We start from the raw sequence: 114,408 nt of genomic DNA, 5'->3' as shown, positions 1-114,408 counted from the left end.
TGCGGACGGAACGTCGCGCAGATACTTGGTCGGGAAGCCGCCGCCCATGTTGACCATCTGCAGGTGGATGCCCTGCTTGGCAAGCGAGACGAAGACGCGCTTGGCATCGGCAAGTGCCGAATCCCAGGCATCGACCTTGGTCATCTGCGAACCGACATGGAACGAGACGCCGTAGGACTGCAGGCCGAGCTGATGGGCGTAGACGAGAACGTCGACGGCCATCTGCGGAACGCAGCCGAACTTGCGCGACAGCGGCCATTCGGCGCCTTCGCCATCGGTCAGCACGCGGCAGAAGACGCGGGCGCCGGGAGCGGCGCGCGAGATCTTCTCGACCTCCTCGTGGCTGTCGACCGCAAAGAGGCTGACGCCGAGCGCATGCGCGCGGGCGACGTCGCGTTCCTTCTTGATCGTGTTGCCGAAGGAAATGCGGGCAGCGGTCGCACCGGCTTCGAGCGCCATTTCGATTTCGGCAACGGATGCGCAATCGAAATTGGAGCCGAGGCCAGCGAGCAGCTTCAGCACCTCAGGAGCCGGGTTGGCCTTGACGGCGTAGTAGATGGCGCTGTCCGGCATGGCGTGACGGAAGGCGTGGAAATTGTCGCGAACGACATCGAGGTCAACCACGAGGCAGGGACCGTCGGGACGTCGGGTTGCGAGAAAGTCGCGGATGCGCTGGGTGGTCATATCGATTCCCTCTTCCAATTCCAGAGCTCCGGCATGAACCGGAGGACAAAGGGCATACGAGAACTCGCATTGGAACCAGCCGGTGGAGACCCCGGAACCATAGCAAGCGCTCGATGCGCGGATAGTGAACCAACGCCGCGGACGCGGTGTAAGTTCGGCTTTGTCTGCCATGGATTGGAGGGAGAATCCCAACCGCACTTCCGGCAATGATGGTGTGCCTCTTCAGTAACCCCCGCTGATGGAAAGCAGGGAGAGAACAAAAAGGCCCGCACCGTCGTTGCTTCAGGCGTCCTCGCATTTTCCGGTTGGCCGGAATAGCGACTGGAGGGGTTAATTCCAGGTACCTTACCGATTTCCTCACCAATTCGAGGGTTCGGCGGACACCCATGGGCACGTGCGACTTTGGGCTGAGGTGGAAATAAGAATATTCGCCTTCACAATCAAGCGTTTTTTTGATCTGGAGGTCAAAAAAATAATTGAACAGGTTGGGCCAATTTGTTCAATGTTTCGAAACAGCTTGGGGAAGCGCCATGGACACTCTGACCCGCATACGCGCCTTCATCGATGTCGTCGAGGCCGAAGGCTTTTCCGCCGCCGCACGGCGCACCGGCCGCTCGAAGGCGCTGCTTTCCAAATATGTGCGCGAACTCGAAGACGAACTCGGCGCTCTGCTGCTTAACCGCACCACCCGGCAGTTCTCGATGACCGAAGCCGGCCACACCTATTACCGCAGCGCCTCCGACATTCTGAAGGAGATCGACAACCTTGCCGATCTCGTGCGCGAAAACAATGCCCAGCTGAAGGGACGGCTGCGCATCTCGGTGCCCCGCACCTTCGTCGACGCCGATGTCGGCCAGTCGCTGATCGATTTTGCCGCCGAGAACCCGGACCTTTCGCTGGAGATCGCCGCCGATGACCGATTCGTCGACCTGATCGAGGAAGGCTTCGACGTGGCGATCCGCATTTCCAAGCTCGAAGATTCCGGCATGATCGCCCGCAAGATCTCCGATTTCCGTGTCCATCTCTGCGCCACCCCGGATTTTATCGAGCGTCATCCCGATCTTGAGCATCCGAGCGACATCTCCAATGTCCCCTTCATCGTCGATACCAATTCGCGCACCCAGGGGAGCATTCGCTTCTACAACCCTGATAACACCACCTTCACCGTCGCCGTCTCCGGGCCGATAGAGGTCAACAGTCCGCATGCGACATTGCGCGCCGCCCTCGCCGGCATCGGCATCGCTCTCATCCCCGATTTCGTCGCCCGCAAGCCGATCGAGAGCGGCCAACTGCTGACGCTGTTTAACGATTACATCCCGACCGACCGCGGCATCTATGCCGTCTACCCGCATCGGCGCTACCTGCCGGCCAAGGTGAGGATCTTCGTCGACTACCTGCACAACTGGTTCAAGAAGCATCCGTGAGGCTGGGCCGAAAGACCCGCCCGACTGGACGATCGGACGTCGACGATCGGCATCGGCCGCAAGCCGGTCCCAATTCCGTCCCAATTTCTGGCAAGAACTCGGGTCGAGCGAATAAGGCAGCGGGACGCATGAAAAAATCCATACCATTGATAGCCGCGCTTCTTTCGCTGGCGCCGGCCGCCGCCCTTGCGCATCCGCATATCTTCGTGGAGGCGCGGCTCGAAGTCGTCGCCGGCGCCGACGGCAGCATCGAGGAACTGCGCAATGTCTGGCGCTTCGACGAGGTCTTCTCCTCCTCGGTCGTCATGGATTTCGACAAGAACACCGATCTGAAGCTGGAGCCGAACGAACTCGCGCAGGTCGGGAAAACGGTGAAGCAGTCGCTTGCCGACTACGACTACTACATGAACCTGACGGTCAACGGGAAGAACGTCACCGTCCAGCAGCCTGACATCATCCATGTCGATTATAAGAACGGCCAGCTCCTGATGTTCTTCGCGGTCAAGCCGGCAGAGAAGATGCCGCTCAAGGGCAGGCTCACTTTCGGCGTCTACGACCCGACGCTCTATACGTCGATCGACTTTCCGACAGACAACGAACTCTCCACGGTCGGCGACAGCTTCAAGGCCTGCAAACACCAGGTGGTGAGACCGGATGCCGACGAGGTGATCTCGCAAAACAAGCAGTCGCTGACGGACGCCTTCTTCAACGATCCGACCGGCACCAACATGTCCAAGCTCTTCGCCACCCGGCTGGAGATCACATGCTGATGAAACGCCCCCTCATCCTTTCCGCAGCACTGCTTGCGCTCGTGACGGCGGCAACCCTTGCCCATGCGCAATCGCCGCTCGGCATCGGCACGGCCGAACCGAGTTTTCAACCGACCGGCGGGCCGTTCGCACCGCTTTTGCTCTATGTGAACTATGAACAGCAGGCCTTCTACCGGGCGCTGACGGATGCCTTGAAGGGCATGCGTGAAGATCCGTGGCAGCTGACATCGCTGATCGGTCTTTCCTTCGCCTACGGCGTCTTCCATGCCGCCGGCCCCGGGCACGGCAAGGCGGTCATCTCCTCCTACATGATCGCCAACGAGGTCGAGCTGAAGCGTGGCGTGGTGATTTCCTTCATTTCGGCCTTCATCCAGGGGGTCGTCGCCGTCGCCCTGGTCGGCGGCGCCTGGCTGGTGCTGCGCGGCACCGGCATCACGCTGACGGCCGCGACCCATGCGATGGAAATCGCCAGCTTCGTCATGGTCATCCTCTTCGGTGGCTGGCTGCTGTTTCGCAAACTGCGCTCGATGGCGGGCAATTTGCCGCGCCGCCGGCTGATGGCCACGTCCGCCGGTCCGGTCAGCATGATGCTCGATTGGAAGGACAACGCCGCCGAACGCCAGGCCTATACCTTCAGTGGCAAGGCGCAGGCCGTGGACGCCGGCCACACCTTCGTTCCGGGCATGGTCTGCGAGACCTGCGGCAATGCACATGTGCCGGATCCGGCCCTGCTCGCCGGCGACAGGTTCAGCGTCCGCGAAGCCTGGTCGGCGATCGTGGCCGTCGGCCTCCGCCCGTGCTCCGGTGCGCTTCTGGTCATGACCTTTTCGCTGCTGAACGGTCTCTATCTCGGCGGCATGCTGTCGGTCGCCGCCATGTCGCTCGGCACCGCAATCACCGTATCGCTGCTTGCCACCCTCGCCGTCACCGCCAAGGGTGCTGCCATCCGCCTCTCCGGACGCGGCTCGGCCGCCTCGGTCTGGATGGGCAACGCCATCGAAATCCTCGGCGCCCTTCTCGTCATCCTGATGGGCGTCTTGCTGCTCGGCGCCTCCCTGCAGGGCTGACCTTATTTTTCTCGGCCGCGCTGGTAACGCGCCCTGAGCCAGAAAACCGCGAAAAAGGCCATGATCAGGCAGACGCCGACGGCAATTCCCAGCACCGGCGAGAAATTGCCGATCCATAAAACGATGGTCGGCAGAAAATAGATGGCGAGGCCGGCGCCGAGCAGGATGATAGCGGCGGCGGTCGCCTGCGAGCGGCTCTCGGGGGTCACGCGAGCCTTTCCTTCTCAAGATCGGCACGAATATCCTGCAGGCGTCGGATCTGTTTGCCGGTGGCGTCGAAATTATCGGGCGAAAGCCAGGCCTCGAAAGCATCGTTGATCAGCGGCCATTCGGCATCAATCATCGAGAACCAGGCGGTGTCACGGTTGCGATGCTTGGAGATCATGTGCTGACGGAACACCCCTTCGAAGCTGAAGCCGTACCGCACCGCCGTCGTCTTGCTCGCCTCGTTGTTGTTGTCGCATTTCCATTCGTAGCGGCGATAGCCGAGATCTTCGAAGACGTGTTTGGCCATCAGGTAGTGCGCCTCGGTGGAAAGCGGCGAACGGCTCATATCGGACCCATGCGCCACCCCGCCGATCTCGACGACGCCATTTGCCGGGTCGGCGCGCATATAGTTCGCCATGCCGACAATCTTGGCGCTGGCGTTGTCGCGGAAGATATGGGTGAGCCAGCCGGACTTGGTGTGGACGGCCTCCAGCCAGTTGGCGAAATCTTCGATACCGGAGAAATCGTCCTGCGCGAAATAAAGCAGCAGCGGGTTGATGCCCATGCCGCCGAGCCCGTCCCACAACGCCTCGAGATGTTCCGCGCGCCGATAGGGCTCGACAGTGACGAAACGGCCCTTCAGCGTGACCGGCTTCGGCGCCGGGCAGCCCTTGAAATTTGCAAGATCGCGCATGTTTGCTCCCCTTTTCGGCAGAGGGGATAGGCCAGCCGCCCGATAAAGGCAACCGGCCTGGATGTCACTGTGACAATGTCGTCTTGGCGGACGACACCGTCGCCTCGATATGGTCGACCAGCTGGTCGGCAAGGCCGAGCCGGCCGGCAAGCAGATCGAGGTAGCCGCGTTCGGCGCGCGAATCCGGATCGATGGTAAGCCGCGAGGCGGTGTAGAGCTCGACGCGCTGTTCTTCCGTGACCGCCGCGGCGACGAGCGCATCGAGATCCGTCGGCGACGCGAGTTCGCGCTCGATGAAGGCGGCGGCCTCGCCACTGACGTCGGCGGCGGTGATCTTGTCCATGATGAGCGCACGTTCGGCGGCGTCGATATGGCCGTCCGCTTTGGCGGCGGCGATCATCGCGCGGATCAGGACCAGCACAAATTCGTTGCTGCCAGCCGGCGAGGCCGGTCCGAAACCGGATTCGGCCGGCGGCGGCAGCAGCACTGGATTATTGGCCGATGGCGCATCCGACGGGGCTGCCGGCGCCTGCCCTGACTGGTAATTCTTGTAGGCCTGGTAGCCAAGGCCGGCAATGGCGGCAAGACCGCCGATCGCCAGCGCGTTGCCGGCAATGCTGCGCCCGGTCTTGGTGCCGAGAAGCACGGCTGCGAGCGCACCGGTTTTCATCGGATTGTTCCGTGCCGTCTGCATGGCATCGCCCGCCCTGTCGCGGACCGAACCGCCGAGACCCGGAACCTGCGAACCCAAGAACTGGTCGAGAAGCTTCTTCGCGTCGAACATTCCTCGTCATCTCCTGTTTGAGGCTGGAGCAGAACATAGGTTTGCGACGACTGAAATACAAATGGGGGCTCGCCGAGAAGCCACTATGGGGAGGAACGGCTAACCTCCTGCCGATCTCCCTTGTGGGGGAGATGTCCGTCATAACAGAGGGGTTCACACCCACCTAGGAAAATACGATCTCAGGCCTTCAGCGCTGCCGCTTCCGCCGCGAGCTTGGTAATGCCTGCCCAATCGCCGGCAGCGACCAGTTCCTTCGGCGCCACCCAGGAACCGCCGACGCAGATGACGTTCGGCAGCGACAGGTAATCATTGGCGTTCTTCAGCGAAACGCCGCCGGTCGGGCAAAACAGCGTGCCGGCAAGGGGTGAGGAAAGCGCCTTCAGGAAGGCGGCGCCGCCGGCCTGCTCGGCAGGGAAGAATTTCAGCACCTGGTAGCCATCTTCGCGCAGCGCCATGACTTCGCTGGCAGTCGCAGCGCCCGGAAGCAGCGGCACATCGGAATCGGCGGCAGCATCGAGCAGCTCCTGCGTCGTGCCCGGGCTGACGATGAACTTCGAACCGGCCTCGACGGCGGCGTGCCAATGGGCCGCATTCAGGATTGTGCCGGCGCCGACTTCGGCGCCCTCGACCTCGGCAGCGACGGCGCGCACCGCCTCGAGGGCCGCGGGCGTGCGCATGGTTATCTCGATTGCCTTCAGGCCGCCTGCGACGAGCGCGCGGGCCAGCGGCACCGCCGACCTGGCATCATCGACGATCAGGACCGGGACGACCGGCTGGAGTTTCAGGATGGAAAGGAGTTTCTCTGTTTTCTCGCCCATGGTCGCGCGACCTCCTTGAAACGATTGAAATTGCATCCCGAATAACGCCCCCGCCGACCCTTGTCGAGATAAAACCCGGTCGCATGAGAAGATGGGTATGAAATGCGGGGAAATTGGTCTACCGTGCGGCGATCGTCACAAAAGGTTCACTGGCATGGCGAAAGAGATCGAGCGGAAGTTCCTGGTACGCAGCGATGGATGGCGATCCGCCGTCGAGACGAAATCTGTGCTCAAGCAGGGTTACATCGCCTCAATGGACGACCGCTCCGTCCGGGTGCGCATCCTCGACGGCCGGAAGGCGAAGCTCACGATCAAGATTGGCCGCAGCGCCATCACCCGCGACGAATTCGAATTTGACATCCCGATTGCAGATGCCGAAGAGCTGTTGCAGAACGCGATCGGCATCGTCATCGAAAAAACGCGTTACCGCGTTCCGTATCAAGGTTTCGTCTGGGAGGTCGACGTCTTTGCGGGCGCGCATCGCGGGCTGGTGATCGCCGAAGTGGAAATGACGGCGGAAACCGACGACCCGGCGCTTCCCAGCTGGCTTGGCCGCGAAGTGACTGGCGATTTCCGCTATTCCAACCAGGCCCTCGCGACAGAATACGGGCATGACAGGCATGGCCTATCGCATTCGGCCTGACGCCGATTTCACCGAGGCGTTCCGCGACGTCGCGACCGAGCAGCTGGAAAGCGCTATCGCGGTCCTTGAGGAACGGCCGGACGGCGCGCATGATGCGATCCACTCCTTCCGCAAGAACCTGAAGCGGTTGCGCTCGCTCTACCGGCTCGTCGCGCGCGACGTGCCGGATTTTCAGGACCGCGAAAATGCAAGGCTGCGCGATGCTGCACGCTCGCTGTCGGCAATCCGCGACGCCGCCGCCCTCATCGGCACGGCGCAATATCTGCAGCATTCAGCCCGCGGAAAAGAAGAGGGCGAAGCGCTCGGACGGATCGTCACCGTTCTCGAAGGCCGCCGTGACTGGATGGCGGAGGCCGAAAGCGGTCTGGAGCAGCGGCTCGCGGAAACCTCGGACGTTCTGAAAAAAGCGATCGCCGCACTCGATACAGTCTCATTTGATAGCGGTCATCGCAAGAATGCCCGCATGCTGGCGAAGAGCTGGCGCCGCACCACGCGAAAGGCCGGGACCGCGCTTGCCGCCTGCCACGGCGAGGCGTCGGCCGACGATTTCCATGTTCTGCGCAAACGCACCTACGATTATCGACTCTATCACGCCCTTTTGCGCGATGTCTGGCCGGGCGCGATGAAGGCCAAGCGCGATGCGGCCAAGGAGCTCGTCGAGGATCTCGGCCATATTCACGACCTGGCAGTGCTCTGCGAACTGGTGGAAGCCGAGCCGCAGCTCTTCACCCGCAATGACGATCTGGCGCATCTGCTCGACGCCATCATCTTCCGCCAGCAGGAAGACCGGCGGCAGGCGCTTGTCAAAGCCGAAGCCGTTTTCGCCGATGATCCTGATGACGAAGCGCAGCGCATCGAACTGCTCTGGCTGACGGCCGCAAATTGAGCGGCGGCGTCATTATTTCGATTGCGCCAGCGCCTCTGAAATGTCGAAAGAAGCCCATTGACCTCAACCAGACTTGAGGTCCTACCCTCCGGCAGTCGCGACCAAGCAGACCTGACCGCGAGGAAAAAATGATTGCCGTAAATGCTGCTATGCCAAAGCTGCTCGGCCTCTACGAGACCCATCTGACCGTTGCCGACCTCAACACGTCCATGAATTTCTACCGGGATGTCGTCGGACTCGAACCGGCGGCGTCATTCGAGGAGCGCAAAGTCGCTTTCCTCTGGGTGGACGACAGGAAGACTGGCATGCTCGGCCTTTGGGAAACCGGAACCGGACCCCTGAGGATGCGGCTGCATATTGCCTTCCGCATGACTGTCGAAGGCGTGCTGCAGGCGCCCGCCGCGCTCAAGGCAAAGGGTGTCGAACCTCTCGGCTTTACCGGCGAACCGGCGGCGGAGCCGGTGGTTCTCGGCTGGATGCCTGCCCTGTCGATCTATTTCGAGGATCCGGATGGACACTCGATCGAGTTCATCAGCATTCTCGACGACACTCCCGACCGAAGCTTCGGCGTGCGGCCGTTTTCGGAATGGAAGGCGAAAGCATAATCGGTAGCCGTCAAAGCCGCTACCGGCGAAGGCAATTGCGCGATCCGCCGATTTTCTGTATTTCCCGCCCATGACCGACGGCCTGACACACACCGGCCCGTTCCTCGTAGCGGCGCTCTACCATTTCGTTTCCGTACCGCGCTTTGCCAGCCTGCAAGCGCCGCTGCAGGCGCTTTGCGAAGAGAACGGCGTCAAGGGAACGCTGCTTCTGGCGCATGAGGGCATCAACGGAACGATCGCGGGACCGGATGCCGGTATTGGAGCCGTGCTTGCCTTCCTGCGTGCCCAGCCGGAATTTTCGAGCCTGGAGCACAAGGAAAGCCGCGCGTCGAAGATGCCTTTCCTGCGCCTGAAGGTGAAGCTGAAAAAGGAAATCGTCACCATGGGCGTCGAAGACATCGACCCCAACAAGGTGGTCGGCACCTATGTGACGCCTCAGGACTGGAACGCGCTGATTTCCGATCCCGATACGATCGTCATCGACACCCGCAACGATTACGAGACGGCAATCGGCACCTTTCGCGGCGCGATCGACCCGAAGACGAAGACGTTCCGCGAATTTCCGGATTGGGTGCGTCAGAATTCCGGCCTGCACAACAAGCCGAAGATCGCCATGTACTGCACCGGCGGCATACGCTGCGAGAAGGCCACGGCCTTCATGAAGGCTGAGGGCTTCGACGAGGTCTATCATCTGAAGGGCGGCATCCTGAAATACCTGGAGGACGTGCCGCCGGAGGAAAGCCTCTGGGACGGCGCCTGCTTCGTCTTTGATGAGCGTGTGTCCGTCGAACACGGCCTGAAGGAAGGTGAGCACCGGCTGTGCCACGCCTGCCGCAACGCGATCACTTCAGAGGAAATCACCTCGCCGCTCTACGAGGAAGGCGTTTCCTGCAGCCACTGCTATCACACGCGCACGGAGGAAGACCGGCTGCGCTACCGGCAGCGGCAGCATCAGGTCGCGCTGGCAAGAAAACGCGGCCAGCGGCATATCGGCAGCTGACCTGTTGCTATTGGACGGGCTTGCTGTCCGAGAATGTGGTCGTCAGGCTGCGCCGAGACGGCGCTGGGCCGACGGCTCCGCGGCGCGCAGCTCGTTGAGCATGTCGGTAATTCGCTCGGCCACCATCGGCTTTCCGAACAGATAGCCCTGCAGGCAATCGCAGCCGAACAGGCGCATGGCGACTGCCTGCCCCTCGGTCTCGATGCCTTCGGCCGTCACCGGAATATCGAGCGAGCGGGCCAGCGCCACCGTCGCCTGCAGCATTTCGCGCTGGCGTTTGTCCTCGTTGACGCCCATGACCAGCGAGCGGTCGATCTTGATGCGGTCGAAGCCGAACTGCCTGAGATAACCGATCGAGGAGAAGCCGGAACCGAAGTCGTCGAGCGCCACTTTGACCCCCAGCCCCTTCAGCCGTTCGATCGACTGGCGGGTTCGCTGCGGGTTCTGAATCATGTAACCTTCGGTGATCTCCAGCGTGATGCGGCTGGCCTCGATCTCCGTCTGTTTCAACACGTAGCGCACATAGTCGGTGAAGGCAGGGTTACGGAACTGCCCGGGCGAGACGTTGACCGAGACATTGAGTTCCGGCCATTGTTTGGCCGTCTCGCAGGCTTTGCGCAGCACAAACAGGCCGAGCGATTCGATGAGGCCGCTGGTCTCGGCGATCGGAATGAATATCTCGGGCGAAACAGGGCCGTGACCTGGACGGTTCCAGCGCACCAGCGCCTCGACGCCGCTGAGAGCATGCGTGGTTGCATCGACCAGCGGCTGATAGGCAAGCGTCAGGTCACCGCTTTCGATGGCGATTCTGAGATCGAGCTCCAGCGCATTGCGCTGCTCCCGGTCCGCATCCATCGACGGATCGTAGAGCGTCATGCGCGCGCGACCGGCCTCCTTCGCCTTGTACATGGCAAGGTCGGAGCGGCGCACCAGTTCTTCGCGGTCGATTGCGCCGGCAGGCGACATGGCGATGCCGATGCTGGCGCCGACGACGACGACGCGGCGGCCGATCTCCAGCGGATCGACCAGAAAATCGAGGATCTGCTCGGAAAGCTGCAGCGCGGCGGCATTCTCGCCGTCGGAGAGAAAGGCGATCGCAAATTCATCGCCGCCGATGCGGGCGAGAACCGCGCCTTGTGGGATCAACACCTTGAGCCCGGCTGCGACCGCGCGGATCAACTGGTCGCCGGTGCCGTGTCCATAGCTGTCATTGACTTCCTTGAAACCGTCGAGGTCGAGATAGAGGAGCAGCACATTGCGCTTGCTCTGGCGGGCTTCGACGACAAAGCGGTCGACGGCCAGCCCGAGACCCTCGCGATTGGACAGCCCGCTCAGCCTGTCGCGCAGCGCCTCCTCCCGGGCCCTGTTTTCCTCCGCCTTCAGGCGGCGGCCGGCGAGCCAGCCGATGGCCAGCAGCACCACGAAAAACAAACCGACCAGACCGAGAGCCTCGATGACCATCGGCCGCACCTGCGCATAGGCGATATTCCCCGGTGCGCGCGAGGTCCAGACGAGCTTGCCGAGCGTTGCCCCCGTCGGGTCGACGATAGGCACGAGATACTCGGCTTCGAAGGTCGGCGGCGCCAGCCGCAGGCCACCGATGACATAGGTCTGACCGAGCGCGCTCACCCTGTCGTCATCGAGATGACGGGCGAAAATAAGATAGCGATGTTGACCGGCCGGTACATCGAGTGCCCCGGATTTCTGCCGCACCAGCGCCACGCCGGCAGCGGCAATTCCGCGTTTGGTGTGCACGAAACCGACGGCCTGAGGCCTGTCGGCTGGGCCGGCCGCTTTCGCTGTATCGAGCAGCTTCCAGAGCGAAGGCCCGAAGAAATCTGCGAGCGGCTCCTTCATCGGCTTGCCGTCGCGATAGGCTATGATCGCAGTCCTCGCATCATCGATGACGATCGCCATATCGAAAAGCGAGCTGTTGACCGACATCTCGCCGTAGTTGCTGACCGTCCAGCCCATGCCATCAGGCGCGTAGACGTTGGCGGCGGCGTCGTCCCAGGCGGCATAATCGTCGAGCGTCGCGCCGAGCTGATCCTCGAAAGTCCTCAACGCGCCGATCGTCGTTTCGCGCGAGCGCTCGTCATCAAGGACATTGGCATTTTGAGCGACGCGTTCGATTGCCGTCAACACCATGATGGTGGCGACCGCGACGATGATCGCAAAGGAAAACAGCACGCCGGTGACGGTGATGTGACGGCCTATTCCCGATCCCTTGCCCTGCAACTTTCCGAGTATCTGCATTACCGCTCCCTGACCATCGGACTTTGCCAGCCAAGGGTTCAGAAACGTTTAAGCACCCGCCTGTTGCAGATTTTGTCGGTTCATTTTTTTGCCCACGGCCGGCAGGATTCGCGCTCAGACAGATCGCTGACCCGGCTTGTGGTTTCCTTTCGGAAATTGTCCCGCGAGGTCGCGATACCATTTGCCGCTCTTCTTCACCGTGCGCAGTTGCGTATCATAATCGACATGGACGAGGCCGAAACGCATCCGGTAGCCTTCCGCCCATTCGAAATTGTCCATCAGGCTCCAGGCGAAATAGCCGCGCATCGGATAGCCGTCCTTGATGAGATCTGCCACGACGCCAAGATGGTCGCCAAGATAGTCGAGGCGCATCGTGTCATTGACCTCGCCATCGGCGACTACGGTATTGTCGCAGGCACCGTTCTCCGTGATGTAGCACTCCGGCAGCTCGTAGCGGCGATAGAGATCCTCGACGAGGAGCTTCAAGCCCGGCGCATAGATTTCCCAGCCGATGTCGGTCTTGACGTCGCTTGCCGGCGGCGCTTTCACGGTCCAGGGAAAATCGCCCTTGCGGTCGGCATCGTCGCCGACGCGCTCGGGCGTGTAGTAATTCAGACCCCACCAGTCGAGCTTCTGGCTGATCAGCTTCATGTCACCGTCCTCAACGACAGGCATGCGGTCACGCAGCGCCTCGACGAATGCCCGGGGATATTCGCCCTTGAAGACCGGATCGAAGAAGGCGCCGTTGTGGAACTGATGCGCGCGCTCGGCGGCGGCGAGATCGGCAGGACTGGTGGAGCCGGGAATGATCGAGGCAGCGTTGAGCACAAGCCCGACCGGCACGTTCGGGGCCTCCGAACGGATCGCCTCGACGCCGAGTCCGTGGGCGAGGTTCAGATAATGCATGGCGTGAAGGGCGGCCTGCATGTTGCGCTCGCCCGGCGCATGGATACCGTAGAGATGGCTGAGCCAGACGATGCACCAGGGTTCGTTGAAGGTCGCGACGGCCTCGAGACGGTCGCCAAGCCGGTTCATCACCGTTTTGGCATAGCGCTGAAAGGCATAAGCGGTCGAGCGTGCCGTCCAGCCGCCGTCGCCGGCAAGCAGCAACGGCAAGTCCCAATGGTAGAGCGTCGCGAAGGTCTTGATCCCCCGCGCCTTGCAGCCGTCGACGAGCCGGTCATAGAAATCGAGGCCGGCCTCATTCACCGGACCTGTGCCGTCGGGAATGATGCGCGGCCAAGCGATAGAAAAGCGATAGGCCTCGACGCCCATCTCCTTGATAAGATCGAGATCCTGCTCCAGCCGGTTATAGTGATCGCAGGCAACGTCGCCATTATCGCGATTGTGGACGCGGCCGGGCATGTTGCAGAAAGCGTCCCAGATGGACGGCTTGCGTCCATCGGCCTTGCTCGCGCCCTCGATCTGGAAGGCGGCCGTGGCGACGCCAAAGGTGAAATCGCCGGGAAAGCGGTCTGCAAGCGTCTTCGCACCGATCATCTGTGACTCCCGTCTCTCAGCGTGTGAATTGATCGTTTCGGCTCGGACTTAGCCAAGCCGGAAAACAAAGTACAGGCCCGGCAGCAGAAAAACTGCAACGTTACAGTAGGCCGTGAAGCGGTGGCGTCTGCAGCATTCTGTCGCTCTGTCCCGCCGCACTCTTCGACGCTGACCGCTCTCATAACGTGAACGTCAGAAGTCGTGACTTGCCGCCGCGCCCGCGATCACCGACACAGCCAAGACATCGCAAACATGAAAGGAATCCGATGCTGTCTTCGATCCATCTGCTGCAGCCGCACCTGCTGAGCCTCCTGCGCATCGTCTCGTCGCTCGTGCTTTTCAGCTACGGCACGCAGAAGATCCTGCATTTTCCGGCCGCGGCAAGCGTGCCGGCGATGGGCTCTCTTTCCTGGATTGCCGGGCTGATCGAACTCACCCTCGGCTTCCTCGTCCTGGTTGGTTTCCAGACCCGCATCGCGGCCTTCGTGCTTTCGGGCCTGATGGCCTTCGCCTATTTCATCGGCCATGCGGGAAAGAGCTTTTATCCCGCGCAGAATGGCGGCGTCGCGGCGATCCTGTTCTGCTTCGTATTTCTTTATCTGGTGGCGGCAGGCGCCGGGCCGCTCAGCGTCGACAGCCTGATGAAGCGCAACCGCGCTGCGGCCTGACGAATGACGGACAGGCCGAGGCGGCCAATGGCCGCCTCGGCATTGTCGCGGGCTCCGCGTCATTCCAGGCGCGGATCGCCAAGCTCAGAGCTTGACCCAGGCGCCGTTTTTCTTCGACGAGGCGACACAAGCTTCGACGAAGGCGACACCCTTCACGCCATCGTCGACTGTGGGATAGACCACCGCCTTGTCGACTGCCTTGCCCTTCTTGCGGGCATTGATCGCATTCGCGGCTTCCGTATAGATCGTTGCGAAGGCCTCGAGATAACCTTCCGGATGCCCTGAAGGCACGCGCGTAACACGGCCGGCAGCAGCTCCGGCGCCGGCGCCGCCACGAGTGATCAGCCGCTTCGGTTCACCGAAGGGCGTGTACCAGAGGTAATTCGGATCCTTCTGCGTCCATTCTAGGCCGCCCTTGCTGCCGTAGACGCGGACCATCAGGCCATTCTCATGGCCGGGTGCGACCTGGCTGCACCAGAGCATACCCTTGGCCGGCTTTTCCGAGCCCTTCGCCTTGAACCGCAGCATGACATGGGCATTGTCATCCAGCCGGCGGCCGGGCACGAAACTGTCGAGATCGGCGGCGAGGCTGTCGAGTTCCAGGCCCGATATGAAGGAGGCCAGATTATAGGCATGGGTGCCGATATCGCCTGTGGAGCCGCCGACGCCGGACTGGGCCGGATCGGTGCGCCAAGCGGCCTGTTTCTGGCCGGTCTGCTCGACCGCCTCGGTCAGCCAGTCCTGCGGATATTCGGCCTGGACGACTCTGATATCGCCGAGTTCGCCGTTCGCGATCATCTCGCGGGCATGGCGGACCATCGGATAACCGGTGTAATTATGCGTCAGCACGAAGAGCGCGCCGTTTTCGTCGGCGACCTTTTTCAACTTCTTCGCGTCGGCAAGATTCGATGTCAGCGGCTTGTCGCAGATGACATGGATGCCGCGCTTCAGGAATTCTTTGGCCGCATCATAATGTACATGGTTCGGCGTGACGATCGCCACCGCCTCGATGCCGTTCTTCAGCTTCGCCTCGCGGATGGCCATCTCGCGATAGCTGGAATAGGTCCTCGACGGATCGAGGCCGAGATCGCGGCCGGACTGAACGGCCTTTTCAGGCGTCGACGACAGCGCCCCGGCGATAAGATCGTACTGATCGTCGATGCGCGCCGCGATCCGGTGCACCGCACCGATGAACGCGCCGGCGCCGCCGCCCACCATGCCGAGCCGGATGCGCGGCTCGCGGGTCTGTTCGGATGATGCTTCGATTGCCATTCTTGTCCTCCTGAATCTTTTTTCATCCCCTTCTCCCCTCGGGGAGAAGGTGGCCCGAAGGGTCGGATGAGGGGGCTTCACGACAGATTTGCCTTTCGTTTGTCGCTCAAGGCATTCGTCGCTATCGCTCCTCATCGCCCTCATCTGCCCTGACGGGCATCTTCTCCCCAATGGGGAGAAGAGGAATAAAATTTAAAGCCCCAGCATCCGCCGGTTGGCCGCCTGATCCGTGCCGCTGCCGGCAAAATCGTCGAAGGCTTTTTCGGTCACGCGGATGATGTGGGCGGCGACGAATTCAGCCCCTTCGCGGGCGCCGTCTTCCGGGTGTTTCAGCGCGCACTCCCATTCGACCACGGCCCAGCCGTCGAAATTATTGGCCGTCATCTTCGAAAAGACCGCACCGAAATCGACCTGGCCGTCGCCGAGCGAACGGAAGCGGCCGGCGCGTTCCACCCAGCCCTGATAGCCGCCATAAACGCCCTGGCGCCCGGTCGGATTGAATTCCGCGTCTTTGACGTGGAACATCTTGATGCGGTCCTTATAGATGTCGATGTTCTCGAGATAATCGAGGCACTGCAGGACATAGTGTGAGGGATCGTAGAGCATGTTGGCGCGCGGATGGTTCTTCACGCGCTCCAGGAACATCTCGAAAGTGACGCCGTCATGCAGGTCTTCACCCGGATGGATCTCGTAGCACACGTCGATGCCGTTTTCGTCGGCATGGTTCAGGATCGGCGTCCAGCGCCGGGCAAGCTCGTCGAAAGCGGTCTCGACCAGGCCCGCGGGGCGCTGCGGCCAGGGATAGATGAACGGCCAGGCGAGCGCACCGGAGAAGGTCGCATGCGCCTTGAGGCCGAGGTTTTTCGATGCGGTCAGTGCCATCTTGACCTGCTCGACCGCCCATTCCTGGCGGGCCTTCGGATTGCCGCGCACCTCGGGGGCCGCGAAGCCGTCGAAGGCTTCGTCATAGGCCGGATGAACGGCGACGAGCTGGCCCTGGAGGTGGGTGGAAAGTTCGGTGATCTCGATGCCGTTCTCGCGGGCTTTGCCGGCGAATTCGTCGCAATAATCCTTGGATGTCGCAGCCTTCTCGAGATCGATCAACTGGCTCGCCCAGGTCGGCACCTGCACGCCCTTGTAGCCGATATCGGCTGCCCATTTGGTGATGGCGTCCCACGAATTGAAAGGCGCGGCATCGCCCGCGAACTGGCCAAGGAACAGGCCGGGGCCCTTGATCGTCTTCATGTCAGATTCCTCCCTGAATATCGACCGTAAACGTTTCTGGAAACTTGTAGCACGCAATTCGGCGGGCGCAAGGCGCCTCTTCGCCCTCGCCCTCGGATCTGGCGTGAGCCCGGATGCGATATGGCTGCGAGCTAATCATGATGGGCTTTGACGAGCAAGAGGTACGTGCAGCATTTTCGGCAGCATGCCGATGGAAAAATAAAAACGCGCCCATTCCTTCGAATGGGCGCATATCTCAATCGCAATCAGAACGGCGAATCCGGGAAGTAGAAGTTCTTGGCATTCTCCTTGGTGACGAGCGTCGCGTCGAGGATGTAATTGCCGTGGACCGGGACCTGATCGTAGAGCGCCGCCGCCGTCAGTTCCATCGCCGTGCCGACCATTGCCGGCGGATAGAGAACGTCGACCGGGATCAGCTTGTCGCCGTCCATGACCTTCTTGATCATGTCCTTGGAGCCGGCGCCGGCAACGACATACTGGATGTCGGTGCGCTTGGCCTGCTCGATCGCCTGCAGAACGCCGACCGCCATATCGTCGTCCTGGCACCAGACGACGTCGATCTTCGGGTACTTGGTCAGATAGTCCTGCATGACCTTGAAGGCGTCGTCGCGGTTCCAGTTGCCGTACTGGCGGTCAAGAACCTTGACCTTGGAGCCGGCGATGCCCTTGTCGAAGCCGTCCTGGCGCTGCTGGTCGATCGGGATCGGCAAGCCGCGGATAACGACGACTTCAGCCTCCGGCGTCTTTTCGGCAATATATTTGCCGGCGACTTCGCCGAGCGCCGGATTGTTGCCGGCGACATAGAGGTCGCGCACGGAGTTGTCGTTGTTGGACGGTGCGCGGTCGACAAGCGCCACGAACTTGCCCTTGTCCTTGACTTCCTTGATGGCGTTGACGAGCGGATCCGGATCCGATGGCAGGATGACGAGGGCGTCGATGCCCTGCGTATCAAGGTCCTGCACGGCGTTGGCCTGTGTCGCGGCATCCGGCGAAGTTTTGACGATGACGTTCAGGCCCGGATGTTCGGCCATCAGCTTCTTGGCAACGCGCTCGGCGTGGAACACGACCCCGGAAGTCCACCCGTGGTCGGCGGCCGGAATGGATACGCCGATCGTGTAGTTCTTGTCCTGGGCGTAGGCTGCGCCGGCAAAAGCCACCCCCGCAACCGCCAGACCCAACATGAGCTTGCGCATGTTATTTCCTCCCAAAAATATCAGGGACTTGTCCAATTCGAGCCGGGTGCCCTGTAAAGCCCGACCAATTCGAGAAGCCGGCTTGCCTTACGATTTGCGCACCAGTGACCGCTGCACCAGCATGGCGATGATGATGATCGCACCCTGGATCGCGCCGATCAGATATTCGCTGATGAAATTCGAAAGCAGCATGATGTTGCCGACGAGTTCGAGAATGAAGGCGCCGCAAATCGTGCCCCAGACACGGCCGGCGCCACCCTTGAGGGCCGTGCCGCCGACGACGACGGCGGTAATGGCCTGCAACTCCCACAAGATGCCGGTCGTTGCCGAAGTTGAGCCGAGACGCGGCACGTAGAGCAGCACGGCGATCGCCACGCAGAGGCCCTGGATGACGAAGGCAATGGTGCGCACGCGATTGACCGCAATACCGGAATAGCGCGCGACGTCACTGTTCGAACCGACAGCCACGACATGGCGGCCGTAACGCGTGCGGTACAGGATGAAGGCCGCAATCGCGGTCACGACGAGGATCACCACGATCGGAACCGGAAGACCGAGGATATTGCCGAAATAGGCCGGACGGTAGAGCGTCTGGATGTCGCTCGAGCGCAAGGTGATTGCGCCGCCCTGCGACAGCCAAGTGGTCAGGCCGCGATAAATGCCCATGGTGCCGAGCGTGGCGATGAACGGTTCGATCTTGCCGACGGTGGTGATGAGGCCGTTGGCGAGGCCGCAAAGAGCCCCGGCAATGACCGTGAACAGCACGGCAGCCGTCAGCATCAGCACCGGATCGGCAATGACCCCCGAATTGATCAGCAGGATCATCAGACTGGCGACGAAGGCCACCATCGAGCCGACGGAAAGATCGAGGTCTCCGGCCGAGATGACGAATGTTGCGCCGACGGCGATAATGGCGATGAAGGCGCAGCGCGTTGCGACGTTGGCGAGATTGGTGATGCCGATGAAATTCGGATTGACCAATGCGCCAACGATGAGAAGCAAGGCCAGGGCGGCAAAGGGTGCAACCGCGCGCAGATCGACGTCACGCCAGGATCTGCGCCGGATTTCCCTGGTCTCTTCGTTAACACTCATATCCAAAACCAACCTCCCGCCCCAGAACTCTGGGTACGTTATCTATTGCCCGCTTCGCCGAAGTCCCGCTCCGCCTTCACGCGGCCGCCTTCTTTTTCAGCCCGGCGGCGTAGCGCATGATCTCCTGCTCGGAAATCTCGTCTCCCTCGAGCACGCCGACGATATGCCCTTCGCGCATCACCGCCACCCGCGTGCAGAGACCGATGACCTCCGGCATCTCCGAGGAAACGACGATGATCGACCGACCGTCCCGGGCAAGCGCCGAAATGAAATGATAGATCTGCTGCTTGGTGCCGACGTCGATGCCGCGCGTCGGCTCGTCGATGATGACGATGTCGGGATCGGTCTCCATGACCTTGGCAAGCAGCAGCTTCTGCTGGTTCCCGCCCGACATGCGGCCGGCGATGATATTGCCGTCACGAACCCTGATGTCGAAGCGTCGCTTGGCCTTCGCTAGCGCCGCCGCTTCGCTGCTCGGGCTGAGATAGCTATGGCGAGAATGCCGCCCGAGCGATTGCAGCGTCAGATTGGCCATCATGCCGGAGCGCAGCAGCAGGCCCTTCGACTTGCGGTCCTTGGTCATGTAGGCAAGCCCGCAGCGATTGGCGGCGTGCACGTCGCCGGAGGGAACGCTTTGCCCCTTGATGACCACTTCACCCTCAAGGCGGGTTCGCAGGCCGGCGATCGCCTCCATCAATTCGGTGCGGCCGGAGCCAATCATCCCGGAGAAGCCGATAATCTCGCCCCTGCGCACCTCAAAGCTCGCATCCCGGACATAACCCGTCGACACCGAGGAAACGCGCAAGACGACCTCCTCGTCGACATCGGGCTCGACCTTGGCGGGATAGAGGCTGGAAAGCTCGCGGCCGACCATCAGCTGCGCGATCGATTCCCCGTCGAGAATTGATGTCGGCGACGTCTTGATCCACTGGCCGTCGCGCAAAACCGTCACCCGATCCGTCAATTCCATCACTTCATCGAGCTTATGGGAGACGAAGACGAAGCTGGTGCCCTGGTCGCGCAGCTTGCGAACCTGCTTGAAGAGCATGCTTGTCTCTTCCCGCGACAAGACGGCCGTCGGCTCGTCCATGAACACGACGCGCGCATCACGGCTGATCGCCTTGGCGATCTCGACCATCTGCTTGTCGGCGATGGAAAGCGTGTTGATCAGCGCATTCTCATCGACATGCGAACCGAGCACATCGAGAACCTTGCGTGTCTCGGCGCGCATATATTTGCGGTCGAGCACACCGAAACGCGTGACTTCACGCCCGAGGAACAGGCTTTCCGTCACAGTCAGATGTTCGGCGAGATTGAATTCCTGGTGGATGATGACGATGCCGAGCGCTTCCGCCGCGCCATTGGGCGGCAGGATAACGGGCTGGCCGTCGAGCAGAATCTCACCGGAGCTCGGCTGCTCGAAGCCGGACAATACTTTGACGAGGGTGGACTTGCCGGCGCCGTTTTCACCCATCAGCGCATGGATTTCGCCGGCACGGAGATCGAAATTGACGCTGAAGAGCACCTGCACGCCGCTGAAGGATTTGCATATGCGCCTGGCGGACAGCACCACGGGTGCGGTGTCGGCGATCTCCACGGTCATCATGCCCTCCCCCAAGAGCGCCTTGCATCCAGCAGAACGCACCGGCGCCGCTCCATCACCTTGAACTAGCGCACATTTCCATTCTGAAAACCGTTCTCGCTCCTCAGAGCTATGCGCTTGCGGCTCCCGTCCGCTTTGGGCCTTATGTAAACCTTTACATCACGCATGTAAAGGTTTACATCGTGGATTTACACAGATCCGCTGAAGCTTGCCTTTGACCTCTCGGCGAGTCTGTGTAGTGTCGCGGCGAAGACAGCCCCAAGGCAGCACGCAGTGTCGAATTCCACGCCCGCTACAATCGAAGACGTCGCCCGGATCGCCGAGGTCTCCATCGCGACGGTTTCGCGGGCAATCCACACCCCGGAGAAGGTCGCCAACTCGACGCGACTTAAAGTCAATCAGGCGATCGCCGTCACCGGCTACACCACCAATGCCATGGCGCGCAGCCTGAGGCTCGGTCGCTCCAACATGATCCTGGTCGTGGCGCCCGACATCGGCGATCCCAATTTCTCCAACATTCTCGTCGGCCTGGAGAACGGGGCGCGCGCCCACGGCTACGGCATCCTGATCGGCCACACCCAGAACGACGCCCAGCGTGGCCTTGAATATCTGAAATTCTTCAACTCCAACCAGGCCGCCGGGCTGATCCTCTTCACCGGCATCCTGCCCTTCGGCCATCAGACGATGACCGCCCGGCTGCCGCCGAGCGTCGGCGTTTTCGAACCGGTCTTCAACGGCGGCATTCCCTATGTCGGCGTCGACGATACCGAGGGCGCGCGAAAGGCGGTGGATCTGCTGCTGGCCGAAGGCCATCGCAAGATCGCCTTCATCGGCGATTCGCGCACCCGGCTTGCCTATGTCAGGCGCCGCATGGGTTACGATGCCGGCCTCGACGCCGCCGGCGTCCCGCCGGATCTCAGGATCGTGCTCGAAGGCGACGGCACGATCGAAAGCGGCCGGCATGCGGTCGAACAGCTCTTCATGCGCGACACGCTCCCGACCGCCTTCATGTGCGTGAACGACCAGACGGCAATCGGCGTGATGATCGGGCTCGGCGCGCGGGGCTATGATATTCCGCGGGATTTCTCGGTGACCGGTTTCGACGACGTGCCGCAGGCCGTCTTCATCTCCCCGTCGCTGACGACGATCCGCCAGCCGCGAACGGCGATCGGCAAACAGGCGATGGCGCTGCTGTTGGAGCTCTTGTCCGATGGTCGGCCGGCCGAGACGGAAATCCTGCTGCGACCGGATCTGGTAGTTCGCAACTCCGTCTCTGCACCGTCGCGCCGATGGTTGAAGCGCTGAAGACGCTATAATAGCCGGCTACAAAGAGCTGCGCCGGCGACCGCTGGCCGCCGGCGCGCCTTATCAGACGTAACGGTTGACGACGTTCTCGAGCAGTTCCTGCTGGCCGGATCTCGGCTGCGGGTTGACGTCCTTGGTCTCGACCCAGTTGGTGATCTCATCCAGCGAGTATTCGCCGCGGAAGAGCTTCTGCGCTTCGGCCGTTTCCCAGCCGGCATAACGATCGGCGAGCGGTTGCGACAGGGCCTTGTCCTCGATCATCTTGGCGGCGGCCTTCAGGCCGCGGGCGCAGCAATCCATGCCGCCGATATGGCCGATCAGCAGATCCGCCGGATCGAGCGACTGGCGGCGCAGCTTGGCGTCGAAGTTGGTGCCGCCGGTCTTGAAGCCGCCGCCTGCCAGAACGTGGTAATAGGCAAGCGCCATTTCCGGAACATTGTTCGGGAACTGGTCGGTGTCCCAGCCGGACTGATAGTCGTTGCGGTTCATATCGATCGAGCCGAAGATGCCGAGCGCATTGGCGAGCGCCAGTTCGTGCTCGAAGGAATGGCCGGCCAGGATCGCATGGCCCTGCTCGATATTGACCTTCACCTCGTTTTCCAGGCCGTGCTTCTTGAGGAAGCCGTAGACGGTGGCGACGTCATAGTCATACTGGTGCTTGGTCGGCTCCTGCGGCTTCGGCTCGATCAGGATCGTGCCCTTGAAGCCGATCTTGTGCTTGTATTCGACGACGAGGTTGAGGAAGCGACCGAGCTGGTCGAGCTCGCGCTTGAGATCGGTGTTGAGCAGCGTCTCGTAACCTTCGCGGCCGCCCCAGAGCACATAGTTCTCGCCGCCAAGCTTCTGCGTGGCGTCGATGCAGGTTTTCACCGTCGCGGCGGCGAAAGCAAAGACATCGGGATCGGGGTTGGTGGCCGCACCCGACATGTAGCGCCGGTTGGAGAAGAGGTTGGCCGTACCCCACAGCAGCTTGGTGCCGGTGGCAGCCTGCTTCTCGGCGAAGTAATCGACGATCTCGTTGAGGTTCTTGGTGTTTTCGGCGAAGTTCTTGCCTTCAGGGCGCACGTCGGCGTCATGGAAGCAGTAATAGGGCGCGCCGAGCAGCGAGAAGAATTCGAAAGCGACGTCGGCCTTGAGCTTGGCAGCCTTCATCGTGTCTTCGAACCACGGGCGCAGGAAGGTCTGGCCGCCGAAGGGATCGCCGCCCGGCCAGGTGAAGGTGTGCCAATAGGCCACCGCAAAACGCAGATGGTCTTCCATGCGCTTGCCCATGACGATCTCGTCAGGCTGGTAATGGCGGAAGGCCAGCGGATTGGTGCTGTCGGGGCCTTCATATTTGATCTTCTGGATATCGCCGAAAAATCCGGTGCTCATGTCAGGTCTCCTTGGGTTCTCGTAGTTCAGTCTGATCGTTCGTGCCGTTCAGCCCCCTCATCCGACCCTTCGGGCCACCTTCTCCCCAGGGGAGAAGGGGAACGAGGCGCTGCCGCGAATCTCTTCTCCCCAGCGGGGAGAAGGTGCAGGCAGGCGGATGAGGGAGCCGCTGGCTCCAGTTTCAATGCGCCAGCGATTTGATCGCCGGATAAAGCGCGCGGTAGCGCTTGTAAGCCTCCTCGTAAGCGCCGCTCAGCGCCGACACCGGTTCGATCGTGCCTGATGTCACCGGCGGCGTGCAGACCGCAATCGGATCGGCACCCGTCGCGGCAATCAGGCCGAGGCGGGCAGCGCCGAACGCCGCGCCGAAATCGCCGTCCGCGGGCAAATCGACCGGAACGCCGAGGGCGGTGGCGATTGACGCCAGCCAGTAGCGCGAGCGCGAGCCGCCGCCGATCGCCGTGACGCGGGATATGCCGGTGCCGGCCGACCGCAGCGCTTCGAGATTGTCGCGGATGGCGAAGGCGACACCTTCGAGCACGGCCTGGGTCAGCACGGCGCGGCTGCTTTCATGTTCCAGCCCGATGAAGGCGCCGCGGATGACGGCATCATTGTGCGGCGTACGCTCGCCGGAGAGATAGGGCAGGAAGGTGACGCCGGTCGGCGCCTTCGGAGTCTCGCCGAGTTCGCCGGTGAGATCGGCGGCCGACTTGCCGGTCACGCCGGAATGCCAGTTGAGCGCATCGGTCGCCGATAGGATGACGCCCATCTGGTGCCAGGTATTCGGCAGCGCGTGGCAGAAAGCATGCACGGCGCTTTCCGGCTTCGGCAGATAGGAGCCGTTGGCGGCAAAAAGCACGCCGGAGGTGCCGAGCGAGACGAAGGCGGCGCCATCGCTGACGGTCCCCATGCCGCAGGCTGATGCGGCATTGTCGCCCGCGCCGCCGGCAACGACGACATTGCCCGATATGCCCCACTGTGCCGCGAGTTCGGATCGCAGCATACCGGCCTGCTGGGTGCCTTCGACAAGCGTCGGCATCTGCTCCTCGGAAAGATGAGTGGCGGCGAGCAGATCGGCCGACCAGGCCCGCTTGCCGGTGTCGAGCCAGGAGGTGCCGGCCGAATCCGACATTTCGGAAATATATTCGCCGGTCAGCCACAGACGCAGATAGTCCTTCGGCAGCAGCACCTTGGCAATCTTCGCGAAAATGTCGGGCTCATGCTTCCTGATCCAGGCGAGCTTCGGCGCCGTGAACCCGGGGAAGACGATATTGCCGGTGAGTGCGCGGAAGCGCGGATCGGCGTCGAGGGCCCCGGCCTCGACATGACTGCGCGTGTCGTTCCACAGAATGCAGGGGCGCAGCACCTTGTCGGCGGCATCGATCAGCGTCGCGCCGTGCATCTGGCCGGAAAGGCCGATACCCCTGACCGCGGCAAGCTCTTTCGGGTGTTTCGCCTTGAGACCGGCGACAGCCTCTTGCGTGGCGCGCATCCAATGGGCCGGCTCCTGCTCCGACCAGCCGGAATGCGGACGCGAAACGTCGAGCGAACCATTGGCCGAGCCGACGATCGTCTGATCGCCGTCGATCAGCATCGCCTTGACGCCGGAGGTTCCGAGATCGAGACCGAGATACATGGGGTTGCTCCTTTGCCTTTACGGCAGATTGTCTTTCAGGAATATGTCGAGACGGATGCGCTCCTGCGCGTCGATGACTGGGAGCCCGTCCGCCTTGGCTTTCAGCACGCGGATCGCGCTGCGCACTTCGTGGCCGGCGTCCTGATTGAGGATCGCATCGATCGTATTGTCGATCAGCGCCGCCCGCGTATAGGTGGTCAATTCATGGGCGATGACGGTCAGCGTCCGGTCGACGGCCTTTTCCTTCAGCGCCCGGATGAGGCCGCGATTGCCGGCGCCGAGGCTGTAGACGCCGACAATGCCGGCATTCCTGGCAAGCGCGTCGGCGACGAGCATATGGGCGATCTCCGGATCGTCACGGCCTTCGAGCACCGGGAGGATCGCCAGATCGGGAAATTCCTCGGCCATGACTGCGGTGAAGCCCTCCAGCCGCTCGCGATGGTCGCGCACCAGCATGGACCCGGCGAGCACGGCGATCTCGCCCTTTCGCGGCCCGAGGAAGCGGCCGAGCAGACGGGCGGCCGTGCGGCCGGCCGCGATGTTGTCGACGCCTGCATAGTGGTGGCGCATCGAGCCCGTGAGGTCGGACACCAGGGTGACGATGGGGAAGCCCGCATGCACCAGCCTGTCGACGGTGGCGCGCACCTCAGGTGCATCGGTCGCGACCATGGCAATGCCGCAAGGCTTTTCCCGAGAGAGCTCTTCGAGCACAGCGACGAGAGCGGCCGGATCGAAGGCCGGCACCTCGACGGTGCGAATATCGGTGCGCTCGGCAGCCGAACGGAGGATCGCTTGCCGGATTTCCCCATTGAGCCCGTGCATGAAGGAATTGTCGCTGGCCGGCAGGATGAACACCAGCGGATAGGTGCGGCCCTTGGCGAGATTGGCAGCAGCCACGTCCCTGGTATAACCGAGCTCGCGGATCGCGGTCTCGACCTTTTCGCGCGTGACATGGCGCACACCCGGACGCCGGTTGAGAACCCGGTCGACAGTTGCAAGACTGACCCCGGCAGCGGCAGCGATATCGTGAACTGTTGGCCTCATCATTCCTCCTGATGAGACCATTACCGCCAATTTTGATGTACGTAAATCAAAAAAACGACGGGTTCGCCGATCGCGTTTCCCGCATCGCTGCCAGCCTGAGCCGGTCAGCAGGACGATTATTGGCTGATCGCATAGAGGCTGGAAAACTGCAAACAAAAAGGTCCTCCGGAGAGGACCTTTTCATGGGGCGGCAGGCCGGAGGTCAGTGGCCGCCGCCGCCTCCCCCGCCTTGCGGCGCGGGTTTCTGGATCATCGCGACTCCAAGGATCATCGCGACGAAAAGCGCGGTCAGGATCAGGAAGACGTCGCTGAAGGACAGGATGACAGCCTGTTTGGTGGCAAGCCCGACCATCTGCTTGATCGCGACCGAGGCGCCGTCCATGCCGTAGCTGTTGAAATTGGCGGCCATGTTGTTCATCTGGTCGATCGCCGCCGGATTGCCCCAGTCGATATTTTCCCGCAACCGCTCGTAATGCACGTCCTGCCGATTGGTGAGCACGGTGTTGATGACGGCAAGGCCGACGGCGCCGCCGAGGTTTCTGGTCAGGTTGAACAGGCCGGACGCGCCGCGGATTCGCGAGGGCGGCATCGTGCCGAGGGCGATGTTGTTGATCGGCACCATGCACATCATCAGCCCAAAGCCGCGCAGGATCTGCGGGATGAAGAGCTCGTAGAAATCCCAGTCCGCCGTCAGATGGATCATGATGTAGGTGCCGGCGGCGAAACTGACGAAGCCGATCACCATCATCAGGCGCAGGTCCATCTTGGTCGACAGCCGGCCGGCGATCGGCGCGGTGACGAACATCGCAAGGCCGGAGACAAACATCGTCTCGCCGATCATCAGCGAGTCATAGCCGCGGATGCGTCCGAGATAGACGGGATAGATATAAGTGAGGCCATAGAGGCCGATACCCATGACGAAGGAGAAGACCGAGCCGAAGGAGAAGTTTCTGTTCGCAAAGGCCTTGAGATCGACCACCGGGAATTCCACCGAAAAGGCGCGATAGAAGAAAATGATGGCCGAGACGCCTGAGGCAACGGCCGCGATGGCGATGGATTCGTCGTTGAACCAGTCGTTGGAATTGCCCTCTTCGAGCACGTATTCCAGCGCCCCGAGGAACACGCCCATTGAGACCAGTCCCCACCAGTCGAACTTTTTGAACAGCGACAGTTCCGGCTTGTCGAAATCGATGAAGTTCCAGGTGACGATGGTGACGATGATGCCGGGAATGATGTTGACCAGGAACAGCCAATGCCAGGAGAAGGCGTGGCTGAGATAGCCGCCGACCGTCGGGCCGATGGTCGGCGCCAGCGTCGCGATCAGGCCGATGATCGGCGAGACGATGCTGCGCTTCGACGGCGGGAAGATCGTGAAGGCAGCCGCGAAGACCGATGGGATCATGCCGCCGCCGATGAAGCCCTGAATGGCGCGGTAGACGATCATCTGGTCGATATTCGTCGCCGTCGCCGCAAGCGCGCTCGCCATGGTGAAACCGGCCGCCGAGATCGCGAAGAGATAGCGCGTCGAGATGATGCTCGCCAGCGTGCCTGACAGCGGGATCATGATCACTTCAGCGATCAGATAGGCCGTCTGCACCCAGCCGATCTCGTCCGAGCCGGCCGAAAGGCCGGCCTGGATTTCCGCAAGCGAGGCCGAGACGATCTGGATGTCGAGGATCGACATGAACATGCCGACCACCATCGCGAAGAAGGCGATGAGCTTCCTCGGATCCATGCGATCCTCAGCATGGGCAGGTAACGCCGGAATCGTTCCCGCTGTTGCTGTCGCGCTTCCGGCCATCGGACCACCTCCGCCTTGTCTCAAGGCTTACTTGCTCGGCGCCGTGCGGGTATCGACGTCAACGACGACGCTGAGGCCCGCGCGCAGACGCCCGCTGTCGAGCGCCTCCTGCGGCAGCGCGATGCGCACCGGCACGCGCTGGATCACCTTGGTGAAGTTGCCCGTCGCATTTTCCGGCGGCAGCAGCGAGAAGACCGAGCCGGACGCCGGCGAGATCGATTCAACGGTGCCGACGATCGGATGGTCGTCATAGGCGTCGACATGGACGTTGACCTTCGAGCCGGCAACGAGATGCTGGATCTGCGTTTCCTTGAAGTTGGCGTCGATATAGAGCTCATGCACCGGAACCAGCGCCATCAGCCGCTGCCCGGGCGAGACGAGATCGCCTTCCTGGACCGAGCGATTGCCGACAATGCCGTCGTAAGGCGCCTTGAGCACGGTGAAGGAGAGATCGCGGGCGGCCTTGTCGCGCGAGATTTCCAGCGCCCGGACCGAGCCCTCGGCTTCCTTGCGCTGGGCCTGAAGAATGGTGATATTGGCTTGTGCAGCGGTGATGTTGGCGTCGCCGCCGGCAAGATTGGCCTTGGCCTGGTCGAGCGCGATATTGGCGTTGTCGAGATCGGCAGCAGTGCCGACCGACTTCGCCTGTAGCTCGCTCTGGCGTTTCTGGGTGATTTCGGCACCACGAACGGCCGCTTCGAGTGCCACCTTCTGCGCCCGCGCCTGCGCAAGGCTTGCATTGGCGCCTTCGATCTGCGCGTCGATACGCTGCAGCGAAAGCTGTTCGGTGGCGATCTGGGCCTGCGCCTGATCGAGGGCGTTCTGATAGTCGCCGTTATCAAGCGTGGCAAGCACGTCGCCCGCTTTGACTTCCTGGTTGGCGACCACATTCACCTTCGCGACGTAGCCCGTGACCTTTGGCGAAATCGTTGCGATATCGCCCTCGATATAGGCGTCGTCGGTCGACACCATGAAGCGGCCGTTCGTCCACCATTCGTAACCATACCAGCCGCCGCCCGCCAGAAGAGCGAGCACGACGATCGGTAGCACCGGACTGCGGCGCTTCTTCGCAGCCGCGCGTGCTGCGACCGAAGCCGGCGCCGACGGCGCGGGAGCGGACGGCTTTTCCAGGGCTTCCGCCGTCGGAGCCTCCACAACAGTCGCGACCTCGGCCTCTTCGGCTTCGGCCTTTTCGCTGACGATACGCGCGACGTTGCTTTTCTGGTTGCTCGACATGGCCACTTACCGATCTTGGAGTAATTGATCGAACTGAACGGTTCGGTTCAGTTGACATAAACCTGTTTTACCGTCATATCAAGATGCATAGAACCAATCGGTTCGATTTCTTTAAATCAAAGGGCGAAACCATAAACACGGTTAAGGAGACATGACGCTGAAACCCGAGAATGCCGCCGTATTCAGCCCTCCTCCTGCTGGAGGCCGATTTGCCGCGGGCGAAGATCCGGCCAAGCGCCAGCAGATCCTCGACGGCGCCAAGCGCGTCTTCATGAAAATGGGTTTCGATGCGGCCAGCATGAACGATGTGACGCGGGAGGCCGGTGTTTCGAAGGGAACGCTCTACGTCTACTTCACCAACAAGGAAGAACTGTTTTCGGCGATGGTCGAAACCGAGCGTGCCGCCTTCGTCGCCGCTGTCCGCACGGCGCTTGCCGAACACGACGAGCCCGAATCCGGGCTGTACGAATTCGGGATAAGCTTCGTCACCCATATGACCGACGAAAAGGTCATCACCGCGATGCGCACCGTTCTCGGCGTTCGAGACCGCATGCCCGCGCTCTGTCAACGCTTCTTCAAGGGCCCGGTCAATCTGCGCACCATAATGCGCGATTTTCTCGAACGCCACATCGCCGCGGGCACGCTCGAGATCGATGACATCGATCTCGCCGCCGGCCAGTTTCTCGATCTTGCCAGCGGCAGTTTCTTCAAGCTGCGTCTGTTCGGCAGCATGGAGGAACCGCCGAGCCGCGAAGAAATCGACCGCGTCATCCGCGGTGCGATCAAGGTCTTCATGGCGGCCTATGGCGCGCGCCGGCACGACACCGCCTGATACGCTTTCTTGACTGCTCGCTTGCATCGGCCAAAACTCCGCAAGAACGATCAAACCCCGCTTTCGACTTTTCTCTAAGGAAGAAGCCGCAACCAGGGGAGTGAAAATGAGCGCCATCGCACGGGCGATCTGGTTCATAGAGAGCCATTTCGAAAGCGATATATCGCTGGACGAGATATCGGAAGCAGCCGGATTGTCGCGCTACCATCTGTCGCGCGTCTTCGGGCTGGTCACCGGCCACTCGATCAGTGGCTATATCAGGGGGCGGCGCCTCAGCCGCGCCGTACCCGCGCTGGTGAGTGGCTCATCCACCATCCTCGAGGTTGCGCTTTGCGCGGGCTACGGCTCCCACGAAGCTTTCACCCGTGCCTTTCGCGACCAGTTCGGCATGACGCCGGATGCGGTGCGCAGACAGGGGCACACTCGTAACCTTGTCTTACTGGAGCCGATCAGAATGGACCCCGCCCATCTCAGCGACCTCGAAGCACCCCGCTTCGAAACCCTGCAGCCGATGCTTCTTGCCGGCTTGGAGGAGATCTACGCCCATGGCGGCGATGCCGCCATCCCTTCACTCTGGCAGAAGTTCAATGGCCATTTCGGCCATATCTCCGGCCAGAAAGGCAATGTCGCCTACGGCGTCTGCACCCATATCGACGGCGAAGCGGAGAAATTCCGCTACATGGCCGCCGTGGAGATTTCCGATACCGGCGATCTGCCCGCCGATTTTGCGACGCTCAAGCTTCCCGGCCAGCGCTACGTCGTCTTCACCCATCGCGGCCATGTCTCCGGCATTTCTCTCACAATCAACCGGATTTTCGGCGCGTGGTGGCCGTCCTCGGGTCTGGAGCACGGCGAGACGCCGGACATGTTCGAACGCTACGACGAGCGCTTCGACCCCTATACCGGCACGGGTGTCACCGAAATCTGGTTGCCGATCAGAGCATGATGCCGAAAAGTGCGAGCGGTTTTCGGGCGACATCATGCTCTAACTCTTTAACTTAGAACAGGATTCAAATTTAAGGCCGGCCCGGCCTTAAATCATCCTGTTCTAAGGAATAAAAGTCACATCGATTTCGTATATCCCCTTGCGGCGCTTGCGCGGCAAGCCGCCGACACTACATTGCGGGGCGTCATCGTTCATGTGACGCAAAGGGGATATACGCTGATGCAGGAAATTGTGACGCTCATTCAGGATCCGGCCGCCTGGGTGGCGCTCATCACGTTGGTGGTGATGGAAGTCGTTCTCGGGATCGACAACCTGATCTTTATTTCCATTCTGACCAACAAACTGCCGCCCGAACACCGGGAAAGAGCCCGCAAGATCGGCATCGGCCTTGCCCTGATCATGCGTCTTGCTCTGCTCGGCACCATCGCCTGGATCGTGCAGCTGACCGAACCGCTGTTCGAAGCCTTCGGACACGGCTTCTCCTGGAAGGATCTGATCCTGATCGCCGGCGGCTTGTTCCTCGTCTGGAAGGCTACCAAGGAAATTCACCACAGCGTCGATCCGATCGACCATCAGGAGGATTTCATCGCGACGTCGGCAACGACCGGCTTTGCATCGGCGATCGGCCAGATCCTGCTGCTCGACCTCGTCTTCTCCGTCGACAGCATCATCACCGCCGTCGGCATGACGCCGCATCTGCCGATCATGGTGATCGCCGTCATCGCCGCCGTCACCGTCATGCTGGTCGCCGCCACCCCGCTTGCCAACTTCATCGAGCGGAATCCGACGATCGTCATGCTGGCGCTCGCCTTCCTGCTGATGATCGGCACGACGCTGATCGCCGAAGGCATGGGTTTCCACGTCCCGAAGGGCTACGTCTATGCCGCCATGGCTTTCTCGGCGCTGGTCGAGGTGCTGAACATGTTCGCCCGCAACGCCCGCAAGCGCAAACGCGAAGGCGCTCACTGAGACTGAAGCAAGGGGCGCGTCGCAACCGGCGCGCGCCCTGCACCAGCATCGTCAGGCCCTTTGCAGGCGCGGTTTTTCTTGACGCGCCGGATTGAATATGGCCTAAGGCCAGCCGAACGGACGATCGGCGGATGGTGCGGGCGCATGCCCTTTTTCCGGCCGGTTTGCCGAAGATATCTGCATCCTTCCGGCCGAACGTCGCTTTCCCGCGAAAACCGTCCGGCATTCATTGACGGGCACACACAATGACAGTTTCCGGCACAGCTACCGGCGTTCGCGTCCGCATCGCTCCCTCGCCGACCGGCGAGCCGCATGTCGGCACCGCTTATATCGCTCTCTTCAACTATCTCTTCGCCAAGAAGCATGGCGGCGAATTCATCCTGCGCATCGAAGATACCGACGCGACGCGCTCGACCCCTGAATTCGAGACGAAGGTGCTGGACGCGCTGAAATGGTGCGGGCTGGAATGGAAGGAAGGCCCCGATATCGGCGGCCCCTATGGCCCTTATCGCCAGTCCGACCGCAAGCCGATGTACCAGCCTTATGCCCAGGAGCTCCTCGACAAGGGCCACGCCTTCCGCTGTTTCTGCACGCCCGCGCGGCTGGAGCAGATGCGCGAGGCGCAGCGCGCCGCCGGCAAGCCGCCGAAATATGACGGTCTCTGCCTCAGCCTGACGGCCGAGGAAGTGACCTCGCGCACCGCCGCCGGCGAAGCCTCGGTCATCCGCATGAAAATCCCGGCCGAAGGCTCCTGCGATTTCACCGACGGCGTCTACGGCGATGTCTCCATCCCCTGGGATTCCGTCGACATGCAGGTGCTGATCAAGGCCGACGGCATGCCAACCTATCACATGGCCAACGTCATCGACGACCATCTGATGCAGATCACCCATGTGGCCCGCGGCGAGGAATGGCTGGCTTCGGTGCCGAAGCACATCCTGCTTTATCGCTATTTCGGCTGGGATCAGCCGGTCTTCATGCATCTGTCGCTGATGCGCAATGCCGACAAGTCGAAACTGTCGAAGCGCAAGAACCCGACCTCGATATCCTATTACTCCGCGCTCGGCTATATACCCGAAGCGCTGATGAACTTCCTCGGCCTGTTCTTCATCCAGATCGCCGAAGGCGAGGAACTGTTGACGATGGATGAGCTGTCGGAAAAGTTCGATCCCGACAACCTCTCCAAGGCCGGCGCGATCTTCGACATCCAGAAGCTCGACTGGCTGAACGGCCGCTGGATCCGCGAGAAGCTCTCCGAAGAGGAGTTTCAGGCGCGCGTGCTGACCTGGGCGATGGAAAACGACCGCCTGAAGGAAGGCCTGCGCCTGTCGCAGACCCGCATTTCCAAGCTCGGCGAGCTGCCCGATCTCGCCGGCTTCCTGCTGAAGTCCGATCTCGGCCTGCAGCCGTCCGACTTCGCCAAGATCAAATCGCCGCCGGAAGAGATTCTTGAGATCCTCAACACCGTTCAGCCGGATCTCGAAAAGATCCTGGAATGGAATGTCGAGACGATCGAGGCGGAGCTGCGCGCCATCGCCGACCGCATGGGCAAGAAGCTGAAGGTCGTGGTCTCGCCGCTCTTCGTCGCCGTCTCCGGCTCGTCGCGCTCGCTGCCGCTCTTCGATTCCATGGCGATCCTCGGCCGCTCGGTCGTGCGCCAGCGCCTGAAGCTCGCCGCGCAGGCCGTCGCCGCACTTGTCGGCTCGAAGTAAGAACAGTCAGAGGATTTCGACAGTGGCTGACAACAAGACCGAAAACACTCTTTCCTCCGACGCGACTGAGGTGCGCGCCCAGAAGCTGAAGCTGCTGCGCGAGCAGATCGGCGACGTCTATCCGGCGCATTTCCACCGGACGATGACCAATGCCGAGCTCGGCGCCAAATACGAATCCCTGGAACCTGATGTGGAGACGCAGGATGTCGTCACCGTCGCCGGCCGCGTCTATTCCTCGCGCAATTCGGGCATGTTCATGGATATCCATGACGCCTCCGGCAAGATCCAGATCTTCTCGCATAAGGACGTCACAGGCGAGGAAGCCCGCGCCCTGCTGCCGATGATCGACATCGGCGACATCATCGGCGTCACCGGCATCGTGCGCCGCACCAAGCGCGGCGAACTGACGATCAACGCCCAGAAGATCGAGATGCTGACCAAGTCGCTGCTACCGATGCCCGAGAAGTGGCATGGCCTTTCCGACATCGAGCTGCGTTATCGCAAGCGCCATCTCGACATCATGACCAACGAGGATTCGAAACTTCGTTTTCAGCAGCGCTCGAAGATCGTCTCCGGCATCCGCCGCTTCATGGAGAATGACGGCTTCATGGAAGTCGAGACGCCGATGCTGCAATCGATCTATGGCGGCGCCACCGCCGAGCCGTTCAAGACGCATCACAACACGCTGAAGCTCGACATGTATCTGCGCATCGCGCCGGAACTGTTCCTGAAGCGCACGCTGGTCTCGGGCCTCACCGACAAGGTCTTCGAGATCAACCGCAACTTCCGCAACGAAGGCGTCTCGACCCGGCACAATCCCGAATTCACCATGATGGAGTGTTATTGGGCCTATGCCGATTACGAGGACATGATGGACCTCGTCGAGCGGCTGTTCGAGAGCTTGGCGCTTGCCATTCACGGCACGACGGAGTTCCCCTTCGGCGACAAGACGATGTCCTTCAAGGGGCCGTTCAAGCGCGTGCCGATGCCCGATGCCGTCAAGCAAGCGACCGGCATCGATTTCCTCGCGATCAAGACCAATGAGGAAGCGCGCGCTGCTGCCAAGGCGGCCGGCTTCGCCGTCGAAAAGGATTGGACCTGGGGTGAATGCCTCGCCTTCATCTTCGAGGAGAAGGTCGAAGCGACGCTGATCCAGCCGTCCCATGTCACGCATTTCCCGAAGGATATCTCGCCCTTCGCCAAGGAGGTGCCGGGCGAGCCGCGCCTTGTCGAGCGCTTCGAGACCTATTGCAACGCCTGGGAACTCGGCAACGCCTTCTCGGAACTCAACGATCCCGAAGAGCAGCGCCGACGCATGGTCGAGCAGCTCGAACAGGCGCATGCCCGCGGCGAAAAGGAAAAGCAGCTGGACGAGGAATTCCTCGACGCGATCGACCAGGGCATGCCGCCCGCCGGCGGCCTCGGCATCGGCGTCGACCGTCTGATCATGCTGCTGACCAATGCGCCGTCGATCCGCGACGTCATCCTCTTCCCGGCCCGCCGCAGCAAAGCCGACTGACAGCAAGAGACGTCGGAAAACGAAAGCGGAGTGCCACTGCATAATTCCTTAAATCGGAATCGATTTAAGGAGAGAATTATGCAGCCATCCGAAAGTGCTACAGCGTCCTTTGCGCGTCTGATAAGACGCGCAGGCGCTGTAGGGGCGCTCCGCTTTTTTCATGCTGCGGTCAGTGTGTCTTTGGAGCTTCCGCCGGCGGCTCTTCGGCCGGCGCCTCAGCCACGACGGCGGGGCTGCCGCTCTCGCCGGCGGGCACGGCTTCGCTTTCGGCTGCCGGGGCCGCGTCATGTCCGCCGCCAGCATCCTTTTTGCCCTTTTCCTCATTCTTGGTCGAGGCGACGGCGACCGGGTCGACACAATCCTCGGGATCCTTGAACGAGGCGCTGATCATGGCGATCTCGTCGGCCGGCATGTCGATGCGCTCGCCGAAGAACAGCCCGTTTTCGCTGGCCATGCCGTCATAGTAGTGCGCCGTATAGGGCTTGTCATCGAGACCGGGAACCGTCTTGTCGGGATGCGGGATGTAGACTACGTCGGCGCCGATTGCCCGGCCGCGAATATCGGCGCGCAGCGTCGGGCCGTTCTCGTCGAGCACCACCACCTGTACCAGATCCGGTTTCTGTGCGGCATAAACAGCCTGGGCGACACGCAGCGCGGTTCTGACCCGCGTCATGCCGTCGGTCGGTTCGGTCTTGATGTATTTCCGCACCCAGACGTGATCCTGCTTCTTGATCGTCACCAGGTTGACGTCGGAGCATTCGAGCCCGGCGCCGCCGCCGGAGACACCGATCAACCTGTCCTTGCCGACATAAAGCGCCGCACCACCGGAAACGCCCGCCAGAAGCGAGACGCCACCGATGATGATTGCCAATTTCCGGGAGGGCCGGAATATGCGCAGTAAGGCCTTCACGCCAACTGCTCCGCCATCTCAAACTCCAACGCAGGACAGGTGCTGGGAATGCTAGAGAAATGACGTTTCCGAAAGTTTAAGTGAGCATGCCAAGCCTGCTCCATTTTGAAAAACACCAAAAAAGGTCCGCCTTTTTCAACCGCTTGCCACCGCACATTCCGCCATGCTCTATACACTGATGGCCTTCACGCTTCGCCAGATCCAATATTTTGTCGCCGTGGCCGAACAAGGTTCGGTGACACGTGCCGCGCAGAACCTTTCGATCTCGCAATCCTCGGTGACGGAAGCGCTGAAGGAGCTCGAAACCGATCTCGGCGTCGAGCTCTTCGAACGCCATCCGCGCGGCCTGACGATCACCCACAACGGACACCAGTTCCTTCGTCACGCGACCAAGATCCTTGCCTCCGTCTCCGATGCGCGCACCAGCTTCTCCGGCCGGCAGAGCGCCCTTTCGGGCACGCTGAACATCGGCGTCACCTCGCTCGTCGCCGGCTACGTTCTCTCTGACTTGCTGGCGCGATACCGGCGCGCCTGTCCGGGCGTCGAGATCAGTGCGATTGAGGACAATGGCGGCTATCTCGAACATCTCCTGGTTGGCGGCGAACTCGATGTCGCCGTCATGGTGATATCGAACCTGCGCGACCGCATGGCGCTGCAGGCGGAAATCCTCGAAACCTCACCCTATCGCCTATGGCTGCCGATGGGCCATCCGCTGGTTTCGGCCGACATCATCTCGGTGGCCGATATCGCTCGCGAACCGCTGATCATGCTGACGGTCGACGAGATCGAGGAGAATACCGGCAAGCTACTGTCGGCGCTCGGCGCCCGCCCGCATGTCGCCTTCCGCACCCGCTCGGTGGAGGCGGTACGCAGCCTGGTCGCCACCGGCGCCGGCGTGGCGCTGCTTCCCGATCTCGTCTACCGCCCCTGGTCGCTCGAAGGCGACCGCATCGAGAGCCGCGACGTCTCCGGTTCGTTGCCGGTGGTCCAGGTCGGCATGGTCTGGCGCAAGGGCTCCAGCCTGCCGCAGGCGGCGCGAGACTTCGTCGGCATCGCCGAAAGCCTGCGATCCGGCCGCGTCCGCTGATATCGGAATTTCCGATATCGCCTTTCTGACAAATGAATTTGCGAAAGCGCCCATTTGGGATCACCTTCTTGAGCGGGAACAAGCCGCCACGGAAAGTGGCACCAGACCGGGAGCCGGACGATGACGAATCTCTTGAAATCCTGCACGGCAGCGATCGCCTGCCTGAGCTTCGCGACGCAGGTGACCGCCGCCGAACCGCTGAAGGCGCTCGGCAAGGGCGAGGGTGCGGTCAGCATCGTCGCCTGGGCCGGCTACATCGAACGCGGCGAAACCGACAAGAACTACGACTGGGTCACCGGCTTCGAAAAGGAGACCGGCTGCAAGGTTTCCGTCAAGACCGCCGCCACCTCGGATGAAATGGTCTCGCTGATGAACGAGGGCGGCTTCGACCTCGTCACCGCATCGGGCGACGCATCGCTGCGCCTCATCGCCGGCAAGCGTGTTCAGCCGATCAACACCGATCTGATCCCGAGCTTCAAGAATGTCGACCAGCGCCTGCAGAACGGCGCCTGGTATACGGTCGGCGACGTACATTACGGCGTGCCCTACCTCTGGGGCCCGAATGTGCTGATGTACAATACCGATGCCTTCAAGGACAAGGCGCCGACCAGCTGGAACGTCGTCTTCGAGGAACAGACGCTGCCCGACGGCAAATCGAACAAGGGCCGCGTCCAGGCCTATGACGGCGCCATCTATATTGCCGACGCCGCCATGTATCTGATGGCCCACAAGCCGGATCTCGGCATCAAGGACCCCTACGAGCTGACCGAAGATCAGTACAAGGCGGCCCTCGATCTGCTGCGCGGCCAGCGCAAGCTGGTCTCGCGCTACTGGCACGATGCGATGATCCAGATCGACGACTTCAAGAACGAAGGGGTCGTCGCCTCCGGCTCCTGGCCTTTCCAGGTGAACCTGCTGCAGGCCGACAAGCAGAAGATCGCCTCCACCTTCCCGGAGGAAGGCGTCACCGGCTGGGCCGACACCACCATGCTGCACGCCGACAGCGAACATCCGAACTGCGCCTATATGTGGATGGAACATTCGCTGCAGGCCAAGGTCCAGGGCGACGCCGCCGCCTGGTTCGGCGCCGTCCCCTCCGTTCCCGCCGCCTGCAAGGGCAACGAACTGATGGGTGATGCCGGCTGCGCCACCAACGGCTTCGATCACTTCGACAAGATCAAGTTCTGGAAGACCCCGGTCGCCAAATGCACGACGCAGAGCGAATGCGTGCCCTATCATCGCTGGGTGTCGGACTATATCGGCGTGATCGGCGGGCGGTAATAGCCAGACCGGCTTATGTCGTCAAAGACCCCTCCCCAACCCCTCCCCACAAGGGGGAGGGGCTATAGGGGGCACCGCCTCACTCCTCTCTGAACGCCGAATTCTTCGCGAGGGTGCGGCAGGTTAAGCCCCTCCCCCTTGTGGGGAGGGGTTTGGGGCGGGGTCTTTTTAGGCCCGGACCAAAGCCCTCTCTGAACATGCAAGACCCGGAGTTCCCAATGACCTCAGCCGTCCGTTTCCAGCAGGTATCGCGCTATTTCGGCCAGGTTCGCGCCGTCGACGGCGTCGATCTCGAGATCGCGGCCGGCGAATTCTTCGCCATGCTCGGCCCCTCCGGCTCCGGCAAGACGACGTGCCTGAGATTGATCGCCGGCTTCGAGCAGCCAAGCGCCGGCCATATCCAGATCTTCGGCGAGACTGCCGAGGGCGTTCCGCCCTATCGTCGCAACGTCAACACCGTGTTCCAGGACTACGCACTCTTCCCGCATCTGAACATCCTCGACAATGTCGCCTACGGGCTGATGGTCAAGGGCGTCGGCAAGGCGGAACGGCTGAAGGCGGCGAACGATGCGCTGGAGCTCGTCAAGCTGCCGGGCTATGGCGCCCGCCGCCCCGGTCAGCTGTCCGGCGGCCAGCGGCAGCGCGTGGCGCTCGCCCGCGCCCTCGTCAACAAGCCGAAGGTGCTGCTGCTCGACGAGCCGCTCGGTGCACTGGACCTCAAGCTGCGCGAGCAGATGCAGGAAGAATTGAAGAGCCTGCAACGCGCGCTCGGCATCACCTTCGTCTTCGTCACGCACGATCAGGGCGAGGCGCTGTCCATGGCTGATCGCGTCGCCGTCTTCAACAATGGCAACATCGTCCAGGAAGGCACGCCGCAGGATATCTACCGCCGCCCGAGGACCCGCTTCGTCGCCGATTTCGTCGGCTCCTCGAATGTGATCGGGCCGGATCTGATGGCCGCGCTCGGCGGCGAAAAACGCTGGGCGAGCCTGCGTCCCGAAGCGATCCGTCTGGCAAGCGAGGGCGTCGAGGCGACTATCGAACATGCAAGCTTCCTGGGTGCCGCCACTCGCCTCAGCGTCGACCTCAGGGGCAGCCGGCTGCATGTCATGCTGCCGGCCGGCGCGCCTGTGCCCGACATCGGCACCGGTATCCGGCTTGCCTGGCAGGCTGCCGATATCCACTATATGGACGATGCGGCATGACGGCGCTTACCCTCTCCGACGCCAAGACATCGATCCTGCCGGGACGCAGCGGGCTCTTCGGCCGCATGTCGGACGCCTTCTGGCGGCACCCGAAACTCCTGCTCTTCCTGATGCTGACGCCGCCGCTGCTCTGGCTCGGCATCATCTATATCGGCTCGCTGATCGCCCTGCTGCTGCAGAGCTTCTTCTCGATCGACGATTTTTCCGGCCTGGTGAACTACGAATTCACCCTTGCGACCTACGCCCAGCTTCTGAGTCCGACGAATTTCGACATCATCATCCGCACCGTCGTTATGGCGGCGCTGGTTACCGTTGCCGCCGCGGTGATTGCCTTTCCGATCGCCTATTACGCGGCGCGTTATGCGCAAGGCAAATGGAAGGTGCTCTTCTATCTCGGCGTCATGCTGCCGCTGTGGTCGAGCTATCTCGTCAAGATCTACGCCTGGAAGCTGATCCTCGCCAAGGAAGGCATCCTCACCTGGATCTTTGAAAAGCTGCATCTCGCCTGGCTGCTCGGCGGCATGCTCAATCTGCCCGTCATCGGCGGCAATTCGCTCTCGGTGAGCTACCTCGGCACCTTCATCGTCTTCGTCTATATCTGGCTCCCCTACATGATCCTGCCGACGCAGGCGGCCCTCGAGCGTGTGCCCGGCAATCTGATCGAGGCCTCGGCCGATCTCGGCGCGACGCCGCGCCAGACCTTCCGCACCGTGCTGCTGCCTTTAGCGTTGCCCGGCATCGTCGCCGGTTCGATCTTCACCTTCTCGCTGACATTGGGCGATTACATCATTCCGCAGATCATCGGCTCGTCCCGGCTCTTCATCGGCCAGGCCGTCTACGCCCAGCAGGGAACGGCCGGCAACGTGCCGCTCGCCGCCGCCTTCTCCGTGGTGCCGATCGTCATCATGGCGCTTTACCTGTCGCTCGCCAAAAAGCTGGGAGCCTTCGATGCGCTCTGACCTCAAGAGATCGCCGCTGCCCTTGAAGATCGCCGCCGCCGGCGGACTGCTCTTCCTGCACCTGCCGATCCTGCTGATCTTCGTCTATGCCTTCACGACGGAGGAGAAGAGCTATCAATGGCCGCCGCCGGGCCTGACGCTGCAGTGGTTCACGATAGCGTGGAACCGGCCGGACGTCTGGTCGGCGCTCGGTCTCTCCGTCCAGGTCGCCGTCATCGCCACCGCGATCGCGCTCGTCCTCGGCACGCTCTGCGCGGCAGCCGTCAGCCAGACAAAATTCTTCGGCCGCGAAGCGATTTCGCTGCTGGTCATCCTGCCGATCGCGCTTCCCGGCATCATCACCGGCATTGCGCTGCGCTCCGCCTTCAGCCTGTTCGACATCCCGTTTTCGGTCTGGACCATCGTGCTCGGCCACGCCACCTTCTGCGTCGTCGTCGTCTACAACAATGCCGTCGCCCGCTTCCGCCGCACGTCCGGCTCACTGATCGAGGCCTCGATGGACCTCGGCGCCGACGGCTTCCAGACCTTCCGCCATGTCATCCTGCCGAATATCGGCACCGCGCTTCTTGCCGGCGGCATGCTCGCATTCGCGCTGTCATTCGACGAGGTCATCGTCACCACCTTCACCGGCGGCCAGCAATCGACCTTGCCGATCTGGATGCTCGAAGAACTCATCCGCCCGCGCCAGCGTCCGGTCACCAATGTGGTCGCCATGGTCGTGGTGCTCGTCACCTTCCTGCCGATCCTGGCAGCCTATTACCTCACCCGCGACGGAGACCAGATTGCCGGCGCCGGCAAATAACAGGGAGAACATCATGGATACCCAAATGCTGATCGGTTCCCGCTTCGAAAAAGGCACGGAGACGGAAGAGCACATCCTGAACCCCAAGACCGGCGAGACGGTGACCGACCTTCCGGAAGCCTCGCTATCCCAGGTCGACGCCGCTGTCGATGCCGCCGAAAAAGCCTTCAAAAGCTGGTCGCAGACGACGCCGGGCGAACGCTCCGCCTACCTCCTGAAGATTGCCGACGCCATCGAGAAGGATGCCGCCGGCTTCGCCGCACTGGAGGCTTTGAACTGCGGCAAGCCGATCAAATCAGTGCTCAACGATGAAATCCCGGCGATCGTCGATTGTTATCGGTTCTTCGCCGGCGCCGTGCGCAACCTGCATGCACCGGCCGCGGGCGAATACCTGCCCGGCCACACCTCGATGATCCGCCGCGATCCGATCGGCGTCGTCGGCTCGATCGCGCCGTGGAACTATCCGCTGATGATGATGGCCTGGAAACTGGCGCCGGCGATCGCCGGCGGCAATACCGTTGTCTTCAAACCCTCGGAGCAGACGCCGCTGACCGCGCTGAAGATGGCGAGGCTGCTCTCCAAAATCCTGCCCGAAGGCGTCGTCAACGTCATCCTCGGCCGCGGCGAAAGCGTCGGCAACGCGCTGATCAATCACGCCAAGATCGGCATGGTCTCGATAACAGGCGATATCGCCACCGGCAAAAAGGTGCTGCAGGCCGCCGCCAAAACGGTCAAGCGTACCCATCTGGAACTCGGCGGCAAGGCGCCGGTTATCGTCTTCGATGACGCCGATATCGATGCCGTCGTGTCAGGCATCCGCACCTTCGGCTATTACAATGCCGGACAGGACTGCACGGCCGCCTGCCGCATCTATGCCGATGCCAGGGTCTACGACAATTTCGTCGCCGATCTCTCCTCGGCCGTCGCAAGCATCCGCTTCAACCACGCCGACGATACCGAAAACGAAATCGGCCCGCTGATCTCCCGGCGCCAGCGCGACCGCGTCGAAAGCTTCGTAGCCCGCGCTTCCGAACATAAGCACATGGAGATTACCACCGGCGGCAAGGTCTCCGGCGACAAGGGTTTCTTTTTCACCCCGACCGTCATTGCAGGCGCCGTGCAGGACGACGAGATCGTCCGCCGAGAGGTCTTCGGCCCCGTCGTCTCGGTCACCCGCTTTTCCGATGCCGACGATGCCGTCGCCTGGGCAAACGATAGCGATTACGGCCTGGCCTCCTCGGTCTGGACCAAGGATATCGGCCGCGGCATGAAGACCGCCGCCCGTCTGCAATATGGCTGCACTTGGATCAACACGCATTTCATGCTGGTCAACGAGATGCCGCATGGCGGCCTCAAACAGTCTGGCTACGGCAAGGACCTGTCGACCTATGCGCTGGAGGACTACACCGCCGTGCGTCACGTGATGATCAATCACGGCTGAACGGCAAACAGCCTGATCTGCTCAGCCAGTCTGGCGCAAGGCGCAAGCAACTGCCTGCCACCGCGCCAGACCATATCGGAGCGCAGCTTGGACGATGGTTGCCGGTGATTGATCATCGATCGGCAAATCACAGTCGGTGTACGCCTTGAAGTGAGCCGCGTTTCACCCCGAGGCAATGCGGTCCGATGCCAACGATCTGGAACATTTTCCCGGCTGCGGCGTCTTCTCAGGCAAAAGCAAAGGATGACGCCATGCTGAAATGGGCTTTGATATTTTTGGTGATTTCGATCATCGCCGGCTTCTTCGGATTTTCCGGTGTTTCCGCAGCCACGGCGACCATCGCCCGCGTGCTCTTCGGCATCGCCCTGGTGATCTTCCTGATCTTCCTGGTCCTTGCACTGATGGCTGGACAGGCAGTTCTGTAAGTTGCGGCCAGCAGCATTTGGCAAGCCGCCGGCCTGAAGCCACGTCTCTCGCTCTCTACCCGGCCTTTCGATGGCAGCGGGGCAGGACCGCGCCTGCTATAACATCGCCCTTAGCCAGCAGTGCATACGGTCGGTCCGCTTTTTCAGCAGATGCCCGATCGATATCGATCCCGCGCCCGCAGCCACCAGGACGAACATGCCGCCGGCAATCGCCAGATCCTTCTCGAAATGCAGGAGCTCGTTCTGGCTGGCAAAGTTGGTGTGGAAGAGAAAGGCCGTTGCCAGACAAAAGAGCGCCAGCGCCAAGGCGCCGAGCCGGCTGAGGAACCCGGTCGCAACGCAAAGGCCGGCGCCGATCTGAAGGACGATGGTGGCAAAGGCGATCGGCGCCGAAAGACCCAGTTTTTCGAAGGTGTCTATGGTCGCAGCGAGATCGGCCGCAAGCGACAACCCCTCGTGCAGGAAGATCAGCGACAGCAGAAGCCTGCCCAGGAGAAGAATGTGATCGGCCGGCTGCAGCCGGCTTGAGGCGCTTTCCATCTTACCCTCCGGTCGAAAGGCGGCGATCGGCCAGCCGCTCTTGCTTCAGCTTTCCTCGTGGAAACCGCATTATAGCAGGCTAGCGCCGACATTGATCGCCAACGCCAGGATCGTCGTATTGAACAGAAATGACAGCACGGCATGCAACAGCGTCAGCTTACGCATGCCGGTCGACCCGACTGCAACATCCGCAGTCTGCGCCGCAACTCCGATGGTGAAGGAGAAATAGAGGAAGTCCCAATAGCTGGGCTCTTCGATCCCGTCGGGGAACTTCAAGCCGCCCTCTTCGTCGGCCCCGCCATAGAAATAATGGGCATAGTGAATGGTGAAGAGTGTGTGCAGAAAAACCCAGGAGATCAGGATCGTCAGCACGGCGCCGCCCGCCCGCGTGAGCGCGACGTCGGGTGTAGCCTCCTTGATCGAATGAAGCTCGAGGCCGATGCCGGCGATGCTGGCAACGGCCGCGCCGATCGAAAGGGCCAAAAGGACCGTATCGGAAAAATCGAGATCCGCAGCGCGTTCGCGGATGCTTTCGATCGTCGCCTGCAGCATCTTGCGCCAGCTGAGCACGATGAACACGCCGGCGCTCGCATTCCATCCGAGCAGGACGTTGCGGGCGCTGACCTCCCGCGATGTCACCAGCAGAAAGGCCGCCAGCCCGGCCAGGAAAGCGATGATGAAGCTTGCATGTCTTCGGAAAAACGTCGCCAAAGAACTTGCCCGCTTCTCTTGCACTATCGTCGCCTCCGGCCGCATAGGCCGTTGATATCAGCACGAAAAAGGCGTGGAGGCCAGCCGGCTTCCACGCCTCCAATTGTTTGCGCACCTCGATCAGGCGGCAGCGAGCTGCAGTTCCTTCTGCACCATGCTGCGCAGCGTCGTCAGGTCCTTGGCGAAGGCACGGATGCCTTCGGCGAGCTTTTCCGTCGCCATCGCGTCTTCGTTCATCATCCAGCGGAAGGTCTTCTCGTCGACCGAGACCTTGGCGTCGGGCTTGCGGCTCTCCGGCGAGAGCTTGCGCTCCAGCTTGCCTTCATCCTTGGAAAGTTCGTCAAGCAGGGCCGGGCTGATGGTCAGCCGGTCGCAGCCGGCAAGGGCTTCGATTTCGCCGGCATTGCGGAAGGAGGCGCCCATGACGATCGTCTTGATGTCGTTCGCCTTGTAATAGTTGTAGATATCACGCACGGAGATGACGCCCGGATCTTCCTCGGAGGTGTAATCCTTGCCGGTCGATTTCTTGTACCAGTCGAGAATGCGGCCGACGAAGGGCGAGATCAGGAACACCTTGGCATCGGCGCAGGCGATTGCCTGGGCCTTGCTGAAGAGAAGCGTCAGGTTGCAGTCGATGCCCTCCTTCTGCAGCACTTCGGCGGCGCGGATGCCCTCCCAGGTGGACGCGAGCTTGATAAGAATGCGGTCCCGTTCGATGCCGCGATCCTTATAGGCGGCAATGATCGAGCGCGCCTTGGCAAGGGAAGCCTCGGTGTCGAAGGAAAGGTCGGCATCGACCTCGGTCGAGACCCGGCCGGGGACAAGCTTTACCAGCGCAGCGCCGACCGAGATCGCGAGGCGATCGGCGACGGCGGAGGAGACGGCTTCAGGATTGCCGCCCTGCGTCTTGCCCCAGGCGACGGCTTCCTTGATGGCATCGGCAAACATCGGTGTGCCGAGCGCCTTCAGCACGATGCTCGGATTCGTCGTGCAATCGACCGGCTTCAGGCGCGCGACCGCCTCGATGTCGCCGGTATCGGCAACGACGGTGGTGATCTCGCGGAGTTGGTCAAGCTTGGATGTCATGGTCAATAATCCTTGTTGAACTTGGGCTGCGACCGGCGCGAGTTCCGCCCGGCAAAGGTGATCTACCGACAGGTTGTCGGCATGCTGCAGGCGAAAATGCGCACATCCGTCACGGATGATTCATAAACGTGAAGGACAGTGGCCATGTTCCCGCGGACAATCCGCACGCCGCACGCAAGCGATGTCGCCTGCGGCTGGAAGGCCGGTCGTGACTTTCGGCATGCCCGCACTATGTCCTCCCCGGACGGACAGAACGACTTCGCGTCGCCGGGACTATCGCCATTCGCCCGAGGAAAAGTCAAGGACATTTGTGCATTTCAATTGACATAAGTGTCACACCCGTCATTATCCCGGCAACAAACGCGCCGCGACAGCCGTTCATTCCTGATGGGATTTAGGGCAGGAACTCGGTTGGAGGACATGTGGTCAAGCTCAAACGCGGCACGCATACGGCCTATTCGGAGGCATCCTCGCTACGGCTGCGGGCCGCGTGGCTCTATTACAATGAGGGCCTGACCCAGAAGGATGTCGCCGAACAGCTCGGTATCAGCCGCACCACCGTCATCCGGCTGCTCGACGAGGCGATGAAGCGCAGCGAAGTCCAGATCTGGATCAACGATTCGATCGGCGATTGCGTCGAGCTTTCGGTGAAGCTGGAGCGCGCCTACGGCCTCGACGAGGCGATCGTCGTGCCGGCGCCGGTCCATAGCGACGTCGCCTCGCTGGCAAAGAATGTCGGCCTGGCGCTTGGCCAGTTCCTTTCCGAGGCCATCCCGGACGACTATACGATCGGCGTCGGCTGGGGCCGCACGATGACCGCCTCGCTGTCGAGCTTCCGGCCACCGCGCCGCGCCAATTGCAAGGTTGTGTCGCTGCTGGGCGGCATCGTCGCTGTCCACCAGACGAACCCGATCGATTACACGTGGCGGCTGGCAAATCAGCTTGGCGCCGAATGCTACATGTTCCTGGCGCCGCTTCTGGTGGACTCCGTCGAAACCAAACGCAATCTCATCGAGAAGTGCGGCTTGGACACCATCTACCGTCTCGCCGAGAATCTTGATCTGGCGATCGTCAGCTGCGGCGATATCGGCCCGCATTCGACCTCGCTGTCGGAAGGCTGGATATCGAAGGCCGAACTGCAGGAACTGATCGATGCCGGCTGCGTCTGCGACACCATGTTCAACTTCCTCGACAGAGATGGCAATTCGGTCGACCACTCGATCAATCGTCGGGTGATGTCCGTCGATCTCGACACGCTGAAGGAAGCCAAGCACATCGTGCTCTCCTCCGGCGGCGCCCATCGTGCCGTCGCCATCCGCGCCACGATCAAGCGCATCGGCTGCAACACGCTGATCACCGACGAAAGCGCGGCGCGGGCGCTGCTGGAATTGGCTGAGACATCACCGCCAGCCTCTTCTCCCCAGCGGAGAGAAGTACCGGAGCGATAGCACGGCAATGCGGGGTGGGCGGCGGCGACCAACGACCTGCCGCTCCCCTCAGGCGTGCGCCGATTCCCAGCCGAGCATGGCCCGCTTGCGGGTTAGGCCCCAATGATATCCGGTCAATGCTCCGTTCTTGCCAAGCGCGCGATGGCAGGGCACGACGAAGGAAATCGGATTGGCCCCGACAGCAGCCCCGACAGCGCGCATGGCGGTCGGCCGGCCGATGTCCCTGGCGATATCGCTATAGGTCACGGCCTTGCCGAACGGGATCTTCAGCAGGCTCTGCCAGACGCTGACCTGGAAATCCGTTCCGATCAGGACGACCCGCAACGGCTGGTCCGACGTCCAGCGGCCCGGCTGGAAGATGCGCTCGGCATAGGGAGCCGTCGCCTGCCGGTCCTCGATGTATTCGGCATTCGGCCAGCGGCAGGTCATGTCCTCCAGGCAGGCCTTTTCGTCGCCGCTGTCGCTGAAGGCAAGGCCGGCGAGGCCGCGATCCGTGACCATGACGAGAGCCGCACCGAAGGGACAACTGTGGAAGCCGTAGCGGATCGTCAGGCCGCCGCCCTTCGCCTTCCATTCGCCCGGAGACATCGCCTCATGGGTGACGAAGAGATCGTGCAGGCGGCTCGGGCCGGAAAGCCCGACCTCGATGGAAGTTTCGAGCAAGGGCATCTCTTCCTTGCGCAGCAGCCGCTTGGCATGGTCGAGCGTGACGGCTTGCAGAAAGGCCTTGGGAGAGAGGCCGGCCCAGCGGGTGAACGTCTTCTGAAGCTGCGTTGGGGACTGGTTCAGCCGCGCCGCGATCGCTTCCAGCGAGGGCTGGTCGCGATATTCTTCGCTGATGAGTTCGATGACCCGACGGACGGTATCGTAGTCGGGGCCGCCGGGGGTGATATCTGTGTCGAGCTTCGCGATCATATTCATCGTTTTTCTCCTTTAGACAGGAGATAATCAAGGGGCGGCGGCCAAACCACCCGATTCTTGCGCCTCCGGCGGATCGGTTCAGAGACGCTGCTTGACCGTGGCGAGCGCCCCTTTGAAAGCCTTGGCGAAACTCTCGCGATCAGCAGGGTTCAGGAAGGAGCCGATATCCGTGCGCCGGCCCTCGCCGAAAATATGCATGGAGAGGATGCCGATTTCCTGATGCCGGCGGACGAGGAAACGCGCCCAGAACGGGTTGAAATGATGCTCCACCATCCGCCCCGACGGCGCAAACTTGCGCACCGATACGTCGGTGCGCGACACCGTGACTTCCTCGCGCGCCCTTCCGGAGCGGTAACTCAGCCAGAAAGCACCGTAAAGCAGGACGAAATCCAGCCCGAAGAAGAAGCCGATCGGCCAGGCGCCGGTCACGGTGAAGAACATGCCGTAGAGAAAGCACACGGCGCCCGACAAAATGAGCAGCACCTTGAAACCCTTGCGCCCGAGCGATCGGTGGGGAAAGAGTTCGGCTGCGAAAACAGGCTTTTCGTTGAAGCTGTCGGCGTTGCTTTCCATCATGGCCGTTGAGTATAGATTCTCCATGGCGAATCCGAAACTCAAATCCGTTGGCAAACCGTCCCAAAACTCGAATGTCATCACCCGCCGCAAACCGGCAACGGCGGTGAAAACCGCCTATTCCGTGGCTGAGCGCGAGGAGATCTTCCGCCGTTTCTCGGTGCAGCGGCCGGAACCGAGGGGCGAACTCGAGCATACCAACCCCTTCACTCTCGTCGTCGCCGTGGCGCTTTCCGCCCAGGCGACCGACGCCGGGGTCAACAAGGCGACGCGGGCGCTCTTCAAGGTCGCCGACACGCCGCAGAAAATGCTCGATCTCGGCGAGGAGAAGGTCCGCGATTACATCAAGACGATCGGCCTTTATCGCAACAAGGCAAAGAACGTCATCGCGCTTTCCCAGATGCTGGTCGACGAATTTGCAGGCAAGGTACCGGAAACGCGTGAGGAACTGGTCCGCCTGCCCGGCGTCGGGCGCAAGACCGCCAATGTCGTGCTCTCCATGGCCTTCGGCCAGGCGACGATGGCGGTCGACACCCACATTTTCCGCATCGCCAACCGCATCCGGCTAGCCCCCGGCAAGACGCCCGACGAGGTCGAGGCGCGGCTGATGAAGGTCGTGCCAAAACATTACCTCTATCACGCCCATCACTGGCTGATCCTGCACGGCCGCTACACCTGCAAGGCGCGCCGCCCCGAATGCGAGCGCTGCGTCATCGCCGACATCTGCAAGTCGCCGGAAAAGAGTTCGGATATTCCGGCGCCGCTCGTCGAGCTACCGCCGCAGGTGATCGGCGAGGCCGTCGAGTAAGACCGCAATCGCCCGCTCATAATCTCGCCGCTCCCCACCGGCTTCGATCGCAATCGCGGCACGGTCGAAAGACGCCGACAGCAGCGATGTCAGCGGGTCAAGCAGGGCGCCTGCCTCCGGCAAAAGCGCCGCAAGTCCTTCCCGTAAACTCGCCTCCGCATTCTCCGCATCCAGTGCCGCGACCACCGGCGATCCGAGAACGGCAGGCGCTTCCATCAGCAGCAGCCGTGTCCGCCCGGGTTGCGCCATCGCGGCGAAATAGGCTGAAGCGCCGGCGATCAGTGCAGCCCGCGCCCCTTGTTCCGGCGCCGAAGCCGCCTCGATTGCCTTGGCCACCGCTTGCGAACTCGCACGCGATCACCGCCTGGAACAGTGCTTTCTTGTCCTCGAAATGATGGTAGAGCGCCCCGCGCGTCACGCCTGCCGCCGCGACGATCTCCGGCGTCGCCGTTTCGGCATAACCTTTCTCGACGAAGATACGCCGCCCGGCGTCGATCAGCGCCTGCCTTGTCTGTTCGGTTCTCTCGCGATTGCTGCGGCTCATATCGTCTATTTACATACAAACCGCATGTATGTTAATACATAAAAACATACAGACTGCATGTAAAAGCGAAGGAAGCAAGAAATGAAATCGACCAGCTATTATCCTGTCATCATGACGGGCGACATTGAGGGCACGGCCGCCTTCTACTGCGCCCACTTCGGCTTCAAGGCGCTTTTTGAAAGCAACTGGTACGTTCACCTGCAATCGGTCGAGGCGGAGCATGTCGCGCTCGCCATCCTCGACGGCAGCCACGAGACGATCCCTGCCGCCGCGCGCGGTGAGGTTCGCGGTTTGCTGCTCAATTTCGAGGTCGAGGATGTCGATCGTATCTACGAGGCCTGCCGGAACGCAGGCCTGCCGATTTTGAGAGAGATCCGCGATGAGGATTTCGGTCAGCGGCACTTCATCACCGCTGATCCGAACGGCGTGCTGATCGACATCATCAAGCCGATCCCGCCGAGTGCGGAATTCGCTGCGATGTACGACGCCTCCGCCCTGCCCGGCTGAGCCTCAGGCGCGCGAACCGACGTCGCGAGCCGAAATCAGCTTGTGCAGATGCACCATCATGCCGGCGGCAAAGAGCGGCGTCAGCAGATTGACGAAGGGGATCATCAGAAACAGCGCAATCAGCAGCCCGCCGAGAAAGACGGTGGGCGCATGCTTGGCGCGAAAAAGCCGCGCCTCCTGCGGCGGGCGGAAGCGCATGGCGGCGAATTCGAAGAATTCCCGTCCAAGCAGGTAGCCGTTCACCAGAAAGAAGGCGACCAGATTGACCCCGGGGATGAACAGCAGCAGCAGGGCGACGATATTGCCGAGGATCACCACGCCAAGGAACTTGATCGAGCTTGCCATCGCCGGTCCGAGCGGCATGGCGGTGCCCGGTGCGTCCGTGGGATAGTCGCGTTTCTCGATGACATCGGCGACATCGTCGAGAAACAGGCCTGCGATCAAGGCCGTGACCGGTGACAGCAGCAGCGCCAGCATGAGCGCAAGGCCGATGCCCGCGAGGATCGCGAAGACCAGGGTGAACCACCCCGCCCATTCCGGCAGATCGGGAAAGAAGCCCGTCAGCCAGGGAAAGAGAAAGGCCATGAAGGCTCCGCGCAATGCGAACCACAGGCCGACCAGCACCAGAATCGTCAAGCCGAGCACTTTCCAGAAGACCGAACGCGTTTCCGGCGCGAACAGGTTGGCGAGCGATAGTCGAGCGGCGTCAAGGATCATTTCTTCAGCGTCTCCGGTTGCGCAGAAGATGTAGGAAAGGCGAATGCGACCGACAAGAGAGAATAAAATTGCAGGCTGTAATAGAAACTTGTCGCAATATAAGTGCTAATATAATATTATGGCCAATAGAAATAAGCATGGGCCTGAGAAGCAGCTTCCGACAATAGTTGCAAAGACAAGGGATCGCGATAGCGCTCCACGGAACGCCTCTGAGGGAAGACGGGGGGAGGCTGACGTGGAAGATTTTGTGCACAAACTCAGGCAATACGTTAAAAGCGGCACACCGGCCGAGCGTCGTATCGCGAAATATTTCTCCGAACACCTGAATGACCTGCCGTTCGAGACGGCGGCGTCGGTTGCCGATCGGCTGGATCTGTCGCCGATGACCGTCGGGCGCTTCCTGCGCGCGCTCGGTTACCAGGGGCTGGACAGCGTCAAGGTGGAGATCCGCGAGACCGTGACGACATCGCCGGCGCAGTTGCAGAGCGCCATGAGTGAGCTGCATGCGGATGCCGCGGAAGGCAAACCGCTCGCCGTGCTGGTCGCCGAACAGATCCAGGCGCTCCATCATATCTATCATCTGACGGCGCAGCCGCACTGGTCCGAAGCCGTCAGCCTGATCAGAACCGCCCGGGAAGTGTCGATCGCCACCCACGCGCGGCTTGCAAGCCTCGCCAATCATTTCTGCCAGCGGCTGACACAGGCCCGCGACGGCGTGCGCACGCTCGACGGCGCCGACAACCGTTTTGCCGACCTCTTTGCCCGGCTGGCGGTCGACGACGCGCTACTCGTCATCATCGACTGTCGCCGCTTCGCCAAGGCGCGCCTGCTTGCCAGAACCGCGCGGCGCTACGGCTACAAGGTCGTCCTTATTTCCCCGCAGCAGGCGGATTGGATGGCGGATCAGTCGAACGTCATGCTGCCCCTGCCGCCCGCCCGCGCCCCCGATCTCGACAATCTTCCACCGCTGATCGCGCTGCTCGATTGCCTGTCGGAATCGGTCATCCTCGAAGTCGGAGAAGAGGCCGCGCTTCGCCGCCGCCGCATGCTGGAATTCGCAACCGTCCTCGGCGAGACGGCCAACCACTGAAACAGCGTCAAACACGCTTTCGGCGGCTACCGCATCGCTTCCAGCTCGGCGCGGTGACGATACATCGCCAGAAGGCGGCGGTAATCGCGGTCGTAGAGGGTCTGCTTCGCCCTGTCGGGCAGCCGTTCCTCGCCGCCCGGATACATCGCCTCGCCGGCCGCCGCCAAATCCTTGTGCAGGCCGCAGGCAACCGATGCCGCGATCGCCGTGCCGAGCAGCACCGCCTCGTTCATCTTCGGCACCACGACCTTGCAGCCGGTGGCATCGCTATAGAGTTCCATCAGCACCGGGTTTTTCACATGCCCGCCGGCGACATGCAGCGTATCCGGCACGTGGCCATATTCCTTCATTTTCTCCAGGATATGGCGAATGCCGAGCGCAATAGCCACTGCAGACCGCCAATAGAGCGCACAGAGCCCGTCGAACGAGGTGTCGAGCGTCAGCCCGCTGACGACGCCGACCGCATGCGGGTCGGCGCGGGGCGAACGGTTGCCGTGAAAATCCGGCAGCACGAAAATGCGCTCCCCGAAAGCATCGCCTTCCTCGGCCCGCAATTCGGCAATGCGCGCGACGATCCTCTGGTGCAGTGCCGCCGTCGGCTCGCCGCCGGCCGCATGCATGCGCACCATATGGTCGAGCAGCGCCCCGGTCGCCGATTGCCCGGCCTCCACCAGCCATGACTGCGGGAAGACCACTTCGTAATAGGGACCCCACATGCCGTGACTCGGTTTGCGGTCCTGCGAAAAGGCGACGATGCAGCTCGACGTGCCGGCGATCAGCGCGAGCTGATGCTCGCGTTTCACGGGATCGGCGGCATAACCGCCGAGTGCGCCGAGCGCGCCGGCATAGGCGTCGATCATCCCGGCCGACACGTGGCAATCGGTGGTCAGCCCCAGGGCTGCCGCCGCCTCCGGCGTCAGCCGGCCGACGCTGCCGCCGACCGGCGTCGTCTCATCCGGCAGCCGCCCGCGCGCCTGAAGATCTTCGAGACCGATGCGCTGCAGGAAATCCTGCTGCCAGCCCTTTCCGAGATGGGCGAGATAATTCCATTTTGCCGTCAGCGTGCAGCGCGAGCGGGCGGGCGATCCGGTCGATTTCCATGTCATGAAATCGGCGAGATCGAAGAAGTAGCCGGCCTTTTCCCATGTGGCGGGCAGCTTCTTCTTCAGCCACATCAGCTTCGGCATTTCCATTTCCGGCGACATCACGTGGCCGGAATGCTCGAGCACCGCGTGCTCCGTCGCCGTGCAGAAATCGGCTTCCTTCAGCGCCCGATGGTCGAGCCAGACGATGGTGTCGAAACGCTGCTCGCCGCCGGTGGAAACGCTGATCTGCCGGCCCTCGACGTCGCGCACCACAAGCGAACAGGTGGCGTCGAAACCAATCGCGCCGACCGAGGCGGCGGCAATACCGGATTGCGCCATCGCGCTGCGCACCGCTATGCAGGCGGCCGACCAGATGTCTTCGGAATCGTACTCGGCGTGGTTTTCGCGCGGCCGGTTCATTGCAATCGGATGTTCGGCCTTGGCGAGCAGACGGCCGGCGGCATCGAAGACACCGGCGCGCGCGCTGCCGGTGCCGACATCGACCGCAACCACATGATCACGCATCAAATCTTGGTCCCGTCCAGCTTATGGTTGCGGACAAGGTGTATCAAATCCGGCATGGCGTCAAACACGACCTCCGGCGAAAGCCGGTCGAGTTCGGCACGATATCCGGCGAAATTCGCGTGCGATCCGCCGGTGAAGGCAAAGACCGTCATACCGGCCGCCTTGGCGGCGGCAATACCGGCCGGACTGTCCTCGACGACGACGCAGGATCCAGGTTCGACTTGCATCTGCCGGGCCGCATGCAGGAACAGATCAGGCGCCGGTTTGCCGCGCTTGACCATCGTTGCGCTGAAGATGTCGGGCAGCCTGTCGAGCAGGCCGGTGACGGAAAGCGACAGCCGGATTCGCTCCATCTGGCTGGACGAGGCAACGCAACAGGGAATGCCGAGCCCGTCGATCGTCGCGGCAATGCCGTCGATCGGCTTCAATTCCGTGCGGAAGCGAGCGTAGAGATCGGTGCGGATGCGTTCGAGGAATTCTTCGCTGGCATGGATGTTGAATTCGGTTTCGAGCGTATCGATGAGCGTCGACAGGCTGCGGCCGAGAAAGCGCTCATAGGCCTGATCTTCGTTGATCGAAACGCCGAGATCGTTCATCGCGCCGACGAGGACGCTGATCGAGATCGGCTCGCTGTCGACGAGCACACCGTCGCAATCGAAGATGACCAGCCGTGGTTCAGCATCAGCCATGGAAGATCCAACCCGGGTTCAATTCGGACGCGCAGCAGCTGCCGCCATCCAGTTTCCCTTACACTGCCAGCTTGCCGTCGAGATAGAGTTGCAGCGTCTCCCGTGTGCCCTTTTCCCACAAGGTTTTGAGTGCATGGGCGAAACGCTTGCGGAAGAGTTCGGATTTTGCCACCTCACCGAAAATATCGTCGAAGGCGAGGAAGGCGGACGGATCGTCCTTGGCCTTCAGCGCCGCCGCATGCAGGCGCTCGGCGCTGGCGTCGTTGAAGACGATATCCTTGCCGCTGTCGGTCTTGCCGGCGAAATAGCGGCACCAGAGCGCCGAGACCAGCGCCAGACCGACGACGTCCCTGTTCTGGCGGAGATTGTCGAGCGTCGAAGGCAGGATGAATTTCGGCTGGCGGTTCGAACCGTCCTGGGCCAGGCGCGGAATGGTGTCGGCAATCTTCGGATTGAGCAGGCGATGTTCGATCAGCGCAAAATAATCCGTCAGCGACGTGTTCGGCACCGGCGGCACGATCGGAATGATCTCGTCTTTCTCGAGCTTGGCGAGGAAGGCGCGAATCAGAGGATCTTCCATGGAATCATGCACGAAATGAATGTCCATCAGCGCCGCCGGATAGGCGATCGCCGCATGTCCGCCGTTGAGGATGCGGATCTTCATATGCTCATAGGGGGTGACATCGGGCACGAAGGTCACACCGACCTTTTCCAGCGCCGGCCGGCCGGCAGTGAACTTGTCCTCGAGCACCCACTGCTTGAATTCTTCGCAATAGACCGGCCAATTGTCCTCGATCTCGAAATTGTCCCTGAGGAAATCGATCTCCCGCTGGCCGGTCGCCGGCGTGATGCGGTCGACCATCGCATTCGGGAAGGCGACGTTTTCCCGGATCCAGGCGGCGAAGGCCGGATCCGAAAGTGCCGCCGTGCCGACCACGGCATTGGCGGTGACGATGCCGTTGTGGGGAATGTTGTCGCAGGACATGACGGTGAAGGGACCGATGCCCTTTTCCTTGCGCGCCTTCAGGCCGGCGACGATCAGCCCGAACACCGTCTTCGGCGCGTCGGGACTGTTTCCATCGGCGGCGATATCAGGATGGGCCGGATTGAATGTGCCCGATGCATCGATGAAGTAACCACCCTCGGTGATCGTCAGCGAAACGATGCGGATCTCGGGATCGGCAAGCCTCGCGATGATCGCGGCGGGATCGCCGACCGGCAGGATGTCGATCATCGGCGAGGTCACACGCGCCGCGGTCTTGTTGTTGTCCTGCTCGACGACGGTTGTCAGGAAATCCTGGGCCGCAAGCTTATCACGCATGGCGGCATCGGACGGCAGCACACCGGCGCCGACGATCGCCCAGTCGTGATCCGTGCCCGCGTTGAAGAGATCGTCGAGATAGATCGCCTGGTGGGCGCGGTGGAAGTTGCCGACCCCGAAGTGCACGATGCCGGCTTTCAGCGACGCCCTGTCATATCCCGGGATGGCGGCAGTGCGCGCCGCGTCCGCAAGCGTTGCCAGCGATAGTTTGCACGTCATGTTTCAGTCCTCTTGAAGGTCTTGCCGGAACGGCCGGGCGCCATCGCCCGGCTCGCATGCCTGCCCCCAGCCGGCCGCCTGCCTCAGATGGCAAGGCCGCCCTCGTTGAATTTGTGAATGCGCGAACGGTCCGGCGTCAGGTAGACCGTATCGCCCGCCTTGGCGGCAAAATCGCCGCTGCCGCGCGCCGTCACCATGCCGATGCCATCGGCATCGATATGCAGGAAGGTGTCGGAGCCGAGATGCTCGGCGACCACCACCCTGCCCTTCCAGTCACCGCTCTCCATCGACAACAGCATATGTTCGGGACGGATGCCGATCGTATGGGCGCCGAGCTGGGCGGCGTTCTGGCCCTTGATGAAATTCATCTTCGGCGAGCCGATGAAGCCGGCGACGAAAAGGTTGCGCGGGCGGCTGTAGAGTTCGAGCGGCGAGCCGACCTGCTCGATATTACCCCTGTTCAAGACGACGATCTTGTCGGCCATGGTCATGGCCTCGACCTGGTCGTGGGTGACGTAGACCATCGTCGTCTTCAACTGCTGGTGCAGCTCGCTGATTTCCAGGCGCATGTTGACGCGCAGTGCGGCGTCGAGGTTCGACAGCGGCTCGTCGAAGAGGAAGGCCGAAGGCTGGCGCACGATGGCGCGGCCGATCGCGACGCGCTGGCGCTGGCCGCCGGAAAGCTGGCGCGGCTTGCGCTCCAGATAATCGGTGAGATTAAGCACGCGGGCGGCATCGGTCACCTTGCGGTCGATCTCGGCCTTGTCGACGCCCGCCATCTTCAGCGGGAAGGCGATGTTGTTGCGCACGCTCATATGCGGATAGAGCGCGTAGGACTGAAACACCATGGCGAGGCCGCGTTCCGACGGCGCCTTTTCGGTGGCGTCCCTGCCATCGATGACGATCTTGCCGCCGGAAACGTCCTCGAGACCGGCGATCAGCCTCAGCAGCGTGGACTTGCCGCAGCCCGACGGGCCGACGAAGACGACGAATTCGCCGTCCTTGATGTCGAGATCGATCGAAGGGATGACCTTGGCTTCGCCGAAGACCTTGGAAACCTTCTGAAGGGTAATGCTGCCCATGTTTGTCTCCCTTTTCTTATTTCACTGCGCCGAAGGTCAGGCCGCGGACGAGTTGCTTCTGGCTGAACCAGCCAAGGATCAGGATCGGCGCGATCGCCATGGTCGAAGCCGCCGAGAGTTTGGCGTAGAACAGGCCTTCCGGGCTGGAATAGGAGGCGATGAAGGCCGTCAGCGGCGCCGCCTTCGAGGCAGTGAGGTTGAGCGTCCAGAACGCCTCGTTCCAGGCAAGGATGATGTTCAGAAGCAGCGTCGAGGCGATGCCGGGCACCGCCATCGGCGTGAGCACGTAGATGATCTCCTTCATCAGTGACGCTCCGTCCATGCGCGCCGCTTCGAGGATCTCGCCGGGGATTTCCTTGAAGTAAGTGTAGAGCATCCAGACGATGATCGGCAGGTTGATCAGCGTCAGTATGATCACCAGGCCGGTGCGCGTATCGAGCAGGCCGGAATTGCGGAACATCAGATAGATCGGGATCAGCGCGCCGACCGGCGGCATCATCTTGGTCGACAGCATCCACATCAGCACGTCCTTGGTCCGCTTGGTCGGCGAAAACGCCATCGCCCAGGCGGCCGGGATTGCGATGATCAGGCCGATCAGCGTCGAGCCGAAGGAAATGACCACCGAATTCATGAAGTGACCGAGATAGTTCGATCGGCTCTGCACCTCCGCATAGTTCTCCGTCGTCCAGTGAAAGAACAGGAACTGCGGCGGCGAGGCGATGGCGTCGGCTTCCGACTTGAAGCTCGTCAGGAAGGTCCAGAGGATCGGGAAGAAGATCAGGATGCCGAGCGTCCAGGCAATCGCGGTGACTATGACCTTGCGCTGCGTTGTGACTTTTCTGGCCATCTCAAGCCTCCAGATTCTTGCCGACGAGGCGGACGAGGAAGATCGCGACGATGTTGGCAAGCACGACCGCGACGATGCCGCCTGCCGACGCGCCGCCGATATCGAACTGCAAGAGCGCCTGCGCATAGACGAGATAGGTCAGGTTGGTACTGTCGGTGCCCGGCCCGCCATTGGTGGTGACGAGGATTTCGGCAAAGACCGAAAGCAGGAAGATCGTCTGGATAAGGATCACCACGGTGATGGCGCGGGCCATGTGCGGCAGGATGATATAGATGAATTTCGAGATCGCCCCGGCGCCGTCCATCTCGGCCGCCTCCTTCTGCTCCTCGTCGAGCGACTGCAACGCCGTCAGCAGGATGAGGGTGGCAAACGGCAGCCACTGCCAGGCGACGATGAGAACGACGGAAAACAGCGGCGCATTCGCCAGCCAGTCGATCGGCTGCAGGCCGAGCGCCTTGGCAAGATGCGCAAAGAGGCCGTTGACCGGGTTCATGAACATGTTCTTCCAAACGAGCGCAGCGACCGTCGGCATGACGAAGAACGGAGCAATGACAAGGATGCGCACTATGCCTTGGCCGTACATCGGCTGGTCGAGCAGCAGCGCGAAGGCGATGCCGCCGATGACGGTGATCACAAGCACGCCGGCAACGAGCAGCAGCGTATTGATCAGCGCAGCGATAAAGGCCGGATCGGATAGGAAATATTCATAGTTCAGAAAGCCGACGAAGCTCTCCATGCCGGGGCTGAGCAGATTGTAGTTCAGCGTCGAGAAATAGATCGTCATCGCAAGCGGAACGATCATCCACGCAAAGAGGAGCAGCACGGAGGGCGCAATCATCAGGCGCGCTGCGGAGCGAGTGTGCAAGGTTGCCATGGCAATCACCGATCTGGTCTGAAGCGGGGAGCGGCCGCAGGAAAGCTTTGTCTGGAAAAACGGCCGCCGATGCGGTTCGGGCGATCGGCGGCCCAGAGGGGCGGATTGTCAAGGATCCGCCTCTTCTCAGGAGGTTTTACTTAATGTAGCCGGCCTTGGTCATTTCCCGGGTCGTCAGCTGCTGTGCGCTCTTCAGCGCCTGATCGACCGAAATCTGGCCGGCAAGGGCTGCCGAAAACTGCTGCCCCACAGCTGTGCCGATGCCCTGGAATTCCGGGATCGCTACGAACTGAACGCCGACATAGGGGACCGGCTTGACGGTCGGTTTGCTCGGATCGGCCGCATTGATCGAGTCGATCGTCGTCTTGGCGAAGGGCGCTGCCTTCTGGTACTCCGCATTCGCATAGAGCGAGCTGCGGGTACCCGGAGGTGCATTCAGCCAGCCTTCCTTCTCGGCAACGAGGTTGGTGTAGTCCTTGCTCGTGGCCCAGGCGACGAACTTCTCAGCAGCTTCGACCTTCTGCGAACCAGCCGGGATAGCGAGGCTCCAGGCCCACAACCAGTTGCCGCGCTTGCCAAGGCCCTTGTCCGGAGCGAGCGCGAAGCCGACCTTGTCGGCGACGGTCGATTCCTTCGGGTTGCTGACGAAGGACGCCGCAACAGTCGCATCGATCCACATGCCGCACTTGCCGGTCTGGAAGAGCGCCAGGTTCTCGTTGAAGCCGTTGGAGGAAGCGCCTGGAGGGCCGGCGTCCTTCATCAGCTTGACGTAGAAATCCAACGTGTCCTTCCATTCGGGCTGATCGAACTGCGGCTTCCAGCTTTCATCGAACCAGCGGGCGCCGAAGGAGTTGGACATGGCCGTCAGGAAGGCCATGTTCTCGCCCCAGCCGGCCTTGCCGCGCAGGCAGATGCCGTAGATTTCCTTGTCCTTGTTGGTGATCTTGCGGGCGGCATCGGCAATGAAATCCCAGGTCGGAGCGTCGGGCATCTTCAGGCCGGCGGCATCGAACAGGTCCTTGCGGTACATGACCATCGAGCTTTCGCCGTAGAACGGCGCTGCATAGAGCTTGCCGTCCACGGTCAGGCCGCTGCGGATTGCCGGCAGCAGGTCGTCGACGTCGTAATTGGCGCCGAGATTGTCGAGCGGCAGCAGCCAGCCCTGTTTTGCCCAGATCGGAACTTCATAGGTGCCGATTGTCAGAACGTCGTACTGGCCGCCCTTGGTCGCGATGTCGGTCGTGACCTTCTGGCGCAGCACATTTTCTTCGAGGGTGACCCATTCAAGGTCGATGCCGGGATTCTTCGTCTTGAAATCATCCGTCAGCTTCTGCATCCGGATCATATCGCCGTTGTTGACGGTCGCGATTGTCAGCGTTTCGGCCGAAGCCATGCCGGCAAACGCCAGTGCCGAGCAGGCGCCCAGCAGGAAAGTTCTCAATGTCATATCTTCCTCCCAGAAGACGAGATGTGAGCATTCGCTTTGCTCATGAGCAATTACTCACCACGCAGCAAAAATGTCAATCGGCAATCGTTGCTGCAATGCCGAACAGCCTATCTATCTAATTGATTCAGAAGAAGAATTTTTTGCTCAATTCTTGAGCAAAAACTCAGCAGTCTCTTCGTCGGTGATCAATCCATTGATCTGATGGCCGACGACGGCAGCCTTGATCGCCTTGAATTTACGTTTGCCCTTGGCGAGCCCGATCACCATCGATGCCTCGCGGGACGGGATCGGCGCGGACGCGACGCGCTCGTTGATCGGGTTGTCGAGCAGCCGGCCGTCGACATCGAAAATCCACCCGCAGATCTCACCGACCGCGCCGCCGCGCATCAGCTCCATCATCTCGTCCTTCTCGAGAAAACCGTCGACGCAGAGCGGCCCGTCGATGCCGAGTTCACCGATGCCGACGAAGGTGACGTCGGCCTGTGCGCTCATGTCGAGCGTTGAACGCACAAGCTGCTGGCCGTGCAGCAGTTCCCGCTCCTCGGCCGAGGTGACTAGAACCGGCAGCGGCATCGGATAGTGCCGCGCCTTCACCGCATCCGCCATGCTGAAGATGACGTTGTAATAGGCCGCCGATCCGTCCGGCGCGATATTGCCGGTCAGCGAGACGATGCGGTGATTGGGACATTCGATGGCCGGAAGCTGGTCCACGGCCGCCTTCAGCGTACGGCCGGTGCCGACCGCAAGCACGATCGGCTCCGCCCGCTTCAGCCAGCGCTCGATCTCGGCCGCCGCCGCCTCGGCGATGCCGATGGTGGTCGACGAGGAGCCCGGATCGCTCGGCACCACCTCCACATGTTTCAGTTCGAATTTCCGCCGCAGCTGACTGCCGAGTTCAAGACAGGCAGCGATCGGATGATCGAGCCGCACCTTGATCAGACGTTCGGCGACCGCGAGCGACACCAGCCGCTGCGCCGACTGCCGCGAGATTCCCATCGAGGCGGCGATTTCGTCCTGCGTGCGCCCGGCGACGTAATAAAGCCAGCCGGCACGCGCCGCATCGTCGAGCCGTGCAGGGGTCTCGGATCTTTTTGCCATATGATGTCTACCACGCAAAGTGAGCCGGCTTGCCGCCCGCCGGAGATGATTTCGAGTCTGTACCGCGCCAGATCAAAACAAAATTCCTGAAAATGTCGAGCCTGTTGACAGAAGCCTTGCCCGAAAACCGCTGCTATTCAGGCAAACCATTGCATCACGAGATAGACCCCCGCCTTTGCGAGGCCGTAAATCATGCCGCCGGCAATGACGAGCGACACGGCGGTCATGATGAAGCCGATGAGCGCGAAGAGCCCGTCGCGGCCCATGATGCCGAAAGCGAAGACTGAGATCGTGATCGCCGGCAGGATATTGCCGAGCGGAACCGGCAGCACCAGCACGATCGACAGCAGCAAGCATGCGAGACCGGCGAAATACTCTGCCGGCGGCTCGGCGAAGATGGCAAGCCTCGGCTTCAGCATGCGTTCGGCCCAGGCGAGCCAGCGATGGATGCGGACGACGACGCTCTCGAAATCCTCCCGCAGCACCGAACGGTCGGCGATCGCCCTGGGCAGCCAGGGCTTTAACCCGAAGGTCAGCTGCGCCGCCAGAAAGACCAAAGGTGCACCGAGCAGCGCGGAGGTGCCGGGCGGTGTGGGAAACGCGTTCGGCAGCGCGAAGATCAGCATCAGCGCGCTGATCGCCCTGTCGCCCATCGTCTGGAACAGATCACCGACCGAAATCCGCTCCCGGCTGCGGTCGGCGGCCAACTGCCGCAGGATGGATGAGAGGCGGCGGCCTTTGGCCCGTGGCGGACGTGGTCTTCGGCGTTTGTTGGAATCGGCGTTTTCGATTGTCATGATACCGGTGGATGATGGAAGTGCGGAATCCGATTTTGGCCGCGCAATATGCCAATTGAATGACTTATGCGGTCAGAATTACGGCACAACCCTGAACCCGAGGAGGGAATGAAGGCTTGTAATTCCCCGCCAACAGTGCGAGCAGACGGCCCAGATCAGGAAAACGGCAGAGTGGCAATGATCATTTCGTTCGACATCGGCGGCTCCGCCATCAAGGGCGGCATCGCCCGCTCCGAGACAGACATCGTCCCGCTCGGCCGCCGGCCGACGCCGAAGGATGATTTCGCCGCTTTCGTCGACACCCTGCGCGCCATCATCGCCGAAACCGGCGAAGCGCCGAGCCGCATTGCGCTGTCCATTGCCGGCGTCGTCGATCCCGATACGCAGCGGCTGATCTGCGCCAACATTCCCTGCATCCATGGCCGCGCACTCGCGGCCGATCTCGAAGCCGAACTCGGCCTGCCGGCGCTGATCGCCAACGACGCCGACTGCTTCGCCATTGCCGAAGCCGGCCTCGGCGCCGGTCGCGGCCACCGCATCGTCTTCGGCGCCATCCTCGGCACCGGCGTCGGCGGCGGATTGGTCGCCGACGGGCGCCTCGTCAACGAAGCCGGCGGCTTTGCCGGCGAATGGGGTCATGGCCCGATCATCGCGTCTGCAGCCGGCAATCCGCCAGTCGCCATTCCCGCCTACGCCTGCGGCTGCGGCCAGAACGGCTGCGTCGATACCGTCGGCGGCGCCCGCGGCCTGGAGCGCCTGCACAAGACGCTGCACGATCTCGATCTTTCCAGCGAAGAGATCATCGGTCAATGGCAGCAAGGCGAGGAGAAGGCGACACGCGCCATCGACGTCTATGTCGATCTCGTCGCCTCGCCCCTGGCGCTGACGATCAACATCACCGGTGCGACCATCGTGCCGGTCGGCGGCGGCCTTTCCAATGTCGAACCCTTGCTTGCCGAACTCGACCACGCCGTGCGCGCCCGCATCCTGCGCAAGTTCGATCGCCCGCTGGTGGTGCGCAGCCAATGCCGCATCGAACCCGGCCTGATCGGCGCTGCACTGCTGGGACTGAAGGCCGAGGCAGCCGCTCTTTAAAGTACCGGCCACATCCGCACGATCGCTGCGAACCGACCCCAGTCCTTGCGCGCCAGAGGCGTCCACGCCGCTTCGGCGATTGCCGGAAGACGCGGAAAGACCAGCCGGTTGAAGTGGGCGCGCGAGCCGACATTGCCGCTCCAGATGCAGGCCTGGATGCCGCGTATCTTGTCCCTCAAGGCCTCCGATAGCTCCGCCTCGGCCTCATAAGCATAGGTGCGTTCCGGCGGCGTGAAACCAGCCCAGCTGGCGCCGGGCTCGTCCCAGGCCTCGGCCTGGGCCATATCGAGATAATAGGCCCGTCCCGGCGTCATCACCACGTCGTAGCCGTCCTTTGCCAGCGCGAGGCCGAGCTCCGGCTTTTCCCAGGCCATCAGCAACGTGCCGTCGCGATCGACGCCGCCGCCGTGCGATACTTCGTTCCAGCCGGCGAGCTTCTTGCCGCGCTGCGACAACATGACCTTGATGCGCTTCAGGAAATAGGATTGCAGCGCGGCGGTGCCGGCGAGTTCCTCCTGCTCCATCAGCGTCTTGCAGAGCGGCGAGGAAAGCCAGGCCCCCTCGGCCACCTCGTCGCCGCCGATATGGACATATTCGCCGGGAAACAGCGCCACGATCTCGTCGAACACCTTGCCGAGGAATTCATAGGTGAATTCGACCGCCGGGTTGAGGGCGTTGTTGGTATAGCCCTGCGGCGAGCGGTAACTGTGCGGCGGCTCCTGCCGGTCGACGAGATCGGGAAGCGCAGAGAGCGCCGCGGCGCTGTGGCCGGGAATATCGATTTCCGGCACCACCTCGATGTGCAGCGAGGCGGCATGCGCAACGATGCGCCTGACGTCGTCCTGCGTATAGTGGCCGATGCGCGCGTCCTGCCCATCGCCGAAGTCAGGTATGAGTGTTTCATCCGGCCCGCGCTCTGCGCTCACTTCCGTCAGTTCGGGATAGGCCTTGATCTCCAGCCGCCAGGATTCGTCGTCGGTCAGGTGCCAGTGGAAGATATTGAGCTTGTTCCAGGCGAGGATATCGATCAGCCGGATGATATCGGCCACCGGATAAAACTGCCCCGCCGCGTCGAGGTGGCAGCCGCGCCAGCCATGACGCGGCTGGTCGGCAATCGTCCCGAAATTCGGGAATTTGAAGACGTCGCGGCCGGCGCGGGCGCCGTGCAGCAGTTGCGCCAGGCTGATCAGCCCATACTGCCGCCCCGCTGCGTCCGCGCTCGAAAGCACGATCTCCCGCGCGGTGAAACGCAGTTCGTAAGCAAAGGCTGCGATCGACGATTCGGTGACGAAACGAATGGCCCGCCCGCCCTTGATGGCAGCAAGCGAGAACGGCGCGGGCTCGGCAGGATAGAGCCGCTGGTAAAGCGCAAGAAGCAGAGAGACTGCCTTGATCGCCTCCGGCCGGGTCCTTTCGGCAGGATAGAGGACGGAGGGCAAATCTCCCGCCTTCAGACCGAGCGACAGCGGCCAAGGCAGCAGCGCAAAGGGTTCCTCGACCCGACCCGGCGGCAGCAGCGGCGGCGTCACACCGCCGTCCCCGCCTTCAAGCATGAGATCGCCGAAACCGACCGCAACGCGACGGCCGTCCCCCATAGTCAGACAGGCCGATGTGATGCCGTCGGTCCGATGTTTCGGTTCGTCGGCCAGCCCCTCGACGGTGAACCGCCAGTGCCTGCCCGGGGGAATGCTCAGCCCCTCGGGCGGCAGAAATTCATGGAAATTCGCGACCTGCCGCCGCATGCTGGCACCGTCGCAGACATGGGTGTCGGCAATCCGCGTCGGTGATCTATAGGCAAGCGAGAAGCCGGAAAGCGGTTCGGACGAAAGATTGAAGAGCGTCAAGGTCAAGCGGCCGGAACCACCCTCGACCGGGCTCCAGCTCGCTTCCAGATGGTAATCGGCCATGGTCGTGCCTCCCTCCGCGAATTGATCCGCGGCAATGCATGCCGGGATCGCGGCGGATCTCTCGGCATGCTTTCGCAAGCTTAGCTTTTTCGAAACGGCAATGGAATCGGCCGCCCGAGTTCAAGGCGGAACGGCCTGCGCGGGTTGCAGGAATTACAGCGCAACAACACGTGGGAGGGTCCGCGTTTGCGTGAACCGGCCTAGGAAACGCGCTTTGACAGGGATGACGACCTCGCAAAGGAAAACGGCGCGGCTTTCGCCGCGCCGTCCTCACTCAGCTGCCAACGCCGGCGGATGTCTGTCATCCGCCTCTTCCTGGATGGCGTCGGCATCCCTGCCCGGCTCGTTCTTTGCCTTCGGCTCTCGGCCGAAGAAAAGCGCGTAGCCGGCAGGCAGAACCAGAATGGTGAGCACTGTCGCAACCAGGATGCCGCCCATCATCGCGTAGGCGAGCGGGCCCCAGAAGACGCCGCGCGAGATCGGGATCAGCGCCAGCACCGCGGTCAGAGCCGTCAGCATGATCGGCCGGAAACGCCGTACGGCAGCACCGACGATCGCCTCCTGCCGGTGCATGCCGGCCTTGATATCCTGGTCGATCTGATCGACCAGGATGATCGAGTTGCGCATGATGATGCCGAGCAGCGCGATGACGCCGAGGATCGCCACGAAGCCGAAGGGCGCGCCGCTGATCAGCAAGGCGGCCGCCGCACCGATGATGCCGAGCGGGCCGGTGGCGAGCACCAGCATCGCCTTGCCGAAATGCTGCAGCTGTATCATCAGCAGCACGATGATGACGGCCAGCATGATCGGTGCCTTGGCGGCGATCGACATCTGGCTTTCCGCCGCGTCCTCGGCGCCGCCCTGGATCTCGACCTTGTAGCCGGCCGGCAGACTGTCGCGCAGGTCCTGCATGTCGGCATACATCTTCATCACCACGTCGTTCGGCTGCACGCCGTCCGGCAGCGTCGCACGCACGGTGATAGTCGGCAGCCTGTCGCGCCGCCATTCGATGCCCTGCTCCATGACGGGCACGACCTTGGCGACCTGCGAGACCGGCACGAAGCCGCCGAAATCCGTCGGGACATAGACCGAATTGACCGCAGACAGCAGCGAGCGGCTGGAATCCGGCTCACGGGCGACGATCGAGACCGTCTCCTCGCCGTCGCGGAAATCGTCGAGCGCAGCACCCGACATGGCGGTCTGCAGCATCTGCCGCACGCGCTGCGAGGTGACGCCGAGTGCCCGGGCGCGGTCCTGGTCGATCACCAGCTTCATCGCCGGCACCTGTTCCAGCCAGTCGTCATGGATGGCGCCGAGCATCGGATTGGCCTCAAACCGCGTCTTCACCTGGTCGGCGATCTCACGCACTTCCTGGCGGTCCGGTCCCATGACGCGCATCTGCACCGGCCAGCCGGTCGGCGGACCGAGGAACAGACGGTCGACTTTGCCACGGATCGAGGGGAAGTCTTCCGCAAGGATCGTCCGCAGCTTGACGATCAGCCGTTCGCGCGCCGGTTCGTCATTGGCCATGACGAGGAGCTGAGCGAAGTTCGGGTTGCGCAGCTGCTGGTCGAGTGGCAGGAAGAAGCGCGGCGCGCCTTCGCCGATATAGGTGGCGATGAACCGCTTGTCGGGATCATCCATCATCTTGGCTTCGAGCGCCTTTGCCTGGACTTCGACTTCCTTGATGCTGGTGCCCTCGGGCAGCCAGAGATCGACGAGGATTTCCGGCCGCGAGGATTGCGGGAAGAAATTCTGCGGAATGAACTGGAAGGCCCAGAGGCTGGTGACGAAGGTGCCGAGCGTCAAGAGCAGCACGATCACCCGGTGGCGGACCGCCCAGCCGACGGTGCCGCGCAGCCGGCGATAGAAGCCGGTGTCGAAGGCATCATGATGCTCGCCGGCGTGATGGCGCTGCTTGAGGATCATGTAGCCGAGCCAGGGGGTAAAGTAGACCGCGACGAACCACGAGGTCACCAGCGCGATGCCGACGACATAAAACAGCGACCTGACATATTCGCCGGCCGTCGATGCGGCGAAGCCGACCGGAATGAAGCCGGCCGTGGTGATCAGTGTGCCGGTCAGCATCGGGAAGGCGGTCGAGGAATAGGCAAAGCTTGCCGCTTCGATCTTGACCAGCCCCTCCTCCAGCTTTCGCTCCATCATCTCGACGACGATCATCGCATCGTCGACGAGCAGGCCGAGCGCGATGATCAGCGCGCCGAGCGAGATGCGCTGCAGGTCGATGCCGAGTTCGTACATCAGCGCAAAGGTGGCGGCGAGCACCAGCGGAATGGCGATGGCGATGACGAGGCCCGAGCGCCAGCCGATCGACAGGAACGAGACCACAAGCACGATGACGAGGGCTTCACCAAGCGCATGCATGAATTCGCTGATCGCATCCGTCACCACGTCGGGCTGGTTGGCGATCTGATCGACGGCGACGCCGTAAGGCAGCGCGTCCTCGAAGCGCTGATAGGTCGCCTCCACGCCCTTGCCGACATCGGTGACATTGAAGCCCTTGGCCATGACGACGCCGACCTGGACGCTGTCATGGCCGTTGAAACGGTACTTGCGCTGATAGGGGTCCTCGAGGCCGGAACTGACGGTGGCGATATCGCCGAGGCGCGTCACCTGGCCGCCGGCGCGAAGGCGCAGCTCGCGGATATCGGCCGCCTTCTTGACGTCGCCCTCGACGGAGATGCGCACCGAGCGCAAGCCGGTATCGACGGAGCCGGCCGGATCGACGTTGTTCTGGCCCTTGACGGCGTTCTGCAGGTCGAGGATCGTCAGGCCGCGCTCGGCGAGCGCCTTGGACGAGACGTCGATATAGATCTTCTCCGGCTGGTCGCCGATGATGACGGCCTTCTCGACGCCCGGCGTCGTCAGCAGCATGTCGCGCGCCTGGATCGCGAATTTCTTCAGTTCCGGATAGGAATAACCGTCGCCGCTTATCGAGTGCAGCGTGATGAAAGTATCGCCGAATTCATCATTGAAATAGGGGCCGAGCAGGCCCTGCGGCAGCTCGCTGGAGATGTCGCCGACCTTCTTGCGCACCTGGTAGAAGGCATCCGCCACGTCTTTCGAATTCGTGTCGCCCTTGACCTGCAGGGTGATGATCGCGCTGCCCGCCCGCGTATAGGATTTGACCCAGTCGATATGCGGCGTTTCCTGCAGCTTGCGCTCGATCTTGTTGACGACCTGGTCTTCCATCTCCTGGATGGAAGCGCCCGGCCAGATCGCCTGCACGACCATGACGCGGAAGGTGAATTCCGGATCCTCGCGCTGGCCCATGCGCATCAGGCCGAGCACACCGGTGATGATGATCAGGCCGAAGAGGAAGCGGGCGATGCTCGGATGGCCGATCGCCCAGCGCGACAGATTGAAGGGCCGCTTTTCAGTGGTGGTGGCATCCATGATTTTCTTCCCTTTGCGACGCGATCAGCGGACCGTCTGGTCCGTGGCGGCCAGGGCCGATTGCTGGTCCGGCACCTTCACCTTCAGATTTTCGTGCATGAACTGCGTGCCGGCGGCAACGACGAGATCGCCGGTATCGAGGCCCTCGGTCACATGCACGCCGTCGCCGGTGAAATCGGCGACCTTGATGTCGCGGCCATGCACGGTCGCCGTGTCGCGGTCGACGGTCCAGACCATCTGCTTGCCGTCCTTTTCAGCGAGCGCGCTGAGCGGGATCGAGACGTAGCTGTTGCTATTGCTGATATCGGCCTCGATCGTCGCCGTCATGCCGAGAAGCACGCGCGGATCGCTCGGCAGGCTCACCCGAACCGCAAAGGTGCGCGACTGCTGGTCGGCACTGCCGGAAACCTCGCGCACCTTGCCGTCGAGCACCAGCCTGTCGTCGGCCCAGAAGCTTGCCTTGACTGTCTTGCCCGGCTTGAATTCGGCGATATCGTTTTCCGGGACGGCGATCTGCACTTCCTTCTCGCCGTCGACCGCAACGGTGACGACGGGGGTGCCGGAGCCGACCACCTGGCCGATATCGGCATTGATCGATGTGACGATGCCGCTCTGACCGGCCTTGAGATCGGTGTAGCTCACCTGGTTCTTCGCCTGATCGAGCGCCGAGAGCGCGGCATCGCGCTGCGAGATCGCCTGGTCGTGGCTGAGGGCGGCCTGTTCGAGCTGCGACTTCGGGGCGACGCTCTTGTCGAACAGCTGCTCGGCGCGTTTGTTGGCCAGATCGGCGGTTTCAACGCCCCTTTCGGCCGCGGCGAGATTGGCTTCCGCCGTCTTGACCGCCAACTGGTAATCGGTGGCGTCGATGCGGGCAAGAGCGTCGCCCGGCGTCACCCGATCGCCGATATCGACGAGGCGTTCGGTGATCTTGCCGGCGACCCGAAAGCCGAGGTTCATCTCCGTGCGCGCCTTGACCGAGCCGGAATAATCGAGCTTGCGGGTGTCGCCCGCCCTGGCGATCTCGACGACCTTCACCGGCCGGATGACCTCTTTCACCTCGGCCTTCTCCTCCGAGCAGGCGGAAAGGCCGATGCCGACGGCGCTGACGAGCACAAGGCTGGCGACGGACGGCATGCGGTGGCTGAGGGTCTTGAGCGAAAACATCTTCCGCACTCCTGGATCGTTTCGGGGGATTCGGCGGCGGCTGCCGCCCGTTATTTCTTCAGCGCCCTGATCACATAATCGATCAGTTCGTCGACGCTCGCGCGGTTGGTTTTGGCAAGACATTGCGCCACCATCTGCGGGTGGCAGAGATTGATCGTCGCCGCGCCGAAGCAGCGCGAGGCAACGACCGGGTCCTGCTCGGCAAACTCGCCGGCCGCGATCCCTTCAGCGATGATTTCGGCAATGAGATCATGGACGCGGTCGATATGCTTCTCGATGACATGCCAGTCGCGCTCGATCGCGACGATGATCATCTCATGCACCTTCATCTCGTCGAGCATCAGATCGAGCGTCAACTGATGTTGGGTCTCGACATAGCGGCGCAGCCGCTCGCTGGCACTGATCGGCTGGTGGCGGATGTCGTAGGCGATTTGATAGGCCGTGGCGAGCATGCGCCCGCAGAGCGCCTGGTGGATTTCCACCTTCGAGGCGAAGAACCGATAGATATTGGCCGGCGACATGCCGAGATCGCGGGCAATGTCGGCCACCGTCGTTTTGCTGTAGCCATAGTGGCGAAACAGCCGCTCGGCCGCATCGAGAATGCGGGTAACATTCTCCTGCCGGGTGACGTCGAGCGTATTTTCCGCGATGTCGTTCATGGTTTTCGGAGTCCGAATTACGACTGACGATTTTCGAATTTCTTCAGTCGTAAAATATCAGCCGGCATTTGTCAATATACCGGCACGGGAATGCGGCGCGAAGGGCTCCTGCATCGGAGCAGCCCGCCGAATTGAACACAGCGAATTCTCGGAAAGACGTGAGGAAATGAAAAGTGCCGCGACAGAGAGGCGCGGCACTTCCCGTCGGCGGCAGCAGCAATCAGGCGAGCTTGACGTCGAGCGTGATCGGAACGGCGGCGAGCGCCTTGGAAATCGGGCAGCCGGCCTTCGCCTTATTGGCGAGTTCGGTAAAGGTCGCCTCATCGGCGCCGGGGATGCGGCCGGAGAGCGAAAGATGGATGGCGGTGACGGCAAAGCCGCCCTCGACGCTTTCGAGCGTCACCTTGGCGGAGGTTTCCATATGCTCGGCGGTGAAACCGGCTTCACCGAGGATCAAGGACAGCGCCATGGTGAAGCAGCCGGCATGGGCAGCACCGATCAGCTCTTCCGGGTTGGTGCCGGGAATGCCTTCGAAGCGGCTGGCAAAGCCGTAAGGGTAGTCAGTCAGGGCGCCGCTCTGCGTCGAGATCAGGCCTTTGCCGTCTTTGAGGCCACCGGTCCAATGGGCCGAAGCCGTGCGATTGATCTGCATGCCGTCCTCCTGTTTCGATTGTGCTTTCGAGGAAGCGGCAGGGTGCCGCTCCATGCCTGCGGGAGATCAGATTGTCTTCCCGATGGCAATATAATGCTCTATCGCCAGAAGACGACAGGCCTGTAAAAATCAGCCGGCTTGAAGCCCTTTCAGGCGGAATGCTGCAGAACGCTGAGGCCGCCGTCGATCGTCAGGCAGGTCGCGTTCATGAACGGGCACTCGTCGGAGATCATGAACACCGCCGCCATGGCGATCTCCTCCGGTGTTGCGATCCGCCCGCCGGGATGCAGCCTCATCGTCGCGGCCTTTGCCGCTTCCGGATCGGGAAAGCTGTTCCAGTAGTCGATCACCTTCTGCGTCGAGACATAGCCCGGCGCCAGCGCGTTGACCCGGATATTGCGGGCCGCATATTCGAGACCGAGCGATTTCGTCATGCCCAGCAATGCATGTTTTGCCAGGGGATAGGGAAATGTGTGCGGGATGACGGTGAAGGCATGCGTCGAGGCAATGTTGAGAATGACGCCGCCGCCGTGTTCGATCAGGCCCGGCAGCACCGCCTTGCAGCAATTCCAGGCGCCCTTGAGGTTGATGTCGAAACAGCGGTTCCATTCGTCGTCGGTCGTGGCGAGCGGCTCGGCAAAGACGTTGACCCCTGCATTGTTGACGAGCGCGTTCAACAGACCGATCTCCTCATTCGCCTCGGCAACCACCCGCGTGATCGTTCCGGCATCGGTTATATCGGCTGGTAGATAACCGACGCGGGCGCCGGTGCTCGCGAGATCCGCCGCTGCCCGAGCCAGCAGCGCCGCATCGCGGTCAACGAGATAGACGGCCGCATTTTCGCTGATGAATGCCTTCGCGATCGCAAGGCCGATACCTTGCGCAGCGCCCGTTATCAGGATGTTCTTGCCCTGTAGGCGGTTGCTCATCATCTTCCCTCCGGTTGAACCGGCAGCGCTGACAGATCGATTGTGACCTTGCCGGAAAGAACCTCACCCGGCTCAAGCGGTATGAGGCCTCCGAACTCCGGCAGGTGATGGCCGTTCGGCAGATGGCTCATCGGCTCGAGGCAGAAGAAATCGCTCCGGCCGACCGGCATGTAGAGCATGAAGCGATCGAGCGCGCCGTCGGCTTGCAGCGCTGCCTGAAAGCCAAGCTCCGGCCAGGTGATCGCCGCCCGCCCGTTCCAGCCCTCGAAGGCATTGTTCATCCATCTCTGCGGCAACAGCTTTTCCGAGCTGAAATCGAAATAGTCAGGCACGGGGCCTGGCACATCAGGCAGATGGTCCGGCCGCTCGCTCCAATAGCGATCGGCCGCAATCGTCAGTCTCGTCTCTGGCGTCAGCACGAAGAACGGGTGCTGACCGAGCCCGAAAGGAAGCGCCGCTTCGCCGCAGTTTTCCACCGAAAGCGTCAGCACCAGCGCATCGCCGGCGACACGAACCTCCTGCCGGGCAAGATAGGCATAGGGGGAAATCCGATCGGCGCGACGGGAAAAGGCAAACTGCGCATGCGCTGGACTGCGGTCTTCAATCTGCCAGAGGCCGAGCCAGCCGTCGCCATGCCGATAGAGCGGCTCGGCAGTATTCGGCTGGAAGGCATAGTCGCGTCCGGCAAAGGACATCGCGTTGCCGTCCACGCGATTGCCGAAGGGAACCATAGGAAAATTCGCGAACGTTCCATCCGGGCCTCCGGCCGGAACGAGAAACGGTATAGTTCGAAACGTCGCGGCAACGACCGCCGCACCCCGGGAGCTGACCCGGACGACGAGATCGCCGTGCTTCAGTTCGATGTCGCTCCCGGCTCGTTCCTGGTTCATCCACGTCGTCCTGCGGCCGAAGATCTCAAATTGTCGAGCAGCACCGCGATCAGCAGGATCAGCCCGCGCACGACATACTGATAGAATGCCTGGATATTGAGGAGGTTCATAACGTTTTCGGCAATACCCATGATCAGCACGCCGACCATGACGCCGCTCATCGCCGCCCGGCCGCCGGCCAGCGAAACGCCGCCGAGAACGCAGGCGGAAATCACCGAAAGCTCAAGCCCGGTCGCCGCGTTCGGCTGGCCGGAGGTGATGCGCGAGGCAAGCAGGATGCCGGCAATGCCGCAGACGAGCCCCTGCAGCGCAAAGATCCAGATGCGCATTTTGACGACATTGACGCCCGCAAGCCGTGAGGCCTCCGGATTGCCGCCGATCGCCAGGGTGTTCTTGCCGAAGACGGTGCGGTTGAGCACGAAACCGAAGAGGATGAAAAGGATCAGCATGATCCAGATCGGCGTCGGTACGGTCAGGAAGCGCGACAGGGCAAGCTGGTAGAAGGCGGGATCGTTGATGCCGACGGCACGGCCATCCGAGGCGATCAGCGCCAGCCCGCGCACGATCTGCATGGTAGCAAGCGTGGTGATCAGCGCATTGATGCGAAAGCGCGCGATGACGATACCATTGACGAAACCAACGACGGCGCCGCAAAGCAGGGCGGCGAGCAGCCCGACGGGAATGGAGCCCGTCGCATTCGAAACCATCACCGCGATCATGCCGGAGAAGGCGACGATCGATCCGACCGAAAGGTCGAAATCGCGCGACGCCAGGCAGAACATCATCGTGCAGGCGACGATGCCGATCGTAACGACCGACTGCAGCAGCCCCAGCATGTTTCGCTCGGTCAGGAAGTTCGGAACGAAGAGCGAGACGATCACGAAGGCGGCAGCGAAGATTACCACCAGCCCCTGTTCGCCGAGAAGAACTTTTTTCAACGAATTCATCGTCTGTATTCCTGGTTCTAAATGGTGCCTGCGGCATTCTTATCGGGGAGTGCGGCCGTCAGGATGCTGCGCTCGTCGAAATCCTGGCGGGCGACATTGGCCGCCACCCTGCCTTGGCACATCACCATGATGCGATCGGAGATGCCCATGACTTCGGGCAGTTCGCTTGAGATCACCACGATCGCCATGCCACCGGCCGCAAGCTCGTAGAGGATTTCGTAGATTTCCGATTTCGCCCCGACATCGATGCCGCGCGTCGGCTCGTCGATGACCAGCACCTTGATACCCTGCTCGGACAGCCAGCGGCCGAGAATGACCTTCTGCTGGTTGCCGCCCGAGAGATTGATGATGTCTTGTTTGCGCGACGGCGTCCGCACCCGAAGCTTGGCGATGAACCGGTCTGCCAGCGCCGCCTCTCGTCTCGGGCTCAGAATGCCGAAAGGCGAAAAATGCCGGCGCGACGAGATCGCGATATTTTCTTCGATCGATCGCCCTTGGATGATGCCGTCGAACTTGCGGTCCTCGGGGCAGAGCACCATGCCGGCATTGATCGCCGCCTTCGGATTGTGCGGCGAAACCGCAACGCCGTCGATCGTCACCTGACCCTGATGCCTGGCATCGGCGCCGTAAAGCAGCCGCGCCATCTCGCTGCGGCCGGCGCCGATCAGGCCGAAGAAACCGAGAATCTCGCCCTGGCGGACGGAAAAGCTGATCGGATGACGCAGCCTCGGCCCCGACAGGCCCTTGACCTCCAGCCGTATGCCGCCGAGCGGACGTTCGCGCCATCCCCAGACATTGCTGATTTCGCGCCCGACCATTTCCGCGATGATCTGCTCTCGCGTGGTTTCGGCGATGTCAGGATGGTGGGCGGCAAGCTTGCCATCGCGCAGCACCGTCAGGCTGTCGCAAAGCCTGAAAATCTCGTCGAGACGATGCGAGACGTAGAGAATGACCGTTCCCTTCGCCTTCAGCCTGTCGATGAGCGAAAACAGGATTTCGCTTTCACGCGAGGAGAGCGAGGAGGTCGGCTCGTCGAGCGCAATCACCCGCGCATCGAGCATGACGGCCTTGGCGATCTCGACCATCTGCCGCGCTCCGATCGACAGCGAGGCGACCTTGGCCGACGGATCGATATCGATGCCGATCTCCTGGAGCTTCGACCACACTGTCTCGATCAGCGTCTTGGAATGGATGACGCCGCCCTTGGCCGGAAAGCGTCCGAGCCAGAGATTTTCAGCGACCGTCAGCTCAGGAACGAGTTGCAGCTCCTGATGGATGACGATGACACCGGCATGGAAGGCGTCGCGGACGGACCCATATTTCTGCTCCTCGCCGTCGATGAGGATGTTGCCTGCATCGGCGGCCTGATCGCCTGACAGTACGCGGATCAGCGTCGATTTACCCGCACCGTTTTCGCCCATCAGGCCGTGGACGGCGCCCTTCTCGACGGTGAAGGACACATTCGCCAGCGCCTGCACGCCGGGATAACCCTTGGAGATATTGTTGAATTCGAGGAAAGCCATCATCGCTCCGCCGAGAAGAGCCAGCGGCGCGCTAAGCGGCCGCCGGACGATATCATCTTGGAAGGACGGTCACTCGATGCCAAGATCCTTGCGGACCTTTTCATAATCGTCGCGCAGTGCCAGCGAACCGGAAGTCAGCGTCAGCTTTTCCGGCTCCTTGCCGTTGGCGATCCAGTCATACATGTTGAGAGCCGTCTCGTAGCCGTGACGCTTCGGCGAGATGATGACGGTGCCGAAGAAGCCAGTCGCCGCCGGCTTCTTGAACTCGTTGATCGCCGATTCCGCGCCGCCGATTCCGACACCGATGACGTTGGCCGCCGGAATGCCGACCGATTCGGAAGCACGGACGGCGCCGAGGACGGCTTCGTCGTTGAGGCCGAAGGCGACCCAGTATTTCACGTCGGCATGCTTGTTGAGAACGGTGGTCGCCGCGTTGAGCGCCGCTTCCGTATCCGTCTTTGCCTGCGGTGCGTCATAGATGTTTTCGGCCGGAAAGCCGGCGGACTTCAGCACCGAGATCGCGCCTTCGACGCGGTCGACGGCCGTCGGCAGCTGGTCATAGGAGACCCGCACGGCGCCGACATTCTTCATGTCCCAACCGCGCTTCTTGATTTCGTCGACGATCGCCTGGCCGACGGTCTCGCCGATCTTGGTGGCCGAAATGCCCATATGCGGCACCTCTTCCAGCGGCTTGCCGTCAGCGCTGACGATGCGGTCGTCGACCGTCATCAGCTTCAGCTGGTTGGCTTCGGCCTTGGCGACGATGCCTGGGCCGAGCTTGACGTCGGGCGTGCAGATGATGAAGCCCTGCGCGCCCTGGGCGCCGAGATTATCGATCGCCGACTGGACCTTCTCGCCGTCTTCGGCGCCGATTTTGACGACGGTGAAGCCTTTTTCCTTAGCGGCCTGGTCGGCGAATTTCCATTCGTCCTGGAACCACGGCTCCTCAGGCTGCTTGACGATGAACCCTATCTTGACGTCCGCGGAAAATGCCGAGCCGGCTGCCAGAATGGCGAAAGTGCCAGCCAGAATGGCTGCTTTGAACAAGCGCATGTCTCTCTCCCTAAACTCTCAAAAACCGAGCAGCTGCCTCCCAGGCAACGTCCAATGAATTATGATAAATCATCATACCAGTCAATTGCCAATGTATGATGATTGGAATAATAGGATTATTGACGAGATGCCGGGAGGAAGCGTCGCAAAGCGGATCGAATTCGGATAATCAGGTTCGATTGCCTAGCACGCGAGACAGAGCGGAGAGGTGAGTTGGAAACAATCGAGCGACAGAGCGGGGCCGAAAGCCGCCGCATCGAGCGCCGTCCGCGCGTACGCCGCAACGTTACGGCGGCGATCGCTCAGGATATCTGTGCGGACCGCTATCCCTCAGGCTCGCCGCTGCCCCGCGAGAACGATCTCTGCGAGCTCTACGGCGTCAGCCGCACCGTCATTCGCGAATCGCTGAAAGTGCTGGAATCCAAAGGCCTTGTCCGTGGCAAGCCGCGCATCGGAACCACCGTCTGCGACAAGGATGACTGGAATATCCTCGACGCTGACGTGCTTGAATGGATGGGTCCCTATATCAAGGATTTCGACCTGCTCGGCTGCATCCTCGAAGCCCGCCGCACCATCGAGCCGGCAGCCGCCGAATATGCCGCCGAGCGCGCCAGCGCCCAGGAGATCGCCGATCTCGACAATGCCTGGCGGCAGATGCGCGACAGCGCCCGCGACCCGGAAAGCTTCACCGATGCCGACGTCATGTTCCACACGGTGCTGCTCACCGCCAGCCACAATCAGGTCTTCCGCCGCCTGTCGAGCGCCATTCACGCGGCGCTGAAATATGCGCTGCATGCCTCCAATATCGGCGTCGAGAATCGCGAGGATGCGGTGCTCGTTCACGGCCAGTTGGTCGAGGCCCTGCGCATGCGCGACAAAACAGGCGCCCGCGAATGCGCCAACCGCATGCTCGATCTTGCGGTGCGCGATCTTGCCGCCGCCGAAAAAGCGATCGGCAGAACGAAATGACCGATCACGACAAATCTGCGGACGCGCCGCCGATCGCAAACCCGGGAAGAGACTGAAAGAACAGCGATGAAGATCACCAAACTTACTACCTATATCGTCCCCCCGCGCTGGCTGTTTTTGAAGGTCGAGACCGACGAGGGCATCGTCGGCTGGGGCGAGCCGGTCGTCGAAGGCCGTGCGCTCACCGTTCAGGCTGCCGTCCACGAGCTCGAAGACTACTTGATCGGCAAGGATCCCTTCCTGATCGAGGGCCACTGGACGGTGATGTATCGCGGCGGCTTCTATCGCGGTGGTGCGGCCCATATGAGCGCCATCTCCGGCATCGACCAGGCGCTCTGGGACATCAAGGGCAAGGCCCTCGGACAGCCGATCCATTCGCTGCTCGGCGGCCAGCTCCGCGACCGCATCAAGGTCTATTCCTGGATCGGCGGCGACCGGCCCGCCGATGTCGCCAACAATGCCAAGGAAGTGGTTGCCCGCGGCTTCAAGGCGATCAAGCTCAATGGCTGCGAGGAAATGCAGATCGTCGACACCAATGAGAAGGTGGAAAAGGCTGTCGAGACCATCGCCGTCATCCGCGAGGCGATCGGCCCGCATATCGGCATCGGCGTCGATTTCCACGGCCGCGTCCACAAGCCGATGGCCAAGGTTCTCGCCAAGGAGCTCGAACCTTACAAGCTGATGTTCATCGAGGAGCCGGTGCTCTCCGAAAACAAGGAAGCGCTGCGCGATATCGTCAACCATACCTCGACGCCGATCGCGCTCGGCGAGCGGCTCTTTTCGCGCTGGGACTTCAAGCAGGTCCTTTCTGACGGCTATGTCGACATCATCCAGCCGGATCTTTCGCATGCCGGCGGCATTACCGAATGCCGCAAGATCGCGGCGATGGCCGAAGCCTACGACGTGGCGCTGGCGCCGCATTGCCCGCTCGGCCCCATCGCGCTCGCCGCCTGCCTGCAGGTCGATGCCGTCAGCTACAATGCCTTCATCCAGGAACAGAGCCTCGGCATCCACTACAACACCGGCAACGACATTCTCGATTACATCTCCAACAAGGAAGTGTTCCACTATGCCGATGGTTTCGTCTCGATCCCGCAGGGGCCCGGTCTCGGCATCGAGGTCGACGAGGCCTATGTCATCGAGCGCGCCAAGGAAGGCCATCGCTGGCGCAACCCGATCTGGCGCCATGCCGACGGCAGCTTCGCAGAGTGGTAAAGATTGGAGGGGTCGCGCAAGCGGCCCTTTTTCATTCGCCGTGTCGGATATCGCCCGTCTCACCCGTCATAGTGGAAACTCAAAGAGGAGATTCAGCATGGCCAGAGCAATCGCCATCATCGTCGCCCGCGTCATCTTCAGCTTCATCTTCTTCATGGCCGCCGGCTTCAAATTCGCCGATATCGGCGCGACGGCGGGCTATATCACTGCCGCCGGTTTTCCGATGGCGACATTCCTGACCTGGGTCGCGGCCTTCTTCGAGATCGCGCTGGCGCTCGCCTTCCTCTCCGGGGCCTTCTTTGCCGAAGCCAGCCTGCTCGCAGGCATCTACGTGATCTTCCTCGCCTTTGCCTTCCACGGACCGTCTCGTTGGCAGCAGAACCAGGCCGAATTAGGCTTCTTCGTCGATCACTTCACCTTCCTCGCCGGCCTGCTCTTCGCCGCCGTCCATGGGCCGGAGAGATGGGCGCTGCGCTACAGCCTGTTGAAATAGCGACCGATCCACAATCGTTCCGGAACCAAGAGCCGCGGCGATCATTGCTTCTCCACCACTTGGCAGAGGAGCGGCTCATGGCATTAGAGGGAAAGAGCGCCTTGGTGACGGGGGCAGGCTCCGGCATCGGCAAGGCGGCAGCATTGAAGCTTGCCGCCGAAGGCGCAAGGGTCGCGGTCCTCAGCCGCACGGAAAGCGAAGTACGGGAAACCTGCAATGAGATCGTCGCTGCCGGCGGCCGGTCGATCGCACTGACGGCCGACACGAGCGACGAATCCCAGATGCGGGCGGCGATCGACAGGATGACCGAGGACCTCGGTGGCATCGACATCGTCGTCGCCAATGCCGGCATCAACGGCGTTTGGGCACCGATCGATGATCTGAGGCCTGACGAATGGGATCAGACGATGGCCGTGAATCTGCGCGGCACCTATCTGACGCTCCATCTGACCGTGCCCTATCTCAAACGGAACGGCGGCTCCATCGTCGTCGTCTCCTCGATCAACGGCACCCGCACCTTTACCACACCCGGCGCCACCGCCTATACCGCCACCAAGGCGGCACAAGTTGCCATTGTCCAGCAGCTTGCGCTGGAGCTCGGCAAACATCGCATCCGCATCAATGCCGTCTGCCCCGGAGCGATCGAAACCGGCATTGACGCCAACACCACCATGCGCCATCGCGAGGAGACCGAAGTGCCGGTCATTTGGCCGGAAGGCGAAATTCCGATCACCAACGGCAAGAAGGGTTCGAGCGAGGATGTCGCCGAGGCGATCCTCTTCCTCGCATCCGATCACGCCCGTCACATCACCGGCACGCCCATCTGGATCGATGGCGGCCAGAGCCTTTTGCGCTAACGGCCCTGGAAATCAGCCGTTCAGTCGGGCGCTGTCAAGAGTATACAGTTCCTGCGCGCGCTGCACGCCGCGCAACGCATAACGTCCGACGCATGCAAGCGCGGCGCGCTCTTCCTGGGGTATGGCCGCAGCGAAATCAGAGGAGATCAGCAGGTTGAGATCGACCGAACGGCACATTGAGGCGATCCGGCTGACCTCGTTGACGGCGGGGCCGATGACGGTGAAGTCCAGCCGGTCCTGGCTGCCGATATTGCCGTAAAAGACATCGCCGATATGCAAGCCGATATAGACGTCCGTCGTCGCCCGGCCGTCGGCCGCGCGCGCGGCATTCAGCGCGGCGAGCTTTTCCCGCAGCAGCGATTCGGCGCTGAGCGCCGCACGGCATGTCTCAGCCGGCACCTCGCCCTTGAAGATCGCAAGCACACCGTCGCCAATCAGCTTCAGCACGTTGCCGCCCGCCTCGTGGATCGCCGAGATCGCCACCTCGCTGTAATCGTTGAGCAGCGGGATGATTTCCTCGGGCGGCACACGGTCGGAAATCTTGGTGTAGTTCAACAGATCGGAAAACCAGAGCGCCGCGGAAATCCGCTCCGACTTGCCGCGGCTGATCTTGCCTTCCATCACCTGGCGCGCCGCGTCCTCACCGAGATAGACTTCGGCGATGGTGCGGGCGATCCGCCCCAGCGCGATGCACTTGATCGCCAATCCGAGGACCGGCACGAGCTTGCGCAGGATGGCGAGATCGTGATCGGAAAAACCCTCAGGATGTTTGGTTGCGAAATGCGAGAAGAAGCAATCCATCTCGCCGATCGTGCCGGCTTCGCTGAAACGATGCATCATCGCCACGAAATCCGTGTGGCCGGCTTCCGCGATCTTGTCGAGCATGCTGAAATCGGTCGGATCGCCGAAGCCCAGGCGTCGGCGCACCTCCCGCTCGTTGCCAGACCAGAGATGGTAGAAGGCCGAGCGCTGCCAGTTCGCGGCAGCTTCGCCCGAGCTCGTCGGACCGTATTCGAATTCGGCTTCGATCTCCTCCACGCTGTCCCAGCGGAAGGCTCGGCCCTCATGCACGGGGTGCAGCGTGTCCATCAGCGCCAAGCCGCGGTCGAGCGGCAGGCCGGCATTCCGGCAGGCCGCGCAGAAGCCCGTCATCAGTTCGGCTTCCGAAACACCCTTCAGTCCCTGCTCCGTAACCCAGGCCGCAATTGTGCTGACGTCGCTGTAATCCATGCCGCTTACCTCGCTCATATCAAGCTTTAGCCCAAATCCGGCATCGATGGAAAGCCGATTGGCTCAATCGCCGGCCGACATGTTGTAGGGCGTGATGATTTCAACCGCTGAAAGCAAGGCGGGAACCGTCCGCCGGGCTGAGGCCTCGCGGCTCATGATCGCCCTGAAGGCCGAACGCGCATCGGTTCTGAGATCATGATGCAGCACGAAGCCGATCCGGCGTGCCGCAAGCAAAGCCCGATTGTCGGCATCGAGATCATGGGCGACAAAGACGCGGACCGGACGGTGGGCGGCTTCGAAGGCTGCCAGCACGGCTCGGTTGCCGCCGCCAATCGAATAGACGGCATTGATCGCGGAATCGGCCGCGAGCGCTGCCGCCGCAAGCGCTCCCGTCGCCGCATCGCTGCCGTGTCCCTCGCTGATTTCGGTGACGCCGATGTCGGGGTAATGGGCACGGATGACGCGGCGAAAACCGATTTCGCGCTCCTCCTCGCCGCGGAACCGCCCGCTCGACAGCGTCACCAGCACCTTGCCGCTGTCACTCCCGAGGCATTCGCCGACAAGATGGGCCGCAGTTTCTCCCGCCGCCCGGTTGTCAGCGCCGGCATAGGCGATGCGCGCCGAATTCGGCAGGTCGGTCACCAGCGTCACCACGGGAATCCCGGCCGCATCCGCCCGCGCGACGGCGGCAACGACCTCGCCGACATCAGGAGCCTTGAGTACGATGCCGTGCGTGCCGCGCAGCCGGATGCGATCGAGAAGCTGCACAAGTTCTGCCGGCTTCAGCACTTCGGCAAAGTGGAAGCGGCAGCGAAAGACGCCGGGCAGAAAGGTTGCCATCTCTGCCTCGAAGGCGGCCCGTACCGCATCACTGAAACGCTGCGGCGTCTCCATGACGATATCGATCGCCAGCGTGCGCCCGCTGCTCATCGCCCCCGTCTGCTGCTTCTCCAGCTCCGCGATCGCCGCTCTCACCCGCATTTCCGTCTGTTGCCGCACGCCCGGCCGGCCGTTCAACACCCGGTCGACGGTTGCGGTGCTCAGTCCGGCCTGAAAGGCGATGTCCTTGACGAGAAAAGCATGTGCCATGGGAACCCTTCCTGATGGTTTTTTGATGGATTCCTGATCTACATCACCGCGCATCGCGGCGTATAGTGCCTCATCGGAAACAGGGAGGAGCCTGGGATGAAAACCGATAACCAGCAGAAATTGCGGGCCGACCGTGTCTGGCTCTCTGAAGATGCCTGCGATCTTACCGATTTTCGCCGTGTTGCGGAAAAGACGACCGCGCTTGCCGATTACCCCACCGCGTCAGCGGTCGAGAAAAACATCCTGATTTATGACAGCCGCAAGGTGATGGCGGCGGCAGCGGAAGACCGGCGCGCCGTGCTGGCCGAAATCTGCGAGGCCTTCGGCGAAGGCCCCGGCGTCATCGTGTTTAAACATGCTTACGAGGATACCGGCGTCATCGACCGTGCCGGTGCGATCTTCGACGCGATCATCGACGAACAGCATCGCACCTCGACCGGCGGCGGCGATCACTTCGCCAAACCCGGCGCCAACGACCGGATCTGGAATTCGCTGGAAAAACATTGCCTCGCCGATCCAACGAATTTCGCCGAATATTACAGCAACGCCATCGTCGCGCTGGCGAGCGAAGCCTGGCTCGGCCCGAGCTATCAGATGACGGCGCAGGTCAACCGCGTCAATCCGGGCGGCTCAGCACAGTCGGCGCATCGCGATTACCATCTCGGCTTTCAGTCGTCTCAGGTGATCGAGCAGTTTCCGGCGCATGTGCACCGGCTTTCGCCGGTGCTGACGCTGCAGGGCGCGGTCGCCCATTGCGATATGCCGCTCGAAAGCGGCCCGACGCTCTTCCTGCCGCACAGCCAGACCTATGTGCCGGGTTATCTCGCCCTGAAGCGCCAGGAATTCCGCGATTATTTCGAAGCCAACCACGTGCAGCTGCCGCTCGAAAAAGGTGATATCGTCTTCTTCAATCCCGCCCTCTTTCACGCCGCCGGCACCAACCGCTCGGCCGACATCAAACGTGTCGCCAACCTCCTGCAGGTCTCCTCCGCCTTCGGTCGGGCAATGGAAACCGTCAATCGCGAGAGGATGAGCGCCAGGCTCTTTCCCGCGTTGAATACCTTGCAGGGCAGGCTTACGCCCGATGAAATCACCAACGCCGTCGCGGCTTGCGCCGAAGGCTATTCCTTCCCGACCAATCTCGACCGCGACCCGCCGCTCGGCGGCCTGGCGCCGAAGACGCAGGCACAGCTGATGCACGAGGCATTGAAGGAAGGCTGGAGCGACGAGGCCTTTACGGCAGCGCTTGCCGAGCAGGCGAGGAAGAAGTTGAGCTGACTAGAGAGCTGGAGCCCCCTCATCCGCCCTACGGGCACCTTCTCCCCGAGGGGAGAAGGGGAAAACAGACGGCGCGGCATATCCCTTCTCCCCGGGGAGAAGGTGGCGGCAGCCGGTTGAGGGGCCACACACGTTGACATAACCGCCTCCCGTACCCGCGGGAGGCCATTCGCGCATCACCACCGAGGAGGAACCACATGAGCACGAACCACGACCGCCTTGACGGCAAGATTGCGATCGTCACCGGCGGCACCCAAGGGCTGGGCGCAACCATCGCCCGTCTTTTCGCCGAACGCGGTGCGCAAGGCATCGTCATCTGCGGTCGCAACGAGGCCAAGGGCAAGGCGAAGGCCGCGGAGATTTCGGCCGCGACCGGCGTGAAGGTCGTCTACGTCAAGGCCGACCTCGGCAAGGTCGAAGACGCGCAGAATGTTGTGCACGCCTGCGACGAGGCCTTCGGCCGGGTCGACGCGCTGGTCAATGCCGCCGCCATCACCGATCGCGGCACCATCCTCGATACCAGCCCGGAACTCTTCGACGCCATGTTCGCCGTCAATGTCCGCGCGCCGTTTTTCCTGATGCAGGAGACGGTGAAGGTCATGCGCCGCGAAAAGACCGAAGGCACCATCGTCAATATCGGCTCGATGTCGGCCAAAGCCGGCCAGCCCTTCATCGCCGCCTATTGCGCCTCCAAGGGCGCGTTGGAAACGCTAACGAAGAACACCGCCTATGCGCTCTTGCGCAATCGCATCCGCGTCAACGGCCTCAACATCGGCTGGATGGCTTCCGAAGGCGAGGACCGCATCCAGCGCGAATATCACGATGCCCCCGCCGATTGGCTGGAGAAGGCGGCAGCGAACCAGCCCTTCGGCCGCCTCGTCGATCCGCATGAGGTGGCGCGCGCCTGCGCTTACCTGTCGTCGGCCGAATCCGGGCTGATGACCGGCTCGGTCATCTGCTTCGACCAGTCGATCTGGGGGGCTTACGACGGCTCGCCGCATCCGGTCGCCGCCCTCTGAAAAACTGGAGCCGGGCATTTCCGATCACCGGGCTCTGGCACCTCCCTCCGTTTGTCGCTAGGAAAAGGACAGCAGCATTCAGGGAGGAACTGGCGTGGCCGACAATCCGCTTTATGACATCCGCGATGAACGTTTCGGCGCTCTGGTCATCGGCAGCGCCGCGCTCGAGGAACTCTATTGCGGCTGCCGCTGGACGGAAGGCCCGGTCTGGTTTTCTGACCTCAACTGCCTGCTCTGGAGCGATATCCCGAACGAACGCATGATGCGCTGGACCCCCGACGGCACGGTCTCGGTCTTCCGCTCGCCCTCCAATTACGTTAACGGCAACACCCGCGACCGGCAGGGTCGGCTGGTGTCCTGCGAACATGGCGGCCGCCGCGTCACCCGCACCGAACTCGACGGCAGCATCACCGTTCTCGCCGACAGCTACAAAGGCAAACGGCTGAACTCGCCGAACGATGTCGTCGTCCATTCCGATGGCGGGATCTGGTTCACCGATCCGACCTACGGCATCCTGTCCGATTACGAGGGCCACAAGGCCGAGCCCGAGCAGCCAACCCGAAACGTTTACCGGATCGACCCTTCAAGCGGCGCAATCGAGGCCGTCGTCGAGGATTTCATCCAGCCGAACGGCCTTGCCTTCTCGCCCGACGAGACGAAACTCTACATCGCCGATTCCGGCTCGGCAAAACATGACGTGCCGCGCCATATAAGAGTTTTCGACGTCGTCGACGGCAGGAAGCTCGCAAACGGCCGCTATTTCTGCAGCCTCGATGTCGGCAATCCCGACGGCTTCCGCTTCGATATCAGCGGCAATCTCTGGACGAGCGCGGGGGATGGCGTGCACTGCTTCTCACCCGACGGCGCGCTGCTCGGCAAGATCAGGGTGCCGCAGACGGTCTCCAACCTCACCTTCGGCGGCCTCAAGAAAAACCGGCTCTTCATCACCGCGACGCGCTCGGTCTATTCGATCTATACGAAGACCAACGGCGCCCAATATCCGTGAGGATCAGGCACCGGCTTGAAGATCGCCGTTCCGGGATGACGAATTGCATAAAAAAAGCTAAAGCGCGTCACACGAATGAGATTCGATGTGCGTGCTTCAGAGCATGATGCCGAAACCTGTGAGCGGTTTCGGACAACATCCTGTTCTGGCAGCCCGCAGATCCATTGCATCAAGAAGGGATGTCCCGATGACCCGATTTTCACGCGCCGTAGGGCGCCGCACGACTTCTGATGCCATGACCGGGAGAGCCTGAGATGCGTTCCGTCGTTTCCTTCAACGAAGGCTGGAGTTTCCACGAGGGCTTCGGACAGCGTCTGCTCGAAAGCTTCGACGCCGGCAAGTCGGTCAGCCTGCCCCATACCGCTGTCGAACTGCCGTTCAACTATTTCGACGAGAAAAGCTATCAGCGTGCCTTCACCTATCAAAAAGTGCTGCGCTGGCTGCCGGAATTCGAGGACCGCGAGGTTTCGCTCGTTTTCGACGCCGCCATGGCCGACAGCGTCGTCTATCTGAACGGCGAAGAAATCATCGCCCACAAGGACGGCTACACCCCCTTCGAGGCCCGTTTCACCAGCAAGCTCATCAAGGGCGAGAACCTCGTGACCGTCAAGATCGACGGCAGCGAAAACCCTGAGATCCCGCCCTTCGGCGGCCGCATCGATTATCTGACCTATGCCGGCATCTACCGCGACGTCTGGCTGAAGGTCACCGATCCGGTGTCGATCCGCAATCTCAAGATCGAAACCGCGGACGTCCTCGCTCCGGAGAAATCGGCAACCATCGGCGTTGATATCGCCAATCCCGAGGCCCGCAGCTTCTCCGCGACCGTCACCGCCACGCTGAAGCAGTCGGACGGCGCGGTGATCGCCACCGCAGCAACCGAGACGATCGGCGACCGCACCAGGCTTTCCTTCGGCGGCCTCACCGGCATTACCCTCTGGGACATTACCGATCCCACGCTCTACGAAGTCACCGTCGAACTCCGGACGGAGCACGGCTCCGACCGTGTCTCCACCCGCTTCGGCTTCCGCACCGCCGAATTCACGCCGGAAGGCTTCCTCTTGAACGGCAAGCCGCTCAAGCTGCGCGGCCTCAACCGCCACCAGTCCTTCCCCTATATCGGTTATGCCGCCGGCCGCTCCGCCCAGGAGCGCGATGCCGACATCATGAAAAGCGTGCTGAAGTGCAATGTTGTCCGCACCTCGCATTATCCGCAGTCGAAATGGTTCCTCGACCGCTGCGATGCGATCGGCCTGCTGGTGTTCGAGGAGATCCCCGGCTGGCAGCATATCGGCGATGCCGACTGGCAGAAGGAATCGATCGAGAACGTCCGCCGCATGATCGAGCGCGACTGGAACCATCCTTCGATCGTCATCTGGGGCGTGCGCATCAACGAGTCCCAGGATAATCACGATTTTTACGCCGAGACCAATCGCCTCGCCCGCGAGCTCGACAGCACCCGCCAGACCGGCGGCGTGCGTTACATCACCGAGAGCGAACTGCTCGAAGACGTCTACACGATGAACGACTTCATCCTCGGCAACGAGGAACTGCCGGGCGCCAATCGCCCGCGCACCGCATTGCGCGGCCAAGAGGAAAATACCGGTCTGTCCCGGAAGGTGCCGTATCTCATCACCGAGTTCAACGGCCACATGCACCCGACGAAGGTCTATGATCAGGAGCAGCGCCAGGCCGAGCATGTGCGCCGTCACCTGGAGGTGCTGAATGCCGCCTATGGCGACCCCGATATTTCGGGCGCGATCGGCTGGTGCATGTTCGATTACAACACCCACAAGGATTTCGGCTCGGGCGACCGCATCTGCTATCACGGCGTCATGGACATGTTCCGCGAGCCGAAATTCGCCGCTTATGCCTATATCAGCCAGTGCGACCCGTCCGACGAGATCGTCATGAAGCCGGTGACCTTCTGGGCGCGCGGCGAGCGCAATATCGGCGGCGTGCTGCCGCTGATCATCCTGACCAATTGCGACGAGGTGGAACTGCGATATGGCGGCCTCAGCAAGCGCATCGGCCCGGACCGAGAGAATTATCCGCATCTGCCGCATCCGCCCGTCGTGCTCGATCATCGCCACTTCACCGCCGACGAGCTCGGCACCTGGGGTCTCGAATGGATCGACGGCGCCTTGACCGGTTATATCGGCGGCGAGCCGGTGGCGAGCCTGACGTTTGCCGCCGATCCTCTGCCGACGACGCTGGAAATCGTCGCCGACAGCCACACGCTGAAAGCCCGGGAACGCGACAGCACCCGCGTCATCATCCGCGCCCTCGACCAATGCGGCCAGCGACTGCCCTTCATGAACGACAGCATTTCGCTGAAGGTGCATGGACCCGGAAAAATCGTCGGCCCGGCCAATGTGCCGCTGCAGGGCGGCACCGCCGGCTTCTGGCTGGAGGCGACGGGTCTGGTCGGCGAGATCACCGTCGAAGCGGTTTCCTCGCGTTTTGCGCCGGTGACCCTCACTGTGACGGCCGCCGCCTGACGGCCATCACGCGATCCGCATCTGGCTGTCGGGATCGAAGAACACGGCCTTGTCGAGATTGAAGGCAAGGCGGGTGTTCTGGCCCGGGGCGATGCCGGCATCGGCGCGCAGGCGGGCGACGACGGATTTGCCGCCGAGCTTGGTGACGGCGAAGGTGTCGGAGCCGGCCGGTTCGACCACCTCGATCAGGCAATCGTCCTCGGTCAGCGAGCGCGCCTTGCGGTCGGCGCCATCCGGATCGGTCAAGGCTTCCGGGCGGATACCGAAGATCACCTGCCGGCCGGCATAGGCCGACAGGCCGTGATTGCCTGCGACGACCGGCAGCCTCAGCGGCGCGCCGTTCGGCCGCTCGAGTGCGACGGCAAGCCCGGAGACACCGGCCTCGACGGTGGCGTTGAGCAGGTTCATCGCCGGCGATCCCATGAAGTCGGCGACGAAGAGATTGGCCGGGCTGTTATAGATCTCGGCCGGCGTGCCGAACTGCTGCAGCACCCCGTCCTTGAGCACGGCGATCTTGGTCGCCAGCGTCATCGCCTCGATCTGGTCGTGGGTGACATAGACGAAGGTGGTGCCCATGCGCTGGTGCAGCCGCTTGATCTCGGTACGCATGTCGACGCGCAGCTTGGCGTCGAGATTGGAGAGCGGCTCGTCGAACAGGAAGACCTGCGGATTGCGCACCAGCGCCCGGCCCATGGCGACGCGCTGGCGCTGGCCGCCGGAAAGCTGGCTCGGCTTGCGGTCGAGCAGATGACCGATCTGCAGCATGTCGGAGACCTGCTTGATCGCCTTGGCCCGCTCCTCCTTCGGAACGCCGCGGATCTCCATGCCGAAGGCGATATTGCCGGCCACCGTCATGTTCGGATAGAGCGCATAGGACTGGAACACCATGGCGATGTCGCGCTTGGACGGATGCAGGCCGTTGATGGCGCGCCCGTCGATCCGGATATCGCCAGAGGTGATCGTCTCCAGCCCGGCAATGGTGTTGAGCAGGGTCGACTTGCCGCAGCCGGACGGGCCGACCAGCACGAGAAAGCCGCCCTTTTCGAGTTCGAGGTCGATGCCCTTGAGGATGTCGACGGCGCCGAAGCGTTTTCTGAGACCGGAGATTTCGAGGAAGGCCATGACTTACCCTTTGACTGCGCCCGCCATCAGACCGCGCACGAAGTAGCGGCCGGCGAGGATGTAGACGATGAGCGTCGGAACGGCCGCGATCATCGCCGCCGCCATGTTGACATTGTATTCGACCACCCCGGTCGAGGTGTTGACGACATTGTTGAGCGCCACCGTCATCGGCATGGAGTCACCGGTGCCGGCATAGGCCGAGGCAAACAGGAAGTCGTTCCAGATATTGGTGAACTGGTAGATGACGGTGACGACGATGATCGGCAGCGAGTTCGGCAGCATGATGCGGCGGAAGATCTGGAAGAAGCTGGCGCCGTCGACCTGGGCGGCGCGGACCAGCTCGGTCGGAAAGGCCTCGTAGAAGTTGCGGAAGAACAGCGTCGTGAAGCCGAGGCCATAGACGACATGGACGAAGACCAGGTTGACCGTCGAATTGCCGAAGCCGAAGTTCCAACCGGTGGCGTTCTGCAGGGTGACGCCGAAGCGGCCGAGCGAGCCGAGGATGGTCGCCATCGGGAGTAGCACCGACTGGAACGGGATGAAGCAGGCAAACAGCATCAGCCCGAACACCAGCGTGTGGCCGGGAAAGCGCCATTTGGTCAGGACATAACCATTGAGCGCCCCCATGATGGTGGAGATGGCCACGGCCGGCACCACCATCTTGATCGAGTTCCAGAAGTAGCCCTTGATGCCGGCGCAGGTCAGGCCGACGCAGGTCTCGCCCCAGGCCTTGACCCAGGGATCGAAGGTCGGGGCCTCAGGCAGCGCCAGCATGTTGCCGCCCTGGATCTCGTCCATCGTCTTGAACGAGGTCACGAGCATGACGAAGAGCGGCATCAGGTAGAGGATGGCGAAGATCACCAGCAGGCCGTAGATGACCAGCCGGCCGATCCAGCGGGTGTTGTTGCTGCTCTTGTCGCTGTTGTCGCCGCTCTGCGAGAGCGTTGCGGTCGAGGTTGCCGCCAGGGTCTGGGTTGGAGAGGTGACGCTGCTCATCGGGCCTTCTCCTTCAGTTCGGAATAGAGATAGGGAACGATGATCGCCGAGATGGTCATCAGCATGATGATGGCGCTGGCCGAGCCGACGGCCATCTCGTTGCGCTTGAAGGTATATTCATACATGAAGTTGGACGGCAGCCAGGCCGAGCCGCCCGGCCCGCCCGAGGTCAGCGCCACCACCAGGTCGTAGGACTTGATCGCCATATGGGCGAGCACGATGAAGGCGGAGAGGAAGATCGGCCGCAACAGCGGAATGACGATGCGGCGATAGAGCTGGAAGGGCGAGGCGCCGTCGATCTGCGCCGCCTTCATGATCTCGCCGTCGATGCCGCGCAAGCCGGCCAGAAACATCGCCATGACGAAGCCGGAGGCCTGCCAGACACCGGCGATGACGACGGTGTAGATGACGAAGTCCTTGTTCTTGATCCAGTCGAAGTGGAAGCTCGTCCAGCCGAAGTGGTGCAGCGTCTGCTCCAGCCCGAGGCCGGGGTCGAGGAACCATTTCCAGGCCACCCCGGTGACGATGAAGGAGAGCGCCATCGGATAGAGGAAGATCGGCCTGAGCAGCCCCTCGCCGCGGATCTTCTGGTCGAGCAGGATGGCGAGCAGCAGGCCAAGCGCCAGGCAGATGCCGACATAAAGGAAGCCGAAGATCGCCATGTTGGTGATCGAGGTATACCAGGAGGACGGCGGGTCGCTCTCGAAGGTCCAGCGCCACAGCCGCTGATAGGCGCGTGGCCCGGTCAGCGCATAGGACGGAAAGGTCTTGGAATTGGTGAACGACAGATAGGCCGTCCAGACGATGAAGCCGTAGACGAAGACCAGGGTGATGACGAAGCTCGGCGCCAGCACGATCTTCGGCAGCGCATCCTGCAGCCGGCCCCGCAGCGAGATCGGCGTCGCTTGCCCGGGGGTCAGAACCGGATCGGTGGTGGCAACAGTGCTCATGGATATCATCTCCCTTCCCGCAGGATCGGCTCGGCATTTATCGCTGCGGAGCCTGAAGCTTCCCCGGCCCAAGAGACGGGGAAGCATATTCATCGACAGATCTCAGCGCTCTCAGCGGGCGTCGTCGATCGCCTGGACGAGTTGCTTGACGGCTTCGTCGGAGCTCTTGATCTGGCCATGGACGAACTTCGAGACGACGTCCTTATAGGCATTGGCGATCGCCGGCGGGGCGCCATAACCCTGGGCCAGCGAGCCGAACAGCGTGCCGCCCTCATTGGCGGCCTTCAGGTCGGCGATGCCCTTCTTGCCGCAGGCGTCGAAGTCGGTGTCGGGAACGTCGGTACGGGCCGGCACCGAACCCTTGACGACGTTGAAGGCCGACTGGAAGCTCTTCGACAGCGTCGCGGTTGCCAGCGCCACCTGCGCCGCCTTGCGGTCGTCGGGGACGTTGAACATGCCGAACATGTCGGAGTTGTAGATGACGCTGCCGTCGGTGCCGGGGAAGCGGTAGCAGAGGAAGTCGGTATCCGGCGTCTTCTTGGCGGCGACGAATTCGCCCTTGGCCCAGTCGCCCATCACCTGCACCAGCGCATCACCCTTGATGACCATGGCGGTCGCCAGGTTCCAGTCGCGGCCGGAGAAGTTCGGATCGACGTATTGGATGATCTTCGCCAGGTTGTCGAAGGACTTCTTCATCGTCTCCGACTTCAGCGACTCCTCGTCGAGGTCGTTGAAGGCTTTCTTGTAGAATTCCGGGCCGCCGGTCGACAGCACGATGGAATCGAACATCGTCGCTTCCTGCCAGTTCTGGCCGCCGAGCGCCAAGGGGATGACACCGGCAGCTTTGGCCTTGTCGAGCAGGGCGATCAGGTCGTCGAAGGTCTTCGGCTCAGTGCCGCCGATCTTGTCCATCACCGCCTTGTTGATCCATAGCCAGTTGACCGAATGGACGTTGACGGGGGCTGCGACCCACTTGCCGTCATAGACGGAGAACTTCTGCAGGGCCGCCGGCACCGACTTGTCCCAGCCTTCCTTCTTGGCCGTCTCCGTCAGGTCGCCCATGACGCCGGCCTCGGCATAATCGAGCACGGTGTAACCCAGCATCTGCGAGGCGGTCGGATAGGTGCCGGCCGCCACCATTGCCTTCAGCGCCGTCATCGCCGCATCACCGCCGCCGCCGGCAACCGGCACGTCCTTCCAGGCAAAACCTTCCTTCGACAGATCCTCCTTCAACACGTTCAACGCCGCCGCCTCGCCGCCGGATGTCCACCAGTGCAGCATCTGCACTTCCTTGACGTCGGCGGCGCGGGCCGCACCGAGGCCAGCCATCATCACGACGGCAACAGCCGCCGAGCTCAAAAACTTGCGCATAAATTCCTCCCATTGAAAATCGGCGGCGGGCCCTCCCTGCCGCCCGATGCTTTCCGCCTTGCGGCGGTCAACATTCGGCCGCGCTCCTCCGCACGGTTGCTAATTTAAAACGTTATAAGCCTCTGATCGTCAAGTCCTTTCTCGACTCCCGAGAAAAATATGCCTTTTCTATTATCCTATTGAATTAATTACTTTATCAATCCTGCTATTTACCAGTCCACCTATGCGCCTTTGATATCCAGACGCGGTCTCCATCTCGCCCGCGAGTGCGATCTCATCCGCAGCCGACGTATCGATTGCGCATTGTCGCCAACGCCATCCACGAGGATCGGCCGCTGATCAATTTTCCGATCATTAGGCGCGGCCTATTTCCCTGAGGCGTGATTTGCCGTAGAAGCACGCCGTAATCCGGTCGCAGCCCACCCGGTCAAAACAAGGGAATCCAAAATATGAAGACTCTCGTCGTCTGCTCTGGCGGACTCGACTCCGTTTCGCTTGCACACAAGATAGCAGCGGAACAACAGCTTATCGGCCTCGTCTCCTTCGACTACGGCCAGCGGCATCGCAAGGAACTCGACTTCGCCGCCCGGTGCGCCGCGCGTCTCGCCGTTCCTCATCATATCATCGATATCGCCGCCATCGGCGGCCATCTCAGCGGATCGGCTCTGACCGACAATGTCGAGGTCCCGGACGGCCACTATGCCGAGGAGACCATGAAGGCCACCGTGGTGCCGAACCGCAATGCCATCATGCTGGCGATCGCATTCGGCCTTGCGGCCGCGCAAAAGGCCGATGCCGTTGCCGTCGCCGTGCACGGCGGCGACCATTTCATTTACTCCGACTGCCGGCCGGGCTTCATCGACGCCTTCCAGCGCATGCAGAACGAAGCGCTGGACGGTTATGCCAGCGTCAGACTGCTGGCGCCCTATGTCGATGTTTCCAAGGCGTCGATCGTCGCCGACGGCGCAAAACATGGTACGCCGTTTGCGGAGACCTGGTCCTGCTACAAGGGCGGCAACCTTCATTGCGGGCGCTGCGGAACCTGCGTCGAACGCCGCGAAGCCTTCCACCTTGCCGGTGTCACCGATCCAACGGACTATGAAGACCGGGACTTCTGGAAAACGGCAGTGTCGCAATATTCCGCGGCGGAGGTGCGTTGATGTACCGCATCACCAAGGAGTTTCATCTCTCCGCTTCGCACCAGCTGGATCATCTGCCGGCCGACCATCAATGCGCCAGGCTCCACGGCCACAACTACGTCGTGGTCGTCGAGCTCGCCGCCGAAAGCCTGAATGACGACGGGTTCGTTCGCGACTATCACGACCTGTCGCCGCTCAAGTGCTATATCGACGAGGCTCTCGATCATCGCCACCTGAACGAGGTCTTCGGCCACTCGAAAGTCACGTCCGAATTCCTGGCCAAGCATTTTTACGACTGGTGCAAACAGCGTTTCCCCGAGACATCGTCCGTCCGCGTCAGCGAGACGCCGAAGACCTGGGCGGAGTACCGGCCATGAGCGGAGAGACCATTCGCGTCAGCGAGATCTTCGGCCCGACCATCCAGGGCGAAGGCGCTTTGATCGGGCTGCCGACGGTGTTCGTCCGGACGGGCGGCTGTGACTATCACTGTTCCTGGTGCGACAGCCTCCACGCCGTCGACAGCGCGTACCGCGATCAATGGAGCCCCATGTCGGCCGAGGCGATCTGGCAGGAGGTCACGAAGCTCTCCGGAGGCAGGCCGATGACGGTTTCTTTGTCCGGCGGCAATCCGGCGATCCAGCCTTTGGGACCGCTAATCGAGCTCGGCCACTCCCAGGGATACCGCTTCGCGCTGGAAACGCAGGGAAGTGTGGCCCGGAACTGGTTTCGCGATCTCGATATCCTGGTCTTGAGCCCCAAGCCGCCGTCAAGCGGAATGTCGACCGATTGGGGCGAGCTCGACAATTGCCTTCGGCTCACCGCCGGCGGGCCGGAGATCGCATTGAAAATCGTGGTCTTCGACGACGCCGACTACGCGTTCGCGCGGCAGGTGGGGGAGCGCTATCCCTATATTCCCTTGTTCCTTCAGCCCGGAAACCACACACCGCCGCCACCCGATGACGACGACGCGCGTATCGATATCGACGGCGTGATGGATCGGATGCACTGGCTCGTCGAGAAGGTGACGACCGACCGATGGTTTGCGCCGCGCGTGCTGCCGCAGCTGCACGTGCTGCTCTGGGGCAACAAACGAGGGGTGTGAACCCCTCCGCCGAAACCTATTGTTCCGGGAAAGCGAAGACATCGACCGGCTCGCCGAGCCCGCGCAGCGGGAAGGTGCCGAGACTGTCCATATCTTGCGCGCAGCCCGCCATTTCGACGAAGGCCCGCGACAGGAGCACCGGACGCTTGACCTCCTTGGTCAGGCTTTCCAGCCGCGAGGCGACATTAACCGCCGGGCCGATGACGGTGAAATCGAGCCGCCGGCGCGAGCCGATATTGCCGTACATGACGTCACCGACATGCACGCCGACACCGTAGCGCAGCGGTTCACGTCCGTTGCCCGCATACTGCTGGTTCAACTGCGCCATCAACGCCTGCCCGTCGCGGATCGCCTGCAGCAGATCATGACAGGCCGTTTCCTTGGCTAGTGGGAAGATCGCCAGCAATCCGTCGCCCATGAACTTCAGGATCTCGCCGCCATAGCGCTCAATCGGGTCGGACATGGCGTCGAAATAATCGTTGAGCAAATGGATGACGTCGTCGCGTGGCCAGAGATCGGAGATCGCCGTAAAGTCGCGCAGATCGCAGATCATGATCGCCGCGCCGACGGTGGCGCCGCTGCCGCGCGTCGTGACGCCCGACAGGATATGTTCGCTCGCATGCGGTCCCACATAGGTCTGCAGCAGCGTGCGCGCCATGATATTCTTCAGCCGGATTTCGCTGACGAGGGTCAGGGCCGGCAACAGATCTCGCAGGAAATCGACGTGCTCGCTTTCAAAACCGCCCGGCCGTCTGGTGGAAAATGTCGCGACGTGGCGTTTGCCGAAGGTATGTTCGAGCGGCCAGGCGATATACTCCGTTAGCCCGTCGTCTCGCAGTTCTTGAAAGAGCGGATACTGGTCCTCGCCATCCGCGCCTTCCAGACGTTTGCGCACTTCCTCCACACCGGTATGGATCGCGTTGATCGGACTGTGCTGGAATTCAGGTGTGTTTTCCACACCGTAGGCAAATGTGTTGATCTTCGCCTCAGCGAGCCCCTCCTCCCAGAGAATGCGGGCGCCGACCCATTGCGGATGGTTCGTCCGGAAATGCAATGAGGCCCGGGCCACCGGCACACCAGCCGAAAGCAGCTTCTCACACATTTCCACCAGGATGTTGTCGATGAAGCGCTCGCCGCGCGTCTCGTTCACCAGCCAGTCGAGAATCCGCCTCCTGCGGATCGGCCAGACGCCCTCGTCCGCTTCAACGGCAGTCCCAGTCTTGTTCAAAAAGGGCGACATCAAAAACTCCGCTACGTCACGTCATTGGCAAGGATCGAATTCAGTTTCCGCTGAATGTGGGCGACAGGGAAGCAAATGATAAGGGCAGACTGCGAGAAAGCCTCAGAAATCCCAATCTTCGTCTTCGGTCGCGACCGCCTTGCCGATCACATAGGAGGAACCGGAGCCCGAGAAGAAGTCATGGTTCTCGTCGGCATTCGGCGAAAGCGCCGACAGGATCGCCGGATTGACCTTGCAGGCCTCGGCCGGGAAAAGCGCCTCGTAGCCGAGGTTCATCAGTGCCTTGTTGGCATTGTAATGCAGGAATTTCTTGACGTCCTCGGTCAGCCCGACACCGTCATAGAGCGCCTCGGTATATCGCGCCTCGTTGTCGTAGAGCTCGAGCATCAGGTCGAAGCCGAAATCCTTGATCTCCTGCCTTCTCTCCTCGGACAACCGCGCCAACCCGCGCTGGAACTTGTAGCCGATATAATAGCCGTGCACCGCCTCGTCGCGGATGATCAGCCGGATCATGTCGGCCGTGTTGGTCAGCTTGGCGCGGCTCGACCAGTACATTGGCAAATAGAAGCCGGAATAGAACAGAAAGCTTTCCAGGAAGACGCTCGCAACCTTCTTCTTCAAGGGATCGCCGGAACCATACTGCTCCATGATCAGCGCCGATTTCCGCTGCAGGAACTCGTTCTCCTCCGACCAGCGATAGGCGTCGTCGACGTCGGGCGTCGAGCACAGCGTCGAGAAGATCGAGGAATAGGAGCGCGCATGCACCGCCTCCATGAAGGAGACGTTGGAAAGCACCGCCTCCTCGTGCGGGGTTACCGCATCCTCCATCAGCCTGATGGAACCAACGCCATTCTGGATCGTGTCGAGCAGCGTCAGCCCGGTGAAGACGCGGATGGTTAATTGCTGCTCGGCCGGCGTCAGCGTCGCCCAGGAGGAAATGTCGTTCGACAGCGGCACTTTTTCCGGCAGCCAGAAATTGCCGGTCAGCCGGTTCCAGACTTCGAGATCCTTGTCGTCCTCGATGCGGTTCCAGTTGATGGCGCGCACGCGGCTGATTGGCTTTAGCGCGATGTTCATGGTGATTATGTCCTTCCAATAGATCTGATGGCGCTCGGAGCCCCCTCACCCTGCCCTCTCCCCGAGGGGAGAGGGGATGTCGCGCCTGCCGCAGATGTCTTCTCCCCATCGGGGAGAAGGTGCCGGCAGGCGGATGAGGGGGCCGTTCGCTCTAAGGCTCGCGGCCGAAATCAACTCACAACGTACAAGACACACATCCCTGCACCTCGGTGCCGGACAGCGCCATCTGACGAAGGCGGATGTAGTAGATCGTCTTGATGCCCTTCTTCCAGGCATGGATCTGCGCCTTGTTGATATCGCGCGTCGTTACCGTGTCACGGAAGAACAAGGTCAGCGACAGGCCCTGGTCGACATGCTGGGTTGCCGCCGCATAGGTATCGATGATCTTCTCGGCGCCGATCTCGTAGGCGTCCTGATAATAATCGAGATTGTCGTTGGTCATGAACGGGGCCGGATAATAGACGCGGCCGATCTTGCCTTCCTTGCGGATCTCGATCTTCGAGACGATCGGATGGATCGACGAGGTCGAGTGGTTGATATAGGAGATCGACCCCGTCGGCGGGACCGCCTGAAGGTTCTGGTTATAGAGGCCGGAGGCCATAACAGCCTTCTTCAACGACGCCCAATCGTCCTGCGTCGGAATATGGATTCCTGATTTGTCGAACAGCGCCTGCACCTTCTCGGTCGCCGGCTTCCATTCCTGCTCGGTATATTTGTCGAAATAGTCGCCGGACGCATATTTCGAATTTTCGAAGCCCTTGAACCTGCTGCCGCGTTCGACCGCCAGCAGGTTCGAGGCGCGGATCGCGTGATAGGTCACCGTATAGAAATAGATATTGGTGAAATCGACGCCTTCCTCCGAGCCGTAGAAGATCCGTTCGCGGGCGAGATAACCGTGCAGATTCATCTGGCCGAGACCGATCGCATGGCTTTCGTCATTGCCCTTCTCGATCGACGGGACCGAGGCGATATGGCTCATGTCGGAGACCGCCGTCAGCGCCCGGATCGAGGTCTCGATCGTCTTGCCGAAATCGGCGGAGTCCATCGCCGCCGCAATGTTCAGCGAGCCGAGATTGCAGGAAATATCCTTGCCGAGATGCTTGTAGGAGAGATCGTCGTTGTATTCGCTCGCCTCGCTCACCTGCAGGATCTCCGAGCAGAGATTGCTCATGGAGATGCGCCCGGCAATCGGGTTCGCCCGGTTCACCGTGTCCTCGAACATGATGTAGGGATAGCCGCTCTCGAACTGGATTTCGGCGAGCACCTGGAAGAATTCGCGCGCCTTGATCTTCTTCTTCGAGATGCGCGCATCCGCCACCATCTCGCGATACTTTTCCGTCACCGAAATCTCGGTGAAAGGCACGCCGTAGACGCGTTCAACGTCGTAAGGCGAGAACAGGTACATGTCCTCATTGTTTTTCGCGAGCTCGAAGGTGATGTCGGGCACGACGACGCCGAGCGACAGCGTCTTGATGCGGATCTTCTCGTCGGCATTTTCGCGCTTGGTGTCGAGGAAGCGCATAATGTCGGGGTGATGGGCGTTGAGATAAACGGCGCCGGCTCCCTGACGGGCACCGAGCTGGTTGGCATAGGAGAAACTGTCTTCGAGCAGCTTCATCACGGGGATGATGCCCGACGACTGGTTCTCGATCTGCTTGATCGGCGCGCCGGCCTCACGGATGTTTGTCAGCGACAGCGCCACGCCGCCGCCGCGCTTCGACAATTGCAGCGCCGAATTGATCGACCGGCCGATCGATTCCATATTGTCCTCGACCCGCAGCAGAAAGCAGGAGACGAGTTCACCGCGCTGCTTCTTGCCGGCGTTGAGGAAGGTCGGCGTCGCCGGCTGGAATCGGCCTGAGATGATCTCGTCGACCATGTCGCGGGCAAGCGCTTCGTCGCCCTGTGCCAGGGTCAGCGCCACCATGCAGATGCGGTCTTCGTAGCGCTCGAGATAGCGCTTTCCGTCGAAGGTCTTCAGCGTATAGCTGGTGTAATATTTGAAAGCGCCGAGAAAGGTCGGGAAACGGAATTTCCTGGCATAGGCCTGATCGAACAGGTCGCGCACGAAATTGAAGGAATACTGATCGAGAACCTCCTGCTCGTAATAGCCCTCGGTCACGAGGTAATCGAGCTTCTCCCTCAGATTGTGAAAGAACACCGTGTTCTGGTTCACATGCTGCAGGAAATACTGCTTCGCCGCCATGCGATCCTTGTCGAGCTGGATCCTGCCCTCATCGTCATAGAGGTTCAGCATGGCGTTCAGCGCGTGATAGTCGAGCGTTTCCGCCGCTTTCAAAGGACGTTCGCCGGCGGGATGAGCAAAAGTGTTATGCGGTTTTGCGCCCGCATCCCGCGTCAGAGTTGTTCCCGTGTCCAAAATCGTTCCATTCCGTGTTTGACGTTGGCGACATCCTCGGCCGTGCCCATGAGCTCGAACCTGTAGAGGTAAGGCACCTGGCATTTGCGCGAAATCACGTCGCCGGCGAGCCCGTATGTCTCGCCGAAATTGCTGTTGCCCGCGGCAATCACCCCGCGGATATGTCCTCGGTTTTCCGCATCGTTCAAGAAACGGATCACCTGCTTGGGAACGGCACCCTTGCCACCGTCGCCGCTATAGGTCGGCACAATGAGAACGAAGGGTTCGCGGATAGGGAACGCCTCTGCGCCGCTGGCCGGAATGCGCGCCGCGCGCAGCCCGAGCCTGGCGACGAAGCGATGGGTATTCTCCGATCGGCTGGAATAATAGACGAGCAGCCCCATCGCCGTTTTCCGGTCAGGAGAGCGCGCTGATCATATCGGGACGGAAACCCGCCCAATGCCGCTCGCCGGCGATGACGACGGGCGCCTGCATGTAGCCGAGGCTGCGGACGCGATCGAGCGCTTCGGCATCCTGCGAGATATCGACGATATCGTAATCGACGCCCAGGCGGTCGAGGGCGCGATAAGTGGCGGTGCATTGGACGCAGGCAGGTTTGCTATAGACGGTAACACTCATCATCTTCCTCGTGATGTCAAAGAATTCTGGACGCAATACTGGGATCGGGCGCCTTTCGGCGTCCGGGGCAACGTTTGATGGTGATCTGGCAAAGTCGGCGCTTTAAACGCCCGATACGATCCCTTTCGGGATTTGCGCGGGCGGCGGCCTTGATATTCTCGACATGACTTCAACCCCGAAGTGCTCATGCGGACGTTCGGGGCAGCGCAACAGGCGCGGATCACTCCGCTTCATGCACGCGACCTTCCGGACACCCCGCCCGTGGACAGCTAGTTCAAGGCAGGTCTCCTGGCTTGCGGGTCGAAGCACCCTGCCCCAGCCTTCCCGAGGCATCATGCCTCAGTGACCTGAAATCGGACAGTTGCTCGCCGCTTACAGTTGCGGGGGCAGCTCCGGCCTTGTTGCGCCGTCATGGCGAAACGAACCGTATTCCCATCTTGGCCCGCGATCCTGACGAATCGAAGGAACCTTGAACACTAGATATAGTACGCGAATCCAAAATCACGTCAACGGATGGTTTGTGCATTGCGTTACGGCAGGTTTGAAATCACTGCGTTCCTGTGAAAAACATGGATAACGAAGGCTTAACGAAACGAGGCTGCGGAGAAGGTACGGATGAAGCGGGCTGAGCTGTAGCCGGGCCTCAGTTTGATGACAAACCTCCCCTCTCCGCGTCATCCTCGGCCGTGTGCCGAGGATCTGCTGCCTATCGACCGGAGGCAGATGCCCGGGGCAACCCCGAGCATGACGAAAGAGGAGTTGGCGCCCGTTATCAGCGGTCTACGCCACTCTTCATGTGACGAGCGCCGCAAGGACGACATCGAGTGTTATTCCCTTATCCGAAGCAGCCTGAGCGCATTGATCGTCACCAGCACGGTGGCGCCGGTATCGGCGAGGATCGCCGGCCAGAGGCCGGTGATGCCGGCAATCGTCGTCACCAGGAACACCGCCTTCAGCCCGAGGGCGATGGTGATATTCTCTAGGATATTGCGCATCGTTCGTTTGGACAGTTCGATCATCCGCGCCACGTCGCCAACGCGCCCATGCAGCACGGCGGCATCGGCCGTCTCCAGCGCAACATCGGTGCCGCCGCCCATGGCGATGCCGATATCGGCGGCGGCCAGCGCCGGAGCGTCGTTGATGCCGTCGCCGACCTTGGCGACGATGAAGCCCTGACGCTTCAATTCGCCGACGACCCGCTGCTTGTCTTCCGGCATCATCTCGCCGCGCCAGTCGATGCGGAGCATGCCGGCAACGGCTGCTGCCGTCCGCTTGTTGTCGCCCGTCAACATCATCGCCTTTACGCCGGCTGATTTGAGCGCGGAAAGCCCGGCTTCGGCATCCTCGCGCGGCTCGTCGCGCATGGCGATCAGCCCGACCGCAACGCCATTGACGAGCAGCACCGATACGCTCTTGCCCTCGTCGTTCAGAACAGCAATGCGCGCATCCTTTTCGCCATCGAGGGCGCCGCGCTCGCGGGCCGCGGACGGCGACAGCAGGTCCAGCGTCTCGCCGCCGACTTTGCCGCTGACGCCCTTGCCCGGCAGCGCTTCCAGCTCGAAGGCCGGCGGCACGGGAACGCCGTCCGCCCGAGCACGGTTGAGGATCGCCAGCGCCAAGGGATGGCTGGAGCCCTGCTCCAGCACCGCCGCGCGCGACAAGACCTGCGCCCCGCTCAATCCGAAGGAAACGATATCGGTCACCTTAGGCTTGCCTTCCGTCAGCGTACCTGTTTTGTCGAAGGCGACCATCGTCACTTTGCCGAGCGTTTCCAGCACCGCGCCGCCCTTCATCAGCAGCCCGCGCCGCGCGCCTGCCGACAGCGAGGCAGCGATTGCCGCCGGCGTCGAAATGACGAGCGCGCAGGGGCAGCCGATCAGCAGGATAGCAAGGCCCTTATAGACCCATTCGTCCCACGCGCCGGAAAGGAACAGCGGCGGAACCACCGCCACCAGTGCTGCGACCACCACCACGCCGGGCGTGTAATAGCGCGAAAACCGATCGATGAAACGTTCGGTCGGCGCCTTCGATTCCTGCGCTTCCTCCACCAGCCTGACGACGCGGGCGATGGTGTTGTCGGCTGCGGCCGCCGTGACGCGAACCCTGAGCACAGAATCGCCATTCACCGTTCCGGCAAACACAACGGCATCGACACCCTTGCGCAACGGCGTGCTCTCGCCCGTCACCGGCGCCTCGTCGATCGCGCTCTCGCCGGAGACAATGACGCCGTCCGCCGAAATGCGGTCACCCGGGCGCACCATGATGATAGCGCCGACGGCAAGGCTTTCCGCCGGAACCTCCCGCGTCTGACCATTGTCTTCCAACAAGGCATTCTTTGGCACCAGCGCTGTGAGCGACTGGATGCTTTCGCGCGCCTTGCCGGCCGCCACACCCTCCAGCAACTCGCCGACGAGAAACAGAAACACGACAGTCGCTGCCTCCTCGCCGGCATTGATGATGACGGCGCCGACGGCGGCGATCGTCATCAGCATCTCGATCGAAAACGGTGTGCCCGATAGAGCCGCCATGATGGCGCGGCGCGCGATCGGCACCAGCCCGACCAGCATGGCGATGACGAAGGCGTAGGATACGACCGCAGGCACGAGATGGCCGATGGCATAGGCGGCGATTAGCGCTGCACCCGAGACGATGGTCAATCGGCCCTTCCGGCTTTGCCACCAGGAACCGGTCATCGGCGCATGGTCACGCCCATGTAGCCCGTCGATTTTCTTTTGGCCATGATCGTGATCTGCGTGATCGTGATCATGGTCATGGTCGTGGCCGGCATGATCGCCGTGGTCGTGATGATCGTGCGGGCCGTGATCCTGTGCCGGCGCCGCGCTTCCGGCAAAGGGCGAGACCGAATAACCGAGCCCCGTCACCCTCTTCTCGATCGCCTTGAGGTCGCTGCTGCCGTCATGCCGGACGGTCATCGTGCCCGCCACCACCGAGACGGACACATCGGCGACACCTACCACGCGCCTGACCGCCGTGTCGATCTTGGTCGCACAGGCGGCGCAATCCATGCCGCTGACCCGGTATCGTGTCTCGCTCGTCTCAGCCATGATCCGCTTCCTTGTCAAACAGAAGCATCCCTCCTACATCCTCTAGCGACTAGAGGTGCAAGAGGAAAATCATGAAAAAGATCACGATCGGCGAAGCCGCTCGCCGGAGTGGGGTCAAAGTGCCGACGGTGCGTTATTACGAGAGCATCGGCCTGCTCGCGGCCCCGAGCCGCAGCGAAGGCAACCAGCGCTCCTTCGAACCCGCCGATATCAGCCGCCTCACCTTCATCCGCCATGCCCGCGAACTCGGCTTCGAGATCGAGGCGATCCGCACGCTGCTCACCCTGCAGGATGATCCGCACCAATCCTGCGCCTCTGCCGATGCCATCGCCAAGGCTCGTCTCGTCGAGGTCGAGCAGCGCATCCGCAGCCTGATGGCGCTGAAGGCCGAACTCGAAACCATGGTGGAAGGTTGCGGCCATGGCCGCGTCGACCAATGCCGTGTCATCGAGGTTCTCGCCGACCACGGCCAGTGCACGCATCCGCACCATTGATCCCCGCCCTTGCAGGCAATCGACGCCCGCGCCAAAACTGCGGGCAGATAGAATCGGGCGAAGACATCCATGAACCAGAAGCGAGTTGCGATCATCGGCGGTGGCCCGGCGGGCCTGGCGGCCGCCGAGCTGCTTTCGCTCTCCGGCCATGCGGTGACGGTTTACGACGCCATGCCGACCTTCGCCCGCAAGTTTCTGCTCGCCGGCAAGTCGGGGCTGAACATCACCCATTCCGAGGATTACGACCGTTTCGCCACGCGCTTCGGCGCCGCCTCTGCCCGCCTGCGCCCCGCTCTCGATGCCTTTACCCCTGGCGATATCAGAGACTGGGCAGCAGGGCTCGGGACCAAGACTTTCGTCGGCTCGTCCGGCCGCGTCTTCCCTGATGTGATGAAAGCCTCTCCCTTGCTGCGCGCCTGGCTCACGCGGCTGGAGGCGCAGGGCGCTACGCTGCGCACCCGCCACCGCTGGATCGGTTTTGCCGAAGAGGGCTATGTTTTCGAAACGCCGGAAGGGCGCAGCATCGTTCATTGCGATGCGGCCCTGCTGGCGCTCGGCGGCGCAAGCTGGCCGCGCCTCGGCTCCGATGCACGCTGGCTGCCGTGGCTGTCGGAGAAGGGCGTCGAGATCGATGCCTTCCGACCCGCCAATTGCGGCTTTGTCGTCGGCTGGAGCGAAAGCTTCCGCGAGCGTTTCGCCGGCGAGCCAGTGAAGTCGGTCACCGCCACCTCCGATGCCGGCACCTTTCCCGGCGAATTCGTCATTACCGCAAGCGGCATCGAGGGCAGCCTGGTCTATGCCCATGCGGCGAGCCTCCGCGACCGGCTGCTGAACCGTGGCAGCGCTGCCCTGACGCTCGATCTCGCCCCGGGCCGCACGACCGAAAGGCTGACCCGCGACCTCACGCGCCAGGATGCCAAATCGAGCTTTTCAAACCGCCTGCGCAAGGGCGCCGGCCTCGACGGCGTCAAGGCGGCGTTGCTGCGTGAGCTCGCTGCCGAGCGCGACCGAGCCGATCCCGGACGTCTCGCCGGCATGATCAAGGCCCTGCCGGTGCCGGTCCTCGAAACGAGGCCAATCGGCGAGGCCATTTCCTCGGCCGGCGGCATCCGCTGGAGCGGCATCGACGATGGCTTCATGTTGAAGGCGCTGCCGGGCACCTTCGTCGCCGGCGAGATGCTCGACTGGGAAGCGCCGACCGGCGGCTATCTCCTCACCGCCTGCCTTGCGACCGGCCGCGCCGCCGCCCGCGGCATCGAGGCCTGGCTGCGGCGCTGACCATCTCCAGCAAAACTGGGCAAGGATTGCGACGCGCATGCGAATGGCTATGAACCCGATCTAGATCAAAGACGTGGCGTATCCGACGTGCAAAGATCGCGCATGCTTTTGCGAGGGGAAGGCGGCCGTCGCTGCGTGCAATTGCAAACCGGCCGCTTTTCCCTCAGATTATGCTGAAGTTCCGTGGGAGGAGCAGATGCACGAACAGTCAGCACATGCGGAGCATGTCTATAGCTCTGCGCAGCGGAATTCCGCCGCCGCGAGTTCTCCGATTGTCGCTTCCTGGCGGCGTTGCATGACCATGCACCGGCTCGCGCCCGAGGACGAACGTGCGCCGCTGCGTCTGACCGACGAGGAATTTCACCGGGCTCGCGAACAGTCCGAACGGCTGGTCGCCGGCGCAACCGAGGAGCTCGACCGGCTGTTCACCACGGTCGGCAAGGCCGGCTGCTGCATCCTTCTGACGGACAGGAATGGCATTGCGCTGGAGCGCCGGGGCGCTGCCGGCGACGATAAGGACTTTCACCAACTCGGTCTCTGGACCGGTTCGGTGTGGACCGAGGCGAGCATCGGCACCAATGGCATCGGCACCGCACTTGCCGACGAGCGCGCCGTCGCCATCTTCCGCGACCAGCATTTCTTCTGCTCGAATATCCGCCTGAGCTGCACGACGGCGCCGGTCCGCGATCATCGCGGTGAACTCGCCGCCGCCCTCGACATCTCCACCTGCCGCGAGGACGTCAACGAAATGACGCTGGCAATCCTGACGCAGACCGTGCGCGATGCGGCGATGCGCATCGAACTCAACCTCTTCCGCTCGGCCTTTCCCGGCGCCCGCTTCCTGATGGTCCCGGCCGGCGCCAATTCCGCCGCCGCCCTGCTTGCCGTCGACAGGCATGATCTCGTGCTTGGCGCAACCCGCGCCGCCCGCGTCGCGCTGCAGCTGGACGACAAGCGGATTGCGGCCGGCATCCCGGCCGCCGATGCTCTGCGCGAAGCCGTCGTTTCACAACAGGAAGAGATGGTCGAGGCGGAAAAAGCGGCCTTGCTGCGGGCGCTGTCGCGCACCAGCGGCAACGTCTCGCAGGCGGCGATCGCGCTCGGCATAAGCCGCGCCACGCTGCACCGGAAGATGAAGAAGTTCGACCTGCATTAGCCCGACCCCGAACATGTCACTGACATGGTTATCATGACGCGGCCCTGTCGCATGTCTGCGACAGTGTGCACTGCGGTATGGAAGACCTCCCCTGTTCCCTTCGGCAAAACACGCCCATTTTTCCCTCCACTGGTTCACTTGGGAACCTAGCTCATCATGGGAGGATGACATGCTTCATCAGAAAATCGTCGAGTCGCCGTTCAAGCTGAAATACGGCAACTATATCGGCGGCGAATGGCGCGAGCCGGTCGAAGGCAAGTATTTCGAAAACCTGACGCCCGTCACCGGCGGCAAGCTCTGCGACATTCCCCGCTCCGATGAAAAGGACATCAATCTCGCACTCGACGCCGCCCATGCGGCCAAGGAAAAATGGGGCCGCACCTCCGCTACCGAGCGCTCCAACATCCTCATGAAGATCGCCGAGCGGATGGAAGACAAGCTGGAATTGCTCGCCCAGGCCGAGACCTGGGACAATGGCAAACCGATCCGCGAGACCATGGCCGCCGACATTCCGCTGGCGATCGACCATTTCCGCTATTTCGCCTCCTGCATCCGCGCTCAGGAAGGCTCGATCGGCGAGATCGATCACGATACGATCGCCTATCACTTCCACGAGCCGCTCGGCGTCGTCGGCCAGATCATTCCCTGGAACTTCCCGATCCTGATGGCCACCTGGAAGCTTGCTCCGGCGCTTGCCGCCGGCAACTGCGTCGTCTTGAAGCCTGCCGAGCAGACGCCGGCCTCGATCCTGCTCTGGGCCGAACTGGTCGGCGATCTGCTGCCGCCCGGCGTGCTCAACATCGTCAACGGTTTCGGCATCGAGGCCGGCAAGCCGCTGGCGACCAGCCCCCGCATCGCCAAGATCGCCTTCACCGGCGAGACGACGACCGGCCGGCTGATCATGCAATATGCCAGCCAGAACCTCATTCCGGTGACCCTGGAACTCGGCGGCAAATCGCCGAACATCTTCTTTGCCGATGTGATGGCCGAAGATGACGATTTCCTCGACAAGGCGCTCGAAGGTTTTGCGATGTTTGCCCTCAACCAGGGCGAAGTCTGCACCTGCCCGAGCCGCGCGCTCGTCCAGGAATCGATCTATGACCGCTTCATGGAAAAGGCGGTCAAACGTGTCGAAGCGATCAAGCAGGGCAACCCGCTCGATCCCGCCACTATGATCGGCGCCCAGGCCTCGAGCGAGCAGCTCGAAAAGATCCTCGCCTATCTCGACATCGGCAAGCAGGAGGGGGCTGAGGTCCTGGTTGGCGGCTCCCGCAACGATCTCGGCGGCGATCTGGCGAACGGCTATTATGTCAAGCCGACGATCTTCAAGGGTCATAACAAGATGCGCATCTTCCAGGAGGAGATCTTCGGGCCGGTGGTCTCGGTCACGACCTTCAAGACCGAGAAGGAAGCGCTCGAAATCGCCAACGACACGCTCTACGGCCTCGGCGCCGGCGTCTGGAGCCGCGACGCCAATCGCTGCTATCGGTTCGGCCGCGAGATCCAGGCCGGCCGCGTCTGGACCAACTGCTACCACGCCTATCCCGCCCACGCCGCCTTCGGCGGCTACAAGCAATCGGGCATCGGCCGCGAAACCCACAAGATGATGCTCGAGCACTACCAGCAGACCAAGAACATGCTGGTGAGCTACAGCCCGAAGGCGCTCGGCTTCTTCTGAGATGCTCTCGCATGGTGGGAGAGGATCAAACCCCTCCCCAACCCCTCCCCACAAGGGGAGGGGCTTAACGTGCGGCGCTCGCCGTATTCGCTCTCGGCCGCAGCATATTATGAATCCGGCTTGTTGTTTTGCGAGGCGGTGCCACAGCTTAGCCCCTCCCCCTTGTGGGGAGGGGTTGGGGAGGGGACTTTTTCCTCCCAAAACGTTTGGAGAAAGACCGATGGAAACGACTGTCAACGGCAAACCGCGTGTTCTCGCAACCGACGCGGCCCTTGATTTGATCGCTGAGATCAAGCGCGATCACCCCGATATCCTCTTCCACCAGTCCGGCGGCTGCTGCGACGGCTCCTCGCCGATGTGTTACCCCGCCAATGAATTCATGGTCGGCGACAGCGACGTCAAGCTTGGCGAGATCGGCGGCGTGCCGGTCTATATCAGCGCCAGCCAGTTCGAGGCGTGGAAGCATACACAGCTGATCATCGATGTCGTGCCGGGTCGCGGCGGCATGTTCTCGCTCGACAATGGCCGCGAGAAGCGCTTCCTCACCCGCTCGCGCCTCTTTAGCGGCGGAGAGGCCTGTGCCGTCCCGGATGCTACAGTCAGAACAGCTTGATGCATGCGGCTAAGACGCCCAGGCGGTCTGGCGCGTGACATGCTTCCCACTGAGAATTTCGCCTGTAGTATTCCCATAGTACCTTCTGTCCGACGGTCTTTGTTAATCTTCGTCGGTTGGTTTCAAAGGAGGATACGATGCCAGCTTCAAAGATCCTGATGATCACCGGTGATTTCACCGAAGATTATGAAACGATGGTGCCGTTCCAGACGCTGCTCGCCTGCGGCTATACGGTCGATGCCGTCTGCCCCGGCAAGAAGGCGGGTGAGAGCGTCGCCACCGCCATCCATGATTTCGAGGGCGACCAGACCTATTCCGAAAAGCGCGGCCATAATTTCGCGTTGAACGCCACTTTCGACAGCGTGCGGGCAGAGGATTACGATGCCCTCGTCATCCCCGGCGGCCGCGCGCCCGAATATCTTCGCCTCAATGCCGACGTCATCAACACGGTCCGGCACTTCTTCGATGCCGGAAAACCTGTTGCAGCCATCTGCCACGGTGCGCAGTTGCTTGCCGCTGCCGGCGTATTGAAAGGCCGCACCTGCTCGGCCTATCCTGCCTGCCGGCCGGAAGTCGAACTGGCCGGCGGCGTTTATGCCGATATTGCGATCACCGACGCGGTCTCGGACGGCAATCTGGTCACGGCGCCGGCCTGGCCGGCTCACCCCTCCTGGCTGCGCCAGTTCATGGCGGTGCTCGACGCCGCGTCGATGCCTGAAACCAACGCCGCCTGACAAGGGCGGCACCGGGAGGACGACATGTGTGAACTCTTCATCAAAGCGGATGCGCGGCTATGGGAAAGCACCACCCGGTCACTGCGCATTGACGGCATGGTCACCAGCGTCAGGCTGGAGAACTTCTTCTGGTCGAAGCTCGAGGAAGTTGCCCGGCGCGACGGCATGAACGTCGTGCAGCTGATCACCCGGCTGCATCATGAGTCGATCGATGCCGGCCACGATCTCGGAAATTTCACATCCTTCCTGCGCGTCTGCTGCGCCCGTTATCTCGACCTGCAGCTCGCCGGGGATATCCCCGCCGATGTCAGCCGCCCGATCTCCGATCTGGATGCGCCGGTCATCCTCGGCCGCGAACGGGAAAAATATCACTGAAGCCTGGCCCGGCGAACGGCCGATGATGGCGGGCAGAGCTCTCCACGGGGAACTCTGCCGACAATCCTGGGATACCTGACCTTGGCGCAGCTGCACGGGGGTTGCGTTGCGGCGCTGCCTGGATCAACAATGCGCGGCATCATCCAGCACCGGCACCGTCAGGAGATCGATTGCCATGAACCAGCAGAAGGCCGTGATCGTCACGGGAGCCGGCGGCAACCTTGGCAGCGCCGTTGTCCGCGAGCTTGCCGCAGGCGGCGCCAAGCTCGTCTGCATGAACCGGTCGAGCCAGGAGCTGGAAGCCTTGGCCGGCGAGCTTCCCGCCTCCACCGAGTTCCTGTCGATCGCCGGAACGGAACTCACCGATTACGCGTCCTGCGCCGCCGCTGTCGCCCGCGCCGTCAAGCGCTTCGGCGGGGTCAGCGCCCTGATCAATACGGTCGGCGGCTTCCAGATGGGACCGGTCGGGCCGGATGCGCCTGTCCAGTGGGACACGATGATGACCGCCAACGCCCGCACTGCGCTGACGATCAGCGCTGCGGTTCTCCCGACCCTGAAGGCGGCAGGCTATGGCCGCATCATTCACGTGGCCGCCGCCCCCGGCCTGAAGGCCGGAGCCAATCAGGCGGCCTACGCCGCTTCGAAAGCCGCCGTCATCCGGCTGACCGAGGCGATCGCTGCGGAAAACCGCGATCACCGCATCACCGCCAACTGCATTCTGCCCGGGACGATCGACACGCCTGAAAATCGCGCCGCCATGCCCAATGCGAAGACGGACGGCTGGGTATCGCCGCAATCGATCGCCCGCCTCATCGCCTTCCTGATTTCACCGGCCGCAGCTGTCGTTACCGGCGCGGCGATCCCGGCAACCGGGCGCGAATAAAGCAAGGTCTTGCACGTTTTGTACGGTTACATGCCGCCCGGCTTGCGGTACGATTCCTTCTCATCGGAGGCGCGGGCAGCGGGCGGGCGCGATGGTGTTGATGATCGCATTGCGGCGACATTTGCCGGAAGGCAGGTGGTTTCGATGACCGACGGTCCCGCATTCCCCGCCGTCAGCGCCACCAGCCTGGTGCGCGAGGAATGGTTCCTCGGCGTCAGCGTCGCGACGAGCCTGGCATTTCTGGCTTTCCAGGAGCAGCTTTTCGGAAGGCTTTCCGATCCGCTTTGGTTCACCGTCGTTTTCGTGTGGCTGTTTGCCGTCGTCCTCGGCTCCGCCCTGTCGGTCGTGCGGCACGCGGATCATTTGGCGGAGCGGCTGAAGGAGCCCTACGGCACACTCATTCTGACGCTGGCCATCACCTCGATCGAGGTGATGGCGATTTCAGCTGTCATGCTTCACGGTGAAAACAATCCGACGCTTGCCCGCGATACGCTGTTTGCGGTCGTCATGATCATCCTGAATGGCATGGTCGGCCTGTCGTTACTGCTGGGCGCGTGGCGGCGGCCGGAACAGCAGCACAATCTGCAGGGCGCCAACGCCTATCTCGGGGTTATCGTGCCGCTGGCAACCTTGAGCCTGGTCATGCCGACATTTCTGGCAGGCCCGGGCGGACAACATTCATCGGTGCCAAGACAGCTGATCCTCGGCATAATATCGGTCGGCCTTTATGCCACATTTCTGTTTCTGCAGGCCGGCCGCCATCGGGACTATTTCACCGACGACAGCAACCGTCACAAGCCTCACGGCGAACGTCTCCCTCGCCATGGCCCGGTCTGGCCTCATGCCATTCTGCTTTTTGCCTATATGGGTCCCGTCGTCTTCCTGGTCGAACAGCTAGCGCGGCCGATCGACTACATTATCGAAACCCTGCATGCTCCGGCCGCATTCGGCGGTGTTGTCATGGCCATCCTTGTCGCAACGCCCGAGGCGATCAGCGCCGTGCGTGCGTCCATCGCCAACAATCTTCAGCGCTCCGTCAACATCTTCCTTGGTTCGGTATTGTCGACGATCGGGCTGACGGTACCGGCGATGCTCGTTGTCAGTCAGCTTTACGGGCACACCGTGACCCTCGGCCTGGAGGGCGGCGATCTGGTGATGCTCCTGCTCACGCTTGCCGTCAGCATCATTACCTTTGCAAGCGGCCGCACGCATCTCATGCAAGGTGCCGTGCACCTGGTGCTTTTCCTGGCTTACGTGCTGCTCATTTTCCAGCAATGACGCCCGCTCGGCGACATCTTGCCGAATGAAACCGCCGCCCGAAGGCGGCGCTGCAAGACCAGGAAAGTAAGAGTTCCGCGCCCTGGTCTGTCTTCCGCTATGATGGCGGGAGCTATTGCGCGGCTTGCAAGCGATCGCAGTGGCGGCAGCACCTCAAAGTGCTATTGCTCGTCTGAAATGACGCGCGGCGCTGTAGGTGGCGATACGGAGACCGGACTTGGGCTCACTGTTGCTTGGCGGGCTTATATTTGTGTTTCTGTCGAGCGCGACGTCGATAGGATTGATCGTGCGCGACCGCTTGCCGGATCATCACCTCAATGCGGAATCCAAGGACGTCATCAGGCTAGCAACCGCGGTGGTGGGAACGTTGTCGGCCCTAGCCCTCGGCCTTCTGATCGCCTCCGCCAAGTCGACCTACGACAACGCCGAAGTGGAGATGAGAACGGCGTCCGCGCGGGTGCTCCTGCTGGATCGAGTCATGGCCCAATACGGGCCGGAAACCGACAAGGCGCGGCAGTTGCTGCGTGAATTGATCGAGAACCGGATGAGCCGCGGCTGGTCGGCCGAAACCACCGACGAGGCATCCGGCACGGCGCTGGGGGAATATCAGGATATCGAGGCAGTTCAGGGCGACCTACGGTCCCTGACGCCGAGGGATGCCGTGCAGCGTTCTCTCCAGGCCCGCGCTCTTGAGGTGAGCGGCATGGTCGCCGAGACCCACTGGCTGCTGGTCGAATCCGGGAAGGAGGGTTTGCCTTGGGCCTTCCTCGCCGTTCTCGTCTGTTGGCTCGGGCTGCTTTTTGCAACCTTCGGACTGCAGGCGCCGGCCAACCCCACGGTGCTGTCAATTCTGCTCGTCTGCGCTCTGTCCGTCGCCGGCGCGATCTTCCTGATTGCGGATATGGCCAATCCCTATGTCGGACTGATCCATGTTTCCGATGCACCTTTGCAATCGGCCATCGAACGGCTCGGGAAACCCTAATGCATGTCGCCCGGAAGTGTGCAGCGGTTTCATCGCCTCTCTGTTCTGCCGCGCAGAAATGCCAAAAGCCCGCTTGTGGCGGGCTTTTTGGGTATTGCCTGTTGTAGAGTTTGGTTGCGGGGGCAGGATTTGTAGTTTTCTATCCCGCTTCGTCGGCTTTGCCTCCTTGCGGGCCCCTGAAGAGGCGTTAAATCCTCGACCCGTTACCAAACAAAAAGCCCGCACGAGGCGGGCTATTTATTTGGTTGCGGGGGCAGGATTTGAACCTGCGGCCTTCAGGTTATGAGCCTGACGAGCTACCGGGCTGCTCCACCCCGCGGTATATTGTAACACGAAAGGCCGCTTTGTGGGCGGCCCTTTGATCGGCTTTGGGCCGTAGAGTTTTGTGATTGAGAAGATTTTAGTTGCGCTTTGCAGACCTGGCAGCGACCTACTCTCCCGCGTCTTAAGACGAAGTACCATGGGCGCAGGGGCGTTTCACGGCCGTGTTCGGAAAGGGAACGGGTGCAGCCACCCCGCCATAACCACCAGGTCGGCAAAGCGCAACTTTTGATTTGAGAAGCTGGTACACGAGTGACTAGTGATTAGTGACTAGTCGGTAGTGTTTTGTTTTGAACACGTCTTTGGCCTTCAACCGGACGAACACTTCGTGTTCGCCGGGACCGGGCAAAGGCTGGCGCCTTCGCCTTGTCAGGACGACCGCTTTGCGGTCGCCTTGAGATGAGCACAGTCAATGAGAACGATCAAGCCGATCGAGCTATTAGTACCGGTAAGCTTCATGCGTTGCCGCACTTCCACACCCGGCCTATCAACGTGGTCGTCTTCCACGGCTCTGATAGGGAACACTCGTTTTCAGGTGGGTTTCCCGCTTAGATGCCTTCAGCGGTTATCCCGTCCATATATAGCTACCCTGCTATGCCCTTGGCAGGACAACAGGTCCACCAGAGATATGTCCATCCCGGTCCTCTCGTACTAGGGACAGATCCTGTCAATATTCCTACACCCACGGCAGATAGGGACCGAACTGTCTCACGACGTTCTGAACCCAGCTCACGTACCGCTTTAATTGGCGAACAGCCAAACCCTTGGGACCTGCTCCAGCCCCAGGATGCGATGAGCCGACATCGAGGTGCCAAACAACCCCGTCGATATGGACTCTTGGGGGTCATCAGCCTGTTATCCCCGGCGTACCTTTTATCCGTTGAGCGATGGCCCTTCCACGCGGGACCACCGGATCACTATGACCGACTTTCGTCTCTGCTCGACTTGTCAGTCTCGCAGTCAGGCGGGCTTATGCCATTGCACTCGACGACCGATTTCCGACCGGTCTGAGCCCACCATCGCGCGCCTCCGTTACTCTTTCGGAGGCGACCGCCCCAGTCAAACTACCCACCATACACTGTCCCGGACCCGGATGACGGGCCGCGGTTAGACATCCATGACGATAAGGGTGGTATTTCAAGGATGGCTCCACGGAAACTGGCGTCCCCGCTTCAAAGCCTACCACCTATCCTACACATGCCGACACGAATGCCAGTGTAAAGCTATAGTAAAGGTGCACGGGGTCTTTCCGTCTGACCGCAGGAACCCCGCATCTTCACGGGGAATTCAATTTCACTGAGTCTATGTTGGAGACAGCGGGGAAGTCGTTACGCCATTCGTGCAGGTCGGAACTTACCCGACAAGGAATTTCGCTACCTTAGGACCGTTATAGTTACGGCCGCCGTTTACTGGGGCTTCGATTCAAAGCTTGCACCTCTCCTCTTAACCTTCCAGCACCGGGCAGGCGTCAGACCCTATACGTCGTCTTGCGACTTCGCAGAGCCCTGTGTTTTTGATAAACAGTCGCTACCCCCTGGTCTGTGCCACCCCATCATACTTGCGTAAAATGGGGTCACGCTTCTTCCGAAGTTACGCGTGCAATTTGCCGAGTTCCTTCAACATAGTTCTCTCAAGCGCCTTGGTATACTCTACCTGACCACCTGTGTCGGTTTCGGGTACGGTCTATACGGTGGAGCTATTTCCTGGAACCGCTCCGCTGCCCTGATAATCCAATAAACCAGAACAACTTGTGCAATCCGTCACTACCACCAGGCCCACGAATATTAACGTGGTTCCCATCGACTACGCGTGTCCGCCTCGTCTTAGGGGCCGGCTAAC

Annotated in this window: 102 protein-coding genes, 1 tRNA gene, 2 rRNA genes, 1 pseudogene and 1 riboswitch (2 of these 107 running past the window's edge); of the genes and pseudogenes, 47 read left to right on the top strand and 59 right to left on the bottom strand. The window is 61.9% G+C overall.

Annotated features, from left to right (window positions below):
• Positions 1-684 carry the 5' portion of an ornithine/lysine decarboxylase gene (gene odc2 / locus MHI61_RS26400; RefSeq protein ID WP_038691369.1) on the bottom strand. Its footprint begins 450 nt before the window's first position, so the window shows 684 of its 1,134 coding nt (coding positions 1-684); it begins with the start codon at positions 682-684; its stop codon lies off the left edge, out of view.
• 530 nt (positions 685-1,214) lie between these two features.
• Here odc2 and MHI61_RS26395 point away from each other — a divergent pair.
• The 3 genes from MHI61_RS26395 (at position 1,215) to MHI61_RS26385 (ending at position 3,945) form a co-directional block, all read left to right on the top strand.
• Complete coding sequence (locus MHI61_RS26395; protein ID WP_239791171.1) at positions 1,215-2,108, top strand: LysR family transcriptional regulator; 894 nt, start codon at positions 1,215-1,217, stop codon at positions 2,106-2,108.
• A gap of 128 nt (positions 2,109-2,236) precedes the next feature.
• Positions 2,237-2,878 (top strand): DUF1007 family protein, encoded by a 642-nt coding sequence (locus MHI61_RS26390; protein ID WP_183917843.1) that lies wholly within the window; start codon positions 2,237-2,239, stop codon positions 2,876-2,878.
• Complete coding sequence (locus MHI61_RS26385) at positions 2,872-3,945, top strand: nickel/cobalt transporter (protein ID WP_239791170.1); 1,074 nt, start codon at positions 2,872-2,874, stop codon at positions 3,943-3,945. Before MHI61_RS26390 ends, MHI61_RS26385 begins: the two co-directional genes overlap by 7 nt.
• A gap of 2 nt (positions 3,946-3,947) precedes the next feature.
• On the opposite strand, the gene MHI61_RS26380 is transcribed toward MHI61_RS26385, so the two are convergent.
• The 4 genes from MHI61_RS26380 to MHI61_RS26365 all read right to left on the bottom strand — a co-directional run bounded on the left by MHI61_RS26380 (position 3,948) and on the right by MHI61_RS26365 (position 6,448).
• Positions 3,948-4,154, bottom strand: coding sequence for a hypothetical protein (locus MHI61_RS26380; RefSeq protein ID WP_239791169.1), 207 nt, complete (start codon positions 4,152-4,154; stop codon positions 3,948-3,950).
• On the bottom strand, positions 4,151-4,846 hold the full coding sequence (locus MHI61_RS26375) for a GNAT family protein (RefSeq protein ID WP_239791168.1): 696 nt from the start codon (positions 4,844-4,846) through the stop codon (positions 4,151-4,153). Before MHI61_RS26375 ends, MHI61_RS26380 begins: the two co-directional genes overlap by 4 nt.
• Before the next feature lie 64 nt (positions 4,847-4,910).
• Positions 4,911-5,630, bottom strand: coding sequence for a tellurite resistance TerB family protein (locus MHI61_RS26370; RefSeq protein WP_239791167.1), 720 nt, complete (start codon positions 5,628-5,630; stop codon positions 4,911-4,913).
• Between the two features lie 179 nt (positions 5,631-5,809).
• Positions 5,810-6,448 (bottom strand): 2-dehydro-3-deoxy-phosphogluconate aldolase, encoded by a 639-nt coding sequence (locus MHI61_RS26365; RefSeq protein ID WP_239791166.1) that lies wholly within the window; start codon positions 6,446-6,448, stop codon positions 5,810-5,812.
• Positions 6,449-6,602: 154 nt separating this feature from the next.
• On the opposite strand from MHI61_RS26365, the gene MHI61_RS26360 reads away from it, so the two are divergent.
• The 4 genes from MHI61_RS26360 to MHI61_RS26345 all read left to right on the top strand — a co-directional run bounded on the left by MHI61_RS26360 (position 6,603) and on the right by MHI61_RS26345 (position 9,582).
• Positions 6,603-7,091, top strand: a complete 489-nt coding sequence (locus MHI61_RS26360; RefSeq protein ID WP_239791165.1) for a CYTH domain-containing protein — start codon at positions 6,603-6,605, stop codon at positions 7,089-7,091.
• Positions 7,069-7,977: a CHAD domain-containing protein gene (locus MHI61_RS26355; protein ID WP_239792914.1), complete on the top strand. Its 909-nt coding sequence runs from the start codon at positions 7,069-7,071 to the stop codon at positions 7,975-7,977. Before MHI61_RS26360 ends, MHI61_RS26355 begins: the two co-directional genes overlap by 23 nt.
• Positions 7,978-8,105: 128 nt before the next feature.
• Entirely contained in the window at positions 8,106-8,582 is a 477-nt protein-coding gene (locus tag MHI61_RS26350) for a VOC family protein (protein ID WP_239791164.1), read from the top strand.
• A gap of 70 nt (positions 8,583-8,652) precedes the next feature.
• Positions 8,653-9,582: a rhodanese-related sulfurtransferase gene (locus MHI61_RS26345; RefSeq protein ID WP_239791163.1), complete on the top strand. Its 930-nt coding sequence runs from the start codon at positions 8,653-8,655 to the stop codon at positions 9,580-9,582.
• 42 nt (positions 9,583-9,624) lie between these two features.
• Here MHI61_RS26345 and MHI61_RS26340 read toward each other — a convergent pair whose 3' ends face one another.
• Together MHI61_RS26340 and MHI61_RS26335 are read right to left on the bottom strand one after the other, a co-directional pair.
• Positions 9,625-11,838 (bottom strand): EAL domain-containing protein, encoded by a 2,214-nt coding sequence (locus tag MHI61_RS26340; protein ID WP_239791162.1) that lies wholly within the window; start codon positions 11,836-11,838, stop codon positions 9,625-9,627.
• 114 nt (positions 11,839-11,952) lie between these two features.
• A complete protein-coding gene (locus tag MHI61_RS26335) occupies positions 11,953-13,338 on the bottom strand; it encodes a GH1 family beta-glucosidase (RefSeq protein ID WP_239791161.1) in 1,386 nt (461 codons plus the stop codon).
• 266 nt (positions 13,339-13,604) lie between these two features.
• Between MHI61_RS26335 and MHI61_RS26330 the strand changes: the two genes are divergently transcribed.
• Complete coding sequence (locus tag MHI61_RS26330; RefSeq protein WP_239791160.1) at positions 13,605-14,006, top strand: DoxX family protein; 402 nt, start codon at positions 13,605-13,607, stop codon at positions 14,004-14,006.
• Positions 14,007-14,090: 84 nt separating this feature from the next.
• On the opposite strand, the gene MHI61_RS26325 is transcribed toward MHI61_RS26330, so the two are convergent.
• The 5 genes from MHI61_RS26325 to MHI61_RS26305 form a co-directional block, all read right to left on the bottom strand.
• Entirely contained in the window at positions 14,091-15,278 is a 1,188-nt protein-coding gene (locus MHI61_RS26325; protein WP_239791159.1) for a Gfo/Idh/MocA family oxidoreductase, read from the bottom strand.
• 192 nt (positions 15,279-15,470) lie between these two features.
• Positions 15,471-16,523: a sugar phosphate isomerase/epimerase gene (locus tag MHI61_RS26320; RefSeq protein WP_239791158.1), complete on the bottom strand. Its 1,053-nt coding sequence runs from the start codon at positions 16,521-16,523 to the stop codon at positions 15,471-15,473.
• Between the two features lie 245 nt (positions 16,524-16,768).
• On the bottom strand, positions 16,769-17,716 hold the full coding sequence (locus tag MHI61_RS26315) for a substrate-binding domain-containing protein (protein ID WP_097580447.1): 948 nt from the start codon (positions 17,714-17,716) through the stop codon (positions 16,769-16,771).
• A gap of 87 nt (positions 17,717-17,803) precedes the next feature.
• Positions 17,804-18,808: an ABC transporter permease gene (locus tag MHI61_RS26310; protein ID WP_097603872.1), complete on the bottom strand. Its 1,005-nt coding sequence runs from the start codon at positions 18,806-18,808 to the stop codon at positions 17,804-17,806.
• 76 nt (positions 18,809-18,884) lie between these two features.
• Positions 18,885-20,411, bottom strand: coding sequence for a sugar ABC transporter ATP-binding protein (locus MHI61_RS26305; RefSeq protein WP_239791157.1), 1,527 nt, complete (start codon positions 20,409-20,411; stop codon positions 18,885-18,887).
• 273 nt (positions 20,412-20,684) lie between these two features.
• Between MHI61_RS26305 and MHI61_RS26300 the strand changes: the two genes are divergently transcribed.
• Entirely contained in the window at positions 20,685-21,716 is a 1,032-nt protein-coding gene (locus MHI61_RS26300; RefSeq protein WP_239791156.1) for a LacI family DNA-binding transcriptional regulator, read from the top strand.
• Between the two features lie 63 nt (positions 21,717-21,779).
• Here MHI61_RS26300 and xylA read toward each other — a convergent pair whose 3' ends face one another.
• From xylA to MHI61_RS26275, 5 genes are all read right to left on the bottom strand, one after another.
• Positions 21,780-23,090 (bottom strand): xylose isomerase, encoded by a 1,311-nt coding sequence (gene xylA / locus MHI61_RS26295; protein ID WP_239791155.1) that lies wholly within the window; start codon positions 23,088-23,090, stop codon positions 21,780-21,782.
• Positions 23,091-23,271: 181 nt separating this feature from the next.
• Positions 23,272-24,726: a xylulokinase gene (gene xylB / locus MHI61_RS26290; protein WP_239791154.1), complete on the bottom strand. Its 1,455-nt coding sequence runs from the start codon at positions 24,724-24,726 to the stop codon at positions 23,272-23,274.
• An 18-nt stretch (positions 24,727-24,744) separates the two neighbouring features.
• Positions 24,745-25,770 (bottom strand): LacI family DNA-binding transcriptional regulator, encoded by a 1,026-nt coding sequence (locus tag MHI61_RS26285; protein ID WP_239791153.1) that lies wholly within the window; start codon positions 25,768-25,770, stop codon positions 24,745-24,747.
• Positions 25,771-25,972: 202 nt separating this feature from the next.
• Complete coding sequence (locus MHI61_RS26280) at positions 25,973-27,571, bottom strand: DHA2 family efflux MFS transporter permease subunit (protein WP_239791152.1); 1,599 nt, start codon at positions 27,569-27,571, stop codon at positions 25,973-25,975.
• Positions 27,572-27,598: 27 nt separating this feature from the next.
• Entirely contained in the window at positions 27,599-28,807 is a 1,209-nt protein-coding gene (locus tag MHI61_RS26275) for an HlyD family secretion protein (RefSeq protein WP_239791151.1), read from the bottom strand.
• Positions 28,808-28,958: 151 nt separating this feature from the next.
• Here MHI61_RS26275 and MHI61_RS26270 point away from each other — a divergent pair, with 151 nt between their 5' ends.
• From MHI61_RS26270 to lysS, 5 genes are all read left to right on the top strand, one after another.
• On the top strand, positions 28,959-29,639 hold the full coding sequence (locus tag MHI61_RS26270) for a TetR/AcrR family transcriptional regulator (protein ID WP_239791150.1): 681 nt from the start codon (positions 28,959-28,961) through the stop codon (positions 29,637-29,639).
• A gap of 106 nt (positions 29,640-29,745) precedes the next feature.
• On the top strand, positions 29,746-30,585 hold the full coding sequence (locus MHI61_RS26265; RefSeq protein ID WP_239791149.1) for an AraC family transcriptional regulator: 840 nt from the start codon (positions 29,746-29,748) through the stop codon (positions 30,583-30,585).
• Positions 30,586-30,804: 219 nt separating this feature from the next.
• Positions 30,805-31,554, top strand: coding sequence for a TerC family protein (locus MHI61_RS26260; RefSeq protein WP_097603863.1), 750 nt, complete (start codon positions 30,805-30,807; stop codon positions 31,552-31,554).
• A gap of 245 nt (positions 31,555-31,799) precedes the next feature.
• Positions 31,800-33,266: a glutamate--tRNA ligase gene (gene gltX, locus MHI61_RS26255; RefSeq protein WP_239791148.1), complete on the top strand. Its 1,467-nt coding sequence runs from the start codon at positions 31,800-31,802 to the stop codon at positions 33,264-33,266.
• Positions 33,267-33,288: 22 nt separating this feature from the next.
• Positions 33,289-34,785, top strand: coding sequence for a lysine--tRNA ligase (gene lysS / locus MHI61_RS26250; protein WP_239791147.1), 1,497 nt, complete (start codon positions 33,289-33,291; stop codon positions 34,783-34,785).
• Positions 34,786-34,954: 169 nt separating this feature from the next.
• Here lysS and MHI61_RS26245 read toward each other — a convergent pair whose 3' ends face one another.
• A complete protein-coding gene (locus MHI61_RS26245; RefSeq protein WP_239791146.1) occupies positions 34,955-35,695 on the bottom strand; it encodes a hypothetical protein in 741 nt (246 codons plus the stop codon).
• Positions 35,696-35,873: 178 nt separating this feature from the next.
• Here MHI61_RS26245 and MHI61_RS26240 point away from each other — a divergent pair, with 178 nt between their 5' ends.
• The 7 genes from MHI61_RS26240 (at position 35,874) to MHI61_RS26210 (ending at position 42,895) form a co-directional block, all read left to right on the top strand.
• Entirely contained in the window at positions 35,874-36,782 is a 909-nt protein-coding gene (locus tag MHI61_RS26240; RefSeq protein WP_239792913.1) for a LysR family transcriptional regulator, read from the top strand.
• Between the two features lie 120 nt (positions 36,783-36,902).
• Positions 36,903-38,063, top strand: coding sequence for an ABC transporter substrate-binding protein (locus tag MHI61_RS26235; RefSeq protein ID WP_239791145.1), 1,161 nt, complete (start codon positions 36,903-36,905; stop codon positions 38,061-38,063).
• Positions 38,064-38,281: 218 nt separating this feature from the next.
• Positions 38,282-39,268: an ABC transporter ATP-binding protein gene (locus tag MHI61_RS26230; protein WP_239791144.1), complete on the top strand. Its 987-nt coding sequence runs from the start codon at positions 38,282-38,284 to the stop codon at positions 39,266-39,268.
• Positions 39,265-40,227 carry an ABC transporter permease gene (locus tag MHI61_RS26225; protein ID WP_239791143.1) on the top strand — a complete coding sequence of 321 codons (963 nt, stop codon included), beginning with the start codon at positions 39,265-39,267 and terminating at the stop codon, positions 40,225-40,227. The genes MHI61_RS26230 and MHI61_RS26225 overlap by 4 nt, the downstream gene beginning before the upstream one ends.
• Positions 40,217-41,029 carry an ABC transporter permease gene (locus MHI61_RS26220; RefSeq protein WP_097580465.1) on the top strand — a complete coding sequence of 271 codons (813 nt, stop codon included), beginning with the start codon at positions 40,217-40,219 and terminating at the stop codon, positions 41,027-41,029. Before MHI61_RS26225 ends, MHI61_RS26220 begins: the two co-directional genes overlap by 11 nt.
• Positions 41,030-41,042: 13 nt before the next feature.
• Positions 41,043-42,470, top strand: a complete 1,428-nt coding sequence (locus tag MHI61_RS26215) for a gamma-aminobutyraldehyde dehydrogenase (RefSeq protein WP_239791142.1) — start codon at positions 41,043-41,045, stop codon at positions 42,468-42,470.
• Between the two features lie 251 nt (positions 42,471-42,721).
• Entirely contained in the window at positions 42,722-42,895 is a 174-nt protein-coding gene (locus tag MHI61_RS26210) for a DUF1328 domain-containing protein (RefSeq protein ID WP_222139450.1), read from the top strand.
• A 96-nt stretch (positions 42,896-42,991) separates the two neighbouring features.
• On the opposite strand, the gene MHI61_RS26205 is transcribed toward MHI61_RS26210, so the two are convergent.
• The 3 genes from MHI61_RS26205 to tal all read right to left on the bottom strand — a co-directional run bounded on the left by MHI61_RS26205 (position 42,992) and on the right by tal (position 45,232).
• Positions 42,992-43,435, bottom strand: coding sequence for a DoxX family protein (locus MHI61_RS26205; protein WP_239791141.1), 444 nt, complete (start codon positions 43,433-43,435; stop codon positions 42,992-42,994).
• A 69-nt stretch (positions 43,436-43,504) separates the two neighbouring features.
• On the bottom strand, positions 43,505-44,173 hold the full coding sequence (locus MHI61_RS26200; protein ID WP_239792912.1) for a DUF1345 domain-containing protein: 669 nt from the start codon (positions 44,171-44,173) through the stop codon (positions 43,505-43,507).
• A gap of 93 nt (positions 44,174-44,266) precedes the next feature.
• Positions 44,267-45,232 carry a transaldolase gene (gene tal / locus MHI61_RS26195; RefSeq protein WP_239791140.1) on the bottom strand — a complete coding sequence of 322 codons (966 nt, stop codon included), beginning with the start codon at positions 45,230-45,232 and terminating at the stop codon, positions 44,267-44,269.
• Positions 45,233-45,654: 422 nt separating this feature from the next.
• Between tal and MHI61_RS26190 the strand changes: the two genes are divergently transcribed.
• Positions 45,655-46,680 (top strand): sugar-binding transcriptional regulator, encoded by a 1,026-nt coding sequence (locus tag MHI61_RS26190; RefSeq protein WP_239791139.1) that lies wholly within the window; start codon positions 45,655-45,657, stop codon positions 46,678-46,680.
• Between the two features lie 48 nt (positions 46,681-46,728).
• Here the strand turns inward: MHI61_RS26190 and MHI61_RS26185 are convergent, their stop codons facing one another.
• Positions 46,729-47,601 (bottom strand): bifunctional helix-turn-helix domain-containing protein/methylated-DNA--[protein]-cysteine S-methyltransferase, encoded by an 873-nt coding sequence (locus tag MHI61_RS26185; protein WP_239791138.1) that lies wholly within the window; start codon positions 47,599-47,601, stop codon positions 46,729-46,731.
• 78 nt (positions 47,602-47,679) lie between these two features.
• Positions 47,680-48,177, bottom strand: a complete 498-nt coding sequence (locus tag MHI61_RS26180; protein WP_239792911.1) for a DUF2244 domain-containing protein — start codon at positions 48,175-48,177, stop codon at positions 47,680-47,682.
• Here MHI61_RS26180 and nth point away from each other — a divergent pair.
• Positions 48,176-48,982, top strand: coding sequence for an endonuclease III (gene nth / locus MHI61_RS26175; protein ID WP_239791137.1), 807 nt, complete (start codon positions 48,176-48,178; stop codon positions 48,980-48,982). The genes MHI61_RS26180 and nth overlap by 2 nt on opposite strands.
• Here nth and MHI61_RS26170 read toward each other — a convergent pair.
• Positions 48,947-49,526, bottom strand: a pseudogene (locus MHI61_RS26170) (TetR family transcriptional regulator). The gene nth and the pseudogene MHI61_RS26170 overlap by 36 nt on opposite strands.
• Before the next feature lie 81 nt (positions 49,527-49,607).
• On the opposite strand from MHI61_RS26170, the gene MHI61_RS26165 reads away from it, so the two are divergent.
• Positions 49,608-50,033: a VOC family protein gene (locus tag MHI61_RS26165; RefSeq protein WP_239791136.1), complete on the top strand. Its 426-nt coding sequence runs from the start codon at positions 49,608-49,610 to the stop codon at positions 50,031-50,033.
• Between the two features lie 3 nt (positions 50,034-50,036).
• On the opposite strand, the gene MHI61_RS26160 is transcribed toward MHI61_RS26165, so the two are convergent.
• Complete coding sequence (locus MHI61_RS26160) at positions 50,037-50,750, bottom strand: sulfate transporter family protein (protein WP_239791135.1); 714 nt, start codon at positions 50,748-50,750, stop codon at positions 50,037-50,039.
• Between the two features lie 235 nt (positions 50,751-50,985).
• Here MHI61_RS26160 and MHI61_RS26155 point away from each other — a divergent pair, with 235 nt between their 5' ends.
• On the top strand, positions 50,986-51,840 hold the full coding sequence (locus MHI61_RS26155; protein WP_064683134.1) for a MurR/RpiR family transcriptional regulator: 855 nt from the start codon (positions 50,986-50,988) through the stop codon (positions 51,838-51,840).
• Between the two features lie 26 nt (positions 51,841-51,866).
• On the opposite strand, the gene MHI61_RS26150 is transcribed toward MHI61_RS26155, so the two are convergent.
• The 9 genes from MHI61_RS26150 to MHI61_RS26110 form a co-directional block, all read right to left on the bottom strand.
• On the bottom strand, positions 51,867-53,450 hold the full coding sequence (locus MHI61_RS26150) for an FGGY-family carbohydrate kinase (protein WP_239791134.1): 1,584 nt from the start codon (positions 53,448-53,450) through the stop codon (positions 51,867-51,869).
• Positions 53,450-54,139, bottom strand: coding sequence for an HAD family hydrolase (locus MHI61_RS26145; protein WP_239791133.1), 690 nt, complete (start codon positions 54,137-54,139; stop codon positions 53,450-53,452). The genes MHI61_RS26150 and MHI61_RS26145 overlap by 1 nt, the downstream gene beginning before the upstream one ends.
• Positions 54,140-54,197: 58 nt before the next feature.
• Positions 54,198-55,679 (bottom strand): mannitol dehydrogenase family protein, encoded by a 1,482-nt coding sequence (locus tag MHI61_RS26140; protein ID WP_239791132.1) that lies wholly within the window; start codon positions 55,677-55,679, stop codon positions 54,198-54,200.
• A gap of 83 nt (positions 55,680-55,762) precedes the next feature.
• The gene (locus MHI61_RS26135) at positions 55,763-56,761 is read right to left on the bottom strand and encodes an ABC transporter ATP-binding protein (protein ID WP_097580480.1); all 999 of its coding nucleotides are present in this window, start codon (positions 56,759-56,761) and stop codon (positions 55,763-55,765) included.
• A 16-nt stretch (positions 56,762-56,777) separates the two neighbouring features.
• Positions 56,778-57,608, bottom strand: a complete 831-nt coding sequence (locus MHI61_RS26130; protein ID WP_038691452.1) for a carbohydrate ABC transporter permease — start codon at positions 57,606-57,608, stop codon at positions 56,778-56,780.
• Between the two features lies 1 nt (position 57,609).
• Positions 57,610-58,482: a sugar ABC transporter permease gene (locus MHI61_RS26125; RefSeq protein WP_239791131.1), complete on the bottom strand. Its 873-nt coding sequence runs from the start codon at positions 58,480-58,482 to the stop codon at positions 57,610-57,612.
• 136 nt (positions 58,483-58,618) lie between these two features.
• Positions 58,619-59,929: a sugar ABC transporter substrate-binding protein gene (locus MHI61_RS26120; RefSeq protein ID WP_239791130.1), complete on the bottom strand. Its 1,311-nt coding sequence runs from the start codon at positions 59,927-59,929 to the stop codon at positions 58,619-58,621.
• A gap of 144 nt (positions 59,930-60,073) precedes the next feature.
• Entirely contained in the window at positions 60,074-61,027 is a 954-nt protein-coding gene (locus MHI61_RS26115) for a sugar-binding transcriptional regulator (RefSeq protein ID WP_097603841.1), read from the bottom strand.
• Positions 61,028-61,164: 137 nt separating this feature from the next.
• On the bottom strand, positions 61,165-61,743 hold the full coding sequence (locus MHI61_RS26110; RefSeq protein ID WP_239792910.1) for an exopolysaccharide biosynthesis protein: 579 nt from the start codon (positions 61,741-61,743) through the stop codon (positions 61,165-61,167).
• A 258-nt stretch (positions 61,744-62,001) separates the two neighbouring features.
• Here MHI61_RS26110 and MHI61_RS26105 point away from each other — a divergent pair, with 258 nt between their 5' ends.
• The gene (locus MHI61_RS26105; protein WP_239792909.1) at positions 62,002-62,919 is read left to right on the top strand and encodes an ROK family protein; all 918 of its coding nucleotides are present in this window, start codon (positions 62,002-62,004) and stop codon (positions 62,917-62,919) included.
• Here MHI61_RS26105 and MHI61_RS26100 read toward each other — a convergent pair.
• The 10 genes from MHI61_RS26100 to MHI61_RS26055 form a co-directional block, all read right to left on the bottom strand.
• Positions 62,916-64,826, bottom strand: coding sequence for a family 20 glycosylhydrolase (locus tag MHI61_RS26100; RefSeq protein WP_239791129.1), 1,911 nt, complete (start codon positions 64,824-64,826; stop codon positions 62,916-62,918). The genes MHI61_RS26105 and MHI61_RS26100 overlap by 4 nt on opposite strands.
• 270 nt (positions 64,827-65,096) lie before the next feature.
• The gene (locus MHI61_RS26095; RefSeq protein WP_239791128.1) at positions 65,097-68,243 is read right to left on the bottom strand and encodes an efflux RND transporter permease subunit; all 3,147 of its coding nucleotides are present in this window, start codon (positions 68,241-68,243) and stop codon (positions 65,097-65,099) included.
• 24 nt (positions 68,244-68,267) lie between these two features.
• The gene (locus MHI61_RS26090) at positions 68,268-69,407 is read right to left on the bottom strand and encodes an efflux RND transporter periplasmic adaptor subunit (protein ID WP_239791127.1); all 1,140 of its coding nucleotides are present in this window, start codon (positions 69,405-69,407) and stop codon (positions 68,268-68,270) included.
• Positions 69,408-69,457: 50 nt separating this feature from the next.
• On the bottom strand, positions 69,458-70,066 hold the full coding sequence (locus tag MHI61_RS26085; protein ID WP_064694220.1) for a TetR family transcriptional regulator: 609 nt from the start codon (positions 70,064-70,066) through the stop codon (positions 69,458-69,460).
• Positions 70,067-70,286: 220 nt separating this feature from the next.
• Entirely contained in the window at positions 70,287-70,718 is a 432-nt protein-coding gene (locus MHI61_RS26080) for an OsmC family protein (RefSeq protein WP_010028352.1), read from the bottom strand.
• A 149-nt stretch (positions 70,719-70,867) separates the two neighbouring features.
• Positions 70,868-71,647 carry an SDR family oxidoreductase gene (locus MHI61_RS26075; RefSeq protein ID WP_239791126.1) on the bottom strand — a complete coding sequence of 260 codons (780 nt, stop codon included), beginning with the start codon at positions 71,645-71,647 and terminating at the stop codon, positions 70,868-70,870.
• Complete coding sequence (locus tag MHI61_RS26070; RefSeq protein ID WP_239791125.1) at positions 71,647-72,537, bottom strand: aldose 1-epimerase; 891 nt, start codon at positions 72,535-72,537, stop codon at positions 71,647-71,649. The genes MHI61_RS26075 and MHI61_RS26070 overlap by 1 nt, the downstream gene beginning before the upstream one ends.
• A complete protein-coding gene (gene araH, locus MHI61_RS26065) occupies positions 72,534-73,484 on the bottom strand; it encodes an L-arabinose ABC transporter permease AraH (RefSeq protein ID WP_239791124.1) in 951 nt (316 codons plus the stop codon). The genes MHI61_RS26070 and araH overlap by 4 nt, the downstream gene beginning before the upstream one ends.
• Positions 73,485-73,501: 17 nt before the next feature.
• Positions 73,502-75,007 (bottom strand): L-arabinose ABC transporter ATP-binding protein AraG, encoded by a 1,506-nt coding sequence (araG, locus tag MHI61_RS26060; RefSeq protein ID WP_239791123.1) that lies wholly within the window; start codon positions 75,005-75,007, stop codon positions 73,502-73,504.
• A gap of 69 nt (positions 75,008-75,076) precedes the next feature.
• Positions 75,077-76,060 carry an arabinose ABC transporter substrate-binding protein gene (locus MHI61_RS26055; protein ID WP_239791122.1) on the bottom strand — a complete coding sequence of 328 codons (984 nt, stop codon included), beginning with the start codon at positions 76,058-76,060 and terminating at the stop codon, positions 75,077-75,079.
• Between the two features lie 213 nt (positions 76,061-76,273).
• Here MHI61_RS26055 and MHI61_RS26050 point away from each other — a divergent pair, with 213 nt between their 5' ends.
• From MHI61_RS26050 to MHI61_RS26035, 4 genes are all read left to right on the top strand, one after another.
• On the top strand, positions 76,274-77,029 hold the full coding sequence (locus MHI61_RS26050) for a FadR/GntR family transcriptional regulator (protein WP_105007450.1): 756 nt from the start codon (positions 76,274-76,276) through the stop codon (positions 77,027-77,029).
• A 66-nt stretch (positions 77,030-77,095) separates the two neighbouring features.
• Entirely contained in the window at positions 77,096-78,244 is a 1,149-nt protein-coding gene (dgoD, locus tag MHI61_RS26045; RefSeq protein ID WP_239791121.1) for a galactonate dehydratase, read from the top strand.
• A 97-nt stretch (positions 78,245-78,341) separates the two neighbouring features.
• Entirely contained in the window at positions 78,342-78,737 is a 396-nt protein-coding gene (locus tag MHI61_RS26040) for a DoxX family protein (RefSeq protein ID WP_239791120.1), read from the top strand.
• Positions 78,738-78,814: 77 nt separating this feature from the next.
• The gene (locus MHI61_RS26035) at positions 78,815-79,594 is read left to right on the top strand and encodes a 3-oxoacyl-ACP reductase FabG (RefSeq protein ID WP_239791119.1); all 780 of its coding nucleotides are present in this window, start codon (positions 78,815-78,817) and stop codon (positions 79,592-79,594) included.
• A gap of 12 nt (positions 79,595-79,606) precedes the next feature.
• Here MHI61_RS26035 and MHI61_RS26030 read toward each other — a convergent pair whose 3' ends face one another.
• Both MHI61_RS26030 and MHI61_RS26025 read right to left on the bottom strand, forming a co-directional pair.
• Positions 79,607-80,824, bottom strand: coding sequence for an adenylate/guanylate cyclase domain-containing protein (locus tag MHI61_RS26030; RefSeq protein ID WP_239792908.1), 1,218 nt, complete (start codon positions 80,822-80,824; stop codon positions 79,607-79,609).
• Between the two features lie 63 nt (positions 80,825-80,887).
• A complete protein-coding gene (locus MHI61_RS26025; RefSeq protein WP_239791118.1) occupies positions 80,888-81,913 on the bottom strand; it encodes a LacI family DNA-binding transcriptional regulator in 1,026 nt (341 codons plus the stop codon).
• Positions 81,914-82,009: 96 nt separating this feature from the next.
• On the opposite strand from MHI61_RS26025, the gene MHI61_RS26020 reads away from it, so the two are divergent.
• The 4 genes from MHI61_RS26020 to MHI61_RS26005 all read left to right on the top strand — a co-directional run bounded on the left by MHI61_RS26020 (position 82,010) and on the right by MHI61_RS26005 (position 87,717).
• Positions 82,010-83,191 (top strand): phytanoyl-CoA dioxygenase family protein, encoded by a 1,182-nt coding sequence (locus tag MHI61_RS26020; RefSeq protein ID WP_239791117.1) that lies wholly within the window; start codon positions 82,010-82,012, stop codon positions 83,189-83,191.
• A 197-nt stretch (positions 83,192-83,388) separates the two neighbouring features.
• Positions 83,389-84,210, top strand: a complete 822-nt coding sequence (locus tag MHI61_RS26015; RefSeq protein ID WP_239791116.1) for an SDR family oxidoreductase — start codon at positions 83,389-83,391, stop codon at positions 84,208-84,210.
• Between the two features lie 94 nt (positions 84,211-84,304).
• The gene (locus MHI61_RS26010) at positions 84,305-85,216 is read left to right on the top strand and encodes an SMP-30/gluconolactonase/LRE family protein (protein ID WP_239791115.1); all 912 of its coding nucleotides are present in this window, start codon (positions 84,305-84,307) and stop codon (positions 85,214-85,216) included.
• Between the two features lie 254 nt (positions 85,217-85,470).
• Entirely contained in the window at positions 85,471-87,717 is a 2,247-nt protein-coding gene (locus MHI61_RS26005) for a glycoside hydrolase family 2 TIM barrel-domain containing protein (RefSeq protein WP_239791114.1), read from the top strand.
• 6 nt (positions 87,718-87,723) lie between these two features.
• Here the strand turns inward: MHI61_RS26005 and MHI61_RS26000 are convergent, their stop codons facing one another.
• The 4 genes from MHI61_RS26000 to MHI61_RS25985 all read right to left on the bottom strand — a co-directional run bounded on the left by MHI61_RS26000 (position 87,724) and on the right by MHI61_RS25985 (position 92,156).
• A complete protein-coding gene (locus MHI61_RS26000) occupies positions 87,724-88,839 on the bottom strand; it encodes an ABC transporter ATP-binding protein (protein ID WP_239791113.1) in 1,116 nt (371 codons plus the stop codon).
• Between the two features lie 3 nt (positions 88,840-88,842).
• A complete protein-coding gene (locus tag MHI61_RS25995; RefSeq protein WP_239791112.1) occupies positions 88,843-89,835 on the bottom strand; it encodes a carbohydrate ABC transporter permease in 993 nt (330 codons plus the stop codon).
• A complete protein-coding gene (locus tag MHI61_RS25990) occupies positions 89,832-90,785 on the bottom strand; it encodes a sugar ABC transporter permease (RefSeq protein WP_097583436.1) in 954 nt (317 codons plus the stop codon). Before MHI61_RS25990 ends, MHI61_RS25995 begins: the two co-directional genes overlap by 4 nt.
• A gap of 111 nt (positions 90,786-90,896) precedes the next feature.
• A complete protein-coding gene (locus MHI61_RS25985) occupies positions 90,897-92,156 on the bottom strand; it encodes an ABC transporter substrate-binding protein (protein WP_239791111.1) in 1,260 nt (419 codons plus the stop codon).
• Positions 92,157-92,605: 449 nt separating this feature from the next.
• Between MHI61_RS25985 and queC the strand changes: the two genes are divergently transcribed.
• The 3 genes from queC to queE are packed head-to-tail and all read left to right on the top strand — an operon-like array spanning position 92,606 to position 94,397.
• On the top strand, positions 92,606-93,316 hold the full coding sequence (gene queC, locus MHI61_RS25980; protein WP_239791110.1) for a 7-cyano-7-deazaguanine synthase QueC: 711 nt from the start codon (positions 92,606-92,608) through the stop codon (positions 93,314-93,316).
• Positions 93,316-93,672 carry a 6-carboxytetrahydropterin synthase QueD gene (queD, locus tag MHI61_RS25975; RefSeq protein WP_239791109.1) on the top strand — a complete coding sequence of 119 codons (357 nt, stop codon included), beginning with the start codon at positions 93,316-93,318 and terminating at the stop codon, positions 93,670-93,672. Before queC ends, queD begins: the two co-directional genes overlap by 1 nt.
• A complete protein-coding gene (gene queE / locus MHI61_RS25970; protein ID WP_239791108.1) occupies positions 93,669-94,397 on the top strand; it encodes a 7-carboxy-7-deazaguanine synthase QueE in 729 nt (242 codons plus the stop codon). The genes queD and queE overlap by 4 nt, the downstream gene beginning before the upstream one ends.
• A 16-nt stretch (positions 94,398-94,413) precedes the next feature.
• Here queE and MHI61_RS25965 read toward each other — a convergent pair whose 3' ends face one another.
• From MHI61_RS25965 to MHI61_RS25940, 6 genes are all read right to left on the bottom strand, one after another.
• Entirely contained in the window at positions 94,414-95,637 is a 1,224-nt protein-coding gene (locus tag MHI61_RS25965) for an adenylate/guanylate cyclase domain-containing protein (RefSeq protein WP_239791107.1), read from the bottom strand.
• A gap of 102 nt (positions 95,638-95,739) precedes the next feature.
• Positions 95,740-96,714 carry a class 1b ribonucleoside-diphosphate reductase subunit beta gene (gene nrdF, locus MHI61_RS25960; protein WP_239791106.1) on the bottom strand — a complete coding sequence of 325 codons (975 nt, stop codon included), beginning with the start codon at positions 96,712-96,714 and terminating at the stop codon, positions 95,740-95,742.
• Between the two features lie 175 nt (positions 96,715-96,889).
• Positions 96,890-99,094, bottom strand: a complete 2,205-nt coding sequence (gene nrdE, locus MHI61_RS25955) for a class 1b ribonucleoside-diphosphate reductase subunit alpha (RefSeq protein WP_239791105.1) — start codon at positions 99,092-99,094, stop codon at positions 96,890-96,892.
• Positions 99,073-99,477, bottom strand: coding sequence for a class Ib ribonucleoside-diphosphate reductase assembly flavoprotein NrdI (gene nrdI, locus MHI61_RS25950; RefSeq protein ID WP_097583446.1), 405 nt, complete (start codon positions 99,475-99,477; stop codon positions 99,073-99,075). Before nrdI ends, nrdE begins: the two co-directional genes overlap by 22 nt.
• A 13-nt stretch (positions 99,478-99,490) precedes the next feature.
• On the bottom strand, positions 99,491-99,712 hold the full coding sequence (gene nrdH / locus MHI61_RS25945; RefSeq protein ID WP_010068756.1) for a glutaredoxin-like protein NrdH: 222 nt from the start codon (positions 99,710-99,712) through the stop codon (positions 99,491-99,493).
• A gap of 260 nt (positions 99,713-99,972) precedes the next feature.
• Positions 99,973-100,199: riboswitch (cobalamin riboswitch) on the bottom strand.
• A gap of 340 nt (positions 100,200-100,539) precedes the next feature.
• Positions 100,540-102,777, bottom strand: coding sequence for a heavy metal translocating P-type ATPase (locus tag MHI61_RS25940; protein ID WP_239791104.1), 2,238 nt, complete (start codon positions 102,775-102,777; stop codon positions 100,540-100,542).
• Positions 102,778-102,848: 71 nt separating this feature from the next.
• Here MHI61_RS25940 and MHI61_RS25935 point away from each other — a divergent pair, with 71 nt between their 5' ends.
• From MHI61_RS25935 to MHI61_RS25890, 10 genes are all read left to right on the top strand, one after another.
• Positions 102,849-103,271, top strand: coding sequence for a helix-turn-helix domain-containing protein (locus tag MHI61_RS25935; RefSeq protein WP_010029773.1), 423 nt, complete (start codon positions 102,849-102,851; stop codon positions 103,269-103,271).
• 69 nt (positions 103,272-103,340) lie between these two features.
• On the top strand, positions 103,341-104,549 hold the full coding sequence (locus MHI61_RS25930) for a TIGR03862 family flavoprotein (RefSeq protein WP_239791103.1): 1,209 nt from the start codon (positions 103,341-103,343) through the stop codon (positions 104,547-104,549).
• Between the two features lie 196 nt (positions 104,550-104,745).
• Positions 104,746-105,705 (top strand): helix-turn-helix domain-containing protein, encoded by a 960-nt coding sequence (locus tag MHI61_RS25925; RefSeq protein ID WP_239791102.1) that lies wholly within the window; start codon positions 104,746-104,748, stop codon positions 105,703-105,705.
• A gap of 169 nt (positions 105,706-105,874) precedes the next feature.
• Positions 105,875-107,383 carry an aldehyde dehydrogenase gene (gene adh / locus MHI61_RS25920; protein ID WP_239791101.1) on the top strand — a complete coding sequence of 503 codons (1,509 nt, stop codon included), beginning with the start codon at positions 105,875-105,877 and terminating at the stop codon, positions 107,381-107,383.
• Between the two features lie 220 nt (positions 107,384-107,603).
• On the top strand, positions 107,604-107,996 hold the full coding sequence (locus MHI61_RS25915) for a DUF779 domain-containing protein (RefSeq protein WP_239791100.1): 393 nt from the start codon (positions 107,604-107,606) through the stop codon (positions 107,994-107,996).
• A gap of 137 nt (positions 107,997-108,133) precedes the next feature.
• Positions 108,134-108,730: a DJ-1/PfpI family protein gene (locus MHI61_RS25910; RefSeq protein ID WP_097609024.1), complete on the top strand. Its 597-nt coding sequence runs from the start codon at positions 108,134-108,136 to the stop codon at positions 108,728-108,730.
• A 24-nt stretch (positions 108,731-108,754) separates the two neighbouring features.
• The gene (locus MHI61_RS25905; RefSeq protein WP_239791099.1) at positions 108,755-109,105 is read left to right on the top strand and encodes a ribbon-helix-helix domain-containing protein; all 351 of its coding nucleotides are present in this window, start codon (positions 108,755-108,757) and stop codon (positions 109,103-109,105) included.
• A gap of 175 nt (positions 109,106-109,280) precedes the next feature.
• Positions 109,281-109,988 (top strand): SDR family NAD(P)-dependent oxidoreductase, encoded by a 708-nt coding sequence (locus MHI61_RS25900; protein WP_239791098.1) that lies wholly within the window; start codon positions 109,281-109,283, stop codon positions 109,986-109,988.
• Positions 109,989-110,132: 144 nt separating this feature from the next.
• Positions 110,133-111,266 (top strand): calcium:proton antiporter, encoded by a 1,134-nt coding sequence (locus tag MHI61_RS25895; protein WP_239791097.1) that lies wholly within the window; start codon positions 110,133-110,135, stop codon positions 111,264-111,266.
• 217 nt (positions 111,267-111,483) lie between these two features.
• Positions 111,484-112,248, top strand: coding sequence for a DUF4239 domain-containing protein (locus MHI61_RS25890; RefSeq protein ID WP_239791096.1), 765 nt, complete (start codon positions 111,484-111,486; stop codon positions 112,246-112,248).
• 242 nt (positions 112,249-112,490) lie between these two features.
• On the opposite strand, the gene MHI61_RS25885 is transcribed toward MHI61_RS25890, so the two are convergent.
• From MHI61_RS25885 to MHI61_RS25875, 3 genes are all read right to left on the bottom strand, one after another.
• Positions 112,491-112,567, bottom strand: a tRNA-Met gene (locus MHI61_RS25885).
• Positions 112,568-112,665: 98 nt separating this feature from the next.
• Positions 112,666-112,780: ribosomal RNA gene (gene rrf / locus MHI61_RS25880) — 5S ribosomal RNA — on the bottom strand.
• Between the two features lie 207 nt (positions 112,781-112,987).
• A 23S ribosomal RNA gene (locus tag MHI61_RS25875) occupies positions 112,988-114,408 on the bottom strand (it continues 1,377 nt past the right edge of the window).

The sequence above is a fragment of the Rhizobium sp. K102 genome, assembly GCF_022385315.1.
Classification (GTDB): Bacteria; Pseudomonadota; Alphaproteobacteria; order Rhizobiales; family Rhizobiaceae; genus Rhizobium; species Rhizobium croatiense.
Note: the sequence above shows the minus strand (reverse complement) of the source record. Positions and strands in the feature narration are given on the sequence as shown.

Bases quoted from the DNA above. Each gene is read 5' to 3' on its own strand.
- MHI61_RS26230 (WP_239791144.1), top strand. From the start codon at position 38,282: ATGACCTCAGCCGTCCGTTTCCAGCAGGTATCGCGCTATTTCGGCCAG.
- MHI61_RS26265 (WP_239791149.1), top strand. From the start codon at position 29,746: ATGAGCGCCATCGCACGGGCGATCTGGTTCATAGAGAGCCATTTCGAA.
- araH (WP_239791124.1), bottom strand. From the start codon at position 73,484: ATGAATTCGTTGAAAAAAGTTCTTCTCGGCGAACAGGGGCTGGTGGTA.
- MHI61_RS25940 (WP_239791104.1), bottom strand. From the start codon at position 102,777: ATGGCTGAGACGAGCGAGACACGATACCGGGTCAGCGGCATGGATTGC.
- MHI61_RS25990 (WP_097583436.1), bottom strand. From the start codon at position 90,785: ATGAGCACTGTTGCCACCACCGATCCGGTTCTGACCCCCGGGCAAGCG.
- adh (WP_239791101.1), top strand. From the start codon at position 105,875: ATGCTTCATCAGAAAATCGTCGAGTCGCCGTTCAAGCTGAAATACGGC.
- MHI61_RS26335 (WP_239791161.1), bottom strand. From the start codon at position 13,338: ATGATCGGTGCGAAGACGCTTGCAGACCGCTTTCCCGGCGATTTCACC.
- MHI61_RS26085 (WP_064694220.1), bottom strand. From the start codon at position 70,066: ATGAACGACATCGCGGAAAATACGCTCGACGTCACCCGGCAGGAGAAT.
- MHI61_RS26075 (WP_239791126.1), bottom strand. From the start codon at position 71,647: ATGAGCAACCGCCTACAGGGCAAGAACATCCTGATAACGGGCGCTGCG.
- MHI61_RS26180 (WP_239792911.1), bottom strand. From the start codon at position 48,177: ATGATGGAAAGCAACGCCGACAGCTTCAACGAAAAGCCTGTTTTCGCA.
- MHI61_RS26360 (WP_239791165.1), top strand. From the start codon at position 6,603: ATGGCGAAAGAGATCGAGCGGAAGTTCCTGGTACGCAGCGATGGATGG.
- MHI61_RS26275 (WP_239791151.1), bottom strand. From the start codon at position 28,807: ATGTCGAGCAACCAGAAAAGCAACGTCGCGCGTATCGTCAGCGAAAAG.
- MHI61_RS25905 (WP_239791099.1), top strand. From the start codon at position 108,755: ATGTGTGAACTCTTCATCAAAGCGGATGCGCGGCTATGGGAAAGCACC.
- MHI61_RS26345 (WP_239791163.1), top strand. From the start codon at position 8,653: ATGACCGACGGCCTGACACACACCGGCCCGTTCCTCGTAGCGGCGCTC.
- MHI61_RS26350 (WP_239791164.1), top strand. From the start codon at position 8,106: ATGATTGCCGTAAATGCTGCTATGCCAAAGCTGCTCGGCCTCTACGAG.
- nrdF (WP_239791106.1), bottom strand. From the start codon at position 96,714: ATGAACATCGCGCTAAAGCCAATCAGCCGCGTGCGCGCCATCAACTGG.
- xylA (WP_239791155.1), bottom strand. From the start codon at position 23,090: ATGAGCACCGGATTTTTCGGCGATATCCAGAAGATCAAATATGAAGGC.
- MHI61_RS26340 (WP_239791162.1), bottom strand. From the start codon at position 11,838: ATGCAGATACTCGGAAAGTTGCAGGGCAAGGGATCGGGAATAGGCCGT.
- MHI61_RS26390 (WP_183917843.1), top strand. From the start codon at position 2,237: ATGAAAAAATCCATACCATTGATAGCCGCGCTTCTTTCGCTGGCGCCG.
- MHI61_RS26090 (WP_239791127.1), bottom strand. From the start codon at position 69,407: ATGTTTTCGCTCAAGACCCTCAGCCACCGCATGCCGTCCGTCGCCAGC.
- MHI61_RS26150 (WP_239791134.1), bottom strand. From the start codon at position 53,450: ATGCGTGATCATGTGGTTGCGGTCGATGTCGGCACCGGCAGCGCGCGC.
- MHI61_RS26120 (WP_239791130.1), bottom strand. From the start codon at position 59,929: ATGACATTGAGAACTTTCCTGCTGGGCGCCTGCTCGGCACTGGCGTTT.
- queD (WP_239791109.1), top strand. From the start codon at position 93,316: ATGTACCGCATCACCAAGGAGTTTCATCTCTCCGCTTCGCACCAGCTG.
- queE (WP_239791108.1), top strand. From the start codon at position 93,669: ATGAGCGGAGAGACCATTCGCGTCAGCGAGATCTTCGGCCCGACCATC.
- MHI61_RS26030 (WP_239792908.1), bottom strand. From the start codon at position 80,824: ATGGATTACAGCGACGTCAGCACAATTGCGGCCTGGGTTACGGAGCAG.
- tal (WP_239791140.1), bottom strand. From the start codon at position 45,232: ATGACATCCAAGCTTGACCAACTCCGCGAGATCACCACCGTCGTTGCC.
- MHI61_RS26270 (WP_239791150.1), top strand. From the start codon at position 28,959: ATGACGCTGAAACCCGAGAATGCCGCCGTATTCAGCCCTCCTCCTGCT.
- MHI61_RS26035 (WP_239791119.1), top strand. From the start codon at position 78,815: ATGGCATTAGAGGGAAAGAGCGCCTTGGTGACGGGGGCAGGCTCCGGC.
- MHI61_RS26020 (WP_239791117.1), top strand. From the start codon at position 82,010: ATGAAAACCGATAACCAGCAGAAATTGCGGGCCGACCGTGTCTGGCTC.
- xylB (WP_239791154.1), bottom strand. From the start codon at position 24,726: ATGTATCTCGGTCTCGATCTCGGAACCTCCGGCGTCAAGGCGATGCTG.
- MHI61_RS26000 (WP_239791113.1), bottom strand. From the start codon at position 88,839: ATGGCCTTCCTCGAAATCTCCGGTCTCAGAAAACGCTTCGGCGCCGTC.
- MHI61_RS26310 (WP_097603872.1), bottom strand. From the start codon at position 18,808: ATGAGTGTTAACGAAGAGACCAGGGAAATCCGGCGCAGATCCTGGCGT.
- MHI61_RS26315 (WP_097580447.1), bottom strand. From the start codon at position 17,716: ATGCGCAAGCTCATGTTGGGTCTGGCGGTTGCGGGGGTGGCTTTTGCC.
- MHI61_RS26205 (WP_239791141.1), bottom strand. From the start codon at position 43,435: ATGGAAAGCGCCTCAAGCCGGCTGCAGCCGGCCGATCACATTCTTCTC.
- MHI61_RS26210 (WP_222139450.1), top strand. From the start codon at position 42,722: ATGCTGAAATGGGCTTTGATATTTTTGGTGATTTCGATCATCGCCGGC.
- MHI61_RS26305 (WP_239791157.1), bottom strand. From the start codon at position 20,411: ATGACCGTGGAGATCGCCGACACCGCACCCGTGGTGCTGTCCGCCAGG.
- MHI61_RS26395 (WP_239791171.1), top strand. From the start codon at position 1,215: ATGGACACTCTGACCCGCATACGCGCCTTCATCGATGTCGTCGAGGCC.
- MHI61_RS26130 (WP_038691452.1), bottom strand. From the start codon at position 57,608: ATGGCCAGAAAAGTCACAACGCAGCGCAAGGTCATAGTCACCGCGATT.
- queC (WP_239791110.1), top strand. From the start codon at position 92,606: ATGAAGACTCTCGTCGTCTGCTCTGGCGGACTCGACTCCGTTTCGCTT.
- MHI61_RS25985 (WP_239791111.1), bottom strand. From the start codon at position 92,156: ATGCGCAAGTTTTTGAGCTCGGCGGCTGTTGCCGTCGTGATGATGGCT.
- MHI61_RS25915 (WP_239791100.1), top strand. From the start codon at position 107,604: ATGGAAACGACTGTCAACGGCAAACCGCGTGTTCTCGCAACCGACGCG.
- MHI61_RS26095 (WP_239791128.1), bottom strand. From the start codon at position 68,243: ATGGATGCCACCACCACTGAAAAGCGGCCCTTCAATCTGTCGCGCTGG.
- MHI61_RS26100 (WP_239791129.1), bottom strand. From the start codon at position 64,826: ATGGCCGATTACCATCTGGAAGCGAGCTGGAGCCCGGTCGAGGGTGGT.
- MHI61_RS26375 (WP_239791168.1), bottom strand. From the start codon at position 4,846: ATGCGCGATCTTGCAAATTTCAAGGGCTGCCCGGCGCCGAAGCCGGTC.
- MHI61_RS26140 (WP_239791132.1), bottom strand. From the start codon at position 55,679: ATGACGTGCAAACTATCGCTGGCAACGCTTGCGGACGCGGCGCGCACT.
- MHI61_RS25910 (WP_097609024.1), top strand. From the start codon at position 108,134: ATGCCAGCTTCAAAGATCCTGATGATCACCGGTGATTTCACCGAAGAT.
- MHI61_RS26280 (WP_239791152.1), bottom strand. From the start codon at position 27,571: ATGGCCGGAAGCGCGACAGCAACAGCGGGAACGATTCCGGCGTTACCT.
- nth (WP_239791137.1), top strand. From the start codon at position 48,176: ATGGCCGTTGAGTATAGATTCTCCATGGCGAATCCGAAACTCAAATCC.
- MHI61_RS26015 (WP_239791116.1), top strand. From the start codon at position 83,389: ATGAGCACGAACCACGACCGCCTTGACGGCAAGATTGCGATCGTCACC.
- MHI61_RS26225 (WP_239791143.1), top strand. From the start codon at position 39,265: ATGACGGCGCTTACCCTCTCCGACGCCAAGACATCGATCCTGCCGGGA.
- MHI61_RS26125 (WP_239791131.1), bottom strand. From the start codon at position 58,482: ATGGCAACCTTGCACACTCGCTCCGCAGCGCGCCTGATGATTGCGCCC.
- MHI61_RS26285 (WP_239791153.1), bottom strand. From the start codon at position 25,770: ATGAGGCCAACAGTTCACGATATCGCTGCCGCTGCCGGGGTCAGTCTT.
- MHI61_RS26055 (WP_239791122.1), bottom strand. From the start codon at position 76,060: ATGCGCTTGTTCAAAGCAGCCATTCTGGCTGGCACTTTCGCCATTCTG.
- nrdH (WP_010068756.1), bottom strand. From the start codon at position 99,712: ATGAGTGTTACCGTCTATAGCAAACCTGCCTGCGTCCAATGCACCGCC.
- MHI61_RS25895 (WP_239791097.1), top strand. From the start codon at position 110,133: ATGACCGACGGTCCCGCATTCCCCGCCGTCAGCGCCACCAGCCTGGTG.
- MHI61_RS26330 (WP_239791160.1), top strand. From the start codon at position 13,605: ATGCTGTCTTCGATCCATCTGCTGCAGCCGCACCTGCTGAGCCTCCTG.
- MHI61_RS26385 (WP_239791170.1), top strand. From the start codon at position 2,872: ATGCTGATGAAACGCCCCCTCATCCTTTCCGCAGCACTGCTTGCGCTC.
- MHI61_RS26145 (WP_239791133.1), bottom strand. From the start codon at position 54,139: ATGGCTGATGCTGAACCACGGCTGGTCATCTTCGATTGCGACGGTGTG.
- MHI61_RS26040 (WP_239791120.1), top strand. From the start codon at position 78,342: ATGGCCAGAGCAATCGCCATCATCGTCGCCCGCGTCATCTTCAGCTTC.
- MHI61_RS26160 (WP_239791135.1), bottom strand. From the start codon at position 50,750: ATGATCCTTGACGCCGCTCGACTATCGCTCGCCAACCTGTTCGCGCCG.
- MHI61_RS26240 (WP_239792913.1), top strand. From the start codon at position 35,874: ATGGCCTTCACGCTTCGCCAGATCCAATATTTTGTCGCCGTGGCCGAA.
- MHI61_RS25925 (WP_239791102.1), top strand. From the start codon at position 104,746: ATGCACGAACAGTCAGCACATGCGGAGCATGTCTATAGCTCTGCGCAG.
- MHI61_RS25995 (WP_239791112.1), bottom strand. From the start codon at position 89,835: ATGAGCAGCGTCACCTCTCCAACCCAGACCCTGGCGGCAACCTCGACC.
- MHI61_RS26165 (WP_239791136.1), top strand. From the start codon at position 49,608: ATGAAATCGACCAGCTATTATCCTGTCATCATGACGGGCGACATTGAG.
- MHI61_RS26220 (WP_097580465.1), top strand. From the start codon at position 40,217: ATGCGCTCTGACCTCAAGAGATCGCCGCTGCCCTTGAAGATCGCCGCC.
- MHI61_RS26365 (WP_239791166.1), bottom strand. From the start codon at position 6,448: ATGGGCGAGAAAACAGAGAAACTCCTTTCCATCCTGAAACTCCAGCCG.
- MHI61_RS26355 (WP_239792914.1), top strand. From the start codon at position 7,069: ATGGCCTATCGCATTCGGCCTGACGCCGATTTCACCGAGGCGTTCCGC.
- MHI61_RS26320 (WP_239791158.1), bottom strand. From the start codon at position 16,523: ATGAAGACGATCAAGGGCCCCGGCCTGTTCCTTGGCCAGTTCGCGGGC.
- MHI61_RS26215 (WP_239791142.1), top strand. From the start codon at position 41,043: ATGGATACCCAAATGCTGATCGGTTCCCGCTTCGAAAAAGGCACGGAG.
- MHI61_RS26080 (WP_010028352.1), bottom strand. From the start codon at position 70,718: ATGCAGATCAATCGCACGGCTTCGGCCCATTGGACCGGTGGCCTCAAA.
- MHI61_RS25965 (WP_239791107.1), bottom strand. From the start codon at position 95,637: ATGTCGCCCTTTTTGAACAAGACTGGGACTGCCGTTGAAGCGGACGAG.
- MHI61_RS26185 (WP_239791138.1), bottom strand. From the start codon at position 47,601: ATGAATATGATCGCGAAGCTCGACACAGATATCACCCCCGGCGGCCCC.
- MHI61_RS25930 (WP_239791103.1), top strand. From the start codon at position 103,341: ATGAACCAGAAGCGAGTTGCGATCATCGGCGGTGGCCCGGCGGGCCTG.
- MHI61_RS26070 (WP_239791125.1), bottom strand. From the start codon at position 72,537: ATGAACCAGGAACGAGCCGGGAGCGACATCGAACTGAAGCACGGCGAT.
- MHI61_RS26025 (WP_239791118.1), bottom strand. From the start codon at position 81,913: ATGGCACATGCTTTTCTCGTCAAGGACATCGCCTTTCAGGCCGGACTG.
- MHI61_RS25900 (WP_239791098.1), top strand. From the start codon at position 109,281: ATGAACCAGCAGAAGGCCGTGATCGTCACGGGAGCCGGCGGCAACCTT.
- araG (WP_239791123.1), bottom strand. From the start codon at position 75,007: ATGGCTTTCCTCGAATTCAACAATATCTCCAAGGGTTATCCCGGCGTG.
- MHI61_RS26370 (WP_239791167.1), bottom strand. From the start codon at position 5,630: ATGTTCGACGCGAAGAAGCTTCTCGACCAGTTCTTGGGTTCGCAGGTT.
- gltX (WP_239791148.1), top strand. From the start codon at position 31,800: ATGACAGTTTCCGGCACAGCTACCGGCGTTCGCGTCCGCATCGCTCCC.
- dgoD (WP_239791121.1), top strand. From the start codon at position 77,096: ATGAAGATCACCAAACTTACTACCTATATCGTCCCCCCGCGCTGGCTG.
- MHI61_RS26135 (WP_097580480.1), bottom strand. From the start codon at position 56,761: ATGGGCAGCATTACCCTTCAGAAGGTTTCCAAGGTCTTCGGCGAAGCC.
- MHI61_RS26115 (WP_097603841.1), bottom strand. From the start codon at position 61,027: ATGGCAAAAAGATCCGAGACCCCTGCACGGCTCGACGATGCGGCGCGT.
- MHI61_RS26325 (WP_239791159.1), bottom strand. From the start codon at position 15,278: ATGGCAATCGAAGCATCATCCGAACAGACCCGCGAGCCGCGCATCCGG.
- nrdI (WP_097583446.1), bottom strand. From the start codon at position 99,477: ATGGGGCTGCTCGTCTATTATTCCAGCCGATCGGAGAATACCCATCGC.
- MHI61_RS26260 (WP_097603863.1), top strand. From the start codon at position 30,805: ATGCAGGAAATTGTGACGCTCATTCAGGATCCGGCCGCCTGGGTGGCG.
- MHI61_RS25935 (WP_010029773.1), top strand. From the start codon at position 102,849: ATGAAAAAGATCACGATCGGCGAAGCCGCTCGCCGGAGTGGGGTCAAA.
- MHI61_RS26105 (WP_239792909.1), top strand. From the start codon at position 62,002: ATGATCATTTCGTTCGACATCGGCGGCTCCGCCATCAAGGGCGGCATC.
- MHI61_RS26005 (WP_239791114.1), top strand. From the start codon at position 85,471: ATGCGTTCCGTCGTTTCCTTCAACGAAGGCTGGAGTTTCCACGAGGGC.
- MHI61_RS26235 (WP_239791145.1), top strand. From the start codon at position 36,903: ATGACGAATCTCTTGAAATCCTGCACGGCAGCGATCGCCTGCCTGAGC.